The organism is uncultured Roseibium sp. (assembly GCF_947496995.1).
Lineage (GTDB): Bacteria > Pseudomonadota > Alphaproteobacteria > Rhizobiales > Stappiaceae > Roseibium.
Genome location: NZ_CANMFD010000001.1, coordinates 111,632 through 225,767, shown reverse-complemented (window position 1 = coordinate 225,767; position 114,136 = coordinate 111,632). Strand labels below are relative to the sequence as shown.

The 114,136-nt window shown below is 61.3% G+C and carries 106 protein-coding genes (2 of these 106 cut by a window edge); 62 read left to right on the top strand and 44 right to left on the bottom strand.

What is annotated here, in order from left to right:
• The 4 genes from xylB to xylF all read right to left on the bottom strand — a co-directional run.
• Positions 1–1,076, bottom strand: the 5' portion of a protein-coding gene (gene xylB / locus Q1B40_RS01085; protein ID WP_299808742.1) for a xylulokinase. It extends 376 nt beyond the left edge of the window; the window shows 1,076 of its 1,452 coding nt (coding positions 1–1,076); the start codon lies at positions 1,074–1,076; the stop codon falls past the left edge of the window.
• Between the two features lie 154 nt (positions 1,077–1,230).
• Entirely contained in the window at positions 1,231–1,998 is a 768-nt protein-coding gene (locus Q1B40_RS01080) for an ATP-binding cassette domain-containing protein (protein ID WP_367279112.1), read from the bottom strand.
• 24 nt (positions 1,999–2,022) lie between these two features.
• On the bottom strand, positions 2,023–3,312 hold the full coding sequence (locus tag Q1B40_RS01075; RefSeq protein ID WP_299808736.1) for a sugar ABC transporter permease: 1,290 nt from the start codon (positions 3,310–3,312) through the stop codon (positions 2,023–2,025).
• Between the two features lie 175 nt (positions 3,313–3,487).
• Positions 3,488–4,519, bottom strand: coding sequence for a D-xylose ABC transporter substrate-binding protein (xylF, locus tag Q1B40_RS01070; RefSeq protein WP_299808733.1), 1,032 nt, complete (start codon positions 4,517–4,519; stop codon positions 3,488–3,490).
• Between the two features lie 272 nt (positions 4,520–4,791).
• On the opposite strand from xylF, the gene Q1B40_RS01065 reads away from it, so the two are divergent.
• From Q1B40_RS01065 to preA, 5 genes are all read left to right on the top strand, one after another.
• A complete protein-coding gene (locus Q1B40_RS01065) occupies positions 4,792–6,057 on the top strand; it encodes an ROK family transcriptional regulator (protein ID WP_299808731.1) in 1,266 nt (421 codons plus the stop codon).
• On the top strand, positions 6,054–7,493 hold the full coding sequence (locus Q1B40_RS01060; RefSeq protein ID WP_299808728.1) for a di-heme oxidoredictase family protein: 1,440 nt from the start codon (positions 6,054–6,056) through the stop codon (positions 7,491–7,493). The genes Q1B40_RS01065 and Q1B40_RS01060 overlap by 4 nt, the downstream gene beginning before the upstream one ends.
• Entirely contained in the window at positions 7,490–9,163 is a 1,674-nt protein-coding gene (locus Q1B40_RS01055) for a CRTAC1 family protein (RefSeq protein WP_299808725.1), read from the top strand. Before Q1B40_RS01060 ends, Q1B40_RS01055 begins: the two co-directional genes overlap by 4 nt.
• Positions 9,164–9,471: 308 nt before the next feature.
• Positions 9,472–10,818 (top strand): NAD(P)-dependent oxidoreductase, encoded by a 1,347-nt coding sequence (locus Q1B40_RS01050; RefSeq protein WP_299808722.1) that lies wholly within the window; start codon positions 9,472–9,474, stop codon positions 10,816–10,818.
• A 34-nt stretch (positions 10,819–10,852) separates the two neighbouring features.
• Entirely contained in the window at positions 10,853–12,166 is a 1,314-nt protein-coding gene (preA, locus tag Q1B40_RS01045; RefSeq protein WP_299808719.1) for an NAD-dependent dihydropyrimidine dehydrogenase subunit PreA, read from the top strand.
• A 68-nt stretch (positions 12,167–12,234) separates the two neighbouring features.
• Here preA and Q1B40_RS01040 read toward each other — a convergent pair whose 3' ends face one another.
• Positions 12,235–14,469 carry a bifunctional diguanylate cyclase/phosphodiesterase gene (locus Q1B40_RS01040; RefSeq protein WP_299808716.1) on the bottom strand — a complete coding sequence of 745 codons (2,235 nt, stop codon included), beginning with the start codon at positions 14,467–14,469 and terminating at the stop codon, positions 12,235–12,237.
• A 424-nt stretch (positions 14,470–14,893) separates the two neighbouring features.
• On the opposite strand from Q1B40_RS01040, the gene Q1B40_RS01035 reads away from it, so the two are divergent.
• A complete protein-coding gene (locus tag Q1B40_RS01035; protein WP_299808713.1) occupies positions 14,894–16,405 on the top strand; it encodes a BCCT family transporter in 1,512 nt (503 codons plus the stop codon).
• 178 nt (positions 16,406–16,583) lie between these two features.
• On the opposite strand, the gene Q1B40_RS01030 is transcribed toward Q1B40_RS01035, so the two are convergent.
• The 8 genes from Q1B40_RS01030 to Q1B40_RS00995 form a co-directional block, all read right to left on the bottom strand.
• The gene (locus Q1B40_RS01030; protein ID WP_299808710.1) at positions 16,584–17,573 is read right to left on the bottom strand and encodes an ABC transporter substrate-binding protein; all 990 of its coding nucleotides are present in this window, start codon (positions 17,571–17,573) and stop codon (positions 16,584–16,586) included.
• A 304-nt stretch (positions 17,574–17,877) separates the two neighbouring features.
• A complete protein-coding gene (locus tag Q1B40_RS01025) occupies positions 17,878–19,713 on the bottom strand; it encodes a V-type ATP synthase subunit A (protein ID WP_299808707.1) in 1,836 nt (611 codons plus the stop codon).
• Entirely contained in the window at positions 19,710–20,471 is a 762-nt protein-coding gene (locus Q1B40_RS01020; RefSeq protein ID WP_299808704.1) for a hypothetical protein, read from the bottom strand. The genes Q1B40_RS01025 and Q1B40_RS01020 overlap by 4 nt, the downstream gene beginning before the upstream one ends.
• Positions 20,472–20,473: 2 nt before the next feature.
• The gene (locus Q1B40_RS01015) at positions 20,474–21,175 is read right to left on the bottom strand and encodes a hypothetical protein (RefSeq protein ID WP_299808701.1); all 702 of its coding nucleotides are present in this window, start codon (positions 21,173–21,175) and stop codon (positions 20,474–20,476) included.
• A 52-nt stretch (positions 21,176–21,227) separates the two neighbouring features.
• Entirely contained in the window at positions 21,228–21,677 is a 450-nt protein-coding gene (locus Q1B40_RS01010; protein ID WP_299808698.1) for an ATP synthase subunit C, read from the bottom strand.
• Positions 21,674–23,467, bottom strand: a complete 1,794-nt coding sequence (locus tag Q1B40_RS01005) for a V-type ATP synthase subunit I (protein WP_299808695.1) — start codon at positions 23,465–23,467, stop codon at positions 21,674–21,676. The genes Q1B40_RS01010 and Q1B40_RS01005 overlap by 4 nt, the downstream gene beginning before the upstream one ends.
• On the bottom strand, positions 23,464–24,087 hold the full coding sequence (locus tag Q1B40_RS01000) for a V-type ATP synthase subunit D (RefSeq protein WP_299808692.1): 624 nt from the start codon (positions 24,085–24,087) through the stop codon (positions 23,464–23,466). The genes Q1B40_RS01005 and Q1B40_RS01000 overlap by 4 nt, the downstream gene beginning before the upstream one ends.
• Entirely contained in the window at positions 24,087–25,454 is a 1,368-nt protein-coding gene (locus tag Q1B40_RS00995; RefSeq protein WP_299808690.1) for a V-type ATP synthase subunit B, read from the bottom strand. Before Q1B40_RS00995 ends, Q1B40_RS01000 begins: the two co-directional genes overlap by 1 nt.
• A gap of 779 nt (positions 25,455–26,233) precedes the next feature.
• On the opposite strand from Q1B40_RS00995, the gene Q1B40_RS00990 reads away from it, so the two are divergent.
• Both Q1B40_RS00990 and Q1B40_RS00985 read left to right on the top strand, forming a co-directional pair.
• Complete coding sequence (locus Q1B40_RS00990) at positions 26,234–28,015, top strand: ethylbenzene dehydrogenase-related protein (protein WP_299808687.1); 1,782 nt, start codon at positions 26,234–26,236, stop codon at positions 28,013–28,015.
• A 54-nt stretch (positions 28,016–28,069) separates the two neighbouring features.
• Positions 28,070–29,086, top strand: coding sequence for a 2Fe-2S iron-sulfur cluster-binding protein (locus Q1B40_RS00985; protein WP_299808685.1), 1,017 nt, complete (start codon positions 28,070–28,072; stop codon positions 29,084–29,086).
• A 100-nt stretch (positions 29,087–29,186) separates the two neighbouring features.
• Here Q1B40_RS00985 and Q1B40_RS00980 read toward each other — a convergent pair whose 3' ends face one another.
• The 3 genes from Q1B40_RS00980 to Q1B40_RS00970 form a co-directional block, all read right to left on the bottom strand.
• The gene (locus Q1B40_RS00980; protein ID WP_299808682.1) at positions 29,187–32,084 is read right to left on the bottom strand and encodes an EAL domain-containing protein; all 2,898 of its coding nucleotides are present in this window, start codon (positions 32,082–32,084) and stop codon (positions 29,187–29,189) included.
• A gap of 14 nt (positions 32,085–32,098) precedes the next feature.
• Positions 32,099–32,902, bottom strand: a complete 804-nt coding sequence (locus Q1B40_RS00975; protein ID WP_299808679.1) for a substrate-binding domain-containing protein — start codon at positions 32,900–32,902, stop codon at positions 32,099–32,101.
• A gap of 481 nt (positions 32,903–33,383) precedes the next feature.
• Positions 33,384–34,418, bottom strand: coding sequence for a LacI family DNA-binding transcriptional regulator (locus Q1B40_RS00970; protein WP_299808674.1), 1,035 nt, complete (start codon positions 34,416–34,418; stop codon positions 33,384–33,386).
• A gap of 186 nt (positions 34,419–34,604) precedes the next feature.
• On the opposite strand from Q1B40_RS00970, the gene Q1B40_RS00965 reads away from it, so the two are divergent.
• From Q1B40_RS00965 to Q1B40_RS00925, 9 genes are all read left to right on the top strand, one after another.
• Positions 34,605–35,837 carry an ABC transporter substrate-binding protein gene (locus tag Q1B40_RS00965; protein ID WP_299808671.1) on the top strand — a complete coding sequence of 411 codons (1,233 nt, stop codon included), beginning with the start codon at positions 34,605–34,607 and terminating at the stop codon, positions 35,835–35,837.
• Between the two features lie 88 nt (positions 35,838–35,925).
• The gene (locus Q1B40_RS00960; protein WP_068415492.1) at positions 35,926–36,816 is read left to right on the top strand and encodes a carbohydrate ABC transporter permease; all 891 of its coding nucleotides are present in this window, start codon (positions 35,926–35,928) and stop codon (positions 36,814–36,816) included.
• Positions 36,809–37,726, top strand: coding sequence for a carbohydrate ABC transporter permease (locus Q1B40_RS00955; RefSeq protein ID WP_299808666.1), 918 nt, complete (start codon positions 36,809–36,811; stop codon positions 37,724–37,726). The genes Q1B40_RS00960 and Q1B40_RS00955 overlap by 8 nt, the downstream gene beginning before the upstream one ends.
• A 7-nt stretch (positions 37,727–37,733) precedes the next feature.
• Positions 37,734–38,822 (top strand): ABC transporter ATP-binding protein, encoded by a 1,089-nt coding sequence (locus Q1B40_RS00950; RefSeq protein WP_299808663.1) that lies wholly within the window; start codon positions 37,734–37,736, stop codon positions 38,820–38,822.
• Positions 38,823–38,852: 30 nt separating this feature from the next.
• A complete protein-coding gene (locus Q1B40_RS00945) occupies positions 38,853–39,602 on the top strand; it encodes a sugar phosphate isomerase/epimerase (protein ID WP_299808660.1) in 750 nt (249 codons plus the stop codon).
• A 9-nt stretch (positions 39,603–39,611) separates the two neighbouring features.
• Positions 39,612–40,733, top strand: a complete 1,122-nt coding sequence (locus tag Q1B40_RS00940; protein ID WP_299808657.1) for a Gfo/Idh/MocA family oxidoreductase — start codon at positions 39,612–39,614, stop codon at positions 40,731–40,733.
• A 13-nt stretch (positions 40,734–40,746) separates the two neighbouring features.
• The gene (gene mgrA / locus Q1B40_RS00935) at positions 40,747–41,793 is read left to right on the top strand and encodes an L-glyceraldehyde 3-phosphate reductase (RefSeq protein ID WP_299808654.1); all 1,047 of its coding nucleotides are present in this window, start codon (positions 40,747–40,749) and stop codon (positions 41,791–41,793) included.
• Positions 41,790–43,385, top strand: a complete 1,596-nt coding sequence (locus tag Q1B40_RS00930) for a glycoside hydrolase family 43 protein (RefSeq protein ID WP_299808651.1) — start codon at positions 41,790–41,792, stop codon at positions 43,383–43,385. Before mgrA ends, Q1B40_RS00930 begins: the two co-directional genes overlap by 4 nt.
• A gap of 39 nt (positions 43,386–43,424) precedes the next feature.
• Positions 43,425–44,480, top strand: coding sequence for a sugar phosphate isomerase/epimerase (locus Q1B40_RS00925; RefSeq protein WP_299808648.1), 1,056 nt, complete (start codon positions 43,425–43,427; stop codon positions 44,478–44,480).
• Positions 44,481–44,512: 32 nt separating this feature from the next.
• Here the strand turns inward: Q1B40_RS00925 and pcaQ are convergent, their stop codons facing one another.
• Entirely contained in the window at positions 44,513–45,433 is a 921-nt protein-coding gene (gene pcaQ, locus Q1B40_RS00920) for a pca operon transcription factor PcaQ (protein ID WP_299808644.1), read from the bottom strand.
• A 101-nt stretch (positions 45,434–45,534) separates the two neighbouring features.
• On the opposite strand from pcaQ, the gene pobA reads away from it, so the two are divergent.
• The 7 genes from pobA to Q1B40_RS00885 all read left to right on the top strand — a co-directional run bounded on the left by pobA (position 45,535) and on the right by Q1B40_RS00885 (position 51,618).
• Positions 45,535–46,704, top strand: a complete 1,170-nt coding sequence (pobA, locus tag Q1B40_RS00915) for a 4-hydroxybenzoate 3-monooxygenase (RefSeq protein ID WP_299808641.1) — start codon at positions 45,535–45,537, stop codon at positions 46,702–46,704.
• Entirely contained in the window at positions 46,704–47,504 is an 801-nt protein-coding gene (gene pcaD / locus Q1B40_RS00910; RefSeq protein WP_299808638.1) for a 3-oxoadipate enol-lactonase, read from the top strand. Before pobA ends, pcaD begins: the two co-directional genes overlap by 1 nt.
• Positions 47,488–47,904: a 4-carboxymuconolactone decarboxylase gene (gene pcaC / locus Q1B40_RS00905; protein ID WP_299808635.1), complete on the top strand. Its 417-nt coding sequence runs from the start codon at positions 47,488–47,490 to the stop codon at positions 47,902–47,904. Before pcaD ends, pcaC begins: the two co-directional genes overlap by 17 nt.
• On the top strand, positions 47,901–48,626 hold the full coding sequence (gene pcaH, locus Q1B40_RS00900; protein WP_299808632.1) for a protocatechuate 3,4-dioxygenase subunit beta: 726 nt from the start codon (positions 47,901–47,903) through the stop codon (positions 48,624–48,626). Before pcaC ends, pcaH begins: the two co-directional genes overlap by 4 nt.
• Positions 48,627–48,628: 2 nt before the next feature.
• A complete protein-coding gene (gene pcaG / locus Q1B40_RS00895) occupies positions 48,629–49,249 on the top strand; it encodes a protocatechuate 3,4-dioxygenase subunit alpha (RefSeq protein ID WP_299808629.1) in 621 nt (206 codons plus the stop codon).
• Between the two features lie 152 nt (positions 49,250–49,401).
• Positions 49,402–50,238: a 3-keto-5-aminohexanoate cleavage protein gene (locus Q1B40_RS00890; RefSeq protein WP_299808626.1), complete on the top strand. Its 837-nt coding sequence runs from the start codon at positions 49,402–49,404 to the stop codon at positions 50,236–50,238.
• Between the two features lie 57 nt (positions 50,239–50,295).
• Positions 50,296–51,618, top strand: coding sequence for a lyase family protein (locus Q1B40_RS00885; RefSeq protein WP_299808623.1), 1,323 nt, complete (start codon positions 50,296–50,298; stop codon positions 51,616–51,618).
• A 26-nt stretch (positions 51,619–51,644) separates the two neighbouring features.
• Here the strand turns inward: Q1B40_RS00885 and Q1B40_RS00880 are convergent, their stop codons facing one another.
• The 6 genes from Q1B40_RS00880 to Q1B40_RS00855 form a co-directional block, all read right to left on the bottom strand.
• A complete protein-coding gene (locus Q1B40_RS00880) occupies positions 51,645–53,003 on the bottom strand; it encodes a TRAP transporter large permease (RefSeq protein ID WP_299808620.1) in 1,359 nt (452 codons plus the stop codon).
• A 4-nt stretch (positions 53,004–53,007) separates the two neighbouring features.
• A complete protein-coding gene (locus tag Q1B40_RS00875) occupies positions 53,008–53,520 on the bottom strand; it encodes a TRAP transporter small permease (protein WP_299808617.1) in 513 nt (170 codons plus the stop codon).
• Entirely contained in the window at positions 53,520–54,554 is a 1,035-nt protein-coding gene (locus tag Q1B40_RS00870; RefSeq protein ID WP_299808614.1) for a TRAP transporter substrate-binding protein, read from the bottom strand. The genes Q1B40_RS00875 and Q1B40_RS00870 overlap by 1 nt, the downstream gene beginning before the upstream one ends.
• Positions 54,555–54,794: 240 nt before the next feature.
• Positions 54,795–55,823 (bottom strand): proline racemase family protein, encoded by a 1,029-nt coding sequence (locus tag Q1B40_RS00865; RefSeq protein WP_299808611.1) that lies wholly within the window; start codon positions 55,821–55,823, stop codon positions 54,795–54,797.
• Between the two features lie 9 nt (positions 55,824–55,832).
• On the bottom strand, positions 55,833–56,768 hold the full coding sequence (locus Q1B40_RS00860) for a proline racemase family protein (RefSeq protein ID WP_299808608.1): 936 nt from the start codon (positions 56,766–56,768) through the stop codon (positions 55,833–55,835).
• The gene (locus Q1B40_RS00855) at positions 56,759–57,718 is read right to left on the bottom strand and encodes a dihydrodipicolinate synthase family protein (protein ID WP_299808605.1); all 960 of its coding nucleotides are present in this window, start codon (positions 57,716–57,718) and stop codon (positions 56,759–56,761) included. The genes Q1B40_RS00860 and Q1B40_RS00855 overlap by 10 nt, the downstream gene beginning before the upstream one ends.
• Positions 57,719–58,009: 291 nt before the next feature.
• Between Q1B40_RS00855 and Q1B40_RS00850 the strand changes: the two genes are divergently transcribed.
• Positions 58,010–58,834 (top strand): metallophosphoesterase, encoded by an 825-nt coding sequence (locus tag Q1B40_RS00850; protein ID WP_299808602.1) that lies wholly within the window; start codon positions 58,010–58,012, stop codon positions 58,832–58,834.
• Positions 58,835–58,845: 11 nt separating this feature from the next.
• On the opposite strand, the gene Q1B40_RS00845 is transcribed toward Q1B40_RS00850, so the two are convergent.
• The 3 genes from Q1B40_RS00845 to Q1B40_RS00835 all read right to left on the bottom strand — a co-directional run bounded on the left by Q1B40_RS00845 (position 58,846) and on the right by Q1B40_RS00835 (position 61,435).
• Complete coding sequence (locus tag Q1B40_RS00845; RefSeq protein ID WP_299808599.1) at positions 58,846–59,646, bottom strand: 4'-phosphopantetheinyl transferase superfamily protein; 801 nt, start codon at positions 59,644–59,646, stop codon at positions 58,846–58,848.
• A 130-nt stretch (positions 59,647–59,776) separates the two neighbouring features.
• Positions 59,777–60,868, bottom strand: a complete 1,092-nt coding sequence (locus Q1B40_RS00840) for a YeeE/YedE family protein (RefSeq protein WP_299808596.1) — start codon at positions 60,866–60,868, stop codon at positions 59,777–59,779.
• Positions 60,869–61,075: 207 nt separating this feature from the next.
• Positions 61,076–61,435, bottom strand: a complete 360-nt coding sequence (locus Q1B40_RS00835; protein ID WP_299808593.1) for a hypothetical protein — start codon at positions 61,433–61,435, stop codon at positions 61,076–61,078.
• 358 nt (positions 61,436–61,793) lie between these two features.
• Between Q1B40_RS00835 and Q1B40_RS00830 the strand changes: the two genes are divergently transcribed.
• A complete protein-coding gene (locus Q1B40_RS00830; RefSeq protein ID WP_299808590.1) occupies positions 61,794–62,729 on the top strand; it encodes an MBL fold metallo-hydrolase in 936 nt (311 codons plus the stop codon).
• A 13-nt stretch (positions 62,730–62,742) separates the two neighbouring features.
• On the opposite strand, the gene Q1B40_RS00825 is transcribed toward Q1B40_RS00830, so the two are convergent.
• The 3 genes from Q1B40_RS00825 to Q1B40_RS00815 form a co-directional block, all read right to left on the bottom strand.
• Positions 62,743–63,849: a YeeE/YedE family protein gene (locus tag Q1B40_RS00825; RefSeq protein WP_299808588.1), complete on the bottom strand. Its 1,107-nt coding sequence runs from the start codon at positions 63,847–63,849 to the stop codon at positions 62,743–62,745.
• 263 nt (positions 63,850–64,112) lie between these two features.
• Positions 64,113–64,463, bottom strand: coding sequence for a helix-turn-helix transcriptional regulator (locus Q1B40_RS00820; protein WP_299808585.1), 351 nt, complete (start codon positions 64,461–64,463; stop codon positions 64,113–64,115).
• A gap of 93 nt (positions 64,464–64,556) precedes the next feature.
• Positions 64,557–64,931: a transcriptional regulator gene (locus tag Q1B40_RS00815; protein WP_299808582.1), complete on the bottom strand. Its 375-nt coding sequence runs from the start codon at positions 64,929–64,931 to the stop codon at positions 64,557–64,559.
• 94 nt (positions 64,932–65,025) lie between these two features.
• On the opposite strand from Q1B40_RS00815, the gene Q1B40_RS00810 reads away from it, so the two are divergent.
• The 11 genes from Q1B40_RS00810 (at position 65,026) to Q1B40_RS00760 (ending at position 75,261) form a co-directional block, all read left to right on the top strand.
• Positions 65,026–65,760, top strand: a complete 735-nt coding sequence (locus Q1B40_RS00810) for a cytochrome c biogenesis CcdA family protein (RefSeq protein ID WP_299808579.1) — start codon at positions 65,026–65,028, stop codon at positions 65,758–65,760.
• 22 nt (positions 65,761–65,782) lie between these two features.
• Positions 65,783–66,376 (top strand): thioredoxin family protein, encoded by a 594-nt coding sequence (locus Q1B40_RS00805; protein WP_299808576.1) that lies wholly within the window; start codon positions 65,783–65,785, stop codon positions 66,374–66,376.
• A gap of 164 nt (positions 66,377–66,540) precedes the next feature.
• Positions 66,541–67,020 (top strand): sulfur oxidation c-type cytochrome SoxX, encoded by a 480-nt coding sequence (soxX, locus tag Q1B40_RS00800; protein WP_299808573.1) that lies wholly within the window; start codon positions 66,541–66,543, stop codon positions 67,018–67,020.
• 23 nt (positions 67,021–67,043) lie between these two features.
• A complete protein-coding gene (gene soxY, locus Q1B40_RS00795) occupies positions 67,044–67,493 on the top strand; it encodes a thiosulfate oxidation carrier protein SoxY (RefSeq protein ID WP_068415611.1) in 450 nt (149 codons plus the stop codon).
• Between the two features lie 31 nt (positions 67,494–67,524).
• Positions 67,525–67,851 (top strand): thiosulfate oxidation carrier complex protein SoxZ, encoded by a 327-nt coding sequence (gene soxZ, locus Q1B40_RS00790; protein WP_299808567.1) that lies wholly within the window; start codon positions 67,525–67,527, stop codon positions 67,849–67,851.
• A gap of 83 nt (positions 67,852–67,934) precedes the next feature.
• A complete protein-coding gene (gene soxA / locus Q1B40_RS00785; protein WP_299812467.1) occupies positions 67,935–68,756 on the top strand; it encodes a sulfur oxidation c-type cytochrome SoxA in 822 nt (273 codons plus the stop codon).
• Positions 68,757–68,962: 206 nt separating this feature from the next.
• Positions 68,963–70,657, top strand: coding sequence for a thiosulfohydrolase SoxB (gene soxB / locus Q1B40_RS00780; protein ID WP_299808566.1), 1,695 nt, complete (start codon positions 68,963–68,965; stop codon positions 70,655–70,657).
• Between the two features lie 23 nt (positions 70,658–70,680).
• Positions 70,681–71,955 carry a sulfite dehydrogenase gene (gene soxC, locus Q1B40_RS00775; RefSeq protein ID WP_299808564.1) on the top strand — a complete coding sequence of 425 codons (1,275 nt, stop codon included), beginning with the start codon at positions 70,681–70,683 and terminating at the stop codon, positions 71,953–71,955.
• Positions 71,939–73,066 carry a c-type cytochrome gene (locus tag Q1B40_RS00770; protein ID WP_299808562.1) on the top strand — a complete coding sequence of 376 codons (1,128 nt, stop codon included), beginning with the start codon at positions 71,939–71,941 and terminating at the stop codon, positions 73,064–73,066. The genes soxC and Q1B40_RS00770 overlap by 17 nt, the downstream gene beginning before the upstream one ends.
• Before the next feature lie 104 nt (positions 73,067–73,170).
• Positions 73,171–73,932, top strand: a complete 762-nt coding sequence (locus Q1B40_RS00765) for a c-type cytochrome (protein ID WP_299808560.1) — start codon at positions 73,171–73,173, stop codon at positions 73,930–73,932.
• Between the two features lie 51 nt (positions 73,933–73,983).
• Positions 73,984–75,261, top strand: coding sequence for an NAD(P)/FAD-dependent oxidoreductase (locus Q1B40_RS00760; protein ID WP_299808558.1), 1,278 nt, complete (start codon positions 73,984–73,986; stop codon positions 75,259–75,261).
• Between the two features lie 146 nt (positions 75,262–75,407).
• Here the strand turns inward: Q1B40_RS00760 and ftrA are convergent, their stop codons facing one another.
• Entirely contained in the window at positions 75,408–76,406 is a 999-nt protein-coding gene (ftrA, locus tag Q1B40_RS00755; RefSeq protein WP_299808556.1) for a transcriptional regulator FtrA, read from the bottom strand.
• Positions 76,407–76,504: 98 nt separating this feature from the next.
• On the opposite strand from ftrA, the gene Q1B40_RS00750 reads away from it, so the two are divergent.
• Positions 76,505–76,903, top strand: coding sequence for a nuclear transport factor 2 family protein (locus Q1B40_RS00750; RefSeq protein ID WP_299808554.1), 399 nt, complete (start codon positions 76,505–76,507; stop codon positions 76,901–76,903).
• 125 nt (positions 76,904–77,028) lie between these two features.
• On the opposite strand, the gene Q1B40_RS00745 is transcribed toward Q1B40_RS00750, so the two are convergent.
• Positions 77,029–77,388: a helix-turn-helix domain-containing protein gene (locus Q1B40_RS00745; protein WP_299812465.1), complete on the bottom strand. Its 360-nt coding sequence runs from the start codon at positions 77,386–77,388 to the stop codon at positions 77,029–77,031.
• 93 nt (positions 77,389–77,481) lie between these two features.
• Between Q1B40_RS00745 and Q1B40_RS00740 the strand changes: the two genes are divergently transcribed.
• Positions 77,482–77,919, top strand: coding sequence for a nuclear transport factor 2 family protein (locus Q1B40_RS00740; protein WP_299808552.1), 438 nt, complete (start codon positions 77,482–77,484; stop codon positions 77,917–77,919).
• 181 nt (positions 77,920–78,100) lie between these two features.
• Here Q1B40_RS00740 and Q1B40_RS00735 read toward each other — a convergent pair whose 3' ends face one another.
• Together Q1B40_RS00735 and Q1B40_RS00730 are read right to left on the bottom strand one after the other, a co-directional pair.
• Complete coding sequence (locus Q1B40_RS00735) at positions 78,101–79,114, bottom strand: zinc-binding alcohol dehydrogenase family protein (protein ID WP_299808549.1); 1,014 nt, start codon at positions 79,112–79,114, stop codon at positions 78,101–78,103.
• Positions 79,115–79,181: 67 nt separating this feature from the next.
• Positions 79,182–79,472, bottom strand: a complete 291-nt coding sequence (locus Q1B40_RS00730) for a putative quinol monooxygenase (RefSeq protein ID WP_299808547.1) — start codon at positions 79,470–79,472, stop codon at positions 79,182–79,184.
• Positions 79,473–79,576: 104 nt separating this feature from the next.
• Here Q1B40_RS00730 and Q1B40_RS00725 point away from each other — a divergent pair, with 104 nt between their 5' ends.
• The gene (locus tag Q1B40_RS00725) at positions 79,577–80,476 is read left to right on the top strand and encodes a LysR family transcriptional regulator (RefSeq protein ID WP_299808544.1); all 900 of its coding nucleotides are present in this window, start codon (positions 79,577–79,579) and stop codon (positions 80,474–80,476) included.
• A gap of 37 nt (positions 80,477–80,513) precedes the next feature.
• Here the strand turns inward: Q1B40_RS00725 and Q1B40_RS00720 are convergent, their stop codons facing one another.
• Positions 80,514–81,521 (bottom strand): class 1 fructose-bisphosphatase, encoded by a 1,008-nt coding sequence (locus Q1B40_RS00720; protein WP_299808541.1) that lies wholly within the window; start codon positions 81,519–81,521, stop codon positions 80,514–80,516.
• Positions 81,522–81,615: 94 nt separating this feature from the next.
• On the opposite strand from Q1B40_RS00720, the gene Q1B40_RS00715 reads away from it, so the two are divergent.
• From Q1B40_RS00715 to Q1B40_RS00700, 4 genes are all read left to right on the top strand, one after another.
• A complete protein-coding gene (locus tag Q1B40_RS00715) occupies positions 81,616–82,563 on the top strand; it encodes a LysR family transcriptional regulator (protein ID WP_299808538.1) in 948 nt (315 codons plus the stop codon).
• Positions 82,564–82,869: 306 nt separating this feature from the next.
• Positions 82,870–83,805: a tripartite tricarboxylate transporter substrate binding protein gene (locus Q1B40_RS00710; RefSeq protein WP_299808535.1), complete on the top strand. Its 936-nt coding sequence runs from the start codon at positions 82,870–82,872 to the stop codon at positions 83,803–83,805.
• A 42-nt stretch (positions 83,806–83,847) separates the two neighbouring features.
• Positions 83,848–84,261 (top strand): hypothetical protein, encoded by a 414-nt coding sequence (locus Q1B40_RS00705; protein ID WP_299808532.1) that lies wholly within the window; start codon positions 83,848–83,850, stop codon positions 84,259–84,261.
• 4 nt (positions 84,262–84,265) lie between these two features.
• Entirely contained in the window at positions 84,266–85,759 is a 1,494-nt protein-coding gene (locus Q1B40_RS00700) for a tripartite tricarboxylate transporter permease (protein ID WP_299808529.1), read from the top strand.
• Between the two features lie 3 nt (positions 85,760–85,762).
• Here the strand turns inward: Q1B40_RS00700 and Q1B40_RS00695 are convergent, their stop codons facing one another.
• Positions 85,763–86,662 (bottom strand): LysR family transcriptional regulator, encoded by a 900-nt coding sequence (locus Q1B40_RS00695; RefSeq protein ID WP_299808526.1) that lies wholly within the window; start codon positions 86,660–86,662, stop codon positions 85,763–85,765.
• A 101-nt stretch (positions 86,663–86,763) separates the two neighbouring features.
• Here Q1B40_RS00695 and Q1B40_RS00690 point away from each other — a divergent pair, with 101 nt between their 5' ends.
• Positions 86,764–87,525 carry a LamB/YcsF family protein gene (locus Q1B40_RS00690; protein WP_299808523.1) on the top strand — a complete coding sequence of 254 codons (762 nt, stop codon included), beginning with the start codon at positions 86,764–86,766 and terminating at the stop codon, positions 87,523–87,525.
• Between the two features lie 65 nt (positions 87,526–87,590).
• Here Q1B40_RS00690 and Q1B40_RS00685 read toward each other — a convergent pair whose 3' ends face one another.
• From Q1B40_RS00685 to Q1B40_RS00660, 6 genes are all read right to left on the bottom strand, one after another.
• Positions 87,591–87,806 carry a formate dehydrogenase subunit delta gene (locus Q1B40_RS00685; protein ID WP_299808520.1) on the bottom strand — a complete coding sequence of 72 codons (216 nt, stop codon included), beginning with the start codon at positions 87,804–87,806 and terminating at the stop codon, positions 87,591–87,593.
• Entirely contained in the window at positions 87,796–88,611 is an 816-nt protein-coding gene (gene fdhD, locus Q1B40_RS00680) for a formate dehydrogenase accessory sulfurtransferase FdhD (protein ID WP_299808517.1), read from the bottom strand. The genes Q1B40_RS00685 and fdhD overlap by 11 nt, the downstream gene beginning before the upstream one ends.
• Positions 88,612–88,613: 2 nt before the next feature.
• Complete coding sequence (gene fdhF / locus Q1B40_RS00675; RefSeq protein ID WP_299808514.1) at positions 88,614–91,484, bottom strand: formate dehydrogenase subunit alpha; 2,871 nt, start codon at positions 91,482–91,484, stop codon at positions 88,614–88,616.
• A 4-nt stretch (positions 91,485–91,488) separates the two neighbouring features.
• Positions 91,489–93,060 carry an NADH-quinone oxidoreductase subunit NuoF gene (locus Q1B40_RS00670; RefSeq protein ID WP_299808511.1) on the bottom strand — a complete coding sequence of 524 codons (1,572 nt, stop codon included), beginning with the start codon at positions 93,058–93,060 and terminating at the stop codon, positions 91,489–91,491.
• On the bottom strand, positions 93,057–93,536 hold the full coding sequence (locus Q1B40_RS00665) for a formate dehydrogenase subunit gamma (protein WP_299808508.1): 480 nt from the start codon (positions 93,534–93,536) through the stop codon (positions 93,057–93,059). The genes Q1B40_RS00670 and Q1B40_RS00665 overlap by 4 nt, the downstream gene beginning before the upstream one ends.
• A 93-nt stretch (positions 93,537–93,629) precedes the next feature.
• The gene (locus Q1B40_RS00660; protein ID WP_299812463.1) at positions 93,630–94,538 is read right to left on the bottom strand and encodes a LysR family transcriptional regulator; all 909 of its coding nucleotides are present in this window, start codon (positions 94,536–94,538) and stop codon (positions 93,630–93,632) included.
• Positions 94,539–94,843: 305 nt separating this feature from the next.
• Between Q1B40_RS00660 and Q1B40_RS00655 the strand changes: the two genes are divergently transcribed.
• The 11 genes from Q1B40_RS00655 (at position 94,844) to Q1B40_RS00605 (ending at position 106,713) form a co-directional block, all read left to right on the top strand.
• Positions 94,844–95,851: a BMP family protein gene (locus Q1B40_RS00655; protein ID WP_299808504.1), complete on the top strand. Its 1,008-nt coding sequence runs from the start codon at positions 94,844–94,846 to the stop codon at positions 95,849–95,851.
• Between the two features lie 103 nt (positions 95,852–95,954).
• Entirely contained in the window at positions 95,955–97,502 is a 1,548-nt protein-coding gene (locus Q1B40_RS00650) for an ABC transporter ATP-binding protein (protein ID WP_299808501.1), read from the top strand.
• Complete coding sequence (locus Q1B40_RS00645; protein ID WP_299808498.1) at positions 97,499–98,581, top strand: ABC transporter permease; 1,083 nt, start codon at positions 97,499–97,501, stop codon at positions 98,579–98,581. The genes Q1B40_RS00650 and Q1B40_RS00645 overlap by 4 nt, the downstream gene beginning before the upstream one ends.
• On the top strand, positions 98,578–99,522 hold the full coding sequence (locus Q1B40_RS00640; protein ID WP_299808495.1) for an ABC transporter permease: 945 nt from the start codon (positions 98,578–98,580) through the stop codon (positions 99,520–99,522). The genes Q1B40_RS00645 and Q1B40_RS00640 overlap by 4 nt, the downstream gene beginning before the upstream one ends.
• A gap of 14 nt (positions 99,523–99,536) precedes the next feature.
• Entirely contained in the window at positions 99,537–100,829 is a 1,293-nt protein-coding gene (locus Q1B40_RS00635) for an amidohydrolase family protein (RefSeq protein ID WP_299808493.1), read from the top strand.
• Positions 100,830–100,910: 81 nt separating this feature from the next.
• Complete coding sequence (locus Q1B40_RS00630; protein WP_299808491.1) at positions 100,911–101,795, top strand: MurR/RpiR family transcriptional regulator; 885 nt, start codon at positions 100,911–100,913, stop codon at positions 101,793–101,795.
• 118 nt (positions 101,796–101,913) lie between these two features.
• Complete coding sequence (locus Q1B40_RS00625; RefSeq protein WP_299808488.1) at positions 101,914–103,167, top strand: ABC transporter substrate-binding protein; 1,254 nt, start codon at positions 101,914–101,916, stop codon at positions 103,165–103,167.
• A 78-nt stretch (positions 103,168–103,245) separates the two neighbouring features.
• Positions 103,246–104,115: a carbohydrate ABC transporter permease gene (locus tag Q1B40_RS00620; protein ID WP_299808485.1), complete on the top strand. Its 870-nt coding sequence runs from the start codon at positions 103,246–103,248 to the stop codon at positions 104,113–104,115.
• The gene (locus Q1B40_RS00615; protein WP_299808481.1) at positions 104,105–104,929 is read left to right on the top strand and encodes a carbohydrate ABC transporter permease; all 825 of its coding nucleotides are present in this window, start codon (positions 104,105–104,107) and stop codon (positions 104,927–104,929) included. The genes Q1B40_RS00620 and Q1B40_RS00615 overlap by 11 nt, the downstream gene beginning before the upstream one ends.
• A gap of 12 nt (positions 104,930–104,941) precedes the next feature.
• Positions 104,942–105,691, top strand: a complete 750-nt coding sequence (locus Q1B40_RS00610; protein WP_299808479.1) for a glycerophosphodiester phosphodiesterase family protein — start codon at positions 104,942–104,944, stop codon at positions 105,689–105,691.
• Positions 105,688–106,713, top strand: coding sequence for an ABC transporter ATP-binding protein (locus Q1B40_RS00605; RefSeq protein ID WP_299808476.1), 1,026 nt, complete (start codon positions 105,688–105,690; stop codon positions 106,711–106,713). The genes Q1B40_RS00610 and Q1B40_RS00605 overlap by 4 nt, the downstream gene beginning before the upstream one ends.
• Positions 106,714–106,765: 52 nt before the next feature.
• Here Q1B40_RS00605 and Q1B40_RS00600 read toward each other — a convergent pair whose 3' ends face one another.
• A complete protein-coding gene (locus tag Q1B40_RS00600; protein WP_299808473.1) occupies positions 106,766–108,286 on the bottom strand; it encodes a tripartite tricarboxylate transporter permease in 1,521 nt (506 codons plus the stop codon).
• Positions 108,287–108,291: 5 nt separating this feature from the next.
• Positions 108,292–108,735 (bottom strand): tripartite tricarboxylate transporter TctB family protein, encoded by a 444-nt coding sequence (locus Q1B40_RS00595; protein WP_299808470.1) that lies wholly within the window; start codon positions 108,733–108,735, stop codon positions 108,292–108,294.
• Positions 108,736–108,872: 137 nt separating this feature from the next.
• Here Q1B40_RS00595 and Q1B40_RS00590 point away from each other — a divergent pair, with 137 nt between their 5' ends.
• The 6 genes from Q1B40_RS00590 (at position 108,873) to Q1B40_RS00565 (ending at position 113,347) form a co-directional block, all read left to right on the top strand.
• Positions 108,873–109,640, top strand: a complete 768-nt coding sequence (locus Q1B40_RS00590) for an IclR family transcriptional regulator (RefSeq protein WP_299808467.1) — start codon at positions 108,873–108,875, stop codon at positions 109,638–109,640.
• A 190-nt stretch (positions 109,641–109,830) separates the two neighbouring features.
• Positions 109,831–110,805, top strand: a complete 975-nt coding sequence (locus Q1B40_RS00585; protein ID WP_299808464.1) for a tripartite tricarboxylate transporter substrate binding protein — start codon at positions 109,831–109,833, stop codon at positions 110,803–110,805.
• Between the two features lie 63 nt (positions 110,806–110,868).
• On the top strand, positions 110,869–111,438 hold the full coding sequence (locus Q1B40_RS00580) for an NADPH-dependent FMN reductase (protein ID WP_299808461.1): 570 nt from the start codon (positions 110,869–110,871) through the stop codon (positions 111,436–111,438).
• Between the two features lie 38 nt (positions 111,439–111,476).
• The gene (locus Q1B40_RS00575; RefSeq protein ID WP_299808458.1) at positions 111,477–112,085 is read left to right on the top strand and encodes a nuclear transport factor 2 family protein; all 609 of its coding nucleotides are present in this window, start codon (positions 111,477–111,479) and stop codon (positions 112,083–112,085) included.
• 60 nt (positions 112,086–112,145) lie between these two features.
• Positions 112,146–113,027, top strand: a complete 882-nt coding sequence (locus tag Q1B40_RS00570; protein WP_299808455.1) for an intradiol ring-cleavage dioxygenase — start codon at positions 112,146–112,148, stop codon at positions 113,025–113,027.
• A 77-nt stretch (positions 113,028–113,104) separates the two neighbouring features.
• Complete coding sequence (locus tag Q1B40_RS00565; RefSeq protein ID WP_299808452.1) at positions 113,105–113,347, top strand: TOBE domain-containing protein; 243 nt, start codon at positions 113,105–113,107, stop codon at positions 113,345–113,347.
• Between the two features lie 33 nt (positions 113,348–113,380).
• Here the strand turns inward: Q1B40_RS00565 and Q1B40_RS00560 are convergent, their stop codons facing one another.
• Positions 113,381–114,136: the 3' portion of a LysR family transcriptional regulator gene (locus tag Q1B40_RS00560; protein WP_299808449.1), read on the bottom strand. The gene runs 153 nt beyond the window's last position; 756 of the gene's 909 nt are visible here — the last part of the coding sequence; its start codon lies off the right edge, out of view — the gene reads right to left on this strand; its stop codon occupies positions 113,381–113,383.

Genomic DNA, 114,136 nt, shown 5'->3' with positions numbered 1-114,136 from the left:
TCGTCGGTTTCATGCGAGATACCCATGAAGCCGGCGCGGATGTCGACATCGTTATGCGGCGTGCGCTCACCGCCGAGATACGGCAGGAAGGAAACCGCAGACGGGCCGGAGACCTTGTCCAGCAGCCCGGTCAGTTCGGCAGGCGATTTTTTCAAGGTCCTGGCAAGCCAGTTCAGGCTGTCGGTCGCCGACAGGATGACGCCCATCTGGTGCCATGTGTCCGGTACGGCATGGCAGAAGGCATGAACGGCGCCTTCCACGTTCGGGGAGAACCTGTCGTTGGTGACAAACAGGACACCGGATGTGCCGAGCGACACGAAGGCCGATCCGGGATCGACCGCACCGACTCCGCAGGCCGAAGCGGCGTTGTCTCCGCCGCCCCCGGCAACGACGGGCGTTCCATTGATTCCCCAGCGGGCACACAGGTCCGGTTTCAAGGTGCCGGAGCTTTCAGAACCTTCCACGAGGCGCGGCATGTGCTTGCGCGTCAGCCCCGTGGCGGCCAGCAGATCGTCGCTCCAGTCCCGCTTCGCGACATCCATCCAGAGCGTACCGGCGCTGTCGGACATGTCGCCCGCATATTCACCGGTCAGCCTGAAGCGGACATAGTCTTTCGGCAGCAGGACCATCGCCGTCCGGGCAAAGATGTCCGGCTCGTTTTCCCGCACCCACTGCAACTTCGGTGCGGTGAAGCCAGGCATCACCAGATTGCCGCCGAGCGTCAGGAACTTCGGTTCGGCTGCCTGCAGTTCGGCGCATTGTTTGCCGGACCGGCCGTCGTTCCACAAGATACACGGGCGCAGGGGCCGGCCGGCATCATCCAGCAGGGTCGCACCGTGCATATGGCCGGAAAGCCCGATGCCGCGAACAGCCGCCATCTCCTTCGGCGCCTGCGCTTTCAGCGCATCGAGGACCGTCTGGCACGCCGTCCACCAGCTGTCCGGGTCCTGTTCCGACCAGCCGGGATGAGGCCGCTGCACCGTCAGCTCGGCCGTAGCCGAGGAAATCAGCGTCTGGTCCTCGTTCAGGAGAATGGCTTTGACCGAACTCGTGCCGATATCGAGACCGATGTACATGAGGTGCGTTCCTCAACTTGGTTGAAAAAGAATGCCGATCCCCGCGAAGGGATGCGGCACGGTGTCTTTCGCACTGACCGACCGTCGTCCGCTGCCTGCTCTTGAGCGAACAGGCAGCTCCCGCGGGCCGTCACCCGCAGGAGCACGATGGTCTTTAGCCGACCGGAACATCTTCCACGAAAGCGCCCGGTCCGGGAACCGCCCCGGGAGGACATTTTCCCAGGATGATCATGCCGAGCACATCGTCATCGGTCACATCCGAAGTGCGCGCCGTTCCGACAAGCTGACCGTTTTTCATCACGGCTATCCGGTCGCAGAGTTGGAAGACATCGTGGATGTCGTGGCTGATCAGGAAAATGCCGAGGCCCTGCTTCTTCAGTTCCTGGATCAGCTCAGCGACCATTTTGGTCTCCTGCACCCCAAGGGCTGCCGTCGGCTCGTCCATGATCAGGATTCTGGCGTTGAAATAGACCGCGCGCGCGATGGCGACGGACTGACGCTGGCCGCCGGACAGGGCCTTTACCGGCGCATGGAACTTGCTGAAGTTCGGATTGAGCCGGCCCATGATCTTGCGGGTTTCCGCTTCCATGGCATCGTCGTCGACAAAGCCGAGCGGCGACGTCAGTTCGCGTCCGAGAAACAGGTTGGACGCTGCGTCGAGATTGTCCGCCAGCGCCAGCGTCTGGTAGATGGTCTCGATGTTCTGCGCCCGTGCGTCGCGCGGCGAGTGTATGTGGACTTCCTTGCCGTCGATGCGGATCTCGCCGGCGTCGGCCTTGTAGGCACCGGACAACATCTTGATAAGCGTCGATTTGCCGGCGCCGTTGTGGCCGAGCAGGCCGACGACTTCGCCGGGGAAGAGATCGACGGAGACGTGGTCCACGGCCTGCACACCGCCAAAAGCGATGCACATGTCTTTCATTTCTATGAGAGGTGTTGCCATCGCTCAGTCTCCTGTGCGCTTGCGGTAGATGATATCGACCAGGACGGCGAGGACCAGAACGGTTCCGACCACGATGTTCTGCAGCGGAGCATCGACGCCGACCATCGCCATACCCGACTGCAGGGACTGCATGATCAGCGCGCCGAGGATGGCGCCGTAGATCGTGCCGACACCGCCGGCAAGCGCTGTTCCGCCGATGACCGCGGCAGCGATGACGCGCAGTTCGTCGAGCGTGCCGATGTCGTTGGTCGAAAATCCGAGCCGGGCCGCGGCGACAGCAGCAGCCAGTGCCGCCAGCCCGCCCATGATGGCGAAGACCTTGACCGTCAGAAGACGGGTGTTGATGCCGGAGAGTTCAGCCGCATCCGGATTGCCGCCGGTCGCGAAAATGTAGCGACCGAGACGGGTGCGCCGGGCGACCATTGTCATGATGATGGCCACGACGATCAGGAGGACCACCGAATAGGGAATGCCGTAGCCCATGGTCAGGCCTTCCGGCAGGGTTTCGCCACTGGCTTCGAAAATGCGCTTCAGCCGCGCTTCGGGAATATCATAGGCGTTGAGAACCCAGACGAACCCGAGAATGGCGATGGTGGTGATCACGGCCATCGTTGTCTCGGCCCAGACCGGCTTTACCGGAAAACCGTGCGAGGCCTTGCGGCGGCGGGAGGCCAGCTGCAGCCACAACGCTGCGACAACGGCCAGAATGCCGAAGATCCAGGAACCTGTCTCCCCCATGGTGCCGCCGATGCCGCCGATCATGTTGAAGGTATCGTCGAGCGGGCCGATCGTCTGACCGGACGTAATGAACCAGGCGACATTTCGCCAGACCAGCAGGCCGCCCAGCGTCACGATGAACGCCGGAATGCCGAGGTAGCCGATCATCCAGCCCTGAAACGCCCCGATGAGAACGCCGACGACGATGCCGGCCAGGATCGCCAGGATCCAGATGGCGGGATGCCCGAGACCCAGAATGGCGGGCAGGATGTCCGTTTGCACGACCGCCATCACCGCCGCGATGGTGGCGAGCACCGAACCGACAGACAGATCGATATGGCGCGTGACGATGACGAACACCATGCCGGTCGCCATGATGGCGACGGAGACGGTCTGGATCGTCAGATTGAAGATGTTGCGCGGTGTCAGGAACCGGCCGTCCGTGAACACATTGAAAACCAGACACAGGACAATGAACGCCCCGATCATTCCCAGAAAGCGGGTATCCAGTTGCAACGCGGAAAAAATGCTACGTGCTGTCGGGCTTTTCTGCCCGGCCAGTGCCGTTTCGGACATCAAGGTCACTCCTGCTTGGAGACCGTTTCAGCTCACGCATCGGGAGGCCGTCCCGGGAACCGCCGGGGCGATCGTGGAAAGTACGGAAACCGCATCTTCAACAACCGCGCCAGTGGAATTCCTGCTGAAAGGCCCCGGTCGTTAAGACCGGGGCCCTGCGTCATGCGTGGTGTTATCAGTTACAAGGAGCCGGGCCGTTTTCGACGCCCTGGCACAGATCTTCTTTCGAGATCCAGCCAGCGTCGACAACTGCGGTCAGGTTGTCCTTGGTGATCGGCATCGGAGCCAGGAACTTGGCCGTCAGCTCGGTACCGGCAGGGGAGGTCCATGCAGCCGCGCCGTCGACGTCGGCCATCTTGGAGCCGCCTGCCAGGGACACGGCGATTTCGCCGGCAGCCTTGCCGAGTTCACGGGCATCTTTCCATACGGAAACGGTCTGGGTGCCCTTGGCGACGCGGTTCAGGGCAGCATGGTCGCCGTCCTGGCCGGACACCGGAATGCCGTCCATGCCCTGAGCGGTCAGGGCAGCGACAACACCGCCGGCCGTGCCGTCGTTGGAAGCAACAACCGCATCGACCTTGTTGTCGGTGGCGGTCAGGATCTGTTCCATGTTGCGCTGAGCGTTGGCCGGCAGCCAGCCATCGGTGTAGGCTTCACCGACGATCTCGATGTCACCCGCGTCGATCGCGGCCTGCAGAACTTCCTGCTGACCACCGCGGAGGAAATCCGCATTCGGGTCGGTCGGAGAGCCCTTGATCATGACGTATTTGCCCTTCGGCGCCTCAGCCAGAACCGCGGCAGCCTGCATGCGGCCGACTTCGACGTTGTCGAAGGTCAGGTAGAACGCACGCGGATCGTCGATCAGACGGTCATAGCCGACAACCGCGATGCCTTCGTCGGCAGCAGCCTGAACAGCCGGGCCGATTGCCTGGGAATCCTGTGCCAGAATGATCAGCGCGTTGGCGCCCTGAGCGATCAGGGCCTCGACGTCGGAAAGCTGCTTCGCGGAAGAGCTCTGTGCGTCAGCGGAAATGTATTTCGCGCCGGCAGCTTCCAGAGCGCCCTTGATGGCGGCTTCATCGGTCTTCCAGCGCTCTTCCTGGAAGTTGGACCAGCTCACGCCGACAACAAGATCTTCCGCATGGGCGACATGAAGAGCAGTTGCGGACAGCAGAGCGCCCGCCAGCAAAGTGGTGATTTTACGCATTGCGATGTTTCCTCCAGTGGGCGCAACCTGCATCAAGCGGTTGCACCTGAATATTCATCTTTCAAACCGGCGCCTTTTCGAGGCACCTTTCAGATAGGACAGCCCTGTTGTTATTTTTTTTGGCGTCCGAAAAAAAGTTGCTCTAAAGCGCCGCTCCTGTCAACATGGTTTTACAAAACTCTGCTCCGCGGGATTGAAAAATTCCGAATGAGGGCGGAAAAACCGGGAGAAACCCGGGACAGAGGAAACACCTTGGGAAGAGCTGAGCGCACATGAAACGCAAGGCGGACCGGGATCAGATCCGGCGGCAAAACAGAAGTATCATCCTCCAGGCGCTACGCCGGAACGGACCGACGGCACGGATCGATCTCGGCCAGACGACACGTCTGAGCCCGGCCACCGTGACGGCGATTACCTCCGACCTGCTGGATCAGGGGCTGATCCTCAGCCTGGAGAGCGAAGAGCCGAAAGCACCCCAGGCGCGCGGACGGCCGCGCACCTTGCTGAAGCTCAATCCGGATGCGGTCTTCACGCTCTGCATCCGGCTGTCGGTCAACAACATCGACCTGTCGCTGGTGGATTTCGCCGGCGATGTCACGCGGGAGACGCGTGTGCATTTCGACAGCTCCACGGCCGACGCGGACAGCTTTCCTCAGACGCTCGTCGAGGCCATCCGGCAGTTCCTGCACGAAGCCGGTGTCGAGCCGTCGCAGATGCGGGAAATCGGCGTCGCGGCGCAGGGGGTCGTGGAAACGGAAACCGGCCTTGTCGCCTGGAGCCCGGCTTTCGCGGGACGGAAGATTCCGATCGTCCATCCGCTGCAGTCGGCTTTCGACGCGGACTGTTACATCTCCAACGACACCAACATGATCACCGAAGCGCTGCACTGGTCGGACCCGAACCGCTACAGCGGCACCTTCGCGGTGATCATGCTCGACTACGGGGTTGGCATGGGGCTCTATCTGAACAACCAGCTGTTTTCCGGCGCCAGCGGAACGGCAGCCGAATTCGGCCACGCCAACCACATTCCGGGCGGTGCGCTTTGCCGCTGCGGCAAGAAGGGCTGCCTGGAAGCCTATCTTTCCGATTATGCGCTTGTGCGGGCGGCCACGCATCTGCCGGAGGATACCGACCCCGGCACGATCGAGGCGGGCGTGAGCGGTCTTGGCCGGCTGATCGAGCTTGCCGGTTCCGGCGACGAGGACGCGCGCAATGCCTTTCACGAGGCAGGACGCGTCCTAGGATACGGAATCGCGCGGGTGATCGCCATGATCGACCCGAAGCGTCTGGTGCTGACGGGCGCGGCCGTGCGGGCTTTCGCCTTCATGAAAAAAGGCATGTGGGAAGGTCTGGAGGAAGCGCTGGTCGCGGACCTGCGCAACAATTTCACCCTCGACGTGATGTCCTGGAACGAAGATTTCATCCGCAGCGGCCTGATTGCGCAGTCGATGGAGCGTCTCGACAAGGATTTTCTCGGCAACGCCACACCGAAGGCCAACCCCAGCGCGCGGCCCGGCACGTCGGAGGCGACAGCATGATCCACACTTTCAGACCAGCAGGAACCCCGATTGCGCTGGCACTCTTCCTGGCGACTGCCGTGCCCGCGCCCGTCTTCGCCGACCCGGATCCCCAGCCGTGGAGCGAACGCGCCATTCGCGAAGACGTGGACATAACCGCCCTTGCCGCCTCGGGCGAAGACCCGATTTCGGTTCTTCAGCCACTTGGGGAGCGGTTGTTTTCTGCCAGGTTCACCACACTGGACGGCGCCGGGCGGCCGGACGCGACCGGCGCCATCGTGCCGACCAAGGCCCGCCGCCGGTCCCATTTGCCCTTTCAGCGGCTCGCCGGGATGGACGCCAATGCCTGCGCCTCCTGCCACAACGAGCCGGTCGTGGGCGGGGCGGGCGCCTTCACCGCGAATGTGTTCGTTTCCGAAGGCTTCGAAAGCGCCGATTTCGATACGATCGACCCTCAATTTTCCAACGAACGCAACACCAACGCGATCCAGGGCGCCGGGCTGATCGAACTGCTCGCCCGGGAAATGACCGCCGATCTGCGCCGGCAGCGGCAGGACGTGCTGGCAAAGGCGCGCGCGAACGGCAAGACCGCGAAGACCAAACTGGTGAGCAAGGGGATCTCCTTCGGTTCCCTGACCGCCGATCCGGACGGCACGCTGGATGTTTCCGGGTTAGACGGGATCGATGACGACCTGACCCTGCGCCCCTTCAGCCAGAAAGGCGTGTTCGCCTCCCTGCGCCAGTTCACCGTCAACGCCATGAACGCGCATCACGGCATGCAGGCGCGCGAAAGGTTCGGCAGCACCTGGACCGGCACGGACGATTTTGACGATGACGGCCACACGGATGAACTGACGCCGGGACATATTTCGGCGCTGGTCGCCTGGCAGGCGACACTGCCCGCACCGACCCGGAAACAGGACTTGCCGGACATCTGGCAGGACGCCGCGCAGGCGGGTGAGACGCTGTTCGGCGAGATCGGCTGCAGCGCGTGCCATATTCCGGAGCTTCCGCTGGAGAGCCTGGTTTTTCACGATCCCGGCCCCTACGACACCGCCGGCACCTTGCGGCAAAGCGATGTTGTCAGTCCTCTCGCCCTCGACCTTGGCACGCTGGACTGGGTCAAGGCGCTGCCGCGCGACGATCAGGGACGGGTCCTGGTTCCCCTGTTCGGCGATCTGAAACGCCACAAGATTGCCGATGCCGCCAACGACACGTTCGGCAACGAATTGCTGGCCCAGAGGTTCGTCGCCCGGGACGTCTTCATGACCGCCGAACTTTGGGGCATCGGAAGCACCGCCCCCTACGGACACCGGGGAGACCTGACGACCCTCAACGAAGTAATCCTTGCCCATGGCGGTGAAGCGACCGCGAGCCGCAAGGCCTATTCCGACCTGGAAGAGCAGGACCGCCAGTCGGTCATCGCTTTCCTGCGCAGCCTGGAGATTGCCGAATGAGACAGGCCGGTTTCCTTGCCCTGACCTTGCTGGCGGTAACCGCCTCCGCCTGCCCCGCATTTGCCGACAACATTTCCGGCAACACCTCCGGGCAGAGCTCACTCGCTCCAGTGCCGGTCTTCGCCGAAGAGGCGCAATCGGCGGGGATCAACCACATTTACGACGGGGCGTGGGAATTTTTTGTCGGGGGTGGCACCGCCATTTTCGACTGCGACGGCGACCGGCGGCCGGATCTTTTTCTGGCCGGCGGGAAAAACCCGGCGCAACTCTTCCGCAATGCCAGCCCGACGGCGGGACCGCTGAAATTCGAGCCCGTGGACACCGGGTTGAGCGATAGGCAATCGGCCAACGTTCTCGGTGCCTACCCGCTCGATTTCAACAATGACGACGTGCTGGATCTCGTCCTGCTGCGGCTTGGCGAAAACCTTCTTCTTGAGGGCAAGGGTTCCTGCCGCTTCGACGTGACCAACCGCGCGCTTGCCTTTGACGGCGGGCGGGAATGGACGACCGCCTTTTCCGCGACCTTCGAACCGGACCTGGAATTTCCGACGCTGGCATTCGGAAACTATGTCGACCGTTCGGCTCCCGGCTCGCCCTGGGGCACCTGCCACGACAATTTTCTGTTCCGGCCAGAGACGACCGGGGATGGCGATGTCAGCTATTCCGAGGCCACCCGTCTTTCGCCCGGTTACTGCAGCCTGTCGATGCTGTTCACCGACTGGAACCGCTCCGGCGAACCGGCCCTTCGGATTTCCAACGACCGGCAGTATTACCGCGGTGGCGAGGAACAGCTCTGGGCGGTGCCTCCGGGCCGTCCGCCGCGCCCCTACCGCAAGGCCGACGGCTGGCAGCATCTGAAGATCTGGGGCATGGGCATTGCCTCCATCGACCTCGATGTCGACGGCTTCCCGGAATACGCGCTGACCAGCATGGGAGACACAAAACTGCAGAAGCTGGCCGAAGATTCCGACGAGACGGTCCCTGTCTATCAGGACATTGCCTTCGATCTCAGGGTCACCGCCCACCGGCCCTATGCAGGCGAGGACCTGAAGCCTTCCACCGGCTGGCACTCCGAATTCCAGGACGTCAACAATGACGGCCTGTGGGACCTCTACATTGCCAAGGGCAATGTGGAAGCCATGCCGGATTTTGCCGCCTACGATCCGGACAACCTGCTGCTGGGCCAATGGGACGGCAGGTTTACAGAAGCCGGCAGCGAGGCCGGAATAGGCCTCGACCGCCGTGGCCGCGGCGCGGGCCTTGCGGACTTCAACGCCGACGGGCTGCTGGACATTGTCGTGGTCAACAGGGGCGCTCCTGCCAGCCTGTTCCGCAACCTCGGCCAGGGCACAGCGGAACATCCGAAACCGCTCGGCAACTGGCTGGCCGTCGATATCCGCCAGCCGGGCAAGCCCAACCGCCGTGCGGTCGGGGCAAAGATCAGCGTCCGGACAGGAACGCGCTCGATGGTGAAAGACGTCCAGATCGGCGCAGGTCACGCATCCGGCCAATCGGGCTTCGTCCATTTTGGCCTTGGCGTCGCCGAGCGCGCCAATGTGCGCATCAAATGGCCGGACGGAGACTGGAGCCACGCCTACCGGGTGTTCGCCAACGGCCATGTGATCATCGATCGCGGCGCTGAAAAAGCCCGGCTCTGGTATCCGGAATAAGCTTCTTTGCGCGGCGGCTTCAGACGCCTTTTGTCCAACCCGCGCAAGACACCGCAGAACCCATTCGAGCGCGGCACAGGCCCTCCACGGCACCATTTTGCACCATGGCGTCATTTTAATCATATCGCTTTTTTGGAACTAACTTTCTGTTTTTCAAGCAACTTTATTTCTGAATTTTTTCCTCAACTTTATAATCATTCCAAAAAAAATTTGACTAACTGTTCAAATTTTCTTCCAATGGATTTCGAGCTTCCTCGCCAAATGAAGGAAGCCATCCGAAAATGATCGCCAACCTTCCGGAGATCTCCATGACCCAGACCACAGCCGGTCCGGATATTGCCGCCGGGCGTTTGTCCGACGACGCGTACGCAGAGAATTTCAGCGACCTGCATCCACTGCTGGACCCGCATGAAGCCCTGGTGGAAGCCGACCGCTGCTACTTCTGCTACGATGCGCCGTGCATGCAGGCCTGCCCGACCAGTATCGACATTCCGCAATTCATCCGCCAGATTTCAACGGGCAACCCCACCGGATCGGCGAAGACCATCTTCGAGCAGAATATCCTCGGCGGCATGTGTGCCCGTGTCTGTCCGACCGAGACCCTGTGCGAAGAAGTGTGTGTTCGCGAGATCGCGGAAGGCAAGCCGGTGAAGATCGGCCAGCTGCAACGTTACGCCACCGACCACTACATGGCCGAGAACGATACGACGCCCTTCACCCGCGGCGCACCGACCGGCCGGAAGGTCGCCGTGGTCGGAGCTGGTCCGGCCGGTCTTGCCTGTGCTCACCGCCTCGCGGTGCACGGCCACGACGTGACGTTGTACGACGCCAGGGAAAAAGCCGGCGGCCTCAACGAATTCGGCATCGCTTCCTACAAATCGGTTGACGGTTTCGCCGCCCGTGAAGCGGATTTCATCCTGTCTATCGGCGGTATCGAGCTGATAACCGGGAAGCGTCTTGGCACCAATCTGGATCTGGCCGAACTGCGGGCAGGTTTTGACGCGGTCTTTCTCGGCATCGGCCTTGGCAGCGTCAACGCGCTCGGGATCGAGGGCGAAGACAAGAGCGGCTCCCTGGATGCGGTCGACTATATCGCCGACCTGCGCCAGGCGGACGATCTTTCCACCCTTCCGGTGGGTCGCCGCATCGTGGTGATCGGCGGCGGCATGACCGCAGTCGACATCGCCGTTCAGACCAAGCTGCTCGGGGCAGAGGATGTCACCATCGCCTATCGGCGCGGCCAGGACCGGATGAATGCCTCCGATTATGAGCAGCACCTGGCGCAGACCAGCGGTGTGCGGATCATGACCTGGATGCAGCCGAAGGCGCTTGTCGCACAGAACGGCACGGTTACCGCCATTGAGCTGGAGCGGACCCGGGAGCACAATGGCTCCCTTGCCGGTACCGGCGAGACCGTCACCCTGCCTGCGGACATGGTGTTCAAGGCGGTCGGCCAGACGCTGGTGCAAACGGATCTGGGCGGTGCCCTGTCGCTCGAGAAGGGCCGTATCGTGGTCGACGCGGACCGCAAGACGAGCCTTGCCGATGTCTGGGCCGGCGGCGATTGCGTGCTTGGAGGCGAGGACCTGACGGTCGCCGCTGTCGAGGACGGAAAGATTGCCGCCGAAAGCATCAACGCCGCCCTGAGCGCCTGAGGCGCCGGCGTCACGGATTTGAGGGAGAGCCGACATGGCTGATTTGAGAACAGAGTTTATCGGCATCAAATCGCCGAACCCGTTCTGGCTGGCCTCCGCGCCGCCAACCGACAAGGAATACAACGTCGTCAGGGCCTTCAAGGCCGGCTGGGGCGGCGTTGTCTGGAAAACACTGGGCGAGGACCCGCCCGTCGTCAATGTCAACGGACCACGCTATGGCGCCATCCACGGCAAGGACCGGCAGTTGATCGGCCTCAACAACATCGAGCTGATCACCGACCGGCCTCTGGAAGTCAACCTGCGCGAGATCAAACAGGTCAAGCGGGACTGGCCGGACCGGGCGCTCATCGTCTCGCTGATGGTCCCCTGCGAAGAGCAGAGCTGGATCGACATTCTCCGCAAGGTGGAGGACACCGGCGCGGACGGGGTCGAGCTCAATTTCGGCTGTCCTCACGGCATGAGCGAGCGCGGCATGGGCTCCGCCGTCGGACAGGTTCCCGAATATATCGAGATGGTTACGCGCTGGGTGAAAAAGCACTCGCGCATGCCCTGCATCGTCAAACTGACCCCGAACATCACCGATGTGCGCAAGCCTGCACAGGCCGCCCTTGCCGGCGGCGCGGACGCGGTGTCGCTGATCAACACCATCAATTCGATCACGGCTGTCGATCTCGACATGATGTCACCGTCGCCCACGGTTGACGGCAAGGGGGCGCATGGCGGCTATTGCGGTCCTGCCGTCAAGCCCATCGCGCTCAACATGGTCGCCGAGATCGCACGTGATCCGGCCACTCATGGCCTGCCGATCTCAGGTATCGGCGGCGTCACCACGTGGCGCGACGCGGCCGAGTTCATGGCGCTCGGCTCGGGCACGGTGCAAGTCTGCACCGCGGCCATGACCTACGGCTTCAAGGTCGTCGAAGACATGATCGAAGGCCTCAGCGACTGGATGGACGAGAAGGGCTACACATCCGTCGACCAGTTCGTCGGCTCTGCCGTGCCCAATGTGACCGACTGGCAGTATCTCAACCTCAATTACGTCGCCAAGGCGGTGATCGATCAGGATCTGTGCATCCAGTGCGGCCGTTGCCACATCGCCTGTGAGGACACGTCCCACCAGGCGATCACCAGCATGGTCGATGGCGCACGCAAGTTCGAGGTGATCGACGAGGAATGCGTCGGCTGCAATCTCTGCGTCAATGTCTGCCCGGTGGAGAACTGCATCACCCTGGAGCCGATGGCCGCCGGCAGCGTCGACCCGCGCACCAAGCGGACGGTCGAGAAAGACTACGCCAACTGGACGACCCATCCGAACAACCCGATGGCCGTCAAGGAAGCTGCCGAATAACACCGGCTATACGCAACAGGAGCCGCAGACGGACCGGGATCTGTCCGCGGCTTTTCTGTCACCACTCTTCAGGCAGAGGCGCTTTTGCGGACGTCCGGAAGGTCCAGTTCACTCAGGGGCGCGGGCTTTCCGAACAGATAGCCCTGCAGATATTCGCAGCCGGCATCGACAAGAAATTGCTTCTGCGCGGTGGTTTCAACCCCCTCGCCGACGGTCTGCATGCCCATGGCCCTTGCAAGCCCGAGCATGGAGCGGATCAACGTGTCGGCTTCGTCTTCCTGACCGATGCGGGAGACGAAACTGCGGTCGATCTTCATCTTGTCGAACCGGAATTTGTGCAGATAGCTCAGACTTGAATATCCGGTTCCGAAATCGTCAATCGCCAGGCCGATCCCGAGATCGCGCAGCGCCTGGATCGTTTGAAGCGTTTCGGCGCTTTCTTCCATGAGCAGGTCTTCGGTGATTTCCAGTATCAGCCGGTCTGCGGAAAATTCGTTTTCCACCAGCAGGTCTGCGACCTGTTCGGCAAGGCCGTGCTTGCGGATCTGGCTGGTGCAGACATTTATGGACACCCCGGCGGTGTCCCAGCCGCGCGCATCACCGAGGGCGCGCTCAAGCACCCAGGCGCCGATTTCCGACATCATGTCCGCGTTGCGGGCAACAGGCAGGAAGACGGCGGGAGAAATCAGCCCGCGCTTGGGATGACGCCACCTGATCAGGGCTTCGTAAAAGACAGTGTCTCCGGTCTTGGCCGTGACGATCGGCTGATAGAAAAGCTCAAGCTCGTTTTCCCGAATTGCGGAAACAAGATCGATCCGCAGCTCGCGCTGCTCGCGCAACTGTTCGTCCATGCGGTCATCGTAATACCGGAAGGAATTCTTCTGTTCCTGCTTGCAGCGATGGAGAGCGATGTCCGCCGCGCGGATCAGTTCGGGCAACTTGCGTCCATGTTCCGGAAACCGTGCGATGCCTGCGCTGCATGAGGTCTCGATCTGCCTGTCTTCAAAGGCGACCGGCAAACTCAGGACCCGGAACAGTTCTTCGATCTCCGACTGCTGCGGCCTCGCGGCTCCCCACCTTTCGGTCAGAATGACGAATTCGTCCCCACCGATCCGGCCGATCAGTCCGTTCGAACCCAGCACCTGCTGGATACGGCGCGCCTGTTCGATAATCAACTGGTCACCCGCGGCGTGACCGTGAATATCGTTGACCTGCTTCAGATTATCGAGATCGAGATAAATCACCGAGGCGCGATTGCGTAACGCCCCGCGCACCATGAGCCATTTCGTGGCCAGTGAATGAAAATAGCTTCTGGACGCGAACCCGGTCATGGAATCGTGATTTGCCGTATGCCGTGCTTCCTGTTCCCGCCTGGCAAGGCTCCGCCGGGCATGCGCATTCTGGCGCATCGTGAGCAGCGCGATGGTCAGTATGATCCCGAGCGAAATCAGCAGGATCGGGATCGAGGACACGATAATCGAGGACGCCCGGCTCATGGGATACCAGGCAAGGTAACCAAGAACCGTGCCCGCGTTGTTGGCAAGCGGCACCGAGATCATGTCTTCCGGCACTTCGGTGACGAATTTCAGGTTGTCCAGGGACAGGCTGGCCAGCAGGTCGCTGAGATGAACTGCGTCGATCTCAAAGATGGTGAGCAGAATGTTCGGCGAAGCGAACCTCATGTCGATCCCGCCCGGATCCGGCACGATCGCAAAGGCGGCGGCAATGTTGGGTCTGCCGTCGATTTCGACGATGTCAACGCCTGAAATGTCGCTCAGCTGACCTGTAAAGCGGACCTGACCGCCAGGCCGCACAAGAGCCTGCCGGTATTTGTCCCGGATCGCGGACAACGTGGTCTCGAGCTGCTGGTTGATCTGGCGGGTGTACACGTCCGGATATGTTGTCCCGTGGAAATCAATGGCGAACGTGACGTCACCGTTCTTGTCCAGAACCGCCGTGTAGGCATGCTTGAAATCCAGCGCCATATCGACCCCGAAGCGGGATTCGATCCAGTCTATCGAAGGATGGGTCTCGACGTTCTCGTAGGCGGCGTTCGAAGCGGCATAGCGCTCCATTTCCCTGAGGAGATTGTGCTTGTGGGTTTCAAAAACGCGCGAAACCGATTTGATTTCCCGGGCCGCCGCTTCTCTTTCCGCCACCAGGACCTTGAACAGGACAGCTCCGAAAGAGAAAATCACCGCGCAGAACATCAGGAAGATGATGTAGCCGGATGGTATGCCCAGGATCGCAGGCTTCGGATGCTTTTGCTCTGCCCGAGCCCGCTCATCTTCCCCATGCGTCAAGTTAAGTATGTCTGCTTTTTCAGACAAAATACGCCTTCCACAATCACATTCTGTGTTCAGGACAGAATATCCATATTTGATAGAACCATAGAATAATTTCTGCAGAGTTAAATACGTTAAATGTAAAATAAACCCGACCTGACACCCCTGTCCTATCAACTACTTTGGATTATATATTGTTAGTAATAACAATAAGGCCCACTCTCCGGATCTTTGGTGACAGTGGGAACGGAACCTCCGGCAGGCTGCCTCTTCCGGACGAGCGGTCTGGATTTGCAGCCTTGCATCAATGCCCTCGCGAGACCGACCAAACGCGAGACCGGCCAAACATGGGCCCGGCAAACAGGTTCGGAATGAAGGGATTGCTTATGGGCAGGCGAGGCGCGACACTCGGTTCGACAGAACCTGAACCCCGGGAAACAGTATGCAAGCCTCACGTTCCCTGCTGACGGCCTCCATCAGCCTGTGTGCCCTGATAGGTCTGTGGGGCGTCATCGACCCGGCGGGCCTGCTCACCATTGCGAGTACGATCGTCGATCAGTATTTCGTCAGCCGAGGCTGGTTCGTGATGCTGTCGGTCACGCTCATGCTGCTGTTCTGCCTCGGCCTTACCCTGACGAAATTCGGTGACATCCGGCTTGGCGCGGACACGGACCGGCCGGAGTATTCGACACCGACCTGGATCGCCATGCTGTTTGCTGCAGGAATGGGGGTCGGTCTCCTGTTCTGGGCCGTCGCGGAACCACTGACCCATTACCATTTTGCCAGGGAGATGCTCCCGGCGCCGATCGCCGCGGAACAGGCCCTGCTTGCGGCCAATTTCAACTGGGGCATCCATGCCTGGGCGATCTACGGCACCACAGCGCTTGCGATTGCCTATTTCAGCTATCGCCGCGGCACGCCAATGCTCGTCAGCGCTCCTGTCAGGAACCTGTTTCCGGGCGAACGCTGGGCAGATATTGTCGGCTGGTTTTCTGACTTCATGGCGATTGCCGCCATTGCCATCGGGGTGGCCGGATCGGTCGCCATGGGGGTCTTCCAGGTCGCGGACGGGATTTCCGTTCTTTTTGGAAGCGAGGCAGCCGGTCCGGTTCTGATCGGAGTGGTTTTCTTCGTCATGATCGCAGCCTATATCCCGCCGCTGCTGGTGGATCTCGGCAGCGGCATGGCCAGGCTGTCAAACATCGCCATGATGCTCGCGATCGCGCTTGTGGGCTATACGATCGTGCTCGGCCCTTCCGAGTATCTCATGAACTCGATCATCGGCGGCATCGGCACCTACATATCCGTGGTGATCCCGCGCGGATTGCAGACCTTCACCTTCTACGGCACCGAAGCCAACACGTGGTTCCACGACTGGACGCTGACCTACATGGTCTGGTGGATCGCCTGGGGACCTTTTGTCGGTGTGTTCGTCGCGCGCATCTCGAAAGGCCGCACCATCCGGGAGTTCGTGCTGGGCGTCCTGATCGGCCCGACGCTCTTCTCTACCATCTGGTTCGGCGCCTTCGGCGGCGTCGGTCTCTATGAGACCCTCAACGGGACCGGAGAGCTGCTGGCCATGACCCAGACCAACGTTGAACGCATGACGTTCGCCCTGTTCGACCGGCTACCTTTCGCGACGCTGACAACCCTCGTGACGGTGCTTGCGGCGTTCCTGTTCATCGTCACCAGCGTGGTCAGCGCCGCGTTCGTGCTCGGCACGTTTTCCACGGGCGGAGATCCGAATCCAAGCGTCAGGGTGCGGGTGATCTGGGGCGGTCTGCTTGGCGTTCTGGGGGCGGCGATGATCCTGTCCGGCTCGCTGCAGGCGGTCAAGAAACTGATTGCCCTGGGGGCCCTGCCCTTTGTCTTCATCACCGTTCTTCTCTTCGCCTGTCTCATCCGGGCGCTGTTGCAGGACGCGAACAGAAAGCCGGCCCATGCTGATCGGTGACGCCCTCGACACGCTGCTCAACCTCGGCACATTTGCCTTTATCGGCGCCATGATCTGGCTGGTGATGAGGAAAGACCCCAAAAGCGGCGATTAACCCCGCTTTTCAGCCAGTCGCACGAAAAAAGGCCGTCCCGAAGGACGGCCTCTCTGCGGTTGCAAGGTCTTTCTGAAGCGTCGCTCAGAGCTTGTCGGTGACAACCGTTGTGGTCGCGCCTTCCGGCTCCTTGGTGATGACCGGGTCGGAACCGCCGGCCAGCAGCGACTTCACCGTGCGCTCGTAGGCTTCCATGTCGAGCGTCCCGTCGGAACCGTCGACCAGCTTGTTGATCTCGCCGACCATGCGGATCTGGTGTTTCTCGGTCTGGGCACCGGTGGCGTCGTTTTCAAGCACGATCTCCGCAGCTTCTTCCGGGTTCTCGGCGGCATAGGCCCAACCCTTCATGGATGCCTTCACGAAACGCGCCAGCTTGTCGACCATAGCCGGGTCATCCAGGCTGGATTCCAGCACATAGAGCCCGTCTTCGAGAGTCGCGACACCCTGGTCCTCGTATTTGAAGACGATCAGGTCTTCTTCCGGGATGCCCGCATCAATCACCTGCCAGTATTCATTGTAGGTCATGGTGGAGATGCAGTCGGCCTGCTTCTGCAGCAGCGGGTCAACGTTGAAGCCCTGCTTGAGCACGGTCACGCCGCCGTCACTGCCGTCGGTCGGAATGTCGAGGTGGCTCATCCAGGACAGGAACGGATATTCGTTGCCGAAGAACCAGACGCCGAGGGTCCGGCCCTTGAAGTCTTCCGGAGACGTAATGCCGGAAGATTTCAGGCAGGTCAGCATCATGCCGGATTTCTTGAACGGCTGGGCGATGTTGACGAGCGGCACGCCCTTTTCGCGCGATGCCAGCGCCGACGGCATCCAGTCGATGATCACATCGGCCCCACCACCGGCGATCACCTGCGGAGGCGCGATATCCGGACCGCCCGGCTTGATGGTCACGTCGAGGCCTTCCTCATCGTAGAAGCCCTTGTCTTCGGCGACATAATAGCCGGCAAACTGACCTTGCGTGACCCATTTGAGCTGAAGAGTGAGTTCGTCCGCGGCCTGCGCCGCGCCCGATGTCAGGCCCGCTCCCAATACGGACGCGAGCGCCAGACTTTTCAATGCCTTCATTACCATTCCCCTACTTGTTATGGGCAGAACCTACCGGCTCGCCCTCTCTGGAACTTTAAACCATTTGACGGCCCGGTCTTGCGGCGCTTCCCATGCGCCATGCCGGCTTCCCGTACTTCGACCGCAACCCGAACATTCCGCGTTTTCTGAACGGCGGTGTGCCCCGGTCACTTTGAAATCGCCCGGGCATTTGCTTGCTTACGCCCATCGCTGACCAATTGGTCAAGAAAATCTAGGAAGCTGCCACCACACTGGTCAAGGTTATTTTTTAATCAGGCCGTTTATGTGGTGAATACAAATATCCTCACGCAGGCACATGCCGCGGGGCTGATCTTACATTTTCGCGGATTTTCTCAAGCAGATCCCTGCGATCCTGACTGCCGTCCGCTGCATAATTGAGGTTCCTGAACAGGGATGTCTGTTCGGTGAAGAACCGCCGGACCGCGTCCTTGCCGTCAAAGGCAAAGCCGGTCCCGGCGATCCGGTAGACCAGATCGAAAGTTTCCTGCTGGCGCGCCAGGGGCGCGGACACGTCCACATCGTCATAGGCGTCCTGCTGAAGATAGACCATGTCGAGAAACAGCGCCTTCTGCTGCAGGATGAAGTCCTCGGTCGAAACGCCTTCCTCGCCGGTCACCTGCATCATGCGGGTGATCTCGTCCCCCTTCTTGAGCAAGTCGATCATTTCCTCCACCCTGGGCACCCAGTTTGGACCGATGTTCTCGTCGTACCAGTCGGTGAGCTGGGTGTGGTAGCGAGACCAGGACAGCAACGGGTCCACCGCGGGATAGAAGCGTTTGTAGGCGCGCTCGGAAGAAAGGCCCAGGAATGTCTTGACCGTTCCGAGCGTCGACTGGGTGACCGGTTCCTCGAAGTTGCCGCCTGCGGGCGAGACCGTGCCGATCATGGTGAGACTGCCGGTTTCCCCGGTCGCGGTTCTCAGGACACCGGCGCGCTCATAGACACCCTTGATGGCCGAATCCAGATAGGCCGGGAAGGCTTCCTCTCCCGGGATTTCCTCGAGACGCCCGGAGGTTTCGCGCATTGCCTGCGCCCAGCGCGAGGTGCTGTCGGCGATCAGCAGAACATCATAGCCCATCTGACGATAGTATTCGCCCAGCGTGATGCCGGTATAGATCGACGCTTCGCGTGCGGCGACGGGCATGGAAGATGTGTTGCAGATGATTACCGTCCGGTCCATCAGCGTGCCGTGGCCCGAAGGATCCGGCTGCTGCGGGAACTCGGTGATGGTCTCGACGACCTCGCCGGCGCGCTCGCCGCAGGCGACGACGATGACGATATTGACCGCAGAGAAGCGCGATATCAGCGACTGGAGCACCGTCTTGCCGGCACCGAACGGTCCGGGGATACAGCCCATGCCGCCGCGCGCGATCGGAAAGAACGTATCGATCAGACGCAGGGTGGTGATCAGAGGTTCGTTCGGATAGAGCCGTTCGCATTGGCCTTCCCTGACCAGCCTTTCGGGAATGGCGCGGCGCACCGGCCAATGCTGGACCATGGTCAGGTCGCGGGTCTCGCCCCGCTCGTTGCGAAGTGTGGCGACAACCTCGTTGATCGTGAAGGCGCCTTCACGGACGCGCTCCACCGTCCAGTTTCCGGTGAGGGAAAACGGAACCATGATCTTGTGCTCGAAACGGCCTTCGGGAACCGTGCCGAGCGTATCGCCGGCCCTGACCGGGTCACGGGATTTGACCTTGGGTTCGAAGGCCCATTTGCGATTCTGATCGAGCGCGTTGGTCAGAACCCCGCGCGGCAGGAAGAAGCCGTATTCGGCGGCAATATCCGCAAGCGGGTTCTGCAGACCGTCGAACACCGTGCTGAGCAGACCCGGCCCGAGCGCCACGGAGAGCATTTCGCCGCTCTGGATCACCCGGTCGCCGACACGCACGCCAGCGGTGCTTTCAAAGACCTGTGCCTCTGCCGTGCTGCCGCGCACACGCAGCACTTCCGCCTTCAGATACTCACGTGGCTTGCCATCCCGTTCCGGACCATGGGGAATGATGTACACCACTTCATTCTTGATCAGCGGCGCATCGTCGAGCGGGGCCAGGGTCACAAGGTCGTCCTGCACGGCGACGATCCGGGCGGTCGGTTCGGGAAGCTGAGCGTGACTGGTCATGAAATGGTTCCCTGAAGGGCTGGAGAGACGTCCGCGAATAAACCCTGGCCGGGGGGAGGTTCGTCGGCGGCCATGCCATCCAGCTCGCTGGGGCCGCCGAGCGCGGCAGTCACCAGAAGCTGCAGCCGCTCGCGAGCCGCATCCTCGCTGTAACGCGACCAGCGCTCGACGATGACCCAGCGCAGCACATAGATCGCCACCGCCTCGAAATCGAATTCATGCAGCATGCCGTAGTGGTCGAGTTGACGGAAAATCTGGGTCAGGCTGAGGCGTTCCATGGCGATATGTTCGCCCGATTGCATCAGGCGGTGCGCTTCGGCGACCCAGGGCATGAAATTGCCGAGGCCTAGACCCGGATCGCTCCAGTGCTTCGCGATCCGGCCGCACCAGCGGCCGAAGCCCCAGTTTTCAATGTCACCCGCAGTGTCCTGATCCTCCCGTCGGCGGCGCAGCGCCGCAATCACGGTGCGTGTCTCCATGCGTGCGCCAACCAGATGCTGAAGGTCGGGGTAATCCTTCAGATCGACGATGACTTCCCTGGCCCGGCGGAGCACTTCGCTGTCCCGGTTGTAGCGGGCCACACCCGCCCAGGCGGTCACTTCCACCAGTTCCCGCAGCAGGCGCAAATGTTCGGGCTGAAGCATCGACAGCCGTTGCTTCAGACGGAATTCCGAAATCGGCACCTCCTTGCGGGTGAACATCTTGCCCAGATGCGGCAGGCTGGTGACCAGCATGATATATTGGTGCGACCGGGACATCCTTACCTCAGGACCCCTTCCATCACGGCGCGCAGACGTGGCTGAAGATGTCGTTTCAGGAGCGTGGCGATCGCCTCAGCGGTCAGATCGATGGAAACGTCCCTGTCGGTGAGCTTGACCTTTATGCCGTCGAGACCCGGTGCGGTGGAAAAGGTCACGCCTTCACGCAGAACCTCGCCGGCAAGCGCAATGACAAAATGCGTCAGCGTGCCGGGCTCCACCGCCTCAGGCGATTGTTTCAGCTCCTCGAACGAAACGACCTTTTCCGGCAGAACGATTTCCATCGGCTCGGTTTCGCTGACGGAGGCGTTCTCTTTGGCGTTGGCCGCCATGGCCAGAATGAGTTTCTGCAGGAAGGTTTCATCGGCGAGTGTCGTTGCCACCAGCCGGCCTGCCTCCTGCTGGATGCGCTCGCCGAGTTCATTGCGCAGGCTGAGAACCAGGTCCCGGGACGCGACTTTCAGGCCGTCCTCAGTTGCCGCCTTCTCTTTGGCAGCTTCTGCGCGCGCTTCCTCCAGCAGCCTGTCGGCTTTTTGCCGGGCCGAGGTAAGGATTTCCTCCGCTTTCGCCGTCGCCCTGGCGCGTATTTCCTCGCCCTCGGACTGTCCGGCTGACACGCCTTCGGCCTTGAGGCGCTCGATCAGCGCCTGGACGCCCGCGCCGGCGGCATTTTCAAGGTCATCCGCCGCGTCATGTTTGGACATTACCGCCTCCTATTGAGAACAACCCGAGTGCAGAACTTCGTGAACCCATCCCCTAAGCCGGGATCGACCCGGCCAGTACCAATGCGAACACCAGGGCGAAAACCGAGAAGCCTTCCAGCACCGCGGCGGGAGCCAGGGATATCCCGAAGATCTCCGGCTTGGCCTTGGAGGCGTTGATGGCGGAGGCCAGCACCTCTCCCTGGCGTATCCCGGTGAAAAACATCGTGACGCCGGAGAGAACACCGATCCCGAACAATGCCGCACCGTTCGCCGCATCGATGTCTGGCCGTTGCAGGGTGAACATGATCACGATGCCGTAGATCACCTGCGAGGACGGCATGAGGGACACGCCGACAAAGCGGCCGTAGCCGCCGTCGCTGTCCAGCATCGCGCCGATGGCGGCGCTGCCGGCAAGCGTGCACCCCCAGGAACTGCCGATCGCACCAAGCGCGACAGGTGCGTAAAGTCCGAACCAACCGAGAACTATGATGAATTCGTTCACAGGCGTGTCTCCTCTTTCCTGAAGGGACGGAAGGGGGTGCCTTCGTCTTTCAGACCCCAATTGAAAAATTCTATGACATTCAGCCGCAAGCCGTGCACACAGCCGGCGATCAGCCCGAGCCCGATATTGATCGCGTGGCCGACGGCCAGAACCAGCATGGCGATCAGTATCCCGACGCCGGGGACCGCATCGTTCAACTGACCCGACAGGGTATTGATCGTCTCTCCGAGCGAGGCTGCCGCCAGCCCCAGCGCAAAGAGACGCATGTAGCTGAGGACGTCGGAAAACATATTGATGAATCGGGCAAGAGATGTGAGCCCGTCGAAGATGCGGAGTGCACCGGCCTTCAGCGACGTGACCTTTCGGTCGCTGCCGAAGACCCCCACGATCAGGAGACCGGTAACAACCGCTCCCGGCCCGGCCATTTCCAGAGATGTGCCCTGGCCGAGGTAGGTGGCCAGTCCGCCGAGCGCCACGAGACACCAGCCGACGGGCTGGAGCCGGCCGCTCAGTGTTTTTTCATGCCATGCGCGCATGACGTTGGCCAGAACCACGTGCAGGACACCGATGCAGAGCGTGATTTTCATCATTGCGTCGACATTCCTGAGGGGCAGTATGTCGAGGTACGCAAGGAGGCTCCCCTCGGGTGGTTTCACGCCGAAATAGCTTCCCGTGGCCACCCCGAATACCGCCGTGGACACCGACAGCCAGATCGACATCGAGAACATTCGCCGGCCCAGGGCCGAGCCGGCGAAACGCTTGCGGAACAGGAAAAGCAAAACCAGCAGCAGGAGGCCATAGCCTGCATCCGTCATGATCATTCCGAAGAAGACGATGAACGAGACATAGACGACCGGGGAGGGATCCCAGTCGCGGTATCCGGGCGTCTGGTAGAATTCGACCAGATCCTCACCGGCGGCAACGGACGGGTCGTTTTCCAGAAGTGTCGGTGGTGTGTCCTCTTCCGAAACCTCCTCGATGAGCGCTGCGACGCCGAGTTGGCCGGCAAGGTCCTGCACCTGCGCGATGCGGTCGCGCCGTGCCCAGGCCTGAAGAACGAACACGCGCTCGGCATCGGCCGTCTCGAGTGCTGCACGCCGGCGCGCAGCGTGATCCCGCGCAGCGGCCAGGTTCCGTGCCAGGACATAGCGCCATTTCGTCAGGACCTGGCGCTCGAGCTGCAGTTCCTCGAGTTTGATTGCCGCTGCTTCGTGGCTGCGTCTCAGGGTCGACAGCGTTTCGGAACCGACATGCACCCGCGGCACCGGCATGGCGCTGACCGGGGGCTCGTCAGGCGCCAGAAGCACGATATAGGCGCGGTACCGGTCACGATGGACAATTTCCAGAACCTTGTCCGATGGATCGACCTTCTTGAGTTTTTCCAAAGGCACGACATAGAACCACAAACGATTGTGGCCGATCTGCGCAAGATCGGTGAAGCTGAATTCTCCCCAGGGTTCGACATCCCGGATACGTCTTTCGAGCCTGGAGACAAGATCCTCGCAGTCCTTCAGCGCCCTGCGGTTCTTCAGGGTCTGCTCGACAACGCCCTCGAGATCGAAACCCTCCGGGTCGGTGACCGTGCGGAGCTGGGAGGGACAGGCGACAAGCCACCGCAGCGCCTCAACCGCTTCCCGGCCGCCACCTGGCGGAATGGCCTCCAACTCCTTTTGCACCGAGGCAAGCGGGATAAGATGCAACGCGCCGAAGCGCTGAGTGGCATCCAGAACCGTGTCCTTGTCGTCCAGAACGCCGATCAGGCTCACCTTGACCAAGGGAACGATACTCATAGTTCGGCCATCCTGGCCCCGGCGGCACGGGCAGCCGTCTTGCGCTTGGAGATCTTCGCACGCACCACCGCGTCACGCTCCGCGTCCGCCAGGGCCATGCGGATTTTTCGGATGTTGCGGGCGGCCTGCGGAATGAGCACCTTCTCGAACAGGTTGACCCGCCGCGAAATCACGGCCTCCGCCTCCAGCAGAAGCTCCACCCGTTCCCTGGCGACCTCAAGCTCCAAGCTCAGCCGCGACAGGTCCTTCATGCCCGTTACATACGGGTCAACCCAGTGAGGGCGCGCCAGCAGGGAATAGGGTTTGATTTCAAGTTCGACGTCTTCAAGCGTCGGCAGGATGGTCCCGGAGAGGTTCTGTTTTCCCTTCACCAGCTTCCTGATGGTGACCAGGCCCTGGAGCGGCACAAGCCTGTTGGCGAGCATCGGCAGCGACGCGGCGATATCATCGAAGCTCCGCCGATAGTCCTCTTCCAGCCGCTTCACGGTATTCCTGGCCCGGGCACGCTCGGCGACGATCTGAAGACGCTTGAGCTCCAGTGACGGCAGGAAGCGGTTATATTCCGCCAGCTGCTCGCTTTCCCTGGCAAGGGACGACTTGTTGAGCGCCAGCCTTGCCATCAGGCAGCCTCCCCGTCCGCGGATTTCACCGGCGGCGCCTTGTTCGGAAGGTATTTGTCGATGAGCGCCTGCTTCATCAGAAGCTGGTCGGGTTCGAAACAGTCCGCCAGGGTCTGCCAGCACAGATCCAGCGCCTCTTCCAGCGGCTTCGACACCTCGATGTCCATGAAGCGTTTGCGGAACAGGGCACCGAATTTCAGCAGCTGGCGGTCATAGTCCGACAGTTCGAAAGCCATCGACTGTTTCTGTTCCGCATCCCGCGCCCCGGAATAGAACCGGATCATGGTGTTCATGATCTGATTGTGGTCCTCACGGGTCACCTTGCCGATCACATGCTGCTTCAGGCGCGAGAGCGAGCCGAAGGGATCGATGACACCGCTGTGCAGGTAGAACTGGCCCTCGGTGATGTAGCCGGTGTTGTCGGGCACGGGGTGAGTGACATCATTGCCGGGCATGGTCGTGACCGTCAGGATCGTCACCGAGCCCGCGCCCTTGAAGTCACAGGCTTTTTCATAGCGCCGCGCGAGCTGGGAATAGAGATCGCCCGGGTAGCCGCGGTTCGCCGGAACCCTCTCCATGGCGATGGAGACTTCCTTCAGCGCATCGGCGAAGGCTGTCATATCGGTCAGCAGAACCAGGACGCGTTTGCCTTCCTCAACCGCGAATTTCTCGGCAACCGCCAGCGCCATGTCTGGAACCTGCAATCGCTCCACCACCGGATCGGACGCCTGGTTGATGAACATCACCGTGCGGGGAAAGACACCGGCGTCCTCGAACTGTTTGCGGAAGAAGGCGTAGTCGTCGAAAATCAGGCCAAGGCCGCCGAAGACGACGATGTCGGCGTCGGCTTGAATTCCGATACGCGCCAGAAAGGGATTGTAGGGCTCGCCCGATACGGAAAAGATCGGGATCTTCTGGCTTTCCACCAGGCAGTTGAAGACGTCGATCATCGGCACATCCGTGCGGATCAGACGTGACGCCAGAACGCGTTTCATCGGGTTGGCGGAAGGCCCGCCCAGCGGGACGGAAGGATCGCTCGACAAGTCCGGCCCCCGATCGATGGGATGACCGGCACCGTCGAAAACCCGGCCGAGGATATTGCCCGAATAGGTGACCTTCGCGGGCTCGCCCAGAAAACGGACGGAGGCGTTGTTGGCCAGTCCCTTGGTGCCGGAATTCACCTGAAGCGACACCATTTCGCCGTCAATACTGATGACCTGGGCGAGCGAGGTTTCACCGATGCCCGGATCCACGAGCGCCAGATCCCCCAGACAAGGGTGCCCCTCCGATCCGGGCCTGGAGGACGAGACCGCAATCCGGATGATGTCGCCAACGATGTCGATAATTCGGCTATGGGAAACCAGCATCGTCGTCCCCTGCGAATGGTCCTGTGAAGTGCAAGGATAGCAGGTGTTTCGGCACCTCTTTCACCTCTTTGCGGCAATCGATCCTGGGCGGGTTCTTCAGCTTCCTGCAATCATGCTGACCCGGCAACCCGCCAATGCCGGTCAACCCGAAGAAGGTTAAGCGGGATGTCTTGACAGGCATATGACCTGTATCAATGACCGGAGCCTCCCGATCGGCGGCGTCCTGCCAAGGCGATTATCGCGTGGGGACCGCTCTTTTCCTCCCTTGCGGGCGAGCCCCCCGGTACGACGCGCCATACAGAGCCTCAAGAGCGAAATTCGACCTTCCCTTACGGAAATTACTCTTTTGTGAAAATACTGGAATCGGAAATCTGGCTGATTTTCTAAATCAAATTGTATAATTCACGCCCACCTCGATCCCGATAGTTCATTCCTCTTCGGCATTCGGCAGAATCGTGGCTGCAAATTTTCCGACACATGACAAAACTATTGAGAGAGTCTGCATTTTTACGAGAAAATTTGTCATATTTATTAATATAATACTTTATTCTGGAAGAAAACTTCTAGTTCTTCTTCATTCTGTTGGCACCTATTTGTGCTATTAACGCTCGCACCAAGCGTCACGATTACGTTCACTGGCAGGTGCAACCTATAATTTTGCTTCACATTGTTCTCGAAATGTTATTTTCTAGACTTAAAGATCGACTTTTATGGTAGTATTTCCGTCATGGTTCACCGGTTTAACATGTGATCGTGGATCAGTTCGGATCAGGAGAGACATGTTGACGGACCACGTGACACACCATCCACTCGACCTCACGGCTCCGCCAAACTCGTCCACACAAGCCGGGCCGTCGCAGGACGGCCGCGACACCGCAGGCAGGCCGCCCAAGGTCAAGGCTCCGGTGCGCAGCGATCCCGGCACCATCCTGCTTCACTGGACGCTTGTGATCGCCATCTTTGTCAGCCTTCTGACGGGGCTCAGACTGTCCTCCGACGCGGAAGGCGCATGGTTCTCCAAACTGTTCGAGCCGATTCTGCCCCAGGGCGAGATCTGGACCTGGCACTACGTCTCCGCCGTCTTCGTTCTCGGGCTGATTTTCGCCTATGCCGCTTATATGTCGCTGGCGCGTCTGAAAAGGCGGGTTTCCTCCAAGAAAATAGTCGTCCTGACCCTGCCCGCCAGCAACAAGCTGCGCATAGCAGCGGTCAACGTCATCGCCTACTGGATCCTGTTTGCAGCGGTCATCACGTTGTCGGTGACGGGTGTCCTGCTCTACATGGGCTACGGCGGCATCTGGGTGACCGTTCATTTTACCGCGGCCGTGGTGGTTCTGGCCTATATCGGCGCACATGTTGTCCTTCATTACTGCTACGGGGGTCTGGGACAGCTTCTGCGCTTGTTCCGTCCGCAGACGTTGCGCCGGTTTCCCGGCATGGCGCGGCATCCGCTTACAATCGCCGCCGCACTCGGGGCGGTCATCATCGCCGCTGCCGTTTTGCTGGATTTCGGCACAAGGTCCGACCTCGTCGTTGCTCAGGCGGATGAATTGCCGGCGCTTGACGGGAAGCTGGACGACGCGCTCTGGCAGTCTGCCGAACCTGTGTTCGTCAGAACCCAGCAAGGGTCGAATCTTGACGGCACGGGCGAATCCACCGTTGAAGTCCGCGCCGTTCAGGTAGGTGACAAGATCGCCTTCGGTTTTCGCTGGGAAGACCCCACCCGCTCCCTGAAACGGCATCCGCTCGTCAAGACCGCTGAGGGCTGGCGCATGCTGAACAACCGGGCGGATATCTCCGACGAGACTGCCTTCTATGAAGACAAGTTTTCCGTAGCCTTTTCGACCAATGACGTCTTTGGCGGCGGCGGTGCGACGCATATGGGTCCCAAACCGCTCGGCGACAAACCGGCAGCGTTGCATGGGCGCGGCCTGCATTACACCACCGACGGCAGCCTGGTCGATGTCTGGCAATGGAAGGCTTCGCGCGGCGGCATGCTGGGCAAGGTCGATGACATGTGGTTCGGCGCGCCCGTGGAGCCGAACGAGGCGCAATTGGCCGGCAAGGGCCGTTACAGCGCCGGCTACAGTTCCGACGACGGCAAGGCCTTCTACATCTACAACTATATAGGCGATCCGGAGACCCATTATCACGGCACCGTCGGTGTCCGCCGTCTTCCGATCGACTACGTGAAGACCGCAGCCCTGATGGGCAACATCGACCTGTCGGTGGAAGCCAGCGAAGACCAGGGAGCGCAATGGTGGATGTTCGAGGATGAAAGCGTTCCCTATTCCGAGGAAAAGGACGCCGAAATCCCCGTAGGCACCGTTCTTCCCGGCGTTCTGATCCAGGGCGAATACTCGGGAAATCGGGCTGACCTTGAGGGTGGTTCGCAGTGGCAGGACGGCTATTGGACGCTTGAAGTCATCCGCGATATGGATACCGGCAACGAAAAGGACCTGGCCATGAAGGACGGGCTGTTCATGTGGCTGTCGGTCTTCGATCACAACCAGACCCGCCACACACGCCACTCGCGCCCGGTGCGCCTGACCTTCGATTGAATCGGCACCTGAACGAACCGGACCGCCACGCTTCACACCACGGACACGCCAAACATGTCAAAAAGCACATGCACCGTTACGATCAACGGCAAGAAGATCAAGGCCAATGTCGGGGACACCCTGATCGATGCCGGCCTCGGGGGACGCCTCGTCATCCCGCATGATTGCTGCTCCGGTCAGTGCGAAACCTGCCGGGTTCGTGTGCTGGACGGCGAGATCGACGATCTGGGAACGCGGGAGAAGGACACCGTGCTCGGGTGCATTTCCGTCCTCACGGGCGATGCGGAGATTTCCTATGACCCCGTGCCGATCGTGAAAACGGCCAGGGGCATCGTGGATTCCATCCGCGAAGTCAAGAAAGACTACCTGGAGGTCCGCATCCGCGTGGCACGGCCGGTCACGTGGCTTGCCGGCCAGTACCTGCGGGCCACCTTCGCCGGCTATCCGCCCCGGGACTACAGCCCGACGACACCGCTCAACCTGGACGCGGAACAGGACATCATCGTCTTCCACATCAAGGTCTATCCCGACAGCGCCGTATCCTCGCAACTGGGAACCGGCATTGCAAAGGGCCATAGCGTCAAGCTTCACGGTCCGTTCGGCAACGCTTTCCTGCGCCGTCAGCCGGAACCGATCATTCTGACCTCGACCGGAACCGGGTTTGCTCCGATATGGTCGATTGCGGTTGCCGCAAGCATGGGTCAGCCCGGTCGGGACATCCGTATCATTGCCGGAGCTAGAACCAGAGACGGTCTTTACATGCGCGACGCGGTGCGCTGGCTGCGCAATCGCGGCATCGCGATTTCACTGACGGCGAGCGACGGCGACGATGAAACCGTGCTGTCGGCACGTCCGCAGGACCTCGTCGGCGACGTGACGCCGGACCACGTCATCTATTCCGCAGGCGCCCCCGCACATGTGGAAGCGATGCGCGAGCTCGCCAGAGAGTCCGGGGCAACCTTTTATGCCGACCCGTTTTATGTGGCTGAGGAAGATAGAGGCGTTCTGGCCCTTGCCGGCGCCCTGCTGCGCAAGGCGGCAACGCCGTTCACATCCGCTCCGGCGCGGTAAGATATCCGCTCAGGGTCGCCGGCCGGCGACTTGAAATTCAAGCCGGACGCTGGAGCTTTTCTCGTCATCAAATGAATGGCGGATACAAGCACAAACCGCTCTATTGGGCTGCGGTCGATATCGCCTGATCAATGGAGAAGATCAGTTCCTGGGCTTGCGCCACCGGCATGGGGTGCCCGAGGTAATAGCCCTGCGCTTCGGTGCAGCCGATATCCACCAGCATGTCCAGCAGTTCCTTGGTCTCGACGCCTTCGGCGGTGGTGGTCATGTTGAGGTTCTTGGCCAGATCGATGATCGCCTTCACGATGGATATGGAATCGTCCGAGTAGGCCATCGACCGCACGAAGGACTGATCGATCTTGATCTTGTTGAACGGGAAACGGCGCAGATAGCTGAGCGAAGAGTACCCGGTTCCAAAGTCATCCATCGACACCTTGACCCCCAGCGACTGGGCCTGATGCAGGGCGTTCAGAACGTCATCTGAGTCGGTAAGAAGAACACCTTCCGTCACTTCCAGTTCCAGACGATCCGCCCGCAATCCGGACGAGACGAGAGTTTCGATCAGCACCGGACCGAAAGCGTGGCCACGCAGCTGGCGCGGCGACAGGTTCACCGCCACACGCAGGTGCGGCGGCCAGTCCGCCGCGATCCGGCAGGCCTCCTGCAGCACCCATTCACCCAGAGGGTTGATCAGGCCGGTGTCCTCGGCAAGCGGAATGAATTCCGCGGGAGATACGAGCCCCCGGGTAGGGTGGTTCCAGCGAACAAGGGCCTCGAACCCTGAAATCGTGAAACTTCCGAGGCAGTATTGCGGCTGAAAATAAAGCTCAAGTTCGCCGTTTCCGACCGCGTTGCGAAGATCGGTGATCAGTTCACGCCGGTCCTTGACCGCAGTGCCCATGTCCGCCTCGAAGAAGCGGTAGGTGTTGCGTCCGTCTTCCTTGGCCCTGTAAAGCGCCAGATCGGCCTGTTTGAACAGCTCGTCCCCTGCCGTGCCGTCTCCCATGGCGAGCGAGATGCCGATACTCACACCGATGACGATTTCATGATCGGCAATCTGGAACGGCTGAGACAGTTCCCAGATGATTGTCTGGGCGAGTTCGTCGATCTCCTGCACGCTGCTAGGCAGACCGGTCAGGATCGCAAATTCGTCGCCGCCGAGCCGGACGACAATTTCCCTGTCGCTGACAAGCGCCTTCAGCCGGACAGCCACCTGCCGCAACAGTTCGTCGCCAATAGGATGTCCGAGGGCATCGTTTACGGTCTTGAACTCATCCAGGTCGAGGCACAGGATCGCAAATTCGCCTCCTTCAACCCGCTGACGTTTCAGGAGCGCCTGCTTCTGTTCGCGGAATTCCATTCTGTTCGGCAACTGGGTCAGGATGTCGTGGCGGGCAAGATAGGCCAGCCGGTCCCGGGCTTCCTGACGCTCTGTAATATCTTCCGAGATGGCCACCCAGCCGCCGTCGGACAGCGGCTGGCGCGTCGTCAGAACAATCCGGCCGGAGCGGATTCTCACCATCTCCGTACTTTGCGTTCCCTGGTTCTGCTTGCGCTCCGCAGATGAAGCGCCGTAAGCCGCGGCACGCGATTTCTCCGGCTCGATCGTTTCCAGGTTCTGGAGTGTGGAAAGTTCGGCCGCCGTCATGCCCGGCTTGATGCTATCCGGCTCCATTTCGAACAGTTCCAGATAGCGCTGGTTCGAGACGATCAGTTTGCCGGACGAGTCGAACATGCACAGGCCGTGCGACATGTTGCTGAGAGCGGCATCGAACAGGATGTTCTGTTCGCGCAGCCGGGCTTCCTGCGATTTCAGGATCAGGTTCTTCTCGCTCACCCTGAGACGCAGCGCGTCGCGTTCCTTGACGGATCGCTGCAGGGAAACGACAGAGCGTGCGATATCGCCGACTTCGTCACTGCGCTCGGTGCCAACCACCTTGCTTTCGAAATCACCGTCCGGGATCCCGGACAGAACGCGGGTAATGTTTGTCAGCGGGCGGGTGACCTGACGGGCGAGGAGAAAGGCGACACTGGCGAATGCAACGAGCGTCAGAAGCCCGAAGAGCAGAAGCCACTTGAGCAGTTTTGCTTCCTCTTCGATCCCGATCCTGGTGAGTTCGTTCTGGGTTTCCGTCAGAGCCTCGATCGGCATCATTGCGCAAATCGACAGCGGCAGCACCGGCACGCCGCATTTGATAACCCTTTCTCCGTTGAACGTCAGGTTCGGAGTTTCGGGCATGCTGACGAGATCGGATTCATTGCCGAGGAAATTCGCTTCCGAGATGATCCTCTCGTCGTAGATGATGGCCAGCTCGAAGGCATTGATCTTGGCAAGGTCCGCTAGCAGGGTTTCCTCCGGGCGCAGCCAACGCTGCGCCAGAAGCCCTCCGATCACGTAGCCGAAATCGTCAAAGACCGGCACGAAGATGATCTGCGAGACCGCGTTGATGTTATCGTCCGGAACGAACACCTTGGTGTCACTGATTGGCACTATTTTCGAGATGGTCCGTTTCTCTCCCGGGTAACTTACCTTCAGAGACTGGACCATGTCGGAATAGAAGCTGAAGCCCTCGATATTGGAACCCAGTGTCACGAGATCGGCGTTATAGGACGAGGCACCTATGACCCTCGCCTCATCGTCCAGGACAACAATTCCGTCGACATCCGCCAGCTTTGCGGCCGGACCGAGCAACTCGGACATGGCGACCACATTCCGGGACGCGATGGCCTTCGCAGTGTCGGCGCGCTCGGCAATCGAGTTCAACCGCCGGAACCTGTCCTGAAAAAGAAATTCCAGGCGCGTTCCGGCAAGCTCCACATCGGCGGACAGTTTCTCCTGCAGGCGCGACTGAGACAGTTGCAGCAGCTCGCTTTCCTGGCGGGCCATGCTGTCCTCAAGCTGATAGGCCACGAGCCCGATCAATCCGGCAAACGCGCATAGCGCCGTAAAAACAGCGCCGTAAGTGTAGTGCCAAAGAATGGACGAGTGACGTATCATATTCACACTTGAAGCTATTTCAGAACCGGTACACCGCCGAAGTCGCGAATCTGGCTGCGCGCGCGATCGGACTGGGCGTAGTCGATGAATGCCTCCATCTGGGCATCCATGGTGCCGTCCTTGTAGATCAGGGCCAGCGTGACGGCGCTTGGATAGCTGTCTTCCGTGGGATGACTTTCATCTATCTCAAGCACATTGAGCCCGTCCTCGAGGGGAAGGGAGTAAGGGCCGAAGGCAATAGCTCCTTCAACCTCGCGGGCGCTTGCAATCGCCTCCTGCGTGGTCAGCGCCGTCTTGGACCGCGGTGAAAATTCCAGGTCCGTCCAGCCGGGCATGGAGCCGCGCAGAACCTGCAACGTGCTGTCGGCGTCCTCCCGCCGGACGAGCCTGACCCGCAGGTCCGCGCCGCCCACTTCCGACCAGTTCGTAATTTCACCAGTATATATTTTTACCAGTTCTTCACTTGTCAGGCCTTTAATCCCGGTAGAAGGATGGGTGAAAATCGCACTCGGAATTCTGGCGATCGGCAGGTAGATCAAACCATACTGGACTTCGCTGTCCTTCAAGGGCCTGGCAACCCGGCCGAGCCGCTCCGAACCGGAGCTGACCGCTGCAATTCCACCTCCGGAGCCGATGCTCGGGGGGATCGACAACTCAATAGCGGGGTGAGCAGCTGAAAAGCCTTTGCCAATCTCGCGGAGCATTTCAAGGCCGTCACCGGTTCCGACGACATTGAGGTCGGAATCCGCAATTGCAGCCGGGGTCAGCTGTAGAAACGCTCCTAGCGAGAACACCAAGGCGAAGGTCAAAACTCTCATCTTTACCACCTAATCTTGTGCGCGCTTGCTAATCTAGCTTATTCAAGTTAATATTTTCCTAAATATACAATAAAAATTAGAGTAAAAGTGAATTTTGCGCGGTAATTCGAAATACAACTTAATTATTCTTCTGGTTGTATATTTGTTTCTATGAGAAATTATTTGCCTTCAGGTGATAATATTTCACTTATAGCCACGCACTGTAATAGTTTAAAATTTAACTATCTCTTTGACGCCTTTATTACCTGACCAAATAATCCTGCGCTGATTTCAAAGTGGCCAAGATGTCGGTGCGCGACATCTTCGTGCAGGGAGTCGGCCGACCACAAACAAAGGCAAAGCCCTGCGCTGTTGCAGGGTCTGGCAGATGCTTTCCATTGCAAATATATGATTTTACTAGCTTATATGGCTGGTCGACATGTTCATCGGAAACAGGATTGTCCGCAATCGAACCTGTAACCGGTGATCCTCCGGCAGCGCCTTAACGGCCGAGGGCCGCAGCGCTTGCGCGAACGACCAGTTCCACATCGAGCATGACCGGCGACCTGCGCAGCCCTGCAACAGCGCCTGCCGGATCCATGCCTTCCAGCAGCAGTGCGGCCGCCTGAACGCCCAGTGCGCGGCGGTCCTGGCGGATGGTTGTCAGCCCCGGCACGTAATATTCGGAGAGCTCGATATCGTCGAAGCCGATGACGGAAATATCCTCCGGCACCCTTATCCCGTTCGCGGCCAGCGTGGAAATCAGACCGAAGGCCACCTGGTCCGAAGCGCAAAAGACAGCAGTCGGCCTTTCGTCCATCGCCAGGATCTTTTCTACCGCATCGCGCCCGGACTTCAGGGAAAAGTCTCCACGGATGATCCACTCCTCCCGGAATGGCAGGTCCAGACGTTCCCGCTCCGCAAGCATGCCTTCGCGCCTGGTGTGGGTTAGGACATTGTCCTCGGGTCCGGTGACATGGGCAATCTTCCGGTGCCCGAGTTCATACAGATGGCGAACGGCCAGCCGGGCGCCGCGATTGTTGTCGCTTCGGACCGACGGAAGGTCTGATCCATGCACCCACTCACAGGCGAAGACGATCTGCCCGGAGACGCCGTTTTCTTCAAACTGCTGCAACTCGTGGCTCGACACCGATCCATCCAGGCAGATCATGCCGTCGATCTGCGAGTCCAGAAAGTAGTCGACCAGCAGTTTTCCGGTGCTGGTGTGGTCATTGGTATCGACGACCAGGACGGAATAGTCTCTCTCACCGATCGCTTCGCTTATTCCCGCCAGGATCTGGGAGAAAAACGGATTGCCCAGGTTGGGGACCAGCACCAGCACCGCACCGGCCTGCCGTGTCCGCAGGTTTCGCGCCGCCCGGTTGACACGGTATCCGGTTGAGCGGATTGCCGCGAACACGCTTTCGCGCGTCGCCTCCGTCAGGAGTTCCGGGTTGCTGAGGGCGCGGCTGACTGTTGCCGTCGAAACCCCTGCCTGTCGAGCAACATCCTGAATTGTGGCACTTTTTTGAACCAAACCCGTCTCCGGTGCGTTTCGTTTTTTTCTTCGCTCACAATTTCGGGTTGACATGAGCCCGTTTCCTGAGAATTATGAATGTAATCGATTACATAAAGAGAAACAACCAGATGTAATCGATTTAAAATGCGGTGGAGGCCGTATTGTTAAGTGCAATCGAACAGACCTGTTCGGTGGGAGGATGATATGAAAGCATTACGCGCAATTTTTGCCGCGACCACTGCTCTATGCGCAGCAACCGCAGCGAACGCAACAGATCTTGAAGTCACGCATTGGTGGACATCCGGCGGCGAAGCCGCGGCGGTCGCCGAATTTGCAAAAGCCTTTAACGCGACCGGCAACAACTGGGTCGATGGCGCCATCGCCGGCGGTGGCGGAACGGCACGTCCCGTAATGGTCAGCCGCATCATCGGCGGCGATCCGATGGGCGCCACACAGTTCAACCACGGCCGCCAGACAGAAGAGCTGATCGAAGCCGGCCTGATGCGCGACCTGACGGACATCGCCGAAGCCGAAGGCTGGAAAGACATCATCAATCCGCCGTCACTGCTGGACAGCTGCACCGTGGACGGCCGCATCTACTGCGTGCCCGTGAACATCCACTCCTGGCAATGGCTATGGCTGTCGAACGCAGCTTTCGAAAAAGCCGGTATTCCGGTCCCGAACAACTGGGACGAATTTGTCGCTGCGGCGCCGAAGCTCGAGGAAGCCGGTGTCGTTCCGCTCGCCCTCGGTCAGCAGCCCTGGCAGAATTCAGGTCTGTTCAACGTTCTCATCGCAACGCTTGCAGGTCCTGAAACACTCATCCAGGTCTACGGCGAAAAAGACGTCGAAGTCGCCGCGGGCCCGAAAATTGAACGGGTCTTCAAGGCTGCGGAGGATGCCCGGCGCATGCGCAAGGGATCCAACGTTCAGGACTGGAACCAGGCGACAAACCTGGTCATCACGGGTCAGGCCGGGGGACAGATCATGGGCGACTGGGCCCAGGGCGAATTCCAGGTCGCGGGCCAGGTTGCCGGTGAGGATTACACCTGTCTGCCGGGCCTTGGTGTGAACGAGGTGATCTCGACGGGCGGCGACGCGTTCTATTTCCCGGTCGTTGACGACCCGGAAGTCCAGAAAGCGCAGGATCAACTCGCTTCGCTGATGGTTTCGCCGGCCGTGCAGGTCGCCTTCAATCTCAAGAAGGGCTCGCTGCCGGTTCGCGGCGACGTCGATCTGGCAACCGCAAACGACTGTATGAAGAAGGGTCTGAAGATCCTCGCATCGGGCAACACGCTTCCGGACGTGAACCAGCTCAACACCGAGGATACCAACACACAGCTCAACGATCTGTTCGTCGAATTCTTCAACGACGAAAGCATCACGGCCGAAGACGCTCAGGCGCGGTTCGTCGACATCGTTGCGCAAGGGGACTGATCCCTAACTTTCTTCCGACAATGAGCGCCGTGGAGCCCGTCAGGGCTCCACGGCTCCGTCCACGCTATTGCCAAGGACGTAGCAGACAGTGGCCAACGACAAACCTTTTCAGCCTTTCCGGAATCTGAACGCGAAGATCGCATCGATCCCGATGATCCTGACGGCGCTGGTGATTTTCGTCGGCTGCACCCTCTGGACGATCTTCTATTCATTCACCAAGTCGAAGCTTCTGCCCAAGCTGGATTTCGTCGGCTTCGATCAGTACGAGCGCCTGTGGGGGACCCGCCGCTGGCTGGTCTCGATCGAGAACCTGCTGATCTATGGAAGCCTTTCGCTGATCTTTTCCCTTCTCATCGGCTTTCTGCTGGCAGCGCTTCTCGACCAGAAGATCCGTTTCGAGGACACCTTCCGGACAATCCTGCTTTACCCATTCGCCCTTTCATTCATCGTCACCGGTCTGGTCTGGCAGTGGATTCTCAATCCGGATTTCGGCGTTCAGCACGCGGTGCGCAGCCTTGGCTGGGAGAGTTTCAACTTCGACCCTCTCTACAATGCCAACATCGTTATCTACGGTGTCCTGATCGCCGGCTTGTGGCAGGGAACCGGACTGGTGATGTGCCTAATGCTGGCGGGCTTGCGCGGCATTGACGAAGACATCTGGAAAGCCGCCCGCGTCGACGGCATTCCCATGTGGAAGACCTATCTGTTCATCGTCATTCCGATGATGCGGCCCGTGTTCATCACCACCATCGTCATCATCACTTCCGGCATCGTTCGGGTCTATGACCTGATCGTCGCGCAGACCGGCGGCGGGCCGGGCATCGCATCGGAAGTGCCGGCGAAATACGTCTACGACTACATGTTCCAGTCGCAGAACCTCGGCCAGGGCTTCGCCGCCTCGAGCATCATGCTTCTCACAGTGGCGATCATCGTCATCCCCTGGGCCTATCTGGAATTCGGAGGCAAACGCCGTGGCTGACTCACAGGTTCTGACAGATACCGCCGCAGTTACCGGGCCGTTCGGACGACGTCCGAAGCCCATTTTCTCGCGACGCAACATCATGCTCTACGGCACGTTGATCGTCATCGCGGTCTACTATCTGCTGCCGCTCTACGTGATGGTTGTGACATCGCTCAAGGGCATGCCGGAAATCCGGTTAGGCAATATCTTCGCCCCGCCGGTTGAAATCACCTTCGAGCCGTGGGTGAAGGCCTGGTCGGAAGCCTGCACCGGTCTCAACTGCGACGGTCTGAGCCGCGGCTTCTGGAATTCCGTCCGGATCACCGTGCCGTCAGTGATCATCTCCATCGCGATTGCTTCCGTGAACGGCTATGCGCTGGCCAACTGGCGTTTCCGCGGTTCCGAGGTGTTCTTCACCATCCTGATCTTCGGCAGTTTCATTCCGTATCAGGTGATGATCTATCCCATCGTGATCGTGCTGCGGGAGATCGGTGTCTACGGCTCGCTCACCGGGCTTGTGATCGTCCATACGATCTTCGGCATGCCGATCCTGACACTCTTGTTCCGGAACTATTTCGTCTCCGTTCCGGAGGAACTGTTCAAGGCCGCCCGGGTCGACGGCGCAGGCTTCTGGGGCATCTACTTCCAGATCATGCTGCCGATGTCGCTGCCGATCTTCGTCGTCGCGATCATCCTGCAGATCACCGGCATCTGGAACGACTTCCTGTTCGGCGTCGTCTACACCAAGCCCGACACCTACCCGATGACCGTGCAGCTGAACAACATCGTCAACTCGGTTCAGGGCGTGAAGGAATACAACGTCAACATGGCAGCAACCATCATAACCGGCCTGGTGCCGCTTACCGTCTACTTCCTTTCCGGAAAGCTGTTTGTACGCGGCATCGCCGCCGGTGCTGTGAAAGGCTGAATAACCCATGGAACCAAGTATCTCCATCAAGAACCTTGCCCTGAGTTTCGGCAACCTGAAGGTCCTGAAAGACCTGAACCTGGAAGTCGGGCAAGGCGAATTTCTCGTGCTCCTAGGATCTTCCGGCTGCGGCAAATCCACTTTGCTCAATTGCATTGCCGGCCTGCTGGACATCACCGACGGGCAGATCTTCATCGGCGGCCGAAACGTCACCTGGGAAGAGCCGTCACAACGCGGCATCGGCATGGTGTTTCAAAGCTATGCGCTCTATCCGCAGATGACGGTTGCCGGCAATCTCAGTTTCGGGCTGAAAAACGCGGGCCTGCCGAAGGCCGAAATCGAGGACCGCGTCAACAGGGCGGCCAAGATCCTGCAGATCGAGCCGCTTCTGAAACGCAAGCCGGCGGCCCTGTCGGGTGGCCAAAGGCAGCGCGCGGCGATCGGTCGGGCCCTTGTCCGGGATGTGAACGTATTCCTGTTCGACGAACCGCTGTCGAATCTGGATGCCAAGCTGCGCGCGGACCTGAGGGTCGAGATCAAGCAGCTTCACCAGCAACTTCAGAATACCATGATCTACGTCACCCATGACCAGATCGAGGCCATGACGCTTGCCGACCGGATCGCGATCATGCGTGGTGGGCAGATCCTGCAGCTCGACACACCTCACGAAATCTACAACAAACCGACCAGCAAATATGTGGCCGATTTCATCGGCTCGCCGACTATGAACTTCTTTGACGGTGCGATCGAAGGCGGCGACCAGCTGCGCTTCACCACGGGCGACCTGTCCTTCACCCTTGAAGGATACGAATTTGATGCCGGTACCCCGGCGCCAGGCACGGCCTGGTTCGGTATCCGGCCGGAACATATGCTCAGCGGAGCCGATGCCGAGAATGCGCCCATCCGCATGAACGGACAGGTCAATCTCGTGGAGCCGCTCGGTTCGGATACCCTTGCCCGTGTGACCGCGGAGGGCCATGCGCTGTGGATCCGCCTCGACGGTCAGGCCGCCATCGCCTCCGGCGACAGCATAGCGATCGGGTTCGACCCTGCACGCGCCAACCTTTTCGACAAAACCACGGAAAACCGGCTTTAAACCGCGATTTCCGGCACATTCAGGACAAGTATGATGGATATCTCCTTCCAGCTCTATTCCGCGCGTGAATTTACCCCGTGGGAACCGGTTCTCGAACGACTCGCGCAGCTCGGCTATACGCAGGTCGAGGGTTTCGGCGGTAATTACGAGGACGCGGCGGGCTTCAAAAAGCTTCTCGACGCCAATGGTCTGACCATGCCGTCCGGACATTTCTTTCCGATGGAACAGTTTGAGACCGACTTCAACAAGGTCATCGACACCGCCGAGACTCTCGGTATGCGCCGCCTGTTCGTGCCGGCCGTACCGCCCGAACAACGCGTGTCGGACGCGGTCATGTGGCAATCGATCGGCGAACGCCTGGAAGCCATCGGCGCCAAGGTGCGCGATGCCGGATTGCGGTTCGGCTGGCACAATCACAACTTCGAATTCGCCGCCTGCGCGGACGGCCGGTTGCCCATGGACATTCTGCTCACCGCGGCGCCGACCATCGAGTGGGAAGCCGACATCGCCTGGATCGCCCGCGGCGGGCAGGATCCGCTCGAATGGATCGACCGCCATGCGGACCGCATCACCACCGCCCATGTGAAGGACATCGCCCCGGAAGGCGAGTGCCTTGACGAGGACGGCTGGGCGGATGTGGGACACGGCACGCTCGACTGGAAAGCCATCATGGCAGCCCTGCGCAGCGCCGGCGTCAACCTGTTCGTGATGGAGCACGACAAGCCGTCCGACTTCGACCGTTTCGCAAGCCGTTCCATCGACGCCTTTCGCACCTATTGAGGACAGACCATGAGCAAGACACTTGGGATCGGCATCCTCGGATGCGGCAATATTTCCGCTGCCTACATGCGCCTTTCGCCCCTTTTCCGGGGGATCGAGGTACGCGCCTGCGCGGACATCAACGAAGCGGCGGCGAAAGCCCGCGCCGAAGAGTTCGGCCTGCGGTCCGAAACGGTTGAGGGCCTGCTGGCCGCCGACGACATCGACATCATCGTCAACCTGACCGTTCCGGCTGCCCATTTCGACGTATCGAAACAGGTGCTGGAAGCCGGCAAGCACGTCTATTCCGAAAAACCCTTCGTGCTGAGTGTCGAACAGGGCCAGGCTCTTGCAGCCATCGCCGAGGCCAAGGGTCTTCGGGTCGGCTCCGCGCCGGACACATTCCTGGGCGGGTCGCATCAGCTCGCCCGGCATCTGATCGATAGCGGCGCCATCGGCAAGGTGACGTCCGGGACCTGTTTCGTGCAGAGCCCTGGCATGGAAAGCTGGCATCCGAACCCGGACTTCTTCTTTCAGGCCGGCGGCGGTCCGATCCTCGATCTCGGGCCTTATTACGTCTCCAACCTGGTGCAGCTTCTCGGACCGGTGAAACGGGTAACCGCCATGAGTTCCTCCGGATCGGAGGAGCGGACCATCACCTCCCAGCCGCGCTTCGGCGAAAAGATCAAGGTGGAGACACCGACCACCATCCACGCGGTGATGGAATTCCATTCAGGCGCACAGGTCACCTATTGCGCTTCCTGGGATGTCTGGCAGCATGGCCACTCCAACATGGAGCTTTACGGGCGGGACGGCACACTGCATGTTCCCGATCCGAATTTCTTCGGCGGCGAAGTCCGCATGACAGAGAAGGGCAGCTTCGTTAATATTACCGAAGCCTGGAAACATCCGTTCTCGAAGAGCAACGACCGAACCCATGCAAATTACCGGACGGCCGGACTTGCGGACATGGCGCTCGCCATCCTGGAAGGCCGTCCGCACCGCTGCTCGCTGGAATTTGCCCTGCATGTGGTCGACGTCATGACGTCGATCCTCGCCTCGGGCGAAAGCGGGCGGTTCATCGACATCAACACGACCTGCGGCCGGCCGGATGCTCTCGATCCGCAGGCTGCACAGGGCCTTCTGGCCTGAACTGGAGCACTTCATGACCTGGACAGCCGCGCAAACACGCTACGACAAGATGGAATACCGCCGGTGCGGAAATTCGGGCCTGAAACTGCCCGCGATCTCGCTCGGCCTGTGGCACAATTTCGGCGATGACACGCCGCATGAGCGCAAGCGCGAGATCGCCCGCACCGCGTTCGATCTCGGTATCACGCATTTCGATCTGGCCAACAATTACGGCCCCAGACCGGGCGCCGCGGAACAGGCTTTCGGCGAGTTGCTGAGGACGGATTTCGCGCCTTACCGCGACGAGATGATCATCTCGTCCAAGGCAGGTTACGGCATGTGGCCCGGGCCCTACGGGGAATGGGGCAGCCGCAAGTATCTGATCGCCTCCTGCGACCAGTCGCTGAAGCGGATGGGGCTCGACTATGTCGATATCTTCTATTCCCACCGCTACGACCCGGACACGCCGCTGGAAGAAACCATGGGGGCGCTCGACCATATCGTGCGCTCCGGGCGGGCGCTTTATGTCGGCATCTCGTCCTACAACTCGAAGCGCACCCGCGAAGCGGTCGCCATCCTGAAGGAGCTGGGCACCCCGTGCCTGATCCATCAGCCGAGCTACTCGATGATCAACCGCTGGGTGGAAGAAGACGGCCTGCTCGATACGCTGGACGACCTTGGTATCGGCTCCATCGCCTTCACGCCGCTCGCCCAGGGCATGCTGACGAACAAGTATCTGAAAGGCATTCCGGAAGGCAGCCGGGCGTCCCAGGGCAAGTCCCTGCAGACCGGCTTCCTGAGCGAGGACAACCTGGCAACCATCCGGGCGCTGAACGACATCGCCGCGAAGCGCGGCCAGACACTGGCCCAGATGGCGCTTGCCTGGGTTCTGCGCCACGGCCGGGTCACGACGGCGCTGATCGGCGCCAGCCGGGCGGAGCAGGTCAGGGATTGCGTCGCCTGTATCGAAAATCTGGACTTCACCGACGCCGAACTTCAGGAGATCGAGGCAAAGACCCGCGAAGCGGATGTCAACCTGTGGGCCGCATCCTCAGAGCGCAAGGGGCCCCAGCGTAAATGATCCGCAACCCCATCCTGCCGGGCTTCAACCCGGATCCTTCCATCTGTCGGGCGGGCGATGAGTATTTCATCGCCACCTCGACCTTTGAATGGTATCCGGGGGTCCAGATCCACCGCTCGAAAGATCTGGTGAACTGGGATCTGGCCTGCCGTCCGCTCGACCGCGCGAGCCAGCTCGACATGCGCGGCAATCCGGACAGCGGAGGCATCTGGGCGCCCTGCCTCAGCCATGCGGATGGACGGTTCTGGCTGGTCTATACGGACGTGAAGCGGCTGGACGGGAATTTCAAGGACGCGCACAACTACATCGTGACCGCGCCCTCCATCGAGGGCCCGTGGAGCGATCCGGTCCATGTTTCGTCACACGGGTTCGATCCCTCGCTCTTCCACGACGACGACGGGCGCAAATGGTTCCTGGTGCTCCAGTGGAACCATATTTCCAACTCCATAGGCGGCCATCCGCGCCATCCGGCCTTCGATGGTATCCTGTTGCAGGAATGGTCGGAAACCGGCGGGCTTGTCGGCACGCCGAAAAAGATCTTTTCCGGCAGCGCCCACGGGCTGACCGAAGGCCCGCATCTTCACAAGCGCGACGGCTGGTACTATCTGACCGTCGCCGAAGGCGGCACCGGATACGGCCATGCTGTCACCATGGCCCGGTCGCGATCGATCGACGGGCCGTACGAGCTTCATCCCGACACCTTCCTGATCACCGCGAAGGATGCTCCGGACTGTGCTCTGCAGCGGGCCGGCCATGGCCAGATCGTGGAAACGCCGGACGGTCAGGTCTATCACACCCATCTGTGTTCCCGCCCCCTGCCGGGCCGGTTCTCGCCGCTCGGACGGGAGACGGCGATCCAGAAATGCGAATGGCGCGACGACGGCTGGCTGTATCTGTACGAGGGCGGCCCCCTGCCGCAGCTTGACGTTCCCGGTCCGGGAGATGCCGTCCCGCGGCCGCCGCAACGGATCGACCGGGAATTCAGCGGCAAAAAATTGCCGGAGGAATTCCAGTGGCTGCGGACGCCCTATCCCGAGCGGCTGTTCACCCTGACGGGATCGGCGCTGCGCCTGACCGGGCGGGAAAGCGTCGGAAGCTGGTACGAGCAATCGCTCGTCGCCCGGCGCCAGGAGCATCTTTCCTACCGTGTGGAGACGACGCTGACCGCCTTCGACCCGACCACCTACCAGCAGGCTGCGGGCCTGACGACCTACTACAACCGGCACAAGTTCCATTTCCTTGCCGTGAGCTGGAATGAACGCCTCGGCCGCTGTCTGACGCTGCTCTCCTGTCCGGGAAACTGGCCGGACGGACGGCTCAGCTTCCCGGCCGATCCGGTGGCGATTGCCGACGGCCCGGTCGAGCTTGCCGTCGATGTCGACAAGGCGCGCCAGCAGTTTTTCTGGAAGCAGGGCGGCGACTGGCAACCCTTCGGACCGGAACTCGATGCGAGCGTGATTTCCGACGAAGGCGGGCGCGGCGAACACGGATCGTTCACGGGCGCCTTTGTCGGCATGCTCGCCTTCGACACGACCGGCCTCGGCAAGACCGCCGACTTCAGCCGTTTCTCATATGCACCAGAGGGAACGTGACACGCGCGGTCGCTTCAACAAGATAAAAGGGAGGCATTCATGGCTGGAATGATCAAGGGACCTGCAATTTTCCTCGCCCAGTTCGCCGGAGACGAGGCACCGTTCAACACGCTGCCAGCGATTGCGAAATGGGCGGCGGATCTCGGATACAAGGGTATCCAGATCCCCACCTTCGACAGCCGCCTGTTCGATCTCGACAAGGCAGCCGAAAGCCGGACCTACTGCGACGAGATCAAGGGCGTTTGCGCCGATGCCGGCGTCGAGATCACCGAGCTCTCCACCCATTTGCAGGGCCAGCTCGTTGCGGTTCATCCGGCCTACGATCTATCCTTCGATGCCTTTGCCCCGGCGCAGGTTCACGGCAATCCGAAAGCCCGCCAGGAGTGGGCCGTCGACCAGATGAAGAAGGCGGCTGTCGCCAGCCGTACCCTCGGCCTCGACGCCTCCGTCAGCTTCACCGGATCGCTGGCTTTCCCCTATCTTTATCCCTGGCCGCAACGGCCGGACGGGCTCATCGACGAAGCCTTCTCGGAGCTGGCGAAACGCTGGAAGCCGATCCTCGATGTCTATGACGAACACGGTGTCGACGTCGGCTACGAGATCCATCCCGGCGAGGACGTGTTCGACGGGGCCACCTTCGAGATGTTCCTCGAGGCGCTCGGCGGACACAGCCGCTGCCAGATCAACTACGATCCCTCGCATTTTCTGCTGCAGCAGATGGATTATCTCGCCTTCATCGACATCTATCACGAGCGCATCTGCGCCTATCACGTGAAGGATGCGGAATTCAATCCGGACGGCCGCCAGGGCGTCTATTCAGGCTACCAGAGCTGGATCAACCGCGCCGGCCGGTTCCGCTCCCTCGGCGACGGTCACGTGGACTTCTCCGGCATCTTCTCCAAGCTGGCGCAACACGGCTATGACAGCTGGGCCGTGCTGGAATGGGAGTGCTGCCTGAAATCCCCCCAACAGGGCGCCGCGGAAGGCGCGCCGTTCATCGCCAACCACATCATCGAAGTCACCGACAAGGCCTTCGACGACTTCGCCGGCGGCGGCATCGACAAGGAGCAGATCCACAAGATGCTCGGGCTCTGACGCAGCCACCGGCCCTCTCGGGCCAGGGGCGTCTACGACTTCAGCCCGAGTTCGTCGATCACAGCCTGCACTGCGAGGCGGAATACCTGTTCGCCCGCGCCGGGCTGGCTGTCCGGCCGGGCCATCAGGCCGACCGGACCCTTGGTGATGCCGGTATCGAAGGGCAGACGGACAAGATGGCCGTCCGCCGTCTCGTTGAGAACCACACCGGAGGAAATCACCCAGACCGCATCCGTCCTGCGGGTATAGACACGGCCGAACGCGCCGGAAACGGTCTCGATCTTGTTGGGGATTTCGCCGACGCCGCTGGCAATCATCAGGCGCTCGACCAGCGGGCGGATCGCAGATCCCTCCGGCGGGTAGATCACGGGCCAGTCGACGATCCGCTTGATATCGGGTGCCTTGAGCAGCGGATGACCGGACCGGACCACCAGATCGACCCGTTCGGAATAAAGCTGGGTGAAGGACATTCCCTCCATCGCCGCCGGCTGCCCCAACCGGCCGATGACCACATCCAGCTCTCCCAGTTTCAGCCGCTCGATCAGATATCCATGCGGACCGTCCATGATCTGCAGCATGACATTGGGCGCCATCTCCGAAAATTCGCGTACGACCGAAGGCATGAAACTGGCCGCGACACTCGGCAGGGCGCCCACCTTGAGCGTCGGGCGGGCATGTTCGCCTTCCTTTTCGACACCGTCCAGCCCCTGCTGCAGGCTCGCCAGGGAAATCTGTGCGAAATGCAGGAAGACCTTTCCCTGCTTGGTCAGCGCAATGCCCGCCCTGTTGCGCGTCATCAAGGTGGCCCCGATGATCTCCTCGAGCTCCTTGAGGGTTTTCGAAATGGCCGGCTGTGTCAGGTTGAGCTTGTCCGCCGCCAGCTTCAGACTGCGCTCGCGTGCGATCTCAACGAAACACTGGATGTGGCGGAACTTGATGCGACGGTCGATCACGGTGGGTATTAGTTTCCTGTTTTAGAAACAAAATGGCTTCATTTCTCATTTTACTTCTCTTTTTCGGACATTCAATATGGTGAGAATACAGGGAGAAACACATGCGGACACAGGTCGTCATCGTGGGTGGAGGGCCATCCGGACTGTTGCTGGGACAGCTGCTGCACCTCAAGGGCATCGACACCGTCGTTCTGGAGCGCAAGACACGCGACTATGTGCTGCGCCGCATCCGGGCGGGTATCCTGGAAACAGGCCTGGTCAACATGATGCGCGAGGCGGGCGTTGCCGACAGGATGGAGAAGGAATGCTTCGTCCACCACGGCACCTGCATTTCCTACGAGAACGAACTGTTCGACGTCAATTTCAAGAAACTGATCGGACAGAATGTCATCGTCTACGGGCAGACGGAAGTCACCCACGATCTCTATGACGCTCGGGAAGCCGCCAACGGCAAGACGATTTTCGAGGTCGAGGGTGTCGAGATCCGCGATGTGGACAGCGATGCGCCCTATGTGACCTTCAGGGCGGACGGGCAGGACCAGCGGATCGATTGCGACTTCGTGGCCGGCTGCGACGGCTTCCACGGTGTCAGCCGCCAGACGATCCCGGAAACCGTCCGCAAGGAATACGAGAAGGTCTTCCCCTTCGGCTGGCTGGGCATCCTGTCGGAGACGCCGCCTGTTCATGACGAACTGATCTATGCGAATTCCAGCCGCGGTTTCGCGCTCTGCTCGATGCGCAACGACCATCTGTCGCGCTACTATGTTCAATGCGCGCTGACAGACAAGGTCGAGGAATGGAGCGACGAGGCGTTCTGGGACGAGTTGAAACGCCGGATCCCGGATTCCGTCGCCGACAAGCTGGTGACCGGCCCCTCCATCGAGAAGTCGATTGCCCCCTTGCGCTCCTTCGTCAGCGAACCGATGCGCTGGGGCCGCCTGTTCCTGTGCGGCGATGCGGCCCATATCGTGCCGCCGACCGGCGCCAAGGGCCTGAACACCGCCGCGTCGGACGTTCATTATCTCAACGAAGGACTGGTCCGCTACTATCTGGACAAGGACAGCGAGGGCATCGACAGCTATTCGGAAAAGGCGCTGGCGCGCGTCTGGAAAGCCGAACGCTTCAGCTGGGCGACCACCAATCTGCTGCACCGGTTCCCGGATCAGTCGGAGTTCGATCTGAAGATGCAGCGCGCGGAGATCCAGTCGCTTCACTATCACGAAACGGCACAGAAGTGGTTCGCGCAGAACTATGTCGGGTTGCCCTACTGATGAAGATCGCAAGGCTTTCCTCCGCTGACATTCACTGGCGTGAAGACGGAGACCCGGAAGGGGTGCCGGTCGTCTTCGCCAATTCGCTCGGGACCGACCTTCGGCTCTGGGACAAGGTGATTGCGCTGTTGCCGAAACAGGGCCTGCGGCTGATCCGCTTCGACAAGCGCGGCCACGGGCTGTCGTCCTGCCCGCCGGCTCCCTATTCCATGGACAGCCTGGTCGAGGATACGCAGGAGCTCCTGAAGCACGCCGGCGTGCATTCGTGCATATTCGTCGGGCTTTCCATCGGCGGCATGATCGGGCAGCTCCTGGCGAGCAGGCAGCCGTCCCTGATCCAGGGTCTGGTGCTGTCGAACACGGGCGCGAAGATGGGCGAGGCGGCCATGTGGCAGGAGCGGATCGCGCGGATCCGCACCGGCGGGATCGATGCGCTTGCCGACGCCATTCTCGAGCGCTGGTTTTGCGAAGAATTTCGCCGGAGCGACGAATGCCTGGCGTGGAGACACATGCTGACCCGGACGCCGGCCGAGGGATATATCGGCTGCTGCGAGGCGATCGCCGGGACGGATCTAACAGCCTCCACTGCGAAACTTGGCATGCCCGTCATCGGCATCGGCGGCGCAGACGATCTTGCCAGCCCGCCGGAGCTGGTGCGGAACACGGCAGCTCTAGTTGCCGGAAGCCGCTATGTTGAAATCGAAGCCGCGGGCCATTTGCCCTGCGTCGAGCAGCCGCATCAATATGCCGGCCATCTCATGACATTCTTCAAGGAGGATCTCCATGTCACAACGATATGAAAGCGGCATGGACGTCAGACGTTCGGTTCTGGGAGACGATCACGTCGCCCGGGCGGAGGCCGCCAAGACGGCGTTCGACGAACCGTTTCAGACGCTGATCACTGAAGGGGCGTGGGGAACCGTCTGGGCCTCCGACGGCATCGGTAACCGGGAACGTTCGATGCTGACCCTCGCGCTGCTGGCGGCGCTCGGGAATTTCGAGGAAATTCCCATGCATATTCGCGCCACCGCCCGCACCGGCGCCAGCAAACAGGATGTGCTCGAGGCCTTTCAGCATGTCGCCATCTATGCAGGTGTTCCGCGCGCCAATCAGGCGCTCAAGCTTGCCAAGGAAACCTATGCGGAGATGGAAAGAGAACGGCCATCGGGCGGAGACGCCAAACGGGAGGACGTAACATGAAACCAGGCCCTCTATACCAGCGCGACCGGGAGTGGCATCCACCGGCACTGACCCCGGATTACAAGACGAGCGTATCGCGGTCGCCGCAATATTCGATGATCAGCCTTGAAACCGGCATCGGCGAAATCACCGGACCCGTCTTCGGGCACAATGATATCGACCCGATCGACAAGGACCTTCTGAGCAATTACGCCAAGTCCGGCGAAAGCCCGATCGGCGAACGCATCATCCTGCATGGCCGCGTTCTGGACGAGAACGCCAGGCCGGTCCCCAACACGCTGGTGGAGATCTGGCAGGCGAACGCGGGCGGCAGGTACCGGCACAAGAAAGATACTTACATTGCGCCGATCGACCCCAACTTCGGCGGTTGTGGCCGGACACTGAGCGACGAGAACGGCTATTATCATTTCCGGACCGTGAAGCCCGGCGCCTATCCCTGGCGCAACTGGATCAACAACTGGCGGCCCGCCCATATCCACATGTCGATCTTCGGCACCGCCTTCGCGCAAAGACTGATCACCCAGTGCTATTTCGAAGGCGACCCCCTGATCGACAAGTGCCCGATCCTCAAGTCGATCCCGGACCCGCAGGCGATTGAACAACTCATCGCCCGGCTGGATCTGAATGCGACGATCCCGCTGGATACGATCGCTTACAAGTTCGACATCGTCGTGCGTGGCCGCAGGTCCACCATGTTCGAGAACCGTCCGGAGGGGAACTGATCATGCGACAGGAACTGAACTATCTGAAAGAGACCCCGTCCCAGACTGCCGGCCCCTATGTGCACATCGGCCTGGCGCCGGGAGCTGCCGGTTTCGACATCTACCGGCAGGAACTCGGCTGGGATATCGCCGGTCCAAACGCGAGAGGAGAGCGTATTCGCGTCGAGGGCTGCGTCATCGACGGAATGGGCTCGCCGATCAAGGATGTGCTGCTGGAAGCCTGGCAGGCGAATGCGGACGGCATCTATGCCCACCCGGAACATGAAGGCGAGGTCGAGGAAGGCTTCCGCGGCTGGGGCCGCGTGATCACCGATTTCGATACCGGCGAATGGGGCTTCGACACCGTCAAGCCCGGCCCGGTAACCGAGCGGGACGGCAAGGTGATCGCGCCCCATATCAGCCTTTGGATCGTGGCGCGCGGCATCAATGTCGGCCTGCAGACAAGGGTCTATTTCGAGGATGAAACGGAGGCCAATGCAGCGGATTCGGTGCTCAACCTGATTGAGTGGGAACAGCGGCGCCAAACGCTGATCGCCCGCAAGAGCGAGCGCGACGGGAAACCGGTCTACCGCTTCGACATCAAGCTGCAGGGACAGGACGAAACCGTCTTCTTCGATATCTGACGAAAGCGGACGGAACGCCACCTTTGCCTCATTCATGAGCCGTGACCTCGAGCGACCTTGCGGTCCTTCTCGGGATGAGGGAGTAAATGGGCAAGGAAAAATCGATTGCCGGCTTCGGACCGCCTTGCTGATCCGACAAACAAGAGAATGACATGACCAAACCCTGCATCATCTGCGTTGCGATCACCGGCTCCGTGCCGAAAAAGGAAAACAATCCGGCCGTGCCGATTTCCATCTCCGAGCAGGTGGAAAGCTCGCAGGAAGCTTTCGAGGCCGGGGCGTCCATCGTCCACGCCCATGTGCGCAACGACGACGAGACACCTTCTTCCGATCCGGAAAAGTTCGCGCGCCTGAAGGAAGGCCTGGAAAAGCACTGTCCCGGCATGATCATCCAGTTCTCCACCGGCGGACGCTCCGGCGCGGGCAAGGCGCGCGGTGGCATGCTGCCGCTGCAGCCGGACATGGCGTCACTTTCCGTCGGGTCGAACAATTTTCCCACAAGGGTCTACGAGAACCCGCCGGATCTGGTCGACTGGCTCGCGAGCGAAATGCGCACGCACCATGTGAAGCCGGAGATCGAGGCCTTCGACCTCAGCCATATTCACCAGGCGGCCGCCATGAACAAGGACGGACGGATTCCCGGCAAACTCTATGTGCAGTTCGTCATGGGCGTGAAGAATGCCATGCCGGTCGACCGGGACGTGTTCGATTACTACATCAAGACCGTGGAACGCTTGGTTCCGGATGCCCAGTGGTGCGCCGCGGGCATCGGACGGCATCAGTTGACGGTCAACGAGTGGAGCATCGCCTCGGGCGGTCACACGCGTACAGGCCTGGAAGACAATGTCCGTCTCGACAAGGACAGACTGGCACCCTCCAATGCCGCTCTGGTAAAACGGGCAGCGGATCTTTGCGCGAAATACGAAAGGCCTGTCGCCACATGGCAGCAGGCGCGCGAGATTCTCGAGCTTCCTCTCAAGGCCGCTTGACCCGCGTCTTTTCCTGGCTCTCAATGCAGGGCGATATTTAAGGTCACGGACCCCTAAATGCCTGTTTCCCTGTTTTCCAGTACGATCTATTCCGGTTTGTTCGCCGACGAGGACCTGCTGGAGCTTCTCGGCGACCGAAGTGACGTGGCCCATATGGTGCGCTTCGAGCGCGCGCTCGCGAAGGTTCAGGGCAGGCTCGGGATCATTCCGCAGGAGGCGGCACAGGCGATCGAAGACCGGCTGAAGGACGCGGACATCGATCCCGCGACGCTGAAGAGCGGCACGCAATCGGCGGGCGTTCCCGTTCCCGCCCTTGTTGCCGTGCTCAGAAAGGTCGCCGGCGAGGAGGCCGGGCAATGGCTCCACTGGGGTGCTACCAGTCAGGATGTCATGGATACGGCGGCAGCGCTGCAGAACCGGGCGTGCGTGAATATCCTGCAGTCGCGCCTCGACCGGTTGATCGACACGCTGGAAACGCAAAGTCAGCGGAATGCGGACCGGTTGCTGGCCGGACGCACCCGCAGCCAGATCGCCACGCCGATCACCCTGGGCTACCGGATTGCCCAATGGGCGCATCCCCTCATCGATGCCGAAAACGCCCTGCCCGACCTGAAGTCCTCCGTTCTCCGGGTGCAGTTCGGCGGCGCATCCGGCATCAACAGTGCGATCGCGCCCGACGGATCGGCCGTCAGCGCGGCGTTGGCGGAAGAACTCGGACTTGAGGACAGCCCCTCCTGGCACGTCAACCGGACGCCGGTTCTGATGCTGGCCGGATGGTTGCAGCAGGTCTGTGCGGGGCTCGCCAAGATGGCCGGCGATCTCGTTCTCCTGGGACGCAGCGACATAGCCGAAGTTTCGAGCGGCACGGGCGGAGGATCGTCCACGATGCCGCAAAAGGCCAATCCGGTTCAGGCGGAGACCATTCAGGCCCTTCACCGGATCGCGATTGCCGCGCAGGCAGGTCTTGCAGCCGCCGCCGACCCCGCGGAGGAGCGCGACGGGGCCAAGTGGCCGCTTGAATGGATGTTCCTGCCGCAAATGCTGCTGGCCACGGGTACGGCCCTGGGCCACGCCCAGGAACTGGCCGCAAGCCTGAAACCGCATGACGACATGCTTGATGCTTCCCTTGAAGCCAATCCGGAGATCATGGCGGAGACAGCCAGCTTTCTGCTTGCCAGAAACGGCGTGTCACGGGCGCAGGCAAAAGATCTGGTGGCCGCTGCCGCCAGCGGCAGCGCACCTTTTGCGGAGACCCTGGCAAAGAACAGTCCGGCCGGGATCGACTGGCGCACAGCCCTCGATCCCCGCGAGGCGATCGCACCGGCGCGGGACATGTCCGAGCGGATCTTCGCCCGGCGGCAGAAGTCAAACGCTTCCTGAGGTTCCGTTCCCGATAGTCTGCAGCGTCAGCCGCTGAGCACCCGCGGCAGCCAGAGCGTGATGGCCGGGAAACTCACCAGCAGCACCACACGGATGATCTCCGCGCCGAAAAACGGCATGACGCCCTTGAAGGTCTCGATCATCGGTGTGTCGCGGGCAAGGGACGAGATCACGAAGACATTCATGCCGACTGGCGGCGTGATCAGGCCGAGTTCGACCACAATCAGCGCCAGCACCCCGAACCAGATCTTCAGGTCCTCGGTGCTCATGCCGAAGCCCGCACCCTCCGCGCCCTGATAGATGCCGCCGTTGATATCAACCAGCACCGGCCAGAAGAACGGGATTACCAGCAGGATCATGGACAGGCTGTCCATCAGGCAGCCGAGCACGATCAGGGCAACCAGAAGCACGATTAGCACGGTCATCGGCTCCAGTCCGGAACTGCCGATCCATGCAGCTGTTTCCTGTGGCAGGCCGACACGGGACATGAAGATTTTCAGGAGTTCGGCCCCCAGAATGATCAGATAGATCATCCCCGACGTGGACGCCGTTTCCTTGAGCGCGGAAATGAAGTCCGGCCAGACGAGCTTGCGCTGCAACAGTCCGAACAGCAAGACCAGGAACACACCCACGGCAGCGGCGGGCGTCGGGTTGAAGAAGCCCAGATAGATGCCGCCGATCACCAGTCCGAAGATGATCAGGACAGGGATCATGCCCATAGTGGCTTCGATGAACTCGCGCCGGTCGGCGACACCGCCCTTGGGGCCGGCCTCCGGCCTGATCGCCACATAGATGGCAATGGTCAGCAGAAACAGGATGACCGCCAGCAGGCCGGGCAGAAACGCCGCCATGAACATGGTGACGATGTTCGCCTCCACGATGATGGCATAGATGATCAGAACCACGGACGGCGGGATCAGAATGCCGAGCACGCCTCCGGCGGCCAGCGTTCCTGTCGCCAGCGCGCCTGAATAATTGTAGCGCCGCAATTCCGGCAGGGCCACCTTGCCCATCGTCGAAGCGGTGGCCAGGGAGGAGCCGCAGACCGCACCGAAGCCGGCGCAGCCCGCAATCGCCGCCATGGCTGTGCCGCCACGCAGCCAGCCGAGCCAGGCATTCGCGCCCCGGAACAGCGCCTGGCTCAATCCGGTCTTGGACGCGATCGCGCCCATCAGCACGAACATCGGCACCACGGACAGGTCGTAGATGGAGAACTGGCCATAGGCCAGGGTTTTCAACTGGCTGAGAACGAGGGTCGGACCGTTCAGCAGCATGGTGCCGACACCGCCGACCAGTATCATCGCATAGGCAATCGGCATCCGGATCGCGATGAGCACGACCAGAACCACCAGCCCGCCCAACCCCAGGAAAAGCGCGTCCGCCATATTATTATTGTCCTTTCGACAGCACTTTCAGATCGCGGGTCAGGGTAACGAAAGCCGCAAGTGCGAGCAGGGCAAGGGAGATCAGGATCGGGACGAAGGCCATCCAGTGCGGGATCTGCAGAATGGTCGTCGTGTAATCGTAATTCTTCTGGTCGAGCATGCCGAAATACATGCGCCAGATCAGCAGCCCTGCGAATCCGAGCGCGACAAGCGATGCGAGCATCGTGAAGAAAGCTATGGTCCGCCTGGAAGCCCCGGAGGTGAAAATGTCGGCCGACACATTGGCCCCGACAAGCTGGCAATAGGGCAAGAACGCAAACACCGCGATTCCGACACCCATCTCCGTCAATTCGAAGTCTCCCGGGACGGGAATTCCGAAAACCGAACCGACAATGGACAAGGTGTTGGTCAGCACGACCACAAGCAAAAGGCCTCCGCCAAGAAGCGCCCAGAGCGTGATCAAGCGGGAAGCAGCCCCGGTGAAACCGGAGCTGCTGTTTTCAGAATCGGCTGTCATCAGTTGGCAGCATGGCTCGCAGCTGCGGCCTTTGCCTTTTCAACCAGCGCGGCGCCGTCGATACCCTTGGAGGAAACTTCCTCAACCCAGCGGTCCGCGACCGGTGCAAGAGCCTCACGGAAAGCTTCGGTTTCCTCTTCCGACAACATGATGTGGGTGTTGCCGGCCTTGGTGGCGAGACCGATGCCGAAATCGTCTGCGCCCGCCCAGATTTCACCGACCTTCTGGATCCATTCGTCACCCGATGCGTCGCTGAAGGCTTTCTGAATGTCTTCCGGCAGGCCATCCCAGCGTTCCTTGTTCATGGAAACCTGGAATACGGTGGTGCCGAAGCGTTCCTTGTCGGCGCCTTCGATCTGGAACTCGGTCTGCTCCTGGATCTTCAGCGGCGGAATGATTTCCCACGGAATGAAGGCTCCGTCGATAACGCCTTTCTGCAGTGCCGGCGGCAGTTCGGGTACCGGCATGCCGACCGGAATTGCACCAAGGGATTCGATCACCCAGGCGCCGGTCCGGGTCGGGATGCGGATCTTCTTGCCGGCGAGATCCGCCGGTGAATGCACTTCGGTGTCGCGCATATGGATCGCCTGACCCGCATGCACATGCAGGAACATGACTTCGACGCCCTTGTAGTCTTCCTTCAGGTCGCTTTCGAAAATGTCCTTCATGGCCTTGTTCGTGGCAGCCGGGTCGTTGGTGTGGATGCCCGGAAGCTCGAACACTTCGGAACGCGGGAAAAGACCCGGCGTGTAGCCGTTGACGGTCCAGACCAGATCCACCACGCCGTCGCGCACCTGGCTGATCAGCTCCGGCGGACGTCCGCCGAGTGTCATGGCCGGATAGATCTCGATGGCGACCTTGCCGCCGGAATTTTCCTCGACCTGCTTGGCCCACGGCACCAGCATCTGCGAATGGGCCGGTGCTTTTTCACCAAGGAAATGGTGAAGCTTGAATTCGTATTCCGCTGCCGATGCGGTACTCGCACCAGCGGCAAGCATGGCGGCTGCGAGAACCGCGTTCCTGATCTTGTTCATGTATCCTCCTCCGAGTGAATTGTCTTTTGAGCACGGCAACCTGATTTCAGGCTTACCCGTCTGCTTTCAGGCCTGACCGGCCACCCCGGAAAACACCTGCCCCGGCCTTTTCCGCACACGCCTCGAGCCTCATCTTCACTAACAATTTTTGCAATGTAAATTGAGATAACAGCCGGTATAGTTTCCGTTTTTGGAAAGTAAATCTGGCTTCACAAGACAGGCCCGACATCAATGCCCGTATCACTGTGCACCCCAGGTATCGCTCAACCTGTAGCCTGACGGCCAAGGATCGTCCGGGTCGAGCATGTGCTGATGGACGCCGGTGATCCAGGCACGGCCGCTGATTTCCGGAACAATTCCCATTTGGCCGCCGACACTCTGCTCTCCGAGGATGCGACCCATGAAGCGTGAGCCGATGATGGAAACCGCTTCGAAAGTGTCTCCAGGCTTCATCTTTCCTTTCGCCGCCAGAAGCGCCATGCGGGCGGAGACCGCGGTTCCGGTCGGCGAGCGGTCCACCTTGCCGGGGCGGATCGCCACGGCGGAGCGTCCCGTCAATCCTTGCGCGGTTTCTGAAAGCGGACCGCAAAAGGCGCAGAAGGAGATGTGATCCCAGTCCGGCAGGTCCGGATGCGAAAACCCGATCTGCTCGTTCGCGGCGCGGGTGATCCGGACCCCGAGCCGGGCGATGTCGGCGGCTTCGTCTTCGGTGATCGCGAAGCCGAGCGCCTTCGCGTCGACGACGACAAAACTGTCGCCGCCATAGGCCGTGTCGACCCTCAGGGTGCCGACACCTTCCACCTCGAGCGGTACATCCAGCTTGCCGGCAAAACTGGCGACATTCTGAACGAAAATGCGTTCGGCCTTGCCGTTTCGGCATTCGGCGCGCACGCGCACCAGGCCCCCGGGCGCTTCCAGAACAAGCTCCGTCACCGGCTCGCGCATCGCGATGATGCCGCTGTCGAGCAGCACGGTGGAGACGCAAATGGAATTCGAACCGGACATCGGCGGCGTGTCTTCCGGCTCCATGATGATGAAGGCGGCATCGGCTTCGGGGTGTTTCGGCGGCACCAGCAGATTGACATGACGGAAGACACCGCCGCGCGGTTCGTTCAGGACAAAATCCCGCAAGGTCCGGTCACGGGCAATGAAGCTGCGCTGCTCCCACAGGGTCTCCCCCGGTGGCGGCGCAACACCACCGACGATCACGTCTCCCACTTCGCCCTCGGCGTGGCAGGAAATCACGTGGATGGTCTTGCTGCTGCGCATGCCTTTGCCTCAAGCCACTTGAATGCCCGTCCGATAGGGGTCGGCGGGGTCGAACAGAAGTTCTGCCTCGGAGGTCACGAATGCCCGCCCGGTGATGGTTGGAATGACCCCGCCGTGAGGGCCGGGCCGATAGCTCAGCCGGTAGGTGCTGCCGATGACGCTTTCCTGGATCCAGTCCCTGCCCGGCGCCAGCAGGCCATCTGCGGCCAGACAGGCCAGTTTCGCAGACGAGCCGGTGCCGCAGGGCGAGCGGTCATAGGAACCGCCCGGACACAGGACGAAGTTCCGGCTGTTGTTGGCGGGATCCTGCGGCGGACCGAAAAGCTCGACATGATCGATCCAGGCGCCGTCGGTGCCGGTGACACCCTCCCGCTCCAGAGCCGCCCTGATGCGCAGGGTCAGGTCGGTCAGAGGCCGGATGTTCTCCGCCTGCAGGGCGATCGGGCTGTCCTTGACCAGAAAGAACCAGTTGCCGCCCCAGGCGACGTCTCCGGTCACCGGGCCATGGCCTTCGACCTCCACTTTCACGTCCTTGTGCAGGCGGCGGCTTTCTATATTCACCACCGACACCGTGTTGGCGTCCAGAAGATCGGCTTCCACGATGCCGACCGGTGTTTCGAACTTGTGACGTCCCGGCTTGATCCTGCCCATATGCGCCAGCGTCACCGCCAGACCGATGGTGGCATGCCCGCACATGCCAAGGTTTTGCAGGGTGTTGAAATAGATCACCGCAGCGGCGCAATCCTCGCGGGAGGGCGGAACAAGCAGGGCGCCGATCATCGCCTCGTGGCCGCGCGGTTCCTGCACGACGGAGGCTCGAAAGTCAGCGTGGTTCTTGCCAAACCGCGCCGCCTTTTCGGCAAGAGACCCTGGCCCCAGATCGGGGCCGCCCGTAACGACGACGCGGGTGGGCTCGCCTTCGGTGTGACTGTCGATCACATGCATTCGGCGATCACTCCGCCCTCGCGGACCCAGTCCGCGTACCATGTCCTGAACAGATCGTACTGCGCTTTCGCGTAGTTCCGCTGTGCGTCCGTCAGTGCGTCGGTTTCGATGAAGTGCAGCCGGTATTCGTCATCACCGTTGAGCACCATCAGATACTTGTAATAGAGCACCAGATCCGGGCCTTCGTCGAAACTCGACAAGACGGCAAGCGCCTCTTCCAGTTCCTGTGCCCTGCGGCGGGCTTCCGGATGGCCTTCGGCCGCCTTTCTGCAAAGCGCGACCAGATGAAGGACTTCGCGCGGCAGGGCGTTGCCGATGCCGGTGATCGCGCCGGTCGCGCCGCAATTGACGAAGCCGTGAAAGACCGCCGTGTCGACGCCGACCATCAGCGTGACGTTAGCATCCCTCGAGGTGATGTTCTCCGCCGCGTAGCGCAGATCGTCCGGACCGCCGAACTCCTTGAAGCCGACAAGGTTGGGATGATTCTCGCGCAGTTCGAAGAAGAGATCGGCACGGGTGGCGAAGCCGTAATAGGGGCTGTTGTAGATCACCGCCGGAAGCGCCGGCGCAGCGGCAAGGACCGCGCGGAAATGCTGCCTCTGGGCGCCAACCGAGCTGCCGCGCGACAAGACCCGCGGAATGACCATGAGGCCTCTTGCGCCGACCCTTGCCGCGTGGGCCGCATGTTCGGCAGCGGCTTTGGTGTTCTGCGCACCTGTGCCGACGACCACCGGAACTCCGGCCTTCACCAGCCTTTCCACCCCTTCCATGCGCTGCGCGTCGCTCAGCAGCGGCCAGTCGCCCATGGAGCCGCAATAGACCACTGCGGACATGCCGAGGCCGATCAACTCCTGCCCCTTCTTCACCAGCGCGTCGAAATCCGGCATCCGGTCGGCCGCGCAGGGCGTCATCAGGGCAGGCATGCAGCCGGTAAAGACAGTCGCAGACATTGGTTACTCCTTGAAAATCCGGGTCCCGATGCATAGCCCTGCGGCGATTTCCAGGACCGGGAATTCTGACGCCTTACGGCACCGGGGAACGTTAGTCCATTTTATCGATTCAATGGAATACCCGTCCGTGCGGAGCCGTGCCGCATGCAGATTTTTTCCCGGGTAGCCCGTCCTGAGGACGGTCTGTTTGTTCGCAGCCCCTTCGCCTAGGGAAAAACATACCTATATTGGCACGTTCCCGTACAGGCCCCTCGCGCCTGTCCGCCAAGGTCAAGGAAGTCGCATCCAGAAATGTCAAAACTGAAAGCCATCAGCGACCTTCACCTCGCCAGCCCCGCCAACCGTGAAGCGCTGCAGGAGTTGCCGGCCTTCAAGAACGACTGGCTGATCGTTGCGGGCGATGTCGCTGAGCGGTTCGATCATGTCCGGCTGGCCTTCGAGACGCTTGCCGGCAAGTTCGCGAAGGTTTTCTGGGTTCCGGGCAATCACGACCTGTGGTCCATTCCGGAACCGGGCGGCGGCCCTGCCCTGACCGGAGAGACGCGCTACCGCGCGCTTGTCGACTGCGCCCGCGACTACGGCATCGTCACGCCGGAAGATCCGTTCGAGACCTGGGACGGACCCGGCGGGCCGCATGTCATCGCGCCGCTGTTCCTGCTCTACGATTACAGTTTTCGGCCCGACCATGTCGAGCGTCATGAGGTGGTCGACTGGGCCCGCGAGCAGGGCGCGGTCTGCGCGGATGAGCTCTATCTCAACCCCGCCCCCTGGGACAGCTGCGACGACTGGTGTTCAAACCGCTGCGAGGAAGCCGAACGACGACTGGCGGAGATTCCCGATGGCGCGCACACGATCCTGGTCAATCACTATCCCTTGCGCAGTGACCTGATCCACATTCCACGCGCGCCACGCTTCACGCCCTGGTGCGGCACCCGCCGAACGGAGGACTGGCACCGGCGCTTCAACGCCAAGGTCGTCATTTCCGGACACTTGCACACGCGCCGCACCGACTGGCGCGACGGCTCGCGTTTCGAGGAAGTTTCTCTCGGCTATCCGCGCCAGTGGGACCAGAGCAAGGGCATGGCGTCTTATCTCCGCGATATCCTGCCGGAATAACGCCTGCCGCTTCAGGCGCCCGCGCCGCGAAGATAATCCAGCGGTGCGGCCATTGCGTCGATGGTCAGCCGGGCAGGCTCCGGGTGGTTGATGGCGAGCGCCATCAGGTGTTCCGGACCGGGCGCATAGCGTTCGAAATGCCATTTCGCCGGGTCGTCGACAAGCCGGTCTTCGAAATCGATCCGCAAGGTGTCCAGATCGAAGGAAAACGCATCCAGCGGCTGGGACAGGCCCTTGCCGATCGCCTTCACATAGGCTTCCTTGAGCGTCCAGAAGGACAGGAACGTCTCGAGTTTGCGGGCTTGCGGTGCTGCGGCAAGCGTCCTGCATTCGCGCGCGGCGAAGACGCGTTGCGCCAGCTTGTCCGTCTCCGCATTGCGCTGCAGCCATTCCACATCGACGCCGATGTCGTGATCCACCGTCAGCGCGACGGCGGCCAGTCCACGGGTATGGGAGATGTTCACCCTCATCCGGGGACCGTCCGCAGGACTGATCAGCTCCGGCTTGCCGTGATCTTCGACGGAGAACCGCCAGCTTTGCGGATCTCCCCCCATGCAGTAGCTGAGAAGCCCGCGGCACATGGCATGGGCGGCGATATAGACCTGCCTGTCGCGGTCGAAATGAAATCGTTCCGAGCGGATGCGTTCGTCTTCGCTGACGACCGCTTCCAGGGTTTCCCAGTCGCTGTCGGTGATCTGATCGAGGAAAATCCACCACAAGGCGACGCGATCCGGCGTCATTATCGTCCCGCCGTCCGTGACCGGTCCGTGCATCAGGAACCTGTCCTTGGCCGGCTTTTCGTCCAGTTTCATTCGCTCGCCTTCACCTTCCGCGTCTGTCGCCAAGGTTTAGCGCTTATCGGGCCGGGGCTGTAGCCGGAATTTATCCGATGACGACGGGTTGGGGAAAAACAGTCCCCGGCGCAGCTCGAAATGCGATGAGTCAGCTGGAATTGCCGACCTCGTCTGCGAATGCGAAACGGGAGATCCCCCGTCCTTCCATCAGCCTGTCCGTCACGGCGGCGGACAGCCAGATCCCGGACAGGGTTATCCAGGCTGTCAGGGCGAAAATCGAGGCACCTGTGATGCCGGCCCCGACGGCGCAGCCGCCCGCCAGCATGCCGCCGAACCCCATCAGCGTGGCTCCGGTGAGATACCGGGCCATCGACTTTCCGCCCTCAAACCCCTGCAGCGCCAGTTCACGCGTCAGCAAGGCTGCCAGGAACGACCCCAGGAAAACCCCGGGAACCAGACCGATATCGAAATCGAGCAGGTCTCCCGGTGGAGAAAGGACGAGCATCAACGTGTCCGCGGACGGACCGGTGAAGGTCACCCCTTCCACCTGGACCGGGTCGAATGCCTGGCGGGCCATGGTCGAGGTGAACCACCAGGCAAGCGGTATCGCCAGACCTGCGCCGCAGGCCGCGACAAGCTGCCAGGCGGACTTGCGGGCTTTCCACGCAAAGACCAGACCGGCGAAGAACCAGAGCAATGCAAAGGCGAGCGTGACGCCCTGTGTCAGGCCGAGCTGGGCGGTCAGATCGTTGCCGCCGATATCGACCGTCGTCCAGAGCCCGGCGAACCATTCCCTGACGGGTTTGAGGATGCCACGCAGGCTGGCCTGGGCGACGACGGCGAAGACCAGTCCCGACAGGAGCGCGCGCAGGTTTCCGGTTGCCGACAGAACGAGCAGGCGGCTGGCGCAACCCCTCGCCAGAACCATGCCGGCGCCGAACATCAATCCACCAAGCAAGGCGCCCGACAGACTTTGCGGCGAAGCCAGCTGACGGGCTTCGCTCGCCTGCACCTCACCGAAGTGCATCAGGACCTGGGTGGCGATGAGAGCGGAAGAAAAGGCGAGCAGCCAGACCGGCAGGCGGTCGGACGGGGCGCCGCGGGAAAACTCCAGGGCAGCCGCGCGAAGGCAAAACCGGCTTTGCTGCGCGAATGCGCCGAAGGCAACGCCGACAATCAGACCGCCAAGCGCCAGAAGCCACGCTTCCGGTATCCGGTCCAGAAGATACGTCAAATCCATCTCGGCCTCCCGGGTCCATGTCCGAGCCGGTTTTCCATCGTCCCGATCTGGACTTTTCAGCCGCAACCCGCCTTGACCTGCCTCAAGGACATATAGGAAAATTCATAAATATGAATGTTTAAGAGCGCACTCGCGGTCGGCGTCGCTCAAAGAAGAAAGGCCGCGCAAGTTGCGCGGCCCTTTCTTTTCAGTCTCCGTCATCGGCGTTTACTGATGCGGAAAACCTGCCTTGGCGGTTCCGTTCCAGTCGCCCTGGAACTGCAACAACGGAAGCGCGCGGGCGTCCGAGCTCGCGTTTATCCTGGCATTGGCGATGTTCTGCTGACGGGCTGTCAGGCGCTCCTCGCCATTGTAGCTGCCTTCAACCGGAAGGATCAGCAACCTGTTGCCGGCCGCATTCTGCAGGGCTTTTTGGTTGAACCCGCTCTGCTGACGCGGGGAAAGCGGCTTGTCACCGGTGAGATCGCCGATCAGGTCGTTCGGGTCGGCATGAGCACTGCCGATCGCAACGGAAGAAATCATGGCGGTGGCCAGAAGAGAGAACAGGGTTTTCCGGTTCGTACGCATTTCCAATCTCCTTCAAGTGTTTATGAGACCGGGATCGGGATCCCGGACGGCGGAGCCTGCTTTCCGGCTTGTGCCGGGATGCGCCTTCTCCGCTTCTATCGAGATTGGGTTTCATGCCGATCACTACAAATAACATCCAGTTAATCCGTCCGTCATTCAGGCAATTTCACTTCACCAACCGCTCACGTTTACTTGTCACTGCTGTTTCTTCTGCCTTTTATCTCGAGCGCCACCTCAACTGCCCGTGCGGCGATGCATGCGCTTTGATGCAGTCCGGTAGCGGCGGTTCCCGTTTGACTATTGCCCCTTTCCCGGGACATATAGATAAATTCAAAAGTTTGAATATGTGGAGGAAACAATGTCCGGTCTGAAGCGTGTTGAAATGTCGAGGCGGGAGATCCTGCTGAGCGGCGTCGCCCTGGCCGCAACAGGGATCGCCGGTCACGGCCGGGCGTTTGCCGAGGCACACCTGAGCGTCGGCGATCATGAAATTACGGTCTTTTCCGACGGCCATCTTTCCCTGCCGATGGACTTCATTCTGCCGGAGCAGAGTGAAGAGGAAATTTCGGCTCTGCTCGCGCCCCACGGCATGGCGACAGACATGCTGACGCCGGACTGCAACATCACGCTGTTGCGCAGCGGCGACCGCCTCGCCCTGTTCGACGTCGGCGCCGGACCGAATTTCCAGCCCACCGCCGGTGAGCTTCTGTCCAAACTGGAAAACGCAGGTATCGATCCGTCGGACATCACCGACGTGATCCTTACCCATGCGCACCCGGATCACCTGTGGGGCATTCTGGACGATTTCGACGACCCGCTTTATCCGCAGGCGAATATCCACGTGCCGCAGGGCGAATGGGATTTCTGGCGCGCGGACGATACGCTGGCGAACATGCCGGACGAGCGGAAAAGCTTCGTGGTCGGCGCCCAGTCCCGGCTTGAGGCCATCAAAGACCAGATTTCCATGATCGCTCCGGGGGACGAGGTGCTGCCGGGCGTCGAGGCGGTCGGCACCCACGGACATACGCCCGGTCACATGTCCTACATGATCCACGGGGGTTCGCAGAGCGTCTTCGTGGTCGGCGACGCCATTTCAAACGCCGTGATTTCCTTTGAAAAACCGGAGTGGGCGTCGGGCACCGACCAGGACCGGGACCAGGGGATCGCCACGCGCAAGATGCTTCTCGACCGGCTCGCGCTCGATCAGTCGAGGGTCATCGGCTTCCACTTTCCGCATCCGGGCGAAGGCCGGGTGGAAAAAGCCGCACAGGGTTACAGGTTCGTCAAGGGGTGATGCGGGAAGCCGGCTATTCGGCGGGCGAGCGGCGCGTGTCGTCGCCATAGCGCCGGAAAACGGCAAGCACCGATCCCTCGAACAGCCAGGCCAGGCCCAGCCTTGCGCCAAAGGCCATGGACAGCATGACGATCGGGGCGGAAATGGCCAGGGATGAAAAGCCGGTAATGCCCTGCCCGACCGTGCAGCCCATGGCCATGACGCCGCCGATACCCATCAGGGTGCCGCCCAGAAGGTGACGCCCCAGTTCCCTGGCATCGTCACAGGCCTCCCAACGGACATCCCGCTTCCACAGGGCGGCGAAGACCGCACCGAGGAACGTTCCGACGATCAGGCCGACCCCGTAGTCGGGCCAGGTTCCGGTGTAGGTGATGAACTGCAAAATGGTGTCGCCCACCGGCACCACGAAGGACCCTGCCTCGATCTGGATCGGGTCGAAGGAGTGGGCTGCGGTGAATGTCGTTGCCCACCAGCCGAATGCGATCACCGCGCCGATGACGACCGCCGATGCGATCTTTCCGAACTCGCGCCGGTAGGACGCCGACCTGAAGATCCATGCCAGACCGGCAAAAGCCATGAGCGCAGCGACAGCCTCCTGCAGGCGCAGCCCGGTCAGCGCCGAGAGGATATCGCCGATGGACTGGCTTCCGGCCCAGTCGAAGGAATACGCAAGGTCATCCACCAGCGGCACGCGCACGACCGCCAGAATGCCGCGCTGCGCGGCGAGCGCCGACAGTCCGATCACGGTCAGAACAACAAGCGCCCTCAGGCTGCCGCCACCGAGGCGCAGAACCGCACCGAACCCGCAGGTTCCCACAAGAGCCATGCCGATCCCGAACATGACGCCGCCGGCAATGGCACCGGTCCAGGCAAATTCGGAGGAGAGGTAAAAGGATGCTTCCAGGTCGGCCAGACCGAAGGCTGCAAGCAGCTGCGTGCCGATGAGGGCACAAACGGCAGCCAGAACCCAGGTGCGCAAGCCGCTGCTGTCGCTGGCATACCAGTGGCGCTCAAGCGACGACAGGGTGCAGAAGTGGGTTACCCGCGCGGCGAAACCCAGAACGCACCCGGCAAGTACGCCAAGGATCGGCGTCAGCAAGACCGGGTCCGGAATAAACATGTGCCTGTTCCCCTCATTGCCCTTTCGGGCATCCTCCCAGAGCAGACTGCCGTCTGTGCCCGCGGGCTCCGCCGTTTCTTGTGAACGGTCGTCTGAATTCGGTCTCCTGCATACACGAGCACGCAGGAAAACGGTTTGATCCAGCGCATTCCGGACGTTTTCAGATGAAGCCGGTCCGGTTTCGCTATTTTACAAAAGGGTATCAGGCAGTGTCCGGTCCAGCAATCAGTGCCCATGCTGCATTGCGCCAACAGAGGGTCGCGTCAGCTCTTGGCAGGGCGAGCGTCCTTGCAGAACAGATCGTAGAGGCTGCCGATGATCGAGCTCACCTCGTCATCCACCAAGCTGTAGTAGATCAGGCGGCCGTCGCGACGGGACGCCACGAGCCCTTCAAGGCGCAGCCTTGCCAGTTGCTGGGAGACCGCGGCCTGCGGCATGGTCAGGATCTCTTCAAGCTCGGAGACCGACTTTTCGCCTTCCGACAGCAGGCACAGGATGACCAGCCGCACTTCATGGGACAGTGCTTTCAGAAGGTCGCTGGCCTTTCTCGCCTGCGCCATCAGCAGGTCGAGATCCTCCGCCGCCATGTCCTTGTTGAAGACCGGTAAGTTCATGAAAGTCTGAAGTCTCCGTCGAATTCGCCTTGCGCTGCGTAAAACACTTAGTAGCCGGATAACGGAGCCTTGTCACCGGGCCGATCAACTTTGTCAGTTGATCTTTTCAGGCAGCTTTTCAAGCATGCCGGCGAGCAGCGGCCAGAAAAAATGCGCTCCGGGATAACCGCGCAGCCGGTCGATCTCGACCCCGTTCTCGATCAGCACGAAGGTGGGCGTCAGCCGTTCGCGCGCGATACCGGTGAGGTCTTCCGGCCAGCTATCAGTGATATCGACCCGGCGCAGGGGCGCGCGCTGGCCTTCCTCCGTCTTTGGATAGGCGACGCCGATTTCCTCGTTCCAGCGCTTGCACCAGACGCAGCCCGGCTGTTCCAGCATGATCAGCTCCGCCGCGCCCGCCGGCAACGACCAGACGAGGACGATGAAAACGACCCGGGCAAGCGCGCCAAACCGCAGCGCAATCGACATTCTGAACGCTCCTGCATTTCTTTCATTGCAATATATATGAATTTTTGAATACTTTAAAGTAAAACAGGTTTCGAGTTTCACCGGGAGGACAGGAATGCTCGACGTCTCGCTAGGAGCCGCCTTTCTCGCAGGGCTGCTCTCATTCATTTCGCCATGTGTGCTGCCGATCGTGCCGCCCTATCTGTGCTATCTGGCCGGAGTGAGCGTCGACGAGCTGAAGGGCGACGCCGCGACGGCGGAAACCGGGCGACGGGTGATTCTGGCAGCCGTGGCTTTCGTGCTGGGGTTCTCGGCGGTGTTCGTCGCGCTCGGTGCGACGGCGAGTGTCGTCGGCCAGTCGATCGCCCGCTATTACGACGTTCTTTCCTATGTGGCGGGCGGTATCATCATCGTCATGGGCCTGCATTTTCTCGGCGTCTTCCGGATCGGGCTGCTGTTCCGCGAAGCCCGGATCCAGGTGGAGCGCAAACCGGCCGGACTGATCGGCGCTTTCGTCATGGGCCTTGCCTTCGCCTTCGGCTGGACGCCCTGTGTCGGACCGGTTCTGGCCGCCATCCTGTTTGTCGCCGGCTCTTCCGATTCGACCTGGCACGGCGCGGCGCTGCTGGCGGTCTATGCCCTCGGGATCGGCCTGCCGTTCATACTGGCCGCCGCCTTTGCCAGCCGCTTTCTCCGGCTCGCCGGGCGGTTCCGCAAACACATGGGCACGGTGGAAAAGGTAATGGGCGGTCTTCTGGTCCTGACCGGCCTCTTGTTCATCACCGGCCAGATGTCGGCCATCGCCTTCTGGCTTCTTGAAACATTTCCGGTTTTTTCACAAATCGGCTGAGTACACCTGGGAGGATAGGAACATGCGCTTCTGGAAACATCTGGTCCTGGCAGTGGAGTTGACGGCGGCACTGGGCACGACGGCCCTCGCCGCCACAATGGGCGAGGACGGGCTGCACAAGCAGCCCTGGTTCACGATGACCTTCCGCGACATTGCCGAGGACATCGAGACCGCTTCCGGTGAGGGCAAGCGCCTGGCGATCGTTTTCGAGCAGAGAGGCTGCATCTATTGCCGCCAGATGCACGAGAAGATCCTCTCCGACCCGGAAGTCACCGACTACATCAAAGAGAATTTCATGGTCGTCCAATACAACATGTTCGGCGACGAGGAAGTGATCGATCTGGATGGCGAGGAGCTGACGGAAAAGAGCGCGGCGCGCAAATGGGGCTACGTGTTCACCCCGACAATCGTCTTCCTTCCGGAGACCGCTCCGGATGACGGCACAGTGCAGGAAGCCGCCGTTGCGACCATGCCGGGGGCGTTCGGAAAGTGGACTTTCCTGAACATGTTCCGCTGGGTCCGGGAAAAGGGTTATGAGGGCGACGAGCATTTTCAGAAGTACCACGCCCGCATAATCAATGAGTTGCGCGAGCAGGGCCGCCTCGGCGCGGAGTGACGCCGATATAAAAAAGGAGCTTGATCCGGCTTAGTAAAAAGGCCTATTGCATAATATATGCAAAAAATCATATCTTTTAATGTGAGGAGGACAGGCGGACCGGTTACCGGGTCTGCCTAAGAGACGGCGGCAGCCGTTTCGCACTGAGGAGGAAAGCCGACATCATGAGGACAGGCGCGAGACTTACGAGCTTGCCGGCACTACTGGCCGGTCTGACCGTCATGGCCGCATCGGTGGCGACCGCCGGAACCGTGGCTCCGGACAGCGTTCCCATCGAGGACATGGAGCTGACGCAGACACTCACCGACAACAAGGGCGACCCGGCAGCCGGGCGCGAGGCATTCGCGGACCGCAAGAAGGGCAATTGCCTGGCCTGCCATGCCAATACGGACCTGAAGGAACAGCTCTTTCACGGAGAGGTCGGACCGGAGCTTGACGGCGTCGCCGACCGCTGGAGCGAAGAACAGCTGCGCGCCATCGTCGTAAACAGCAAGGATGTTTTCGGCGAACAGACAATCATGCCCGGCTTCTACACGCTGAAAGTCGGCGTGAATGTTGCCGAGGAAAACGCCGGCCAGACCATTCTGACCGCTCAGGAGGTAGAGGACGTAGTCGCCTATCTCATGACACTCAAGGACAACTGATCTCGAGACTCAGGGAGCAAGAGATGACTTTTACTCGACGCCAAGTCTTCGGCCTTACGGCAGGCGCTGCCGCCTTCGTGGCCGTTGCCCCGCGGATTTCATTCGCGGCGACAGATGATACCGAAGCCGCCATCAAGGCCTTTACCGGCGGTGCAGAGCCGGCGACGGGGACCGTAACCCTTGATACGCCGGAAATTGCCGAGAACGGCAACACCGTGCCGGTCGGCGTTTCCGTGGAAAGCCCGATGACGGCCGACAACTACGTGGAATCCGTCCTGATCCTGGCGGAAGGCAACCCCAGTCCGGCGGTTGCGACCTTCCACTTCACCGCAATGAGCGGTGCTGCGGAAGCCAAGACGCGAATCCGGCTGGCCAAGACCCAGAACGTGATTGCCGTGGCCAAGATGAATGATGGTTCCACCTTCATCGACCGCAAGGAAGTCAAGGTCACCATCGGCGGCTGCGGCGGCTGAGCGAGAAGATCAGGACACAGAGGAACACATCATGGCAAATCCGAAACCCCGCGTGAAAGTGCCGAAGAAGGCATCCAAGGGCGAAGTCATCACCATCAAGACTCTCATCAGTCATCCGATGGAATCCGGACAGCGCAAGGACAAGGAAGGCAACCTCGTCCCGCGTCAGATCATCAACACGTTCAAATGCGAATTCGACGGCCAGCTCGTCTTCGAATGCGACATGGACCCGGCCGTATCGGCGAACCCCTACATGGAGTTCAACGCAAAGGTCGAAAACAGCGGCACCTTCAAGTTCACCTGGGTGGATGACGACGGCAGCGTCTACGAATCCGAGAAGAAGATCACGGTCGAATAGACCGTGACATTTGAAGGCCGGGACAATCGGGAGGAGACGATTTGGCCAGATCCAATAGACTTTCTTTAGCAGCAGGCGTCGCGTTGGTGCTGGGTGCGCACAGCGCGGCGTTTGCCGGCGGACCGTCGGACGACAAGCTTGTCATCGACGGCGAGATGGAAATCATGACCCGTGTGGCCCCGCCGGAAGGCCATCCGCTCGACGAAGTGATTTCCGGGTGGCACTACCGCACCGAGGAAACGCGGGATCTTGAGGCTGACAGCTTCCAGAATCCGGGCATGCTCTACGTGGAGCGCGGTGAGGAAATCTGGAACACCGTGGAAGGTGATGCCGGCAAGTCCTGCGCCTCCTGCCACGAAGACGGCGAGGAGTTCCTGAAGGGCATCGGTGCCAACTATCCGAAATGGAATGCCGACGCGGGCAAACCTTTCAACATCGAACTTCAGATCAACCAGTGTCGCGAAGAGAACATGCAGGCCAAGCCCTACAAGTTCGATGCGGCCGACCAGAAGGCCCTGACGACCTTCATCAAGCACCAGTCGATCGGCATGCCGGTGGAAGTCGATCTGACTGAAGGCGACATGAAAGCCTGGTGGGACAAGGGCGAAGAGCTTTACTACACCCGCACCGGTCAGTTGAACCTGTCCTGCGCGACCTGTCACGAAGACTACAACGGCAACTATATCCGTGCCGACCATCTCAGCCAGGGCAATGTCAACGGCTTCCCGACCTACCGGCTGAAGCAAAGCGCCATGGTCTCGCTGCACAACCGTTTCCGCGGCTGCATCCGGGACACACGCGCCGCGTTTCCGCCAGCCTTCTCCGACGATCTCATGGCGCTTGAGGTCTATGTGACCTGGCGCGGTTCTGGTCTCGGGGTCGAAACGCCGGCTGTGCGCCAGTAGGCGCCCTCCCAACCATCCCGGCGCGGCGGCTGCCGCTGCGCCGGATGGTCCTGCCGGCCTTGAGTGATCGGCTTTCCCGCGTTCGCGCAGGAAGGCTGGAAAGCACAATTCATCCGAAGATCCATGGTGCGCGGATCCCCGTGCGCCAGCGGAGAAGTCATGCATGCGGCCAGCCGGGATCTGGTCCGCGATTTTGGAGGCAAGGAATGTTCTCACGACGCGAATTCCTGATGGCGGCAACGGCGACGAGCGCGCTGCTCGGGTCAGGAATGGCGGGATCGTGGTCCCGGCTGATGGCGCAACAGGCGCTTTCCGAGGACCTGCTCCTGCAGATGGAGCCCAAGGGTAAACTGACCCTGGTTCACATCACCGACATTCATGCCCAGCTCAAGCCGATCTATTTCCGCGAGCCGTCAATCAATCTCGGCATCGGCGACGTGGCCGGAAAACCGCCGCATGTGACCGGCGCGGATTTCCTGAAGCTCTACAACATCGAGCCCGGTTCGCCCGATGCCTATGCCCTGACCAGCGAGGATTACGTCGCGCTGGCCCAAAGCTACGGCAAGATGGGCGGCATGGACCGGGTGGCGACGGTGATCAAGCGTATCCGCGCCGAACGGGGGGATGACAACGTGCTGCTGCTGGACGGCGGCGACACCTGGCAGGGCAGTTACACCTCCAACGTCACCGAAGGCCAGGACATGGTCACGGTGATGAATTCGCTCTCTCCCGATGCGATGACCGGCCACTGGGAATTCACCTACGGCACCGACAGGGTGCAGGAACTGATCGATGAGCTGCCCTTCGCGTTTCTGGGGTCGAATATCTACGACGCCGAATGGGACGAACCGGCCTTCGAGCCCTGGAAGATGTTCGAACGGGGCGGCGCCAAGGTGGCCGTCATCGGCCAGGCCTTCCCCTATACACCGATTGCCAATCCGCGCTGGATGATCCCCGGCTGGTCCTTCGGTATCCGTGAAGAAGACATTGCCAAGCATGTTGCGGAAGCGCAGGACGAAGGCGCGGACCTGATCGTACTGCTTTCGCACAACGGCTTCGACGTGGACCGCAAGCTGGCCTCCCGCGTCGACGGCATCGATGTCATCCTCACCGGGCACACGCACGATGCCCTGCCCGAGCCGGTGATCGTCAACGACACGCTGGTGATCGCGTCGGGCTCCAACGGCAAATTCGTTTCGCGGCTGGATCTGGATATCCAGGACGGCAAGCTCAGCGGCTATGCCTACCGTCTCATTCCGGTGTTCTCCGACATCATCACACCGGACGCCGACATGTCCGCGCTGATCGACGAGGTTCGCGCGCCCTATGAAGGCGATCTTTCCCGGGTGCTCGGCAAGACCGAAAGCCTTCTCTACAGGCGCGGCAATTTCAACGGCACGTTCGACGACCTGATCTGCCAGGCGCTTCTGAAAGAACGCGATGCGGAAATCGCACTGTCGCCCGGTTTCCGCTGGGGCACCAGCCTGCTGCCGGGTCAGGACATCACTTTCGAGGATGTGCACAACGCCTGCGCCATGACCTATCCGGCGGCCTACCGCTCGGCAATGAGCGGGCAGACGCTGAAGGACATCCTGGAAGACGTCGGCGACAACCTGTTCAACAAGGATCCCTATTACCAGCAGGGCGGCGACATGGTGCGCGTCGGCGGCATGGGATACACGATCGATCCGAACAAGGAGATCGGCGAGCGCATCTCCGGCATGACGCTGCTGGCGACCGGCGAAGCCATCGATCCAGCCAAAGATTACGTCGTCGCGGGCTGGGCCTCCGTCAACGAAGGCACCGAAGGTCCGCCGATCTGGGACGTCGTCGAAAACCACATCACCAAAAACCCTGTCGTCAAGCTGCCGGACAACCAGTCCGTGACGCTTGCCGGCTGATGTCTTGACCAAGAGGACCAGTCATGAGTGACAAGACCGTTTCTCAATCGCCGAACCTGTCCCGCCGGGCGCTTCTCAAAGCCGGTCTTGCCACCGGCGTGGCGGCAGGCGCGGTGGGAGCAGCGCGTGCGGATGGAGATCCGCTGATAACCGAAATTCAGGACTGGAACCGGTATCTCGGTGAAGGTGTGCAGTCGCGTCCCTACGGCACGCCGTCGGAATTCGAGGCCCATGTGGTGCGCCGCGACGTGGAATGGCTGACCGCATCGACGGAGAGTTCCGTCAACTTCACGCCCCTTCATGAGCTGGACGGCATCATCACGCCGAATGGATTGTGCTTCGAACGCCACCACGGCGGCATCGCGGAGATCAATCCGGCGGACCATCGGCTGATGATCAACGGTCTGGTCGACACGCCTCTGGTGTTCACCATGGAGGACCTGAAGCGGTTTCCGCGTGAAAACCGGGTGTATTTCCTGGAGTGCGCCGCCAATTCGGGCATGGAATGGCGCGGATCGCAGCTCAACGGCTGCCAGTACACCCACGGCATGATCCATAGCGTGATGTACACCGGCGTGCCTCTGAAGCTGATCCTGGAAGAGGCCGGCATCAAGACCAATGCCAAGTGGATCATGCCGGAAGGGGCCGATGCCTCCGCCATGACGCGGTCGATCCCGATGGAAAAGGCGCTGGACGACTGCCTGGTCGCCTTCAAGATGAACGGCGAGGCCCTGCGCCCGGAACAGGGATATCCCTTGCGCCTTGTCGTCCCCGGCTGGGAAGGCAACATGTGGATCAAGTGGCTGCGCCGCATCGAAGTCGGCGACGAGCCGTGGCACCAGCGCGAGGAAACGTCCAAATACACGGATCTTCTGGAGAGCGGCAAAGCCCGCCGGTTCACCTGGGTCATGGACGCCAAGTCGGTCGTCACCAACCCGAGCCCGCAAGCGCCCGTCACGCACGGCAAGGGCCCGCTGGTGATATCCGGCGTTGCCTGGTCAGGCAACGGCCGCATCACTCGTGTCGATGTGTCCATAGACGGCGGACGCAACTGGAAGACGGCCCGGCTGGACGGCCCGAGCCTGCCGAAGGCCATGCACCGCTTCTATCTCGACATCGACTGGGACGGTTCGGATCTTCTGCTCCAGTCCCGCGCGATGGATGAAAACGGCTATTTCCAGCCGACCAAGAATGAATTGCGCGCCGCACGCGGCGAAAACTCGATCTATCACAACAACGGTATCCAGACCTGGCATGTCAAAGCAGACGGGACGGTGGAAAATGTCGAAGTTTCTTAAAGTTCTCAGCCTTGGCGTTTCCCTCGCAGCCCTGCCGGTTCTTGCAGGTGCGGCCCAGGCCGGCGACCCCGACAAGGGGGCAAAGGTCTTCAAGAAATGCGCCGCCTGCCATGCGGTCGGCGAAAACGCCAAGAACAAGGTCGGCCCGCAACTGAACGAGGTGTTCGGACGCACCGCGGGGGCCCTTGACGGCTACAAATATTCCAAGGCGATGATCAAGGCCGGCGAGGAAGGGCTTGTGTGGGACGACGCCACCATGACCACCTATCTGGAAAAGCCGAAAGCCATGATCAAGGGCACGAAGATGGCCTTTGCCGGCCTGCGCAAGCAGGAGGACCTGGAGAATGTGATCGCCTATCTGGCAACCTTCTCCAGCGCCGCTCCGGCGGCAGAAGACGCGCAGAGCGCTGCGGAACCGGAAACGGCTGAAGCCGAAGTCGAAACCGCGGCGGCCAATGCCACCGCACCGGCTCCTGCCCCGGTTTCCGCGATGCGTGAGGGCGGTGTCCTCGGGCTCGGCCGGGTGGCGACGGAAGACGAAGTCGCCGCATGGGATATCGATATACGCCCGGATGGCGAAGGTCTGCCCGCGGGATCGGGAACGGTTGCCGACGGCGAAGGGCTCTATTCGGAAAATTGTGCGGTTTGCCACGGCGACTTCGGAGAAGGCGTCGGTCGCTGGCCGGTTCTGGCCGGGGGTCAGGACACATTGACCGAAGAGCGTCCGGAAAAGACCATCGGCTCCTACTGGCCGTATCTGTCGACCGTCTATGACTATGTGCGGCGGGCAATGCCCTACGGCAATGCGCGTTCACTGTCCGACGACGACATCTATGCCATCACCGCCTATCTCCTCTATCTGAACGATATCGTCGAAGATGAGGATTTCGAGCTCTCGAACGAGAATTTCGCGGAGATCCATCTGCCGAATGAAGACAACTTCATCGCCGATGATCGTGCGGAGGAGCCTCATTACGCCGACAAGAGCGAACCCTGCATGAGCGATTGCAAGGACAGCCCCGTCGAGATCACCATGCGGTCGCGGATTCTGGATGTGACGCCGGGATCCGTCGATGACGACGATGCCGCCGGAATGGGAGGCGTTGACTGACACCGTTTTGCGATAACGCCCCGAACTGAAGGCGGGGCGGCTGCAAGGAGGCGCGGCCGTCCCACTTCGCGCAGGGAGAAAGTCCCGGGAGGGGAGGACCCGACATGACCGGATCCGGACGCACCAAAACGCCGAAAGGCATTTTGCCCAGAGCCGCCGCGTTGAAACGGGGCGCCTGGACGCTGCTCGCGGCCGGCTACGTCCTGCTGCCACTGTCCGCGGCGGCCTCCGGGAACGGTGATCCGGCAAGGGGCGAGGCCCTGTTCAAAGCCTGCAAGTCCTGCCACCAGGTCGGTGCGGATGCCCGCAACGGCGTCGGCCCGCACCTGGACGGCTTGTTCGGCCGCCAGGCGGGCGTGCTTGAGGGTTTCAAATACTCAAGCGCGATGAAAAAGCTCGGCGAAGAAGGCCTTCTCTGGAACGCATCTACTCTGGACGCCTACCTGGAAAAGCCGCGCGCCTATGTTCCCGGAACGCGCATGTCCTATCTCGGCATGCGCAAGAGCCAGGACCGGACGGACGTCATCGCCTATTTGAAGGCGTTGTCGCAGGAAGCCCCGGCGAGCGATCCTCAGGCAGATACGCAGACACGCGCGGAAATCGGCGCGGCGGCGATGGGGCTGGAGGGCGATCCGGAATATGGCGAATATCTTTCCAGCGAATGCGTCACCTGCCACCAGATGTCCGGCCGGGCGGACGGGATCCCGTCGATCGTCGGCTGGCCGAGCCAGGCCTTTATCCGGGTGCTGTTCGAATACAAGACAAATATCCGCAGCCATCAGGTCATGCAAAACATGACGACCAATCTCGGCAACGAGGAAATCGCAGCACTCGCGGCTTACTTCGGTTCACTCGATCCACAGTAGGGACTTTTCCGGAAAAACCCGCCGCTCGCTGCACATCTGGGGAGGAAGAAAATGCCTAATATCTCACGCCGGACATTCGGACTGATGATGGGGGCCGGTGCCTCTACACTTGCGATGCCCTATTACGCGAGGGCACAGGGCAAACCCAGGGCCGTCGTGATCGGCGGCGGCGCGGGCGGGGCGACAGCCGCGCGCTACATGGCCAAGGACGCAGGCGAAGACCTGGATGTCACGCTGATCGAGGCAAATCCGCAATACACCACCTGCTTCTTTTCCAACCTGTATCTGGGCGGTTACCGCAGTTTCGACTCCATCACCCACGGCTACGACAAGCTTGCCTCCAACTACGGCATCACCGTTGTCAACGCGTTTGCCGATACGGTCGACCGCGAAGCCAGGGAAGTCGTGATGGCCGACGGCTCCAGGGTGCCTTACGACCGGCTGATCGTGGCCCCAGGCATCGACCTGATCTACGACAGCGTGCCGGGCTATTCCGAGGAGGTGGCCGAAATCATGCCGCATGCCTGGAAAGCCGGACCGCAGACGAAGCTCCTGAAGGCCAGGCTGGATGCGATCGAAAACGGCCAGCAGGTGGTGATGGTCGCCCCGCCCAACCCCTACCGCTGCCCTCCGGGACCTTACGAGCGCGTTTCCATGATGGCTCACCTGTTCAAGGAAAAGGGCTACAACGACTGCAAGATCGTGATCATCGACCCGAAGCCGAAGTTCTCCAAGCAGGGATTGTTCACCGAAGGCTGGGAAAAATACTATCCGGGCATGATCGAGTGGTACGGCCCGGACGTTCATGGCGGCATCGCCAGCGTCGATCCGCAGACCGGCGAAGTGGAAACGGATCTGGATACCTTCAAGGGGGATCTGGTGAATGTCATTCCGGCGCAGAAGGCCGGCATGATTGCCGCCAGCGCCGGGCTGGCGAACGACAGCGGTTTCTGTCCGATCGATCCCGCTTCCATGCGCTCGCAAATGGACGACAACATCTTCGTCATCGGCGATGCCTCGATTGCCGGTGACATGCCGAAATCCGGATTTTCAGCGAACAGCCAGGCAAAGGTCGCGGCCATGGCCATCCGGGGAGAACTCACCGGATCGAAGGTCTTCCCGGCAAAATATTCGAACACCTGCTGGAGCCTGATCGAAACCAATGACGGTGTGAAGGTCGGCGCCCAATACGCCCCTTCAGCCGACAAGATCGCCTCGACCAACAGCTTCATCAGCCAGACCGGAGAAGACGACGCCCTGCGACAGGCGACCTATGAGGAATCGGTCGGCTGGTACAAGGGCATCACCACCGATATTTTCGGGGGTTAAGAGACACAAGTCTGCTGCGGCCGGAGGTTCCCGGTCGCAGCAGACGCCTGTTTCCGGGCCAACTTTAACGATGCCTCGACTTGCAGGGCGGTCCGTTTCGGCGCTTGCGGTCAAACATGGGCACGGTATCCGCAGTCATCGCGAGATCAGCTGTCTGCCGTTGCACCGGATATTGCGCCAAGCCTCTCCCGATATCGGACGGGCGGAACTCCCATGGCTTTTCGGAATTCCCGGCGAAATGTTTCCGCGGACCCGAACCCGCACGCGTCCCAGACATCCGCCAGTGGCACGTGACCGTTCTCAAGCAACTCTGCCGCACGGGACACCCGTTCGACCTTGAGCCAGTTCAACGGAGTGGTGCCGACTTCCTCGTGAAAACGGCGCGCCAGGGTGCGTGGGCTGGTTCCTGCGGAGCTGGCCATGCGCTCGACCGGCCAGTTTTCGTCAATGGACGCCCTGATAAGATCCTGCAAGGCCGCCAGCCCTGAGCCGACACGGGCCCTGGGCTCCGGGCGCGGCACAAACTGGCGCTGGCCGCCGTCTCGCTGCGCGGGCAGAACGAGCCTCCGGGCAACGCTGGCAGCAACCTGCGCTCCATAGTCCTGACGGATTATGTGCAGCCCCAGATCCAGCCCGGCCGCCGAACCTGCGGAGGTGAAGACCCCGCCGCTTTCGACGAAGAGAACATCGGGATCGACGGTTATCTCAGGATATCGCTCCGCAAGCTTTTGCGTATAACGCCAATGGGTTGTCGCGGTTTTGCCGTCCAGCAACCCTGCTGCCGCCAGGACAAAGACGCCGGAACAGATCGAGGCGATGCGTGCGCCTCGGTCACGGGCCGCACGCAGAGCGGCGCAAAGCGTGCCGGGCACGGGTATATCCGCCCCGCGCCAACCGGGGACGATGATCAGGCTCGCCTCCTGCAGCAGGTCAAGATCGTCTTGCGCATCCAGAGTGATACCGCCCAAGGCGCGAATAGGTCCGGGCTCCGCCTTTACGGTCGCAAAACGATACCAGCGATCAAACTCGGGGCGCGGCAGGGCGAAAAGTTCGACCGCTATGCCGAATTCGAATGTGCACAGACCGTCGTAGGCAATTGCGCAGACCAAGGGGGCCTTGACCGGCGGGATCGCAAATTTCGTCACGTTGGCAGAATCTGACTGCAGGTTGTCCATTCCGCCAGTATCGCGATTTTTCCGATGGTGGCAAGCATAGGCCATCAACCCAGAACGGAGACGTGATCGTGACCAGACCGACCGAGCTTTTCGACGCCATCGAAACCTATTTCGACGCGATCCATGACTGCGATACGGAAAAACTGAATGCGGTGTTCCATCCCCGCTCGAGCCTGTTCGATGCGGACAACGGCACGGTGTTCGTCGAACCGATCGACAGCTTCAGCCGCGATGTCGGCAGCCGCGTGTCCCCCGCCAGCAAGGGGCAGGCAAAAGAAGCCGAGATTTTGCTGATCGACTACCTCTCTCCCATCAGCGCGACGGTCAAGATCCGTATTCGCGCCCATCAAAACATCTTTGTCGATCATCTCGGTTTCGTGAAGGGCGCCGACGGTTGGCAGATCGTCTCGAAGATCTGGCATCTGGAAAGCGTCCTTGAGGAAGCTGCCAGCCAAAACGCCGCCTGATCCCTAGTTCGACTTCCTGGATCAGGACGCACGGACACGTCTGCAGGATTGCTGCGGCTGGCCGCCAGTATGGAAACCCCGCGCCGGGAATTTGTAGAGGATTGCGGCGGCCGACTGTTTCAGCACTATGAGTTACCTGATCTCGGCAGGTCCATGATGTTGTCCTCCACCCAAGCCGCCAATGCCTTGACGTGCACCGCGACGCCCTGACCGTGTGGTGTGAGGCGGTACTCGACGTGCGGGGGAACCACATTGAGCGCCTCGCGGTGAACAAAGCCGTCGTTCTCCAGCGTCTTCAGCGTTTGAGACAACATCTTTTCGCTGACGTCCCCGATAATACGGCGCAGTTCGCTGAACCTCAGGGTCTTTTGCTGAAGGGCAATCAGCACAAGAACACCCCAGCGGCTTGTAACGTGATTGAGCACGATGCGAGACGGACACATCCTATCCAGAACATCGGGTGCAATATTTTTTGCGCTGTTTATGGCGGTTTCTCCATACTAACTAATTTGTACGTACTTTCCTTTTGTTAGTTAGTCGTTATTAGAGGCCCAATCAACGGAATTATGGAGACCAACATGAAGCATACCTTCAAAGCCGCCCTCCTCTGCCTCGCAATCGGCGGAGCGCCCGCTGCGGCCTTCGCGGAAACTGCCAAGGACGTGGTGTCGAAAGCCGTGACCGAGATTTTCGTAAACGGCAATACAAATGCCATCGATACGTATTTTGCGGAGGACTACATCCAGCACAACCCGAGCATTAAGTCGGGCCGTGCAGTGATCAAGGAGCTGTTCAGTCACGCGCCTGCCAATTTCAAGTATGAACCGGGCATGATCATTGGCGACGGTGACCTGGTCGCGGTCCATGCCCGCATTACCGGATTCGGCCCCAAGACCCTGGTCGGTGTCGATATCTTCCGCGTTGAAAATGGCCTGATCGCCGAGCACTGGGATGTCCTGCAGGAAGAAGTGCTCGAAACCGCATCCGGCGAACCGATGTTCACACCGATGCAATAACCCGTTCGGACCAGGACAAAAGTGCTCTCCGGCAGGCGCCCACGAGGAACCGGCCGGAGGGCACAAGGCATCATCACCGATGTTTACGGCGCCTGAGCTCTCCCGCGGTCGTCACCGGCGGCCGCGGGAGAAACCCTCAAGGGATCTACACCGCCGAGCTCTGCAATTACAGATCCGTACCCTAGAAACCTTCGAGGACGATCTTGCCCCTTGCCTTGCCGCTTTCGAGCAAGGCGTGAGCGCGTTTGAGGTTTTCAGCGTTGATGGTGCCGTAGGTCTCGGTGGCGGTCGAGCGGACCGTCCCCGCATCGATCAGACCGGCCACTTCATCCAGAATTTCGCCCTGACGGGCGATGTCCGCCGTCGTGAACAACGACCGGGTGAACATCAGTTCCCAGTGAATGGAAATAGCCTTGCCCTTGAACGGCATGATGTCGAAGGACTTCGGGTCGTCGATCAGGCCGAAGCGCCCCTGCGGCGCGATGAACTCGGCGATCTTCGGCACGTAGCTGTCCGAATAGTTGGTCGAGAACACGAAGGCCGGCGCGCCGATTCCCAGGGCCCCGATCTGTTCCGGCAGCGGCTTGGAATGGTCGACGACGTAATGTGCGCCCAGGTCCTTCACCCACTCCTGCGTCTCCGGACGGGAGGCGGTCGCGATAACGGTCAGATCGGTCTGCGCGCGCAGGAGCTGAATCGCGATGGACCCCACACCACCCGCACCACCGATGATGACGATGGCATTGGCCGCGCCGGGTACCGGGTCGGTAACGCGCAGCCGGTCGAAGATCATTTCCTGCGCGGTCAGCGTCGTCAGCGGCAGCGCGGCGGCGGAGGTTGCCGGGATGGATTTCGGCGCATGGCCGACAATACGCTCGTCCACGAGATGGAATTCGGCGTTTGTGCCGGGACGGTTGATCGCGCCGGCATACCAGACCGTATCGCCCACCTTGAACCGACTCACCGCGTCGCCGGTCTCGACAACCTCGCCGACCGCATCCCAGCCAAGGATCACCGGCGTGTCGCCCTCCGCCGCACGGCTGGCGCGGACCTTGGTGTCAACGGGGTTCACGGAAACGGCCGCCACCCTGACGAGAATGTCATGTCCGCCGGCGGCGAGCCTGTCCATCTCCAGATCCAGCAGGGCATCTTCGCGGGAGATGGGACCGGGAGCGGTGTAACCTACGGCTTTCATTTATTTTATCCTTTTTTTATTTTCAGTCCCTGCCGTCTTCCTGGCAGTCAGGCAGCCTTGCCTGTTGTCAGTCGATCTGCGTCATTTCGTTGAGAGTGAACTCGGCAACAGCCCCATCGGTGGCGGCGATATACGCCGCCAGGTGCGGTGCGTTCATGTGCTCCTGCCAGATCTCACGACTTTCCCAGTTTTCGTAAAACATGAAGTGGGCCGGATCTTCGTTGTCCTGATGCAGGTCGTAGGTGATGCAGCCTTTCTCGGCGCGGGTGATCGGCACCAGCTTGAGAAGCTCGGCTTTGACCAGTTCGATCTTTTCAGGCCTGGCGTGGATGTTGGCGACGATGGTGAGTTTCGACATGGATGCACTCCCTTAAGGGTCCGGTTCGGTACGCAGGATATACAGGCGGGATTCTTCCGGATAAACGTCTTTCAATCGAAATGATAATCCGGAATTTTCGTAGAATGCTGATCGACAACATCCGCCTGTTTCTCACCATCGCCGAAAAAGGCAGCCTTGTCGCTGCAGGGCGAGAAGCCGGCCTGTCAGCAACGACGGTGTCCGAACGGCTTGCCGCCCTCGAGGCACATTATGGTGTCGTTCTATTCAACCGGACGACACGCTCGCTGAGCCTGACAGATGAGGGCCGTACTCTGCTCAGCGGGGCAAAGGTGGTTCTGGGCGAACTTGAAGACCTCGACACGCGCATCCGCTACGGAGCGGAGACCTTGTCCGGACCGATCCGGGTCAGTGCACCGGTGGACCTTGGCCGCAGCGTCGTTTCCGAAGTGATTTCATCTTTCACGAAACAGCATCCGGCGATCTCGATTGAGTTGTCCCTGTCCGATGGATACGTCGATATCGTCGGTCAGGGGTTCGATCTGGCCTTGCGTTTTGGCACGGTGACGGACAGTACGTTGCGGATCCGGAACCTGGGACACTTCCGCCGGATCGTCTGCGCAGCGCCCTCCTACATCAATGCCCACGGCGCACCGCAACAGCCAGAGGACCTGGCGCGGCACAATTGCCTTGTCATGCGGTTCGGCACGACCCTCGACAATGTCTGGCGCTTCGGATCGGGGAAAAAGACCCGCACCGTCACCGTGCGCGGCAACAAGACGGTGAATGACGGCTCGCTGGTGCGGCAATGGGCCGTGGACGGCCACGGGATCATCCTGAAATCGGAACTCGACGTGGCACCCGACCTGAAATCCGGAAAACTTGTTGCGCTGCTCGAAGAGCACGCGGCCCCGCCCAATCCTCTCCAGATGATGTTCCCGCCCGGGCGCGCCCAGCCGAGGCGCGTCCGCACACTGACCGATGCCTTGAGCACCGCAATGTCCGGGGTCAGGACCGAGCACTGATACAACAGCTGGCATCGCAGGAAGGCAGCAGATCGCGTCAGTCGCGGAACAGGCCGCGCGATCCGAAGCGGGCAGAGACTTCCTCGTCGGGCAGGTCATGATAGGCAACCACCCGGTCGACCTTGTCGGTGGAACCGAAGACGAAGGGGATGCGGGCGTGAAGAGAGCCGGCGGTCTGGTCCAGAATACGCTCGGTTCCCGTCGTCGCACGGCCACCGGCCTGTTCCACCAGAAAGGCGATCGGCGCGCATTCGTAGACCATACGGAGCCGCCCGTGTTCATAGCCGGGCCGTTTGTCGCCCGGATACAGGAAGATCCCGCCACGGTTGAGGATGCGGTGTGTTTCCGCGACCAGGGAGGCGACCCAGCGCATGTTGAAGTTTTTCTCGCGCGGTCCTTCGTCCCCGGCCAGACAATCGTCGATAAAGGCGCGGACCGGCTTCGACCAGTGCCGGTAATTTGACGCGTTGATGGCGAATTCGCTGGCTTGCGGCGAAATGGAAAAATGATCGTTGACCAGCGTGAAGACACGGGCCACCGGATCGAGAACATAGTGCAGGACGCCGGAGCCGAAGGTCATGATCAGTGCGGTCTGGGGTCCGAAGATGAAATAGCCGGCCGCGATCTGCTCCGATGCCGGCCGCAGGAACGAACCTTCCGCATCCGGTTTTGCCTCGAACACCGAAAAGATCGTGCCGATGGACACGTTGACATCGATGTTGGACGAGCCGTCGAGAGGATCTATCGCCAGCGCCAGCGTACCATCGGCATCGATCTCGATGGGATCGTCCTGCTCCTCGGACGCGTACCAGCGGATCCCGGTGCGTTTCAGGGCGGCGGCGAACGCATCGTCGGCCTCGACGTCGAGGGCCTTCTGCGTGTCTCCGCCGATGTTGCTTCCGACGCTGGCGCCCAGCGCTCCGGCCAGAGGTCCCATGGCAATGGTCCGCGACAGGTCGCAGGCCACCCGGCACATCGCGGCAATGGCGGGGTAGAGAGCTTCCGGGACGCGTTCGGGCGATAGCATATCTGGTTTCGGGGTCATCAAGGCCTCTGGTCGATGTGGAGCTGACTTGCTTTTCACACGTTTGAGGATTAATGAAATTTAAAAATTCAGAAAGATGATTAAATTTTATTGAATGACTATCCAGAACGCGATCACGCTCAAGCAGTTACGGGCCTTGGAGGCCATCGTCGAAACCGGCAGCATTAGCCAGTCCGCCGACCTGCTTGGCCTGACGCCGCCGGCGGTCCATTCCCAGCTCAAGGTTCTGGAAGAGCAGTTCGGATGCGCGCTGGTCAACCGGACACCGGGAGAGCGGTTTGAAGCGACGCCTGCGGGCATGGCGCTTCTGGAGGCATTCGAGACAATGCACTCCGCGCTCGCCAAGGCGGTGGACCGGATCGAGGCCATGAAAAACGGCATGGCGGGTCGGATTGTGCTGGGCGTCATCGGCACCGGCAAATATTTCGCGCCCTCAATCGTCGCCCATCTGAAAAAGGAATATCCGGACATTGAAGTCGCGCTGCAGTTCGGCAACCGCGACCAGACCATTTCAGACCTTGCCGCAGGCAGGACCGATCTGGCGATCATGGGTCGTCCGCCGCGCCGGCCGGAGGTAACAGCCTACAGCATGGGCGATCATCCGCATGTCCTGATTGCCCCGCCGGACCATCCCCTGGCGCAAGGCGCCCGCGCGGAAGCCGCCGACCTCCTGGCCGAACATTTCATCCTGCGGGAACCGGGATCGGGGACACGCATACTTACGACGCGTTTCCTGGATCAGCTCGGCGAAGGCCAGGCTTTCACCTTTACGGAAATGGAGTCCAACGAATCCGTCAAGCAGGCAGTGATCGCCGGGCTCGGCATCGCCCTGATATCGATCAACACCGTAATCGAGGAGCTGAAATCGGGGCGCCTCAGGATGATCGAGGCGGACGGGCTGCCGATCATCCGCCACTGGTTCGTGCTCCACCGCACCGGCCTGCCGCCCAACCCGGCCCTGGACACGGTCCTCGATCACATTCGCCGCAACGGCCCGCAATTTCTCGCTGAAACGGAAATCCGTGAGTTGCTGAAAAATTAGGCGCAGATGCCGGTGAGCCCCAGGGAAAGAGGCGGGATTCAGGCCGATCCGGCAGGCCTTCCCCAGAGGTAATTCAGGCCAAATGGCTCAGGCGAATTGACGAACTCAAGCCGGTAACCGATGATCTTCCGCGTACTTCGGGCCGGAGGGCTGAAATCAATTCGTCTTGCTGGCGGGCTCGTCGAGCCTGCCAACATCTATGCACGAAACGCATTAATACATAGATCCAAAATGCATTGGACAGCATAAGGATGCGCTGTTTTCATCTGGAGAGCCACGCAAAACCGCGCAACACAGGAGCTGACAATGTTCAGATCAATTCCCAAGACACTCGCCCAGGCCGGTCTGGCGCTCGCTATTCTGGCGAGCCCCGCCGCAGCCGAGTTCCCGGAAAAGGAAGTCACGATAACCGTCGGCTTCGGTCCGGGCGGTGGGGTCGACACGATTACCCGTGCAGCCTCGGACGCGTTGTCGGCTTCGCTCGGCGAGCCGGTCGTGGTCGAGAACCAGCCCGGCGCCGGCGGCGGTCTGGCCCTGACCGCGCTCAAGGCCAAACCGGCTGACGGCTACAATCTTGCCGCAGCCATTTCCACCACTATTTCCTTCGATCCGCATACGTCCAACGTCAGCTTCGGCATCGACGATTTCGAGTTTATCGGCGCCTTCGGCGTGTTCCCTGAAGCACTTGTCGCCCTGCCGTCCCGCGGCTGGACGAATTTCGCCGACGTCATCGCGGCGGCAAAGGATGCCCCCGACGGTCTGACCTACGCATCGACGACCTCCCTCGACCGGGTTGTGATGAAAGCCATCTCCGAGAAGGAAGGCGTTCTTCTCAAGCCCGTTCCGACTAAAGGCGGCGCCGAGGCAGTGGCCGAGGTTCTCGGCGGACATGTGGATTTCGCCTACAGCTCGGGCACCTATTATCCGCAGGCCAAGGCCGGCGAACTGATGGTGCTGGCCGGCCTGGGCACAGACCCGGTTCCGGGTTTCGAAACGGCGCCGACGCTGAAAGGCCTCGGATATGATATTTCCAGCGTCAACATGGTGGTCTACCTGGCTCCGCTGGGAATTCCGGCAGAGGCGAAAGCCAAGCTCGTCGCAGCTTTCGAGGAAGCCGCCAAGTCGCAGCCTCTTCTGGATGTGCTTGCCAAGCGCAACATGGGCAGCTTCATCCTTACCGGTGACGACTTCGCAACGCAGATCCGTGCGCAGAGCGCCCAGTTCAAGGCGGCAATGGAGTAAATGAACCGGCCTTCCTCCAGCCAAAACGGGCCGCGTCTTCGGATGCGGCCTCTTGCCGAATTCGCAATTGTTTTCGGAGCCAGTCTGCTGCTGCTCTTCGTCGTCGTTCCGGCAGGCACTTTCGAGACCGACAATTTCGGACTTTCTCCGCGCATGCTGCCGATGGTCTGTGTCACGGTCATCGCCCTGATGTCCCTCGTCACGCTTCTATTTGGCCTGATGCGCGCCGGTCCCGGAGAGGATGCCCCACGCGGCGGGCTTCGCGGTGCGATCCAACTCGGAGCGGCAGCACTCGTCGGCATTGTTCTGGTCGATCAGACAGGTCTCGTGATCGGCGGCACTGCACTTGTTCTCCTGGCCTGCCTGGCCGTCGGAGAACGGCGTGTCGCAACACTTGCCGGGATGGGCGCGGGCGGTCTGCTCATTCTTCTTCTCGTAGACTGGTCGGGGCTCTAGCCGCATGGAAATATTTCTGCAAGGGGCGGCCGACGCGCTGACCCTGGCCTCGATCGTCTCGGTGATTGGCGGCATCCTGCTCGGCTATCTCGTCGGCGTTTTGCCCGGACTGAGCCGGCCAGCCGCCCTTTCCGTAGCCGTTCCGCTGACCTATTCGATGTCTCCGATCGCCGCCATCGCCTTTCTGGTGGGGGTGACCAAGGCAAGCGCCGCGGGTGGTGCAACGGGCGCCATTCTGCTGAACACGCCGGGCGAACCCAGTTCGACCGCGACCACTTTCGACGGTTACCCGCTGGCGAAAAAGGGTGAAGGAACACGGGCGCTGAAAACCGCGCTTTATGCCTCCGTCTTCGGCGACATGACGGCGACCTTCGTGCTCATTCTGCTTGCCTCCTCGCTGGCGCGCTTCGCCCTCAAGATGGGGCCGGTGGAAATGACCGCCGTGATGATTTTCGCGCTGAGTTTCATCGCGGCCCTTTCGGGGAGTTCGCTGTCCCGCGGGATCATCTCCGGTGTCCTCGGCCTGTTTCTTTCGACTGTCGGCCTCGACCCGGAAAGCGCCACGCCGCGCATGACCTTCGGGTTCATCGAACTGTTCGACGGAATCCCGCTTATCGCCGCCACGGTGGGCATGCTGGCCTTCACGGAAATGCTGGTGCAGGTGCAGGCCCTTTTCGCAGCCAGAGGCTCCATGTCGGAAAAATCGGGCTTTGCTCCCGAAACGAATAAAAAGCTGCGATTTTCCGATATCAAAAGGGTGTTTCCGGTCACCCTGCGCGGCACCGGCATCGGCATTGGCGCCGGTATCATTCCGGGTCTCGGCCCGACCATCGGCGCGCTGCTGTCCTATGCCATCAACAAGCGGCTGGCCAAGCCGGGCGACTCCTACGGCGAGGGCGATCTCAAGGGCGTGGCCGCTTCGGAAGCCGCCGACAATGCCGTCCTGCCGGCAAGCCTCATTCCGCTTTTCGCCATCGGTCTTCCCGGCAGTGTTTCGGCCGCCATTCTCGTTTCCGCCTTCATGCTGCATGGCGTCCAGCCGGGGCCGCTGGTTTTCGAGCAGCATCCGAGACTTATCTACGGCATCTATGTGTCGATGATCGTCGCCAGCCTGGCCATGCTCGTGGTGGGACGTCTCGGCCTGACCCTGTTCGCGCGCGTCACCCTCGTGCCGCCACGGCTGATCATTCCCTTCGTGGTGCTGTTCTGCGTAATCGGAACCTATCTGGAGCGCGACACGGCCTTTTCCGTATTCGCCATGCTGGCCCTGGGAATTCTGGGGTTCGTGATGCAGCGGTACGGATACTCCGTGGTGACGTTCCTGATCGGCTTCGTGATCGGGCCGCTGTTCGAGCTTTCGCTGCGCCAGGCGCTGATCGTCACCAATCACTCTCCGCTTGCGGTGGTCGATCATCCGATCGCCATGGGCTTCCTGCTCGCCGCCGTCGCTGCCATCGCCCTGTTTCTCAAGCCGGGCCGCAAGGGATCCGGGCAGTAGGGATCATCCCGCTCCCAGGTGCCCTGCCGCCACTTCATTGAGGACCGAAAGGAAGCTGGTGATATTCATCGGCCGGTAGCGATTGGGGTTCCAGAGGGCAGAAACCTCCGCGGAGGTCTGACAGGTGTCCGAGACGATCGGAACCGCGTTGCGGATCGCCGTCAGGTCCCGCGCCGACGACGAGACGATGGCAACGCCGTGACCGTCCTGGGCGAGCGCCGCCAGTGTCTGGGTGCTGTCGCTTTCGAGCAGAATGCGCGGGCGCACTCCATGCGCCAGCGTAACCTGTTCAAACAGGTGACGGGTCAGAAACCCGCGCTTCATGACCATCATCGGCTCGTTGGCAATGGCATCCATGGTGATGGACTTCTTCTTCCTGCCGGGATGATCGGGCGGCAGGACCGCCAGAAGCCGGGCACTGAACAGCGGGTGCCCGACCAGGATGTTGCTGATCCCCAGATTGGCAATCACCATGTGAACTGCACCATGCTCGACCATCTCGATCAGCGCGTCGTTGTGCCCCTCGCTGACGATCATGCTGACCCGCGGGTAGGATGACCGGAAGCGGGCCATTGCAGGCGACAGCAGCCAGGTGATCGTCTGAGGAGAGGCCCCGATGCGCAGCGTGCCGCTGTGCTCGTGCTCGGTCCGCCCAGTGTGCTGCATCATGTCCTGGGCGCGTTCGATCAGTTCCGCCGCCTGGACCGCCAGGTCCGCACCTTCCGTCGTCAACACGAGCCGCTTGCCGACCCGGTCGAACAGGTCCACGCCGAGTTTGCGCTCCAGCGCCTGTATCTGGCGCGACAGAGCAGGCTGGCTGAGATTGACGGCAATTGCCGCACTCGAAATATTCAGCCGCTCCGCAACGACCAGAAAGTTGCGCAATTCTCTCAGTTCCAGCATCCATCCGCCCCATATGCAATTCATGCATGAACACTGTCTGCATAAATGCATTGGACACACAACAGCATTCTGCAGACCATGCCGCCAAAATGGTCACGGCAATGAAAATCTCGATAAATGCGGACATGGGTGAAAGCTTCGGCGCCTATAAACTGGGCGACGACGGAACCGTCATGCCCCACATCAGTTCAGCGAATATTGCCTGCGGCATGCATGCAGGCGATCCGGCCGTCATGTACCGGACCGTGGGCCTTGCCCTGGAACACGGGGTCAGTATCGGCGCCCATCCCGGGTTCAACGATCTTCAGGGATTCGGCCGGCGGCAGATCGCCATGGAGCCGAGCGAGATCGAATATCTGGTCACCTACCAGATAGGTGCGCTGCAGGCCCTTTCTGCCAGCCATGGCGCCCGCGTAGACTTCGTGAAACCGCATGGGGCGCTCAACAACATTGCCCATCATACCGAAGAGGTCGCCGATGCCATTGCCAGAGGCATCCGGGCTGCGGGCCCCGATCTCATCTTCGTTGCCAACTGCCTTTCGGAAATGACTCGGTCGGCGGCTAAGGCCGGACTTCCCGTTGCTCACGAGGCCTATGCCGACCGCCACTATTTTCCGGACGGCAGGCTCATGTCGCGCGGCATATCCTCCGCCGTCATCCGGGACCCGGAAATCGCCGCACAACGCGCGCTTGTCATGGCAGAGGAGCAATGCCTCCTCGCGCATGACGGAACCCGGCTGCCTACACCCGTCGACACGTTCTGCATTCATGCGGACGAACCCACGGCCGCCACCGTGGCCAGACAGGTTCGCAGCGTTCTTGAAGACGCGGGGTTTGCGGTGGCACCCGTGAGCGGGCAGTAGTGAAAAGCCGGAGAAGCCTCTGCCATTTGTATCAAGCGTTCAGAGCATTCTGCCGCCCAGGGTCTTCACTTGACCGGGCGGATCTTCGGTCCGGCTTCCAGGACAAGCGGATCGAACCGGTCGCCGGCCTGGCTCAGCATGTCGAAAAGCTGGGCGCGCATGCGCGGTTCCCAGAACTTGCTGATGTGGTCCGCGACACCAGCCACGGCTTCCTCGTGCGGTCTGTTGCGGAAGAAGCCTGCGATTTGGTTGGCCATGTAGGTCAGCTTCTCAGGCGACATCTTGCAGGGTTCTCCCGATGATCCTGTGCGGATGGGTAAAGAGTTCGAAGCTGTCGCCGCGCGCGCAGGCGACCAGCGTGATGTTGGCGCCATCGGCCTCGGAGACGGCAAGCGCCGTCGGGGCGGAGACCGCAATGATGATCCCGCAGCCCGCGGCGGCCGTTTTCTGGATCAGTTCGATCGACAGCCGGCTGCTCATGACGAAGGCGCCGCCCGAGGCAGGTGTGCCGGATAGGCTCATCGAGCCTATCAGCTTGTCCAGGGCGTTGTGCCGACCAACATCTTCGCGGATCGTCGTCAGACCTTTTTCAGGATGATACCAGCCTGCTGCATGAACGGAGCGGGTCTGCAGGTTGAGCGCCTGGGCCTTGCCCATGGCACGCACCGCGTCACCCACGTTTTCGGCCTTGAGCCGTGTTTCGGCCATAACGGGACGGATCTCGCGCATGGCCTCCTCCAAGCTTTCGATGCCGCACAGCCCGCAGCCGACGGGCCCGGCGATGGAACGCCGCCTTTGCCGCAGTCTTTCCGTTGCATCCGTGGCAAGCCGGATCTGAACATCGATGCCCTTGTCGACTTCGACGACGGCGATGTCCTCGATCTCCTCCGGCGACGCGACGATATTCTCGGACAGGGAAAATCCAGCCGACAGATCCTCGAGATCGGAAGGGGTCGCCATCAGCACAGCATGAGTCGAGCCGTTGTAGCTGATCGCAACCGGCACTTCGTCGGCGAGCTCCAGCGAGGACGCCGAGAAGCGGCCATCCCGGTAGGAAACGGCTGAGGACGTGCTGTGCGTCTTCATGGTTATTCCGCAGCCTCGATCCTGCGCGCCCGCGCAGAGAATTCCTCGTATTGCTCCTGCCAGTCCGTCGGCCCGTTGGAAGGCGACACCTGAACGGCGGTCACCTTGTATTCCGGGCAGTTGGTCGCCCAGTCGGAATAGTCGGTGGTGATGACATTCGCCTGGGTGGTGGGGTGATGGAACGTCGTATAGACGACGCCCGGTGACACCCGGTCGGTAAGGCTGGCCCGGAGGCTCGTTTCGCCCGACCGGCTGACCAGCTTGACCCAGTCGCCTTCCTTGACACCGCGGGTTTCCGCATCGTGCGGATGGATTTCCAGCACGTCCTCGCCGTGCCAGACGACGTTTTCCGTCCGGCGTGTCTGGGCGCCGACATTGTACTGGCTCAGGATCCGGCCCGTGGTGAGCAGCAGCGGGAACCGCGGCCCGGTCTTTTCGTCGGTGGCGATATAATCCGTGCGGATGAACCTGCCCTTGCCGCGCACGAACCCGTCCACATGCATGACCGGCGAGCCGACCGGCGTGCTGTCGTTGCACGGCCACTGGACGGATCCTTCTTCGTCCAGAAGCTGGTAGCTGACATTGGCGAAGCTGGGCGTCGTCGCGGCGATTTCGTCCATGATCTGGGACGGGTGGGTGTAGCTCCAATCGGCGCCCATGGCATTGGCAAGAAGCTGGGTCACCTCCCAGTCCGCATAGCCGTTTTTCGGCGCCATCACCTTGCGCACCCGGTTGATGCGGCGCTCGGCGTTGGTGAAGGTGCCGTCCTTTTCCAGGAAGGTCGATCCCGGCAGGAAGACATGGGCGTAGTGCGAGGTCTCGTTCAGGAACAGGTCATGCACGATAACGCAATCCATCGCCGCCAGACCGGCGGACACGTGTTTCGTGTCCGGGTCCGACTGCAGGATGTCCTCGCCCTGGCAGTAAAGCCCCTTGAACGTGCCTTCCACGGCGGCGTCCAGCATGTTGGGAATGCGCAAGCCCGGCTCGTCGGAAATGCTGACGCCCCAGGCCTTTTCGAAGACATCGCGCACCTCGGCATTGTTCACGTGGCGGTAGCCTGGCAGTTCGTGCGGGAAGGACCCCATGTCGCAGGAGCCCTGGACATTGTTCTGGCCGCGCAGCGGGTTCACGCCGACGCCCGGCCGGCCGATATTGCCGGTGAGCATGGCCAGATTGGCGATGCCGATCACCGTGGTGGAGCCCTGGCTGTGTTCCGTCACGCCGAGGCCGTAGTAGATGGCTCCATTGCCGCCCCTTGCATAAAGCCGGGCCGCCGCGCGCAGCTCCGCCGCCGGCACTCCGGTCAGGGCTTCAACCGTCTCCGGAGAATGGGCCGCATCCGCGACGAATTCGGCGTATTCCTGGAACTCGTCCCAGTCGCAGCGCGTGCGGATGAAGTCCTCGTCGAACAGACCTTCGGTCACGATCACATGGGCGAGCGCCGTGACGACGGCGACATTCGTACCTGGCCTGAGCGCCAGGTGATGGGCGGCGGTGACGTGCGGCGTCCGCACAAGATCGATCCGGCGCGGATCGACGACGATCAGCTTCGCGCCCTGGCGCAGGCGTTTTTTCAGGCGCGAGGCGAAGACCGGGTGGCCGTCGGTCGGGTTGGCGCCGATCACCAGAACCACGTCGGCCTGTTCGACACTGTCGAAATCCTGTGTGCCGGCGGAAGTGCCGAAGGTCTGGCCGAGGCCGTAGCCGGTCGGGGAATGACAGACCCGGGCGCAGGTATCGGTGTTGTTGTTGAGGAAGACGGCCCTGGTCAGCTTCTGAACCAGGTAGGTTTCCTCGTTGGTGCAGCGGGACGACGTGATGACGCCGATGGACTCCTTGCCGTGCTCGTACTGGATCGCCCGCAGTCTGTTGGCGGCAAAGCTCAAGGCTTCGTCCCAGGAGACCTCCCTCCACGGATCGCTGATCCTGTCGCGGATCATCGGGTTCAGAATGCGGTCCTTGTGGGTGGCGTAGCCATAGGCGAACCGCCCCTTGACGCAGGAGTGGCCGTGATTGGCCTTGCCGTCCTTGTAAGGCACCATGCGGACCAGTTCCTGACCGCGCATTTCCGCCTTGAAGGAGCAGCCGACGCCGCAATAGGCGCAGGTGGTGACCAGCGAGTGCTCGGGCTGGCCGATCTCGATCACCGATTTTTCCTGCAGGGTCGCGGTCGGGCAGGCCTGCACGCAGGCGCCGCAGGAGACGCATTCGGAATTCAGGAAGCTTTCATGCATGCCGGCGGAGACCCGCGAGCCGAATCCGCGTCCCTCGATGGTCAGCGCGAATGTGCCCTGCACTTCCTCGCAGGCGCGCACGCAGCGGGAGCAGACGATGCATTTCGACGGGTCATAGGTGAAATAGGGATTGCTTTCGTCCTTCGGCATGAAGCGGGCATTCACCTCGCCGCCGCCATCGCGCTGCTTCACGTGGTTGCCGCCATCATAGCCATAGCGCACATCGCGCAGACCAACCGCGCCGGCCATGTCCTGCAGCTCGCAATCGCCGTTGGCGGCGCAGGTCAGGCAGTCGAGCGGATGGTCGGAAATATAGAGTTCCATCACGCCGCGGCGGATATCCTTCAGCCGGCCGGTCTGGGTCTGGACCACCATGCCGTTCTCGGCGGGCGTGGTGCAGGAGGACGGTGTTCCACGCCGGCCCTCGATCTCCACCAGGCACAGGCGACAGGAGCCGAAGGCATCGACCATGTCGGTCGCGCAGAGCTTCGGGATCTTGATGCCGGTTTCCATGGCCGCCCGCATCACGGATGTGCCTTCGGGAACCGTTACCTCGAAGCCGTCGATGGACAGCGTCACCTGGTTCTCCGACGCTGAAGCCGGTGTGCCGTAATCTGTTTCCTTGATCAGGGACATGTCGCTACTCCGCCGCCTCAGCCAGAGGCTTCAGGGTGTCGGGTTTGGGGGTGAAGTCCTGCGGGAAATGGGTCAGCGCGCTCATGACCGGATAGGGCGTGAAGCCGCCCAGCGCGCAGAGCGACCCCAGTTTCATCGTGTTGCAGAGATCCTTGAGAAGATCGATCTGCTCTTCCGGCCTGTCGCCATGCGCGATCCTGTCGACGACCTCGACACCCCTGACAGCGCCGATGCGGCAGGGTGTGCACTTGCCGCAGCTCTCTATGGCACAGAACTCCATGGCGAAGCGCGCCTGGCTGAGCATGTCGGCGGTATCGTCGAAGACGACAACGCCCGCATGGCCGATGAGGCCATCCTGCGCGGCGAAAGCCTCGTAGTCGAAGGGGGTGTCGAACAGCTCCGGTGGGAAATAGGCACCCAGCGGCCCGCCGACCTGCACCGCCTTGACGGGACGCCCGCTCAAGGTGCCGCCGCCGATATCGTTGACGAGTTCGCCGAGCGTGATGCCGAAGGCAGCCTCGTAAAGACCGCCGTGCCGGATATTTCCGGCAAGCTGGATCGGCATGGTGCCGTGCGAGCGGCCGGTGCCGAAGTCCCGGTAAAAATCCGCGCCCCGGTCCATGATCACCGGAACGGAGGCTAATGACAGAACGTTGTTGACCACGGTCGGGCAGCCGAACAGTCCTTCAAGGGCGGGAAGCGGCGGTTTTGCCCGCACGACGCCGCGCTTGCCCTCCAGGCTGTTGAGGAGCGAGGTCTCTTCGCCGCAGACATAAGCCCCGGCACCGACGCGCACGTCCATGTCGAAGGCATAATTCGATCCAAGAACGGATTGACCGAGAATTCCCGCCTTGCGGGCGATCCCGATGGCCGCCTGCATGGTCTCGATGGCGTGCGGGTATTCGGAACGGGTGTAGAGGTACCCCTTGCTGGCACCGCTGGCGATGCCGGCGATCGTCATGCCTTCGATCAGCACGAACGGATCGCCTTCCATGATCATGCGATCGGCAAACGTGCCGCTGTCGCCCTCATCGGCGTTGCAGACGATGTATTTGCGCGCTCCCGGCGCCTTGAGCACGGTGTTCCACTTGATGCCGGTGGGAAAGCCTGCCCCGCCACGCCCGCGCAGACCGCTGTCGGTGACCTGCTGCACAATTTCGGCCGGCTGCATGGCGAGCGCGTTCCGCAACCCGATCAGCCCGCCGTTGCTACCGTAGTCGTCGAGGGACAAAGGATCGGTGAGACCGCAGCGCGCGAAAGTGAGCCGGGTCTGGTTTTTCAGAAACGGGATCTCTTCGGTGTCGCCATGGAACAGCGGATGCGCGCCGCCTTCCAGAAAGCCGGCGTCGAACAGTCCGGGCACATCGGCTGGCCTGACGGGGCCATAGGCAACGCGGCGGTCACCAAAGCGGACCTCGACCATCGGCTCGAGCCAATGCAGGCCGCGCGAGCCGTTGCGGACCAGTTCCGCCGTGATGCCGCGGGCGGAAAGTTCCGAGGCAATTGCTTCGACGACGCGATTCGCTCCGACGGCCAAGGCCGCCGCATCGCACGGGACGTAAATCACCGGCGTCATCGGCCTGCCTCCATCACGATATCGGCGAGCGCCGCCTTATCCAGACGGCCGTGAAGTTCGTCGTCGAACATGGCTGCCGGCGCGCAGGAACAAAGGCCGAGGCAATAGACCGGTTCCAGCGTGATCCTGCCGTCGGGCGTGGTCTCATGCCAGTCGATCCCGAGCGCCTCGCGGACGCCCTCCGCAAGGGCCTCGCCGCCGACAGACTGGCAGGCTTCGGCGCGGCAGATCTTCAGAACATGCCGGCCCGCCGGCTCCTGCCGGAAATCGTGGTAGAAACTCATGACACCGTGCACTTCGGCCCGGCTGAGGTTCAGCTTGTCGGCAATGACGCGCAACGCGGTGTCCGGCACGCACCCGAAGTCCCTCTGGACGTCATGCAGTATCGGCAGAAGCGGACCTTCCTCCAGCAAATGCCTGTCGGCAATGGCAGCCGCCCGGTTTGCAACGTCCGCTTCCGGCACTTGCAATTCCATGCCGTCTCTCCCTCGCTCGCGCATGACATTTCACGATGTCACACTGTGCTTGCCGCGATCAATATCGCCGTTCCGTTGTGCGATTGCACATTTCTATCGACGTTCTTCCAGCTTCTCTTTTTGAGCGTCCTCCGTCCCTCTGACCAGGCGCAGGAAGGCGGCTATCAGGGGCGCATGGGGCTCACGGTGGGTCGTCACAAGACCGACCATCGTGCCCGCGTCCGGCTTGGCGATCGGAATGGTTCTGAGTGTTTCGGACGCGAAGGTTTCCGCCAGACTTCTGGGTACGATGGAGGCCCAGCGGCCTGTGCGCACGTGGGCGATCAGGGTAACGATGGAATCCGATTCCAGTGCGGGCGCGGCTTCAGTGCCTGCCTCGGCGAGAATGCCATCGACGATCCGCCGGTTCTGCATGTCCCCGGTCAGCAGGCACAGAGGAATGCGGCTGACTTCACTCCAGGTGACCCGTTTGTGGTCGGCAAGCGGCGCGCCTTCGGTGGTCACCAGACAATAGGTTTCCCGGTAGAGCGGAACCTGGATGACTTTTCCGACGGGCTCGTTGCCGAGATAGGTCACGCCGACATCGATCTCCAGATTCTCCAGCAGGGACAGGATCTCGATGGAAGAACGCGACAAGACGGAAAAGGTCACGCCCGGATTCTGGTCGACAAACGGCGTCGTCAGCTCCGGGACGTAGGAAAGCGCCGTCGGGATGCTTGCGATGCGCAGATGGCCGCTCAGACCGTCGCGGACCGTCTTCAGCTCCTGCTGCATGGTGCGGGCGTCGGAGACAAGCCGGCGGGCCCATTCCAGAACCCGCTCGCCTTCCGGGGTCAGGCCCTGAAACCGCGAGCCGCGCAGGACCAGCAACGCACCCAGTTGCTCCTCAAGCTGCTTGATCGCGGCCGAAAGCGTCGGCTGGGTCACGCCGCAATCTTCAGCGGCGCGGCCGAAATGCCGTTCCCGGGCAAGAGCCATGAACATTTCAAGCTTGTCGATCATCAGCGGTGCATGATGTGGCAAGGCCACCTTTTCCGAGGGACGTCCCGCAGTGGACTTTGCGGAACCATTACAAGGTCACATCCTAGCATGGAATCAAGGCCTCCGGCGGCCCCGCACCGCCCGCGACTGGCCTGATACCGACAGACCGGCCACACCCGCGCTTCCAACCGCGGGAAAGGGATCGGAGAGCGGTATTATTTTGTCCATCTGATCAATTATTTTATTTTCAGAGCCTGCATAACTTGTGAGCATGCGTATTTTGTGATCATCTGCCTTGGTAAAAAAATACCTTCCAGGGGATCCAGATGCTCACATCAAAATCTTTTTCCAGGGCCCGACGGGCCTTGTTGTCGGCCGCCCTGGCCGTTTCAGTCACCATGGGCCTGTCATTGTCGCCTGCAAGCGCGGCAGACCCGATCAAGGTCGCAGCGATCTATACCGTTCCGGTCGAGCAGCAATGGGTAAGCCGTATCGACAAGGCGCTCAAGGCGGCACAGGAACGTGGCGACATCACCTACACCTTCTCCGAAAACGTCGCCAACACCGACTATGAACGCGTGATGCGCGAATACGCCGAGCAGGGCATGGACCTGGTCGTCGGCGAGGCTTTCGCCGTGGAGCGCGCCGCGCGCAAGGTTGCCGCGGAATATCCCGAGACAGCCTTCCTGATGGGCTCGTCCTTCGGTCCGGCACAGCCGAATTTCGCCGTCTTCGACAACTGGATCCATGAGCCGAGCTATCTGTCCGGCATGATCGCGGGTGCGACGACCAAATCCAACATCATCGGCATGGTCGGCGGCTACGCCATTCCGGAAGTCAACCGGCTCATGAACGCCTTCATGGAAGGCGCGACCTCCGTGAACCCGGACGTGAAGTTCCTCGTGACCTTCATCAACTCCTGGTACGACCCGCCGAAGGCCAAGGAATCCGCCTTCGCCATGATCGACAAGGGTGCGGACATTCTCTACGCCGAGCGCTTCGGTGTTTCCGACGCCGCGAAGGAAAAGGGCATTCTGGCCATCGGCAACGTCATCGATACATCGGGCGACTATCCGGGCACCATTCTGTCTTCGGCCTTGTGGCACATGGAACCGACTATCGACCGCGCTCTCGACGCGGTGGTCTCCGAGGAATTCGAGCCGGCCGACTACGGCCCCTACAGCTTCATGTCCTATGGCGGCGGCAGCTTCATCGTCGATGAAAGCCTGGCGCCGGCCGATGCAGTGGAAGCTGCAAAAGCCAAGGAAGCGGAAATCAACGACGGTCTGTTCCGCGTCAACGTGAACGACAGCGAACCGAAATCGACCATGTAAGCGGCCGATATAATTGCACGCCGGCGGCACATCGGCCGCCGGCGTGCCTTTTCGGACCCGACCTGATTTTCGAACTGAATTCAAATTCCTCCCGGAGGTTCGCATGGCGCGCCCTGCAAAGGACGCCCCGGTCCTGTTGAGACTGGACGGCATCACCAAACGCTTTGGCGCTCTGACAGCCAACGACAGCGTCTGCCTGGACCTCAGGCAAGGTGAAATCCTGGCCTTGCTGGGAGAAAACGGCGCCGGGAAAACCACCCTGATGAACATTCTCTTCGGCCATTATGTTGCCGATGAGGGGGCGGTGCTGGTATCGCGAGATGGCGCTGAGCTGGCGCAACTGGAACCGGGATCGCCACATGCAGCGCTGGATGCCGGAATCGGCATGGTGCACCAGCATTTCACGCTGGCGGAAAACCTCAGCGTTCTCGACAATATCCTGCTCGGCACGGAAAAACTCTCGGCGCTGAAATCCGCCCGCGCACCGGCGCGCAGAAAGCTGGCAGACCTGATGACCCGCTCCGGCCTGACCGTCGGACTGGACATGCGTGTCTCGCAGCTTTCGGTCGGCGAAAAGCAGCGGGTCGAGATCCTGAAAGCCCTTTACCGGGACGCCCGGGTGCTTGTGCTCGACGAACCCACGGCAGTGCTGACCCCGCAGGAATCGGACACGCTGTTCGCCATATTGAAAAAGCTCGCGGCTGCGGGTCTCGGGATCGTCTTCATCTCGCACAAGCTGGCGGAAGTGATGGCTGCGTCCCACCGCATCGCGGTGCTGCGGGGCGGCGCCAAGGTGGCCGACCTGCCGACATCTCAATGCGATCAGCGCCAACTGGCGGAGCTGATGGTCGGGCACGAAGTGAGCGAGACCGTGCGCGGTGCAGGTACACCGGGAGATACTCTTTTCGTCCTGACGGGCGTGTCGGCCGGCGAGAGCCGTGAATCGATACGAGACGTCAATCTGGAGCTCAAGTCCGGCGAGATCCTTGGTATTGCCGGCGTGTCGGGCAACGGCCAGACCATGCTGGCGCGGGTCATCTCGGGCCTTGAAACGCCCTTTGCCGGCAGCATGAGGCTGGGGGATCGTGCGTTGACGCATGCCAATGCCCGCACGATGATCGATGCGGGTCTGGCGCGGATACCGGAAGACCGGCACCGTGACGGTATCGTCGGGGCCATGACCGTTTCCGAGAACCTCGCCATCGAAGCCATCCGCAAGCCGGAAAGCCAGCGCTTCGGACTGCTGCGTTTCGCCGCCATGCGCGACAAGGCGAAAGCCCTGATCGACGCCTATGACATCCGCTGCCAGGGGGAAGACAGCCCGGCGCGGCTGCTCTCGGGCGGCAATATCCAGAAAATCGTTCTGGCCCGAACTCTTGAGGGCGAGCCGAAGGTCGTTCTGGCCGCCCAGCCTTCGCGGGGTCTCGATGTCGGGGCGACATCGGAAGTCTACAGACGCCTGCTGGACGCGCGCGCCCGCGGCGCAGGCGTTCTTCTCATTTCCGAAGATCTGGACGAACTGATGCGGCTTTCCGACCGGATCGCCGTCATCCACCGCGGACATCTGTCCGCCGCCGAGCCGACAGAAACCCTCGACAGGGGCACACTCGGGCTCAGAATGGCCGGACATACCATGGAAGCTGCCGAATGATCCGTTTCGAACCCAGAGGCCCGGTCGCCGTTTCCAGGATGATCGGCGTTTCGGTAACCGCCGCCCTTGCCGCCCTCGTTCTTGCGGCCATCCCGATGCTTTTCGCCGGGCTCTCCGTCTTCGACGCCTACGGGCTGATGGTCAAGGGCGCCTGGGGATCGATGTTCGCCTTCACGGAAATGCTGACCCGGGCAGCGCCGCTCATCCTGACCGGGCTGGCCGCCGCTGTGGCGTTTCGCGCCAAACTCTGGAACATCGGCGCGGAGGGGCAGCTTTACGCCGGTGCCCTGGCGGCGGTCGCTATAGGGACCGGCCTGATTTCGGGCCCCTCGTTCGTTTTGATTCCGGCGGTCATTCTGGCCGGCGCCCTTGCCGGCGGTCTGGTGATGCTGGTGCCGACATTGCTGAAAACCCGCCTTGGCGTGGATGAGGTGGTGACGACGCTGCTGCTGAATTTCGTCATTCTGCTTTTCGTGCAGATGATGCTCGAAGGGCCGATGCAGGACCCGATGGGCATGGGCTGGCCGCAGTCGGAGCCGATCCTCGATGAAGCGGCCCTGCCGAAACTGATGGACCGGATGAGAATCCACTGGGGTCTTATCATCGCGCTTGCGGCTTCGCTCGGGGTGTATTTCCTGCTGAAACGCACGGTGTGGGGGTTCGAGATCCGCGCCGTCGGCGAGAATGCCTCCGCCGCGCGGCATGCCGGCATACCCGTGACGGCCACCTTCATCCGCGTCGGGCTGCTTTCCGGCGCGCTTGCGGGACTGGCGGGTGTTGGCGAAGTCGCGGGTCTGAAAGGGTATCTGACCGCCGACCTGTCGCCGGGCTTCGGCTATTCGGGCATCGTGGTCGCCATGCTGGCCGGACTGTCGCCCATCGGTGTCGTGTTCGCCGCGCTCTTCATCGCCAGCATTTTCGTCGGTGCGGATTCCATGTCTCGGGCCACCGGGGTTTCCAATTACCTCGCCGACCTGATCGTTGCCATATCGCTGCTCTGTGTGCTCGTGTCCGGACTGTTCCTGCGGTTCAGGATCCGGCTTTCCACCAGCAGTCCAGCCCAGGAGACCGCGAAATGAGCGACATTCTGGAAATTTTCATGTCGGCCAGTTTCTGGGCCGCCGCGATCCGCATCGCGACACCGCTGATCTTCGGCGTCATCGGAGCCCTGATCTGCGAGCGAGCCGGTGTGCTCAACCTCGGCATCGAAGGCATCTTCACTGCAGGCGCCATGGCCGGCTGGATGGCCGTCTGGCTCGGAGCCGGTCTGTGGGGCGGTGTGCTGGTTGCCGCCCTGGCCGGCGGGTTCTTCGGTCTCATCCACGCAGTGCTGACCGTGCCGCTCGGCCTGTCGCAGCATGTTTCAGGCATCGGCGTGACGCTGTTCGCGACGTCGCTGAGTTATTTTATCTACCGAACGGCCCTGCCGGACGTCTCCTCGCCGCCGCGGATCGAGGCCTTTCAGTCCCTCGACATTCCGGTCCTGTCCGATCTGCCGTTTCTCGGCCCGGCCCTGTTTCAGCAGACGCCGCTGACCTTCCTTGCGCTGTTCCTCGTCGCCGCGACGGCATATGTGCTCTACCGGACCCCGCTGGGGCTCGCCATTCAGGCGGTTGGCGACAATCCGGCGGCGGTCGAATCCCAGGGCCTGTCGGTCTACGGTCTGCGGATGGGAGCCATCGTCGCCGGTTCGGCGATCATGGCGCTCGGCGGCGCCTTCCTGACCATGTCCGCCTTCGACGCCTTTTTCTTCGGCATGGTCAACGGCCGGGGCTGGATCTGCATCGCGCTGACGGTGTTCGCCTCCTGGCGGCCTGGCAAGGCCCTGCTCGGAGCCCTGCTTTTCGGAGCTTTCGACGCCTTTCAGGTGCGCTTGCAGACGGAAGTCGGCAGCTTCATTCCCGGACAGGTGTTCCTGATGATGCCGTATATACTGTCCATCGCAGCGCTGATTGTCGTCGCACGCCGTGCCGACTATCCGCGCGCGCTGCTTGTTCCCTATTTCAAAGGTCAACGCTGAGAGGACCGCCGCCGATGAGTTTTGATCTTCTCGTCAGGAACGCCAACCTGCCGGACGGCCGCACCGGGGTCGACATCGCCTGCCGGAATGGTGTCATTGCCGCCGTTGAACAAGACATCACGGCCGAAGCGAAAGAGACGATCGATGCAGGCGGCCTGCTGGTGACGCCACCCTTCGTCGACAGTCACTTCCATATGGACGCGACCCTGTCCCTCGGCCTGCCGAGAATGAACCGCAGCGGCACGCTGCTGGAAGGCATCGCGCTGTGGGGCGAGCTGAAGGAGATCCTGACGGTCGAGGCAGTGGTCGAACGCGCCCTGAAATACTGCGACCTTGCCGTTTCCCAGGGCCTGCTGGCGATCCGCACGCATGTGGACGTCTGCGATGACCGGCTGACGGGCGTCAAGGGACTGCTGGAAGTCCGGGACAAGGTCAGGGACTATATCGACCTTCAACTCGTCGCCTTCCCTCAGGACGGGCTCTTCCGCTCGCCGAACGCGGAGAAGAACCTCCTCACCGCGCTCGACATGGGCGTCGACATCGTCGGGGGCATTCCGCATTTCGAACGCACCATGCAGGATGGCGCCCGCTCCGTCGCAAGGCTCTGCGAGATCGCGGCCGAACGCGGCCTGATGGTGGACATGCACTGCGACGAGACCGACGATCCGATGTCGCGGCACATCGAGTCGCTGGCTTACGAGACCCAGCGACTGGGTCTTCACGGCCGTGTGGCCGGCTCGCATCTGACCTCGATGCACTCCATGGACAACTATTATGTTTCCAAGCTGCTGCCGCTGATTGCCGAGGCGGAAATTCACGCGATTGCCAATCCGCTGATCAACATCACGTTGCAGGGCCGGCACGACAGCTATCCGAAACGGCGCGGCCAGACCCGCGTGCCCGAGTTAAGGTCCCATGGCGTCAATGTCGCCTTCGGTCATGATTGCGTGATGGATCCCTGGTATTCCATGGGCTCCGGCGACATGCTGGAAGTCGCCAGCATGGGGCTGCATGTTGCCCAGATGACCAGCCGCGACGACATCCGCTATTGCTTCGAGTGCGTCACCAGCCATCCCGCAAAGGCAATGGGGCTGGAAGGCTACGGGCTTCAGACCGGCTGCAAGGCGGATTTCGTGCTGCTGCAGGCGCGCGACACGATCGAGGCGATCCGGCTGAAGGCGACACGGCTCAAGGTGGTCAAGGGCGGCAAGGTGATCGCCTCGACAGCGGCGCGGATGGCCCGTCTGGACCTCCCCGGACGTCCGGTGTCCGTCGATCCCGCCGGATACGCTCCGAACGAGTCCTGATCCGGTTCGGGCGAACCGACTGTAATAAAAATTTCATCGTTCTGTTTTCTGCAATTCAAATTGCAGCGCTAGCGTTCGCGCATGACAAAACAGATTCCGCCTTCGGGCTTCCTGAGCGATCTGATCACCAGAAACGCGTCGAAACTCACCGGTTCCGACACGCGCCTGCTGGACGTGCTGATCCAGGATCCCTTCCGGGCTGTTCTGGAAAACGGCACCGAAGTCTCGTCTCGCGCCGGCGTCCACCCTGCCTCCGCCGTCAGGCTGGCCAGGCGCCTGGGGTTTGACGGCTATCCGGAGTTCCGGACTTTCCTCAAGGCCAATCTGGTCGAAGGCGACGCCGATTTCGAGAACCCGGCCGCCCGAATGGCGGCCCGGCTGGTGCGGGCGGAAGAAGGCCAGGTTCTGTCCTCCGTCATCGACAGCGAAATTACCGCCCTGGACGTCCTCCGCAACACGGTTTCGGATGCAGATATCAGACGCTTTTCGGAAACCCTGCGCGACAGCCGGCGGATTTACGTTCTCGGCCGTGGCCATGCGGCGAGCCTGTCGTCGCTGATTTCCCTTCGGCTTCAGCGCTCCGGATATGACGCCATCGATCTGGGCGAGCGGATGCACCAGTTCGCCGAGACAATCCACACGATGACGAGCGAAGACGCGGTCTGGCTGCTCGCTTTCCGGCGGCCGGTGCAGATGATCCAGGACGTCAACAGGATTGCCGCCGAGCGCGGCGCGAAGAGGCTGGCGCTGACGGATATCCATGCCGCCCGCTTCGACCCTGCACCGCTCCATCACATCAGCGCCGCGCGCGGCGCGGCAGGCGAATCCCAGTCCCTCGTCGTGCCGATGACCATCGCCAATGCCGTCATTCTCGACCTTGCCGGCATCGATGAAGGCCGCTCGATCCGGTCTCTCAAGGACTACAAGGACTTCCGGCAGACCCTGCCCGTGCAATGGAGACGCTGATGCACGCAACGGCAGCGACGCAATGGCTCCCGATCCATAACAGAACCGTTCTCACCAAATAACGGCGCGCACTCCCCACCCGATAAATAAACCTGTTTACTCTGAAAGAGGACAAACGATGCTTGGCAATCTCAAAACATTGTTTCTCGCCGGTCTTGTCGGCCTCGGCGGCGTTGCCGCCGCACAGGCCGACGTCACCGTCGAATTCTGGCACAGCTTCGATGGCGGCAGCGGCGAATCCCTGGGCAAGATCATCGAGAATTTCGAAGCCGCCAACCCGGGCATTCACATCGAAGCCCAGAATATCGGCAACTACAACGACATCGTCGCCAAACTGCAGGCCGCCATTCCGGCGCGCCGGGCACCGGACGCCGTCATCATGGAAGTGACCCGCTACGGTCTTTTCGCCGACCGCGGCGTGCTGCTGGACCTGACCGACCATGTCGACAACGACCCGCTGAAGGACGACCTGTTCGACTTCGCACGGGAAGTCGGGGTCTTCGAAGGCAAGAACTACATCGTTCCCTTCAACTCCTCCACGCCGGTCCTTTATTACAACAAGGACATCTTCGCACGCGCGGGCTTCACCGAGGAACCGGCCCTGAAGACCTATGACGATCTTCTTGCGGTTTCCAAACAGATCACCGAAAAGCTCGGCGATGAAGGCATAACCGGCATCGCCGCACCCGGCCAGTTCGCGCGCTGGGGCCTGATCATGGACAATGACAGCGACCTGATCGACAGCAAGACCGGCGAGATCCTCATCGACAGCCCGAACACGATCGAGGCCTACGAATGGATGGCCTCGCTCGTGCATGAGCACAAGGTGGCTTCGGCCGACGGCGTGACCAAGGAAAACAACGGCCGCGACGCGTTTTTGGCGGGCAAGGTCGGCATCATGCTGAACTCGACCGGCAACTACACCCGCTCCCAAAAGGCGCTCGGCGACAACCTGGCGGTCCTGCCGATGCCGTGCAACAAGGTCTGCGCCGTGCCGATCGGCGGCGCGGGTATCGGCATCCTGTCGTCCTCGGACAAGGAGGTCCAGGACGCGGCCTACAAGTTCATCAGCTTCGCAGCGTCTCCGGAATCCAACGCCATCTGGTTTTCGGGTACGGGCTACATGCCGATCAACAAGCACACGGCCGAGCAGCCTGTCGCCGCCAGTGCCGTTCAGGACAAGCCCGGCATCACGGTCGCGATCGATCAGCTCGATTTCGCCCGTGGCCGCCCGCGGCCGCCGGTGGTCACCTGGATGCGCGCCTCCGAATATGACGTGTGGCAAGCTCTGGCCCTCGGCCAGCGCGACGTCGAGGAAACCCTCAAGGACTTCGCCGAGCGCACGCGCAAGGAAGCCGAACGGACCAATTAAGGTTCCGGTTCCGAACGCCTGAAAATACCAGCATCGGGCTTCCCGGCGAAGCCCGATGCCTGCCAACAGGTCCCGCCGATGTTTTCCAGACTGACACCCTATCTCCTGGTGCTGCCGCTGATGTCGTTCATCGCGGTCTTCACCTATATTCCCATCGCCGCCAGCATCAATCTTAGCTTTCGCGAGTGGGATTTCCTGTCGCCGACGATGCCCTTCGTCGGGCTGGAGAATTACCGGCTTCTGCTGTCCTCGCACGAATTCTGGAATTCGGTGCGGGTCACCGCGCTGTTCGCGGTCATATCCGTGCCGATCCGGCTCGGGCTGGCGCTGATGGTGGCGAGCTACCTTGTCCGCGAGACCTTGCCCTCAAGACTGCTGCGCGGCGCGCTGTTCCTGCCCTCGGTAACCTCAACCGTGTCCATTGCCGTGGTGTTCTCCTGGATGTTCGCCACCGACTACGGAATGGTGAATGCCTTTCTCGTGAGCCTGGGTCTTGGCAGGGTTCCCTGGCTTCAGGATCCGCAGCTCGCCCTGTGGGTGGTGATCATCGTCAACACCTGGAAGCAGCTCGGCTACGACATCGTCATCTATATCGCCGGGCTGCAGGCCGTGCCGCAGGAGCTCTACGATGCAGCGGCCGTCGACGGCGGCAGGAAGGGTCATGTCTTCCGGCGTGTCACCGTGCCGCTGGTGATGCCGACGACCTATTTCCTGCTTGTTGTCTCGGTGATCGAGGCATTCCAGATCTTCACCATCGTCGATGTCATGACGAAGGGCGGCCCCGCGGGCGCCACCGACATGCTCGTCAACATGCTGTACCGGGTCGGCTTCACCCTGTTCGACATCGGCCAGGGTTCGGCGCTGGCGGTGCTCCTGTTCATTCTCCTGATCGCACTGGCGCTGTTCAAGTCCCGCGTTCTTGGCCGGAGGGTTCACTATGAAGCCTGACGTAACGAAATCCGGCAACAGGATCCTCCCATGGCTCGCGCTGGCGGGTGGCCTGCTGTTTCTTTTCCCGGCGCTCTATTCGATCTTCATGTCGTTCCAGACGGTCGATGCCTATTACACCGGCACGCTCGACTTCACGCTAGAGAATTACCAGCTCGCCATCGGGCAGTTCCACTTCGCCCGCTATCTCTTCAACAGTCTCATCGTCTCCGGGACGGTCACCGTCATGGGTCTGGCATCTGCCACGATGGCGGCCTTCGCTTTCGCAAGGTTCCGGTTTGCGGGCGGCAACCTGCTTTTCGCGGCCGTGGTCGCGACGCTGATGATCCCCAGCCATATCTCGCTCATTCCGAACTACCTGTCGCTTGCCAGGGTCGGCCTGCTCGACACCTATGCGGGGCTGATCCTGCCGGCCATCTCGAACGGCTTCGCCGCGTTTTTCCTCAGGCAGTATATCCGCGGAATTCCGGTCGCCCTTGACGAGGCGGCCTACATGGACGGCGCGACACCGCTGCAGGTGCTGTGGCGGGTGATCGTGCCGATCGCCAGGCCGGCGATTTTCTCGATGGGCCTTTTCATCTTCATTTCCGAGTGGAACAGCTACATCTGGCCACTCGTCGCCGTCGGCGATGAGGATCTCTACACGCTGCAGGTCGGGCTGGCCCGGCTCTACAAGGTCAACCCGGGTGAGGACGTCGTCAACTGGCCGCTCGTCATGGCCGCCTCGACCATCACCATTCTCCCGATCCTTCTCGGCTTCATTTTCGTCGAGCGCCACCTGGTGCGCGGCATCACCATGGGCGCCGTCAAATAAATGGAACTTTCGATGACCCGTATTGCATCCCATCGCGGCGGCACGCTTGAATTCGGCGACAGCACGCCGGCCGGTTTCGCCGCCACCGCGGAACTGGCCCTTGAGGAGGTCGAGTTCGACCTTCACCCCACCTCGGACGGCGCTCTTGTGGTCCATCACGATCCGACGCTGGACCGGACCACGGACCGGAGCGGCGCGATCCGCGACATGAGCGAAGCCGAGGTGCGCGCTGCCGTTATCGATTATGGCGCTGGCGGTCATCCGCTGCTTCTGGAAGAGCTCTGCTCCCTTTACCGGGACAGCCGTGTGGATTTCCGCTGCGAGATCAAACCCGGGCCGGACGGCCGGCCATACGAGGGTTTTGTCCCGTATGTGGTGGAAGCGCTTGAGCGGCAGGGCATGCTCGAGCGCACGGTGTTTTCCTCGTTCCTGATCGAGACACACAAGCATCTGGCCGCGGCGACGGAGCGGCCGCGGCTCTGGCTTGTCAGCCCGCCCGTGCTGACCCAACTCGGCGTCCCGACGGTCATCAAACTCGCCAGGGACCACGACATTCCCGAAATCGGTGTTCATGTGGACAGAGCCGACCGGTCTCTCCTGAGCGCGGCCCAGGCGGCCGGGCTGGAATTCGGCTGCTGGGCGGCCCACACGCGCGAACAGATCGAAAAGGCGCTGACGCTCGGCGTGAAGGTTTTCACCACCGACAGACCGAGCCTTGCCATCGCCATCCGCAACCGCCTGCAAACGGACGAGACCAGATGAGCAGCATTCAGCTAGAGAACATCCGCAAGTCCTATGCGGGCGGACCGGAAGTCCTGCATGGCGTCTCCATGGATATCCGGGCCGGGGAATTCGTCGTCATCGTCGGCCCGTCCGGCTGCGGGAAATCGACGCTCTTGCGGCTTATCGCCGGGCTGGAGACCTGCGTGGAGGGAAATATCCTCATCGGGGACAAACGGGTGAACGCACTGCCGCCGCAGGACCGCGACATCGCGATGATCTTTCAGAACTACGCGCTTTATCCGCATATGAGCGTGCGTCAGAACATCGCCTTCGGGCTGGAGCTGCGCGGCATGCCGAAGGCCGAGCGCAACGCCCGGGCAGAAGACGTCGCCCGGACGCTGAAGCTCGAAGCCTATCTCGACCGCAAGCCCGGCGCGCTTTCCGGCGGCCAGCGCCAGCGGGTCGCCATGGGCCGGGCTCTGGCCCGCGACAGCTCGATCTTCCTGATGGACGAACCGCTCTCCAACCTGGACAACGCCCTCAGGGTGACCATGCGCACGGAAATCAAGGAACTGCACACGCAGTTGGGCGCGACCGTGGTCTATGTCACCCACGACCAGACAGAAGCCCTGTCCCTGGCGGACCGGGTCGCGGTGATGAAGGACGGCGACCTCCTGCAGTTCGACACGCCGAGTGCGATCTACGACCGGCCGGCCAATCGCTTCGTCGCCGGTTTTCTCGGCGTGCCCGCGATGAACTTCATTCCCATAGAAACCCTGCCCCACTGGCCGGGACGCAGCGGCCTGACCGTGGGCCTTCGGCCGGAGAACATGCAGCTGCATACAAGCGAACCCGAGGGGCAGGCGTTCGCGGGAAGAGTGCTTCTGTCCGAAATGACCGGCTCCGAGCTGATCCTCCACTGCGAGACCGAACTCGGCCGCCTGACCGTGACCACACCGCGCCGGGACATCGCCGGCGGCCAGACGGACGTCTGGGTCGGGCTCGACACGGACCGGGCGCTGTTCTTCGACAACGGGTCGGAACGACGGGTGAATCTTTAAACCGTCCATGTCCGGTTCCGTACAGGCGGTCCCTCAGATGCCGGACCAGATCCTAACCGGAGACGGCGTCCGGTTGCGATTTTCTGCGCTTGTTGCCACGCAGGTTCAGATAGGTGACCAGGGCCAGGAGACTGAAGCCGATCAAAAGGATGCCCGCACTGACAGGCCGTTCGAGAAACACCATCGGATCACCGCGCGACAGCAGAAGCGACCGGCGAAGATTGGTTTCAAGCAAGGGCCCAAGCACGAGACCCAGCAACAACGGGGCCGGTGAGAAGCGCAGATACCGCAGACCATAGCCGACAACGCCGAAGGCGACCGCCAGGTAGACATCGAACACGGAATTGTGGATCGAATAGACGCCGATGCAGATGAAGATCAGGATTGCCGGATAAAGCACGCCATAAGGGATCGACAGGATCCGCACCCACAGGCCGATCAGCGGCAGGTTCAGGAACAGCAGGAAGATGTTGCCGATCAGGAAGCTGACCGTGAGACCCCAGAAGAGTTCCGGCTGATCCACCACGAGCCGCGGGCCCGGCACGATACCATGAATGATGAGCGCCCCCAGCATGATCGCAACGATGGCGTCGCCCGGAATGCCCAGGCTGAGGGTGGGGATGAACGCTGCCTGAGCAGCGGAGTTGTTGGCCGCTTCCGGGGCCACAACCCCTTCGATAGCCCCCTTGCCGAACCGCTCCGGCTCCCTGGATATCCGCTTTTCCAAAGCGTAGGCCACGAAAGTGGACAGGGCGGCGCCAGTGCCCGGAAGGATCCCCAGAACGGACCCCACCGAAACGCCGCGCAGGGACGGTTTAACCGACCGCCGCCAGTCGTCACGGGTCGGCAGCAGGGACTTCCAGGACACGTCGACCTTCCGGACCGACCCGCTTTTGATGCGCCCGGCGTTGGCGATCACCTCCGAAATCCCGAACAGGCCCGTGGTGACGATAACCAGGTTCACGCCGTCGCTCAGGTTGGGGAAGCCAAAAATGAAACGCCGCATGCCGGTGTTCACATCCGTACCGACGATCCCCAGCAGCAGGCCAAGTAGCACCATAGCGACGGATTTCGCCGGAGAACCGTCCCCCACGAGTGCCGCCGCCATGAGCCCGACCACCATGAGCGAGAAATACTCCGCCGATCCAAAACTGAGCGCGACCTGAGCAAGCGCAGGCGCGAATGCGGCCAGGATCGTGATACCGACAATCCCGCCGAAGAACGACGCGATGGTGGTCATGAACAGGGCAACGCCTGCCCGCCCCTGCTGCGCCATGGGATATCCGTCGATGCATGTGACAGCCGCTCCCGCCGTGCCCGGCAGGTTCAGCAGAATCGAGGCGGTCGAACCGCCATACATGGAGCCGTAGTAGATACCGGCGAGCATGATGATCGCGTCGGTGGGCGCCGCATAGAAGGTGAGCGGCAACAGCATGCCAATGGTGGCAAGCGGGCCGATCCCGGGCAGGACACCGATGGTCATGCCGAGCGTGACCCCCAGCCCGCAGTAAAAAAGGGCGGACAGACTGAGCGCCACGGAAAAACCGAGCGCAAGATTGGAAAAAAGGTCCATGCCGGTCACATCGCGAAAGGAGAAATGGGAAGTTTCAGAAAGGTCACGAAGACCAGCGTGCATCCGATGGACAAGACCACCGCGAGGAGGGCGACCGTGCGCAGGCGCAGCGATCTGTCGGCAAGGCTGGCGATGAAGACGCCGGCGAACACCGCAGGCACGAGGCCGGACCGTTCGAGCAGAAATCCGAACACGACGATTGCTGCCAGCACCGCGCAGAGATTGCGCCAGGGCACCGCCTCCGGTTCCTGCTGCTCATCCTGTCCGGCGCGCATATCCGATATCAGGATCACGAGGCCTGTCCCTATCAGAAGCAGCGACACCGCGAAGGGGAACACCGCCGGTCCAATCATGCGCGGGGATCCGAACGGATAGAGTGCCGCCTCCCAGAGGGCAATCGCTCCGACGAGCATGACGCATGCGCCGGCAAGGAACACCCGCGGCGTCAATCCTGATGTGCTTGTAGAAATGACGGAGCCGCTCCCAACGCCGAAGGCAGAACCGGGCAACTGAAAGATCCTTCTTGCAGACAACCCGATTTGCACTGTAGAAAGTTTACAATTGTAAACTGATTGGCATTATGAAAATGACATCCATCCGAAAAGTCAAGTCGGCGGATCGCACGCTTGATCTGCTTGAGACCCTCGCCAGGGCGTCCGACCCCATGCACGCGGCAACCCTCGCGGACGCTCTCAGCATCCCAAAGAGCAGCCTCTTCCACCTTCTGGGAACCTTGACCGACCGCGGCTACACCGAACAGGTTGCCGGCGGAGCTTATCAGATCGGCCCGATGATCGAGCAGCTTGCCCGCAGCAGGGGAACTGCCGCCCAGGTTCCCCAGATCATTGAACCGGTGCTGGCGGATTTGTGCACATCCATCAACGAGACCTGCAGCTTTAACGTCCAGACCGGAGACGAGGTTGAAGTGGTCGCAACGAAAGCCGGACGGCAAGCTCTCACTTACACCATGCAGCTCGGGGATCTCGCGCCGCTTTATGCGGTTTCCGCAGGCAAGATCCTGCTGGCGGAGCAGAGTGACACCTGGATTGACGGGTATCTGGACCGCATTCGCTTTGAAAAATTCACGCCCCACACGATCCGCTCACCCGAGCGGCTGCAGCGCGATATCGACCGGGCCAGATCTGAAGGCTTCGGTTTCGTGGAAGAGGAATTCACGCCGGGAATCGTTGGTCTTGCGGTTGCGATCCGGCGCAACGGGGCAGCAGTCGGCGCACTGAATGTTGCCATTCCGAGCGTCCGCTGCGACTCGCAGAAGCTGTCGCAGGTCCGCCAGCAGCTCCGGATTGCCGCCAACCGGGCAACCGCCCTGCTGGCCAACGGATCCCGCTCGTAGAGCTTTTCAGGAGACGGCCCGACACCACCGGGCCTAAGCCAGCCGCACCACTTCGAGCCTCTTTTACGGTCAATTTCTATTTGACAAAGCATGTTTACATATATCAATTTGTTCACAAATAAGAACACGTCGACGTGCATGACCGCGAACACAAGAATTTCAGTCGCGGTGACCTTGGAGGAGGATCGAAATGAAAAAGCTGCTTTGTGCGGCTGTCGGGCTCGCGGGCCTCACAGCTCTTTCAACCGGACCGGCGGCCGCTGCCGACGATTGGCCGGACCGTCCGGTCAGTGTTGTCGTTGCCTATGGCGCCGGAGGCGGAACGGATACGCTCTCCCGCATCTTCGTGGAGCCGCTTTCGGCCGTCCTGGGACAGCCGGTCGTTGTCGAAAACCGGCCGGGAGCCGGTGGAACGATCGGTGCCGCCAGCGTCGCGAAGGCCGACCCCGACGGCTACACGCTTTACATGATGGCAAATGGCCACTCCGTGGCCGGTGCAATGTATGCCAGTCTGCCCTATGACCCGGTCGCCGATTTCCAGGGCGTCTCGCTGGTAGCCTCAATGCCGCTCGCCGTGCTGGTGCGCCCCGACTTCGAAGCCGAGACCTTCGAGGATCTCGCCGCCCTCATCAAATCCAGGCCCGGCGAGCTGAATTTCGCCAGCGTCGGCGTCGGATCCACCCAGCACTTCACCGGCGCCCTGCTTGCCGAAGCCGCCGGGCTCGACATCGTCCACGTCCCCTATCAGAAGACTCCCGAGGCGCTCGCCGCGCTTCTGTCCGGGGAAGTCGATGTCCTTGTCGAGGTTCTGGCGCCGATGCTCGGCCAGATTGAATCCGGAGACGTGAAAGCCCTGGCCCTGACCAGCAAGGACCGGCATCCCCGTCTGCCGGATCTTCCGACAGCGGCGGAATCCGGCGTGGACGGCTTCGATGTCTCTACCTGGTACGGCATTGCCATGCCCTCGGGCGGCGATGTGGCTCTGGCCGGAAAGATTTCCGATGCGGTCGCCGAGGCCCTGAAGGATGAGGCGCTTCTGGAGAAATTCTCCGCGCGCGGCTTCATCGTCAAACCAAGTTCCGCCGATGCCTTCAACACCCAGATCGCCGAGGCGGTGGCCCAATGGTCCGCGGCCCGGGAAAGTGCCGACATCCCGCAGCGCTGAGCTGCACCCATGCCACTCTGCCGCGCGGGGACCCTCCGCGTGGCGCAACCCTCCTGAAGGCTCATGTCAGAAAATCTCTCGTTTCTCGTCATCTGCGGCTCCCTGCGTGCCGGCTCGTTCAACCGCATGATCGCCAATACCCTGCCGGAGCTTGCCCCGGCGCATGTGTCCATCGTTCAGGCGCAATCGTTCAAGGGCGTCCCCCTTTACGATGCAGACGAGCACACATCGAACGGCTTTCCGGACGCTATAACCGCCCTGGGCGAGCAGGTCAGGCAGGCCGACGGTGTGGTGATTGTCAGTCCGGAGTATAATTTCTCCGTTCCGGGTGGTCTGAAGAATGCGATCGACTGGATTTCACGGTTGCCCGAGCAGCCGTTCAAGAACAAGCCTGTCGCGCTGCAGTCCGCCGCAGCCGGCATGCTCGGCGGTGCCCGGATGCAGTATCACATGCGCCAGGTCATGGTTTTCCTGGACGCTGTTGTCCTGACCAAGCCGGAGGTCTTCGTCTCCTTCGCCAAGAGCAAGGTCGATGACAGCACCGGCAAACTGGTGGATGCGGACACCCGCAAGATCATTTCACAGCAGCTTGAAACCTTTGCAGGCTTCGCCCGCCGTTTCACCGACGCCTGAGCTGCGGTAACCCATATTTTCCAGGAGTAACAGGGCCTATGTCCTTTTCAGAAGAGTTATCGGACCGCCTGGCCATTCGGGACCTGGTCGAGAACTGGGCCGTCTGGCGCGATGCCTGCGACTGGGAGCGGTTCCGCACCGTCTGGCATGACGACGGTGTCATGCAGGCGACCTGGTTCCAGGGCACGGCGGATGAATTCATCGCCGTCAGCAAGGCCGGGTTCGAAAAGGGTGTGCGCATCCTGCATTTCCTGGGTGGCACCTCGATAGAGCTTGCCGGCGCCCGCGCCATTGCCCAAACGAAGATGACGATCAGCCAGCGTGCCGAAGTCGAGGGTGTGCCTTGCGACGTGGTCTGCACCGGCCGCTTCTACGACTTTATCGAAAAGCGCGACGGCAAATGGGGCGTGGTCCTGCGCCAGCCGATCTACGAGAAGGACCGACTCGATCCGGTCGACCCGACACAGGCACCGAAACTCGATCCGCAGATTCTGAAGTCATTCCCGGAAGGCTACCGGCACCTGGCCTATCTGCAGGCAGGCATCGGCTATCCGGTCAAACGGGACATGCCCGGCCTGACCGGCAAAGAGGTCGAACGGCTCTATGAACGTGGCGCCACCTGGCTGTCAGGCGGACCTGCGACCTGAGCGGAGCAGACCGACATCAGCGCGACAGGTGACGGCACAGACTTACCCATAGGAGGCCCCATGGAAGCGTATGAGAACGGGTACTTCACGGAAGAGAACTCCGTGGAAGTGGTCACCGGCAGGAACAAGAATGCCAAGGACGCCCGCCTCAAGGAGGTGATGGACGTCGTTACCCGCAAGCTTCATGAAGCGGTCAAGGAACTTGAGCCAACCCAGGAAGAATGGTTTCAGGCCATCCAGTTCCTGTCCCGGACAGGTCAGCTCTGCACCGAATGGCGGCAGGAATACATTCTCCTGTCAGACGTGCTCGGCGTCTCCATGCTGGTCGACGCAATCAATAACAGGAAACCCTCCGGCGCATCCGAAAGCACTGTGCTGGGGCCGTTTCATGTCGAGGATGTGCCCCTGTCCCGGATGGGCGACAATATCTGCCGGGACCAGAAAGGCGAGGACATGCTGGTCCACGGCCGCATTCTGGATACCGAGGGACAGCCGGTCGAGGGTGCGATCATCGACGTCTGGCAAGCCAACGACGAAGGCTTTTACGATGTCCAGCAAAAGGGCATTCAGCCAGAATTCAATCTTCGCGGTGTTTTCCGCACCGGAGCGGACGGGAGCTATTGGTTCCGGGCGGTCAAACCCCGGTTCTATCCGATCCCCGACGACGGCACGGTCGGCAAATTGCTCGGCAATCTCGGCCGTCATCCCTTCCGGCCCGCACATCTGCACTACATGATCAAGGCGGACGGGTTCGAACCGCTGACCACTCACATCTTCGATCCCGACGACCGGTACATCAATTCCGATGCGGTGTTCGGCGTGAAGGAAAGCCTGCTGGCCGAGTTCAGGAAAGTCGAAACCCCGGCACGGATCAGGGAACTCGACTTCACCGGCCCGTTCTTCTGGGAGGTCGAGTACGATTTCGTGCTGGCGAGAACCTGATACCGCCTGCAGTTAAGGACCCTTGGAAATTCACGCCACCACGCCGGCCCGGCGTCGGCATCCTGCACCGGTGCATTTTGCCGGAGAACATGCGGCTGCATACAAGCGAACCCGAGGGGCAGGCGTTCGCGGGAAGAGTGCTTCTGTCCGAAATGACCGGCTCCGAACTTATCCTCCACTGCGAGACCGAACTCGGCCGCCTGACCGTGACCACACCGCGCCGGGACATCGCCGGCGGCCAGACCTCCGTCTGGGTCGGGCTCGACACGGACCGGGCGCTGTTCTTCGACAACGGCTCGGAACGACGGGTGAATCTTTAAACCGTCCATGTCCGGTTCCGTACAGGCGGTCCCTCAGATGCCGGACCAGGGGGGAGCCTTGCCGATCTTTTCCAGGAGAAAGTCCATGAACACGCGCACCTTGGGCGAGAGAACATTGGCTTTCGGATAGACCAGCCAGAGTACCGCGCCGTCCTGAACCTGCACATCCGGAAGGACGCGTTCAAGCCGTCCGTCGGACAACTCCGCCTGAACGCTCCAGATCGAATTGACCGAAATACCCGCACCGGCAAGGGTCGCCAGTTTCTGGCTGAGACCGTCGTCGATCACCAGCCGGCAGGCGGAATTGCCCGGGTCGAACAGACCGGCCGGCTGGCCTGAGCTGGTAAGCGGCCGCGGCTTGCGGTCCCTGAACGCGATCAGCCGGTGATCCGTCAGGTCCTGCTGTGTGGCAGGCCTGCCGTGGGCCGCCAGATATTCCGGCGATGCGCATAATATGCGGGTGTCGTCCGCCAGTTTGCGGCCTTTCAATGCGGATTCGACAAGTGGCGCGTTGCGCAGCGCCAGATCGAAGCTGCCTTCGATGAGATTGAACTGCGTATCCGAGAGCCTCAGATCGAGGCTTATGCCGGGATGGCTTTCGAGAAACTCCGGCAGAATCGGCGCGATATAGAGTTGCGAGAACGTGCTTGGTGCTGCAAAGCGCAACGTTCCGGTTGCGACAACCCCGGTTTTTCCAAGCGCCGCCCGCGCGGCCGCGTCCTGGGCAAGAATTTCGCGTGCGTAAGGCAGGAACTCCGCCCCTTCGAGGGAAAGCGAAACCTTGCGGGT

Excerpts from the sequence above, each read along its gene's own strand:
- Q1B40_RS00735 (WP_299808549.1), bottom strand. The coding sequence starts at position 79,114 with ATGAAAGCCGTAGGTTACACCGCTCCCGGTCCCATCTCCCGCGAAGAT.
- Q1B40_RS00980 (WP_299808682.1), bottom strand. The coding sequence starts at position 32,084 with ATGATACGTCACTCGTCCATTCTTTGGCACTACACTTACGGCGCTGTT.
- Q1B40_RS01015 (WP_299808701.1), bottom strand. The coding sequence starts at position 21,175 with ATGTCCAAACATGACGCGGCGGATGACCTTGAAAATGCCGCCGGCGCG.
- Q1B40_RS01000 (WP_299808692.1), bottom strand. The coding sequence starts at position 24,087 with ATGGCAAGGCTGGCGCTCAACAAGTCGTCCCTTGCCAGGGAAAGCGAG.
- Q1B40_RS00950 (WP_299808663.1), top strand. The coding sequence starts at position 37,734 with ATGGAACCAAGTATCTCCATCAAGAACCTTGCCCTGAGTTTCGGCAAC.
- Q1B40_RS00985 (WP_299808685.1), top strand. The coding sequence starts at position 28,070 with ATGTCAAAAAGCACATGCACCGTTACGATCAACGGCAAGAAGATCAAG.
- fdhD (WP_299808517.1), bottom strand. The coding sequence starts at position 88,611 with ATGAAGACGCACAGCACGTCCTCAGCCGTTTCCTACCGGGATGGCCGC.
- Q1B40_RS00810 (WP_299808579.1), top strand. The coding sequence starts at position 65,026 with ATGCTCGACGTCTCGCTAGGAGCCGCCTTTCTCGCAGGGCTGCTCTCA.
- Q1B40_RS00610 (WP_299808479.1), top strand. The coding sequence starts at position 104,942 with ATGACCCGTATTGCATCCCATCGCGGCGGCACGCTTGAATTCGGCGAC.
- pcaH (WP_299808632.1), top strand. The coding sequence starts at position 47,901 with ATGAAACCAGGCCCTCTATACCAGCGCGACCGGGAGTGGCATCCACCG.
- Q1B40_RS01005 (WP_299808695.1), bottom strand. The coding sequence starts at position 23,467 with ATGAGTATCGTTCCCTTGGTCAAGGTGAGCCTGATCGGCGTTCTGGAC.
- Q1B40_RS01055 (WP_299808725.1), top strand. The coding sequence starts at position 7,490 with ATGAGACAGGCCGGTTTCCTTGCCCTGACCTTGCTGGCGGTAACCGCC.
- Q1B40_RS00870 (WP_299808614.1), bottom strand. The coding sequence starts at position 54,554 with ATGAACAAGATCAGGAACGCGGTTCTCGCAGCCGCCATGCTTGCCGCT.
- Q1B40_RS00605 (WP_299808476.1), top strand. The coding sequence starts at position 105,688 with ATGAGCAGCATTCAGCTAGAGAACATCCGCAAGTCCTATGCGGGCGGA.
- Q1B40_RS01025 (WP_299808707.1), bottom strand. The coding sequence starts at position 19,713 with ATGACCAGTCACGCTCAGCTTCCCGAACCGACCGCCCGGATCGTCGCC.
- Q1B40_RS00830 (WP_299808590.1), top strand. The coding sequence starts at position 61,794 with ATGTCCGGTCTGAAGCGTGTTGAAATGTCGAGGCGGGAGATCCTGCTG.
- Q1B40_RS00685 (WP_299808520.1), bottom strand. The coding sequence starts at position 87,806 with ATGTCGCCTGAGAAGCTGACCTACATGGCCAACCAAATCGCAGGCTTC.
- Q1B40_RS00845 (WP_299808599.1), bottom strand. The coding sequence starts at position 59,646 with ATGAAACTGGACGAAAAGCCGGCCAAGGACAGGTTCCTGATGCACGGA.
- Q1B40_RS00590 (WP_299808467.1), top strand. The coding sequence starts at position 108,873 with ATGACATCCATCCGAAAAGTCAAGTCGGCGGATCGCACGCTTGATCTG.
- Q1B40_RS00705 (WP_299808532.1), top strand. The coding sequence starts at position 83,848 with ATGCGGCCTCTTGCCGAATTCGCAATTGTTTTCGGAGCCAGTCTGCTG.
- Q1B40_RS00600 (WP_299808473.1), bottom strand. The coding sequence starts at position 108,286 with ATGGACCTTTTTTCCAATCTTGCGCTCGGTTTTTCCGTGGCGCTCAGT.
- pobA (WP_299808641.1), top strand. The coding sequence starts at position 45,535 with ATGCGGACACAGGTCGTCATCGTGGGTGGAGGGCCATCCGGACTGTTG.
- Q1B40_RS00710 (WP_299808535.1), top strand. The coding sequence starts at position 82,870 with ATGTTCAGATCAATTCCCAAGACACTCGCCCAGGCCGGTCTGGCGCTC.
- Q1B40_RS00945 (WP_299808660.1), top strand. The coding sequence starts at position 38,853 with ATGATGGATATCTCCTTCCAGCTCTATTCCGCGCGTGAATTTACCCCG.
- Q1B40_RS00880 (WP_299808620.1), bottom strand. The coding sequence starts at position 53,003 with ATGGCGGACGCGCTTTTCCTGGGGTTGGGCGGGCTGGTGGTTCTGGTC.
- Q1B40_RS00850 (WP_299808602.1), top strand. The coding sequence starts at position 58,010 with ATGTCAAAACTGAAAGCCATCAGCGACCTTCACCTCGCCAGCCCCGCC.
- Q1B40_RS00765 (WP_299808560.1), top strand. The coding sequence starts at position 73,171 with ATGACCGGATCCGGACGCACCAAAACGCCGAAAGGCATTTTGCCCAGA.
- Q1B40_RS00580 (WP_299808461.1), top strand. The coding sequence starts at position 110,869 with ATGTCAGAAAATCTCTCGTTTCTCGTCATCTGCGGCTCCCTGCGTGCC.
- Q1B40_RS00630 (WP_299808491.1), top strand. The coding sequence starts at position 100,911 with ATGACAAAACAGATTCCGCCTTCGGGCTTCCTGAGCGATCTGATCACC.
- Q1B40_RS00820 (WP_299808585.1), bottom strand. The coding sequence starts at position 64,463 with ATGAACTTACCGGTCTTCAACAAGGACATGGCGGCGGAGGATCTCGAC.
- Q1B40_RS00690 (WP_299808523.1), top strand. The coding sequence starts at position 86,764 with ATGAAAATCTCGATAAATGCGGACATGGGTGAAAGCTTCGGCGCCTAT.
- Q1B40_RS00585 (WP_299808464.1), top strand. The coding sequence starts at position 109,831 with ATGAAAAAGCTGCTTTGTGCGGCTGTCGGGCTCGCGGGCCTCACAGCT.
- Q1B40_RS00665 (WP_299808508.1), bottom strand. The coding sequence starts at position 93,536 with ATGGAATTGCAAGTGCCGGAAGCGGACGTTGCAAACCGGGCGGCTGCC.
- soxY (WP_068415611.1), top strand. The coding sequence starts at position 67,044 with ATGACTTTTACTCGACGCCAAGTCTTCGGCCTTACGGCAGGCGCTGCC.
- Q1B40_RS00670 (WP_299808511.1), bottom strand. The coding sequence starts at position 93,060 with ATGACGCCGGTGATTTACGTCCCGTGCGATGCGGCGGCCTTGGCCGTC.
- Q1B40_RS00645 (WP_299808498.1), top strand. The coding sequence starts at position 97,499 with ATGATCCGTTTCGAACCCAGAGGCCCGGTCGCCGTTTCCAGGATGATC.
- Q1B40_RS00965 (WP_299808671.1), top strand. The coding sequence starts at position 34,605 with ATGAAAGCATTACGCGCAATTTTTGCCGCGACCACTGCTCTATGCGCA.
- Q1B40_RS00890 (WP_299808626.1), top strand. The coding sequence starts at position 49,402 with ATGACCAAACCCTGCATCATCTGCGTTGCGATCACCGGCTCCGTGCCG.
- Q1B40_RS00805 (WP_299808576.1), top strand. The coding sequence starts at position 65,783 with ATGCGCTTCTGGAAACATCTGGTCCTGGCAGTGGAGTTGACGGCGGCA.
- Q1B40_RS00695 (WP_299808526.1), bottom strand. The coding sequence starts at position 86,662 with ATGCTGGAACTGAGAGAATTGCGCAACTTTCTGGTCGTTGCGGAGCGG.
- Q1B40_RS00925 (WP_299808648.1), top strand. The coding sequence starts at position 43,425 with ATGGCTGGAATGATCAAGGGACCTGCAATTTTCCTCGCCCAGTTCGCC.
- soxB (WP_299808566.1), top strand. The coding sequence starts at position 68,963 with ATGTTCTCACGACGCGAATTCCTGATGGCGGCAACGGCGACGAGCGCG.
- Q1B40_RS00625 (WP_299808488.1), top strand. The coding sequence starts at position 101,914 with ATGCTTGGCAATCTCAAAACATTGTTTCTCGCCGGTCTTGTCGGCCTC.
- Q1B40_RS01020 (WP_299808704.1), bottom strand. The coding sequence starts at position 20,471 with ATGTCCCGGTCGCACCAATATATCATGCTGGTCACCAGCCTGCCGCAT.
- Q1B40_RS00975 (WP_299808679.1), bottom strand. The coding sequence starts at position 32,902 with ATGAGAGTTTTGACCTTCGCCTTGGTGTTCTCGCTAGGAGCGTTTCTA.
- Q1B40_RS00635 (WP_299808493.1), top strand. The coding sequence starts at position 99,537 with ATGAGTTTTGATCTTCTCGTCAGGAACGCCAACCTGCCGGACGGCCGC.
- Q1B40_RS00640 (WP_299808495.1), top strand. The coding sequence starts at position 98,578 with ATGAGCGACATTCTGGAAATTTTCATGTCGGCCAGTTTCTGGGCCGCC.
- Q1B40_RS00730 (WP_299808547.1), bottom strand. The coding sequence starts at position 79,472 with ATGTCGAAACTCACCATCGTCGCCAACATCCACGCCAGGCCTGAAAAG.
- Q1B40_RS00930 (WP_299808651.1), top strand. The coding sequence starts at position 41,790 with ATGATCCGCAACCCCATCCTGCCGGGCTTCAACCCGGATCCTTCCATC.
- Q1B40_RS00885 (WP_299808623.1), top strand. The coding sequence starts at position 50,296 with ATGCCTGTTTCCCTGTTTTCCAGTACGATCTATTCCGGTTTGTTCGCC.
- Q1B40_RS00770 (WP_299808562.1), top strand. The coding sequence starts at position 71,939 with ATGTCGAAGTTTCTTAAAGTTCTCAGCCTTGGCGTTTCCCTCGCAGCC.
- Q1B40_RS01065 (WP_299808731.1), top strand. The coding sequence starts at position 4,792 with ATGAAACGCAAGGCGGACCGGGATCAGATCCGGCGGCAAAACAGAAGT.
- Q1B40_RS01080 (WP_367279112.1), bottom strand. The coding sequence starts at position 1,998 with ATGAAAGACATGTGCATCGCTTTTGGCGGTGTGCAGGCCGTGGACCAC.
- Q1B40_RS01060 (WP_299808728.1), top strand. The coding sequence starts at position 6,054 with ATGATCCACACTTTCAGACCAGCAGGAACCCCGATTGCGCTGGCACTC.
- Q1B40_RS00840 (WP_299808596.1), bottom strand. The coding sequence starts at position 60,868 with ATGGATTTGACGTATCTTCTGGACCGGATACCGGAAGCGTGGCTTCTG.
- Q1B40_RS00855 (WP_299808605.1), bottom strand. The coding sequence starts at position 57,718 with ATGTCTGCGACTGTCTTTACCGGCTGCATGCCTGCCCTGATGACGCCC.
- soxC (WP_299808564.1), top strand. The coding sequence starts at position 70,681 with ATGAGTGACAAGACCGTTTCTCAATCGCCGAACCTGTCCCGCCGGGCG.
- Q1B40_RS00865 (WP_299808611.1), bottom strand. The coding sequence starts at position 55,823 with ATGCGCAGCAGCAAGACCATCCACGTGATTTCCTGCCACGCCGAGGGC.
- Q1B40_RS01035 (WP_299808713.1), top strand. The coding sequence starts at position 14,894 with ATGCAAGCCTCACGTTCCCTGCTGACGGCCTCCATCAGCCTGTGTGCC.
- Q1B40_RS00815 (WP_299808582.1), bottom strand. The coding sequence starts at position 64,931 with ATGTCGATTGCGCTGCGGTTTGGCGCGCTTGCCCGGGTCGTTTTCATC.
- Q1B40_RS00990 (WP_299808687.1), top strand. The coding sequence starts at position 26,234 with ATGTTGACGGACCACGTGACACACCATCCACTCGACCTCACGGCTCCG.
- Q1B40_RS01030 (WP_299808710.1), bottom strand. The coding sequence starts at position 17,573 with ATGAAGGCATTGAAAAGTCTGGCGCTCGCGTCCGTATTGGGAGCGGGC.
- Q1B40_RS00715 (WP_299808538.1), top strand. The coding sequence starts at position 81,616 with ATGACTATCCAGAACGCGATCACGCTCAAGCAGTTACGGGCCTTGGAG.
- mgrA (WP_299808654.1), top strand. The coding sequence starts at position 40,747 with ATGACCTGGACAGCCGCGCAAACACGCTACGACAAGATGGAATACCGC.
- soxX (WP_299808573.1), top strand. The coding sequence starts at position 66,541 with ATGAGGACAGGCGCGAGACTTACGAGCTTGCCGGCACTACTGGCCGGT.
- Q1B40_RS00825 (WP_299808588.1), bottom strand. The coding sequence starts at position 63,849 with ATGTTTATTCCGGACCCGGTCTTGCTGACGCCGATCCTTGGCGTACTT.
- Q1B40_RS01075 (WP_299808736.1), bottom strand. The coding sequence starts at position 3,312 with ATGTCCGAAACGGCACTGGCCGGGCAGAAAAGCCCGACAGCACGTAGC.
- Q1B40_RS00720 (WP_299808541.1), bottom strand. The coding sequence starts at position 81,521 with ATGACCCCGAAACCAGATATGCTATCGCCCGAACGCGTCCCGGAAGCT.
- Q1B40_RS00835 (WP_299808593.1), bottom strand. The coding sequence starts at position 61,435 with ATGCGTACGAACCGGAAAACCCTGTTCTCTCTTCTGGCCACCGCCATG.
- soxZ (WP_299808567.1), top strand. The coding sequence starts at position 67,525 with ATGGCAAATCCGAAACCCCGCGTGAAAGTGCCGAAGAAGGCATCCAAG.
- pcaC (WP_299808635.1), top strand. The coding sequence starts at position 47,488 with ATGTCACAACGATATGAAAGCGGCATGGACGTCAGACGTTCGGTTCTG.
- Q1B40_RS00760 (WP_299808558.1), top strand. The coding sequence starts at position 73,984 with ATGCCTAATATCTCACGCCGGACATTCGGACTGATGATGGGGGCCGGT.
- xylF (WP_299808733.1), bottom strand. The coding sequence starts at position 4,519 with ATGCGTAAAATCACCACTTTGCTGGCGGGCGCTCTGCTGTCCGCAACT.
- Q1B40_RS00615 (WP_299808481.1), top strand. The coding sequence starts at position 104,105 with ATGAAGCCTGACGTAACGAAATCCGGCAACAGGATCCTCCCATGGCTC.
- Q1B40_RS01050 (WP_299808722.1), top strand. The coding sequence starts at position 9,472 with ATGACCCAGACCACAGCCGGTCCGGATATTGCCGCCGGGCGTTTGTCC.
- Q1B40_RS00700 (WP_299808529.1), top strand. The coding sequence starts at position 84,266 with ATGGAAATATTTCTGCAAGGGGCGGCCGACGCGCTGACCCTGGCCTCG.
- Q1B40_RS00620 (WP_299808485.1), top strand. The coding sequence starts at position 103,246 with ATGTTTTCCAGACTGACACCCTATCTCCTGGTGCTGCCGCTGATGTCG.
- Q1B40_RS00575 (WP_299808458.1), top strand. The coding sequence starts at position 111,477 with ATGTCCTTTTCAGAAGAGTTATCGGACCGCCTGGCCATTCGGGACCTG.
- fdhF (WP_299808514.1), bottom strand. The coding sequence starts at position 91,484 with ATGTCCCTGATCAAGGAAACAGATTACGGCACACCGGCTTCAGCGTCG.
- Q1B40_RS00740 (WP_299808552.1), top strand. The coding sequence starts at position 77,482 with ATGAAGCATACCTTCAAAGCCGCCCTCCTCTGCCTCGCAATCGGCGGA.
- Q1B40_RS00570 (WP_299808455.1), top strand. The coding sequence starts at position 112,146 with ATGGAAGCGTATGAGAACGGGTACTTCACGGAAGAGAACTCCGTGGAA.
- pcaD (WP_299808638.1), top strand. The coding sequence starts at position 46,704 with ATGAAGATCGCAAGGCTTTCCTCCGCTGACATTCACTGGCGTGAAGAC.
- Q1B40_RS00875 (WP_299808617.1), bottom strand. The coding sequence starts at position 53,520 with ATGACAGCCGATTCTGAAAACAGCAGCTCCGGTTTCACCGGGGCTGCT.
- Q1B40_RS00940 (WP_299808657.1), top strand. The coding sequence starts at position 39,612 with ATGAGCAAGACACTTGGGATCGGCATCCTCGGATGCGGCAATATTTCC.
- pcaG (WP_299808629.1), top strand. The coding sequence starts at position 48,629 with ATGCGACAGGAACTGAACTATCTGAAAGAGACCCCGTCCCAGACTGCC.
- Q1B40_RS00650 (WP_299808501.1), top strand. The coding sequence starts at position 95,955 with ATGGCGCGCCCTGCAAAGGACGCCCCGGTCCTGTTGAGACTGGACGGC.
- Q1B40_RS00995 (WP_299808690.1), bottom strand. The coding sequence starts at position 25,454 with ATGCTGGTTTCCCATAGCCGAATTATCGACATCGTTGGCGACATCATC.
- Q1B40_RS00655 (WP_299808504.1), top strand. The coding sequence starts at position 94,844 with ATGCTCACATCAAAATCTTTTTCCAGGGCCCGACGGGCCTTGTTGTCG.
- Q1B40_RS00860 (WP_299808608.1), bottom strand. The coding sequence starts at position 56,768 with ATGCATGTGATCGACAGTCACACCGAAGGCGAGCCCACCCGCGTCGTC.
- Q1B40_RS00725 (WP_299808544.1), top strand. The coding sequence starts at position 79,577 with ATGCTGATCGACAACATCCGCCTGTTTCTCACCATCGCCGAAAAAGGC.
- preA (WP_299808719.1), top strand. The coding sequence starts at position 10,853 with ATGGCTGATTTGAGAACAGAGTTTATCGGCATCAAATCGCCGAACCCG.
- Q1B40_RS00660 (WP_299812463.1), bottom strand. The coding sequence starts at position 94,538 with ATGATCGACAAGCTTGAAATGTTCATGGCTCTTGCCCGGGAACGGCAT.